The 111,239-nt window shown below is 66.4% G+C and carries 106 protein-coding genes (1 of these 106 only partly in view); 56 read left to right on the top strand and 50 right to left on the bottom strand.

The features are described 5' to 3' along the window. Positions 1-116 precede the first annotated feature (116 nt). From AC1DYS_RS04510 to AC1DYS_RS04500, 3 genes are all read left to right on the top strand, one after another. The gene (locus tag AC1DYS_RS04510) at positions 117-2,369 is read left to right on the top strand and encodes a TonB-dependent receptor (RefSeq protein WP_477896455.1); all 2,253 of its coding nucleotides are present in this window, start codon (positions 117-119) and stop codon (positions 2,367-2,369) included. Positions 2,370-2,511: 142 nt separating this feature from the next. Next, complete coding sequence (locus AC1DYS_RS04505; RefSeq protein WP_477896453.1) at positions 2,512-3,084, top strand: YceI family protein; 573 nt, start codon at positions 2,512-2,514, stop codon at positions 3,082-3,084. Positions 3,085-3,232: 148 nt separating this feature from the next. Continuing rightward, entirely contained in the window at positions 3,233-3,757 is a 525-nt protein-coding gene (locus AC1DYS_RS04500) for an SRPBCC family protein (RefSeq protein WP_477896451.1), read from the top strand. Positions 3,758-3,881: 124 nt separating this feature from the next. Here the strand turns inward: AC1DYS_RS04500 and AC1DYS_RS04495 are convergent, their stop codons facing one another. Continuing rightward, positions 3,882-5,987, bottom strand: coding sequence for a putative bifunctional diguanylate cyclase/phosphodiesterase (locus AC1DYS_RS04495; RefSeq protein WP_477896449.1), 2,106 nt, complete (start codon positions 5,985-5,987; stop codon positions 3,882-3,884). Positions 5,988-6,278: 291 nt separating this feature from the next. On the opposite strand from AC1DYS_RS04495, the gene AC1DYS_RS04490 reads away from it, so the two are divergent. Then, positions 6,279-7,223 carry a Bug family tripartite tricarboxylate transporter substrate binding protein gene (locus tag AC1DYS_RS04490; RefSeq protein ID WP_477896447.1) on the top strand — a complete coding sequence of 315 codons (945 nt, stop codon included), beginning with the start codon at positions 6,279-6,281 and terminating at the stop codon, positions 7,221-7,223. Here the strand turns inward: AC1DYS_RS04490 and AC1DYS_RS04485 are convergent. After that, positions 7,203-9,164: a diguanylate cyclase gene (locus AC1DYS_RS04485; protein WP_477896445.1), complete on the bottom strand. Its 1,962-nt coding sequence runs from the start codon at positions 9,162-9,164 to the stop codon at positions 7,203-7,205. The two genes, AC1DYS_RS04490 and AC1DYS_RS04485, sit on opposite strands and share 21 nt — an antisense overlap. Positions 9,165-9,239: 75 nt before the next feature. On the opposite strand from AC1DYS_RS04485, the gene AC1DYS_RS04480 reads away from it, so the two are divergent. After that, a complete protein-coding gene (locus tag AC1DYS_RS04480; RefSeq protein WP_477896443.1) occupies positions 9,240-9,716 on the top strand; it encodes a GNAT family N-acetyltransferase in 477 nt (158 codons plus the stop codon). A gap of 15 nt (positions 9,717-9,731) precedes the next feature. Here AC1DYS_RS04480 and AC1DYS_RS04475 read toward each other — a convergent pair whose 3' ends face one another. From AC1DYS_RS04475 to AC1DYS_RS04465, 3 genes are all read right to left on the bottom strand, one after another. After that, positions 9,732-10,769 carry a threonine ammonia-lyase gene (locus tag AC1DYS_RS04475; RefSeq protein ID WP_477896441.1) on the bottom strand — a complete coding sequence of 346 codons (1,038 nt, stop codon included), beginning with the start codon at positions 10,767-10,769 and terminating at the stop codon, positions 9,732-9,734. A gap of 226 nt (positions 10,770-10,995) precedes the next feature. After that, positions 10,996-12,171 carry a GGDEF domain-containing protein gene (locus AC1DYS_RS04470; RefSeq protein WP_477896439.1) on the bottom strand — a complete coding sequence of 392 codons (1,176 nt, stop codon included), beginning with the start codon at positions 12,169-12,171 and terminating at the stop codon, positions 10,996-10,998. Positions 12,172-12,294: 123 nt separating this feature from the next. Next, positions 12,295-13,200 (bottom strand): LysR family transcriptional regulator, encoded by a 906-nt coding sequence (locus tag AC1DYS_RS04465; protein WP_477896437.1) that lies wholly within the window; start codon positions 13,198-13,200, stop codon positions 12,295-12,297. A 123-nt stretch (positions 13,201-13,323) separates the two neighbouring features. Here AC1DYS_RS04465 and AC1DYS_RS04460 point away from each other — a divergent pair, with 123 nt between their 5' ends. The 12 genes from AC1DYS_RS04460 (at position 13,324) to AC1DYS_RS04405 (ending at position 24,992) form a co-directional block, all read left to right on the top strand. Continuing rightward, the gene (locus tag AC1DYS_RS04460; protein WP_477896435.1) at positions 13,324-14,415 is read left to right on the top strand and encodes a 4-oxalomesaconate tautomerase; all 1,092 of its coding nucleotides are present in this window, start codon (positions 13,324-13,326) and stop codon (positions 14,413-14,415) included. Positions 14,416-14,450: 35 nt separating this feature from the next. Continuing rightward, entirely contained in the window at positions 14,451-15,485 is a 1,035-nt protein-coding gene (locus tag AC1DYS_RS04455) for an amidohydrolase family protein (protein WP_477896433.1), read from the top strand. 1 nt (position 15,486) lies between these two features. Continuing rightward, positions 15,487-16,170 (top strand): 4-carboxy-4-hydroxy-2-oxoadipate aldolase/oxaloacetate decarboxylase, encoded by a 684-nt coding sequence (gene ligK, locus AC1DYS_RS04450; RefSeq protein WP_477896431.1) that lies wholly within the window; start codon positions 15,487-15,489, stop codon positions 16,168-16,170. A 47-nt stretch (positions 16,171-16,217) separates the two neighbouring features. After that, on the top strand, positions 16,218-17,192 hold the full coding sequence (locus tag AC1DYS_RS04445) for a DUF1932 domain-containing protein (protein ID WP_477897270.1): 975 nt from the start codon (positions 16,218-16,220) through the stop codon (positions 17,190-17,192). 8 nt (positions 17,193-17,200) lie between these two features. After that, entirely contained in the window at positions 17,201-18,133 is a 933-nt protein-coding gene (locus AC1DYS_RS04440) for an amidohydrolase family protein (protein ID WP_477896429.1), read from the top strand. 34 nt (positions 18,134-18,167) lie between these two features. Continuing rightward, positions 18,168-19,859: a tannase/feruloyl esterase family alpha/beta hydrolase gene (locus tag AC1DYS_RS04435; protein ID WP_477896427.1), complete on the top strand. Its 1,692-nt coding sequence runs from the start codon at positions 18,168-18,170 to the stop codon at positions 19,857-19,859. 22 nt (positions 19,860-19,881) lie between these two features. Further along, positions 19,882-20,328 (top strand): protocatechuate 4,5-dioxygenase subunit alpha, encoded by a 447-nt coding sequence (gene ligA / locus AC1DYS_RS04430; RefSeq protein WP_477896425.1) that lies wholly within the window; start codon positions 19,882-19,884, stop codon positions 20,326-20,328. Position 20,329: 1 nt separating this feature from the next. Then, positions 20,330-21,199 carry a class III extradiol dioxygenase subunit beta gene (locus AC1DYS_RS04425; protein WP_477896423.1) on the top strand — a complete coding sequence of 290 codons (870 nt, stop codon included), beginning with the start codon at positions 20,330-20,332 and terminating at the stop codon, positions 21,197-21,199. Beyond that, on the top strand, positions 21,196-22,152 hold the full coding sequence (locus AC1DYS_RS04420) for a Gfo/Idh/MocA family oxidoreductase (protein WP_477896421.1): 957 nt from the start codon (positions 21,196-21,198) through the stop codon (positions 22,150-22,152). The genes AC1DYS_RS04425 and AC1DYS_RS04420 overlap by 4 nt, the downstream gene beginning before the upstream one ends. A 59-nt stretch (positions 22,153-22,211) precedes the next feature. Then, positions 22,212-23,198 (top strand): aldo/keto reductase, encoded by a 987-nt coding sequence (locus AC1DYS_RS04415; RefSeq protein WP_477896419.1) that lies wholly within the window; start codon positions 22,212-22,214, stop codon positions 23,196-23,198. Beyond that, a complete protein-coding gene (locus AC1DYS_RS04410; RefSeq protein ID WP_477896417.1) occupies positions 23,198-23,899 on the top strand; it encodes an alpha/beta fold hydrolase in 702 nt (233 codons plus the stop codon). The genes AC1DYS_RS04415 and AC1DYS_RS04410 overlap by 1 nt, the downstream gene beginning before the upstream one ends. A gap of 85 nt (positions 23,900-23,984) precedes the next feature. Next, positions 23,985-24,992 carry a septal ring lytic transglycosylase RlpA family protein gene (locus AC1DYS_RS04405; protein ID WP_477896415.1) on the top strand — a complete coding sequence of 336 codons (1,008 nt, stop codon included), beginning with the start codon at positions 23,985-23,987 and terminating at the stop codon, positions 24,990-24,992. Positions 24,993-25,012: 20 nt separating this feature from the next. On the opposite strand, the gene AC1DYS_RS04400 is transcribed toward AC1DYS_RS04405, so the two are convergent. The 3 genes from AC1DYS_RS04400 to AC1DYS_RS04390 are packed head-to-tail and all read right to left on the bottom strand — an operon-like array spanning position 25,013 to position 28,120. Then, a complete protein-coding gene (locus AC1DYS_RS04400) occupies positions 25,013-25,780 on the bottom strand; it encodes an SDR family oxidoreductase (RefSeq protein WP_477896413.1) in 768 nt (255 codons plus the stop codon). Then, the gene (locus AC1DYS_RS04395) at positions 25,767-26,762 is read right to left on the bottom strand and encodes an FHA domain-containing protein (RefSeq protein WP_477896411.1); all 996 of its coding nucleotides are present in this window, start codon (positions 26,760-26,762) and stop codon (positions 25,767-25,769) included. Before AC1DYS_RS04395 ends, AC1DYS_RS04400 begins: the two co-directional genes overlap by 14 nt. Beyond that, on the bottom strand, positions 26,744-28,120 hold the full coding sequence (locus tag AC1DYS_RS04390) for a S1 family peptidase (RefSeq protein ID WP_477896409.1): 1,377 nt from the start codon (positions 28,118-28,120) through the stop codon (positions 26,744-26,746). The genes AC1DYS_RS04395 and AC1DYS_RS04390 overlap by 19 nt, the downstream gene beginning before the upstream one ends. Before the next feature lie 174 nt (positions 28,121-28,294). Between AC1DYS_RS04390 and AC1DYS_RS04385 the strand changes: the two genes are divergently transcribed. The 6 genes from AC1DYS_RS04385 to AC1DYS_RS04360 all read left to right on the top strand — a co-directional run bounded on the left by AC1DYS_RS04385 (position 28,295) and on the right by AC1DYS_RS04360 (position 33,363). Further along, entirely contained in the window at positions 28,295-29,305 is a 1,011-nt protein-coding gene (locus tag AC1DYS_RS04385) for an ABC transporter substrate-binding protein (protein WP_477896407.1), read from the top strand. 118 nt (positions 29,306-29,423) lie between these two features. Then, positions 29,424-30,302 (top strand): ABC transporter ATP-binding protein, encoded by an 879-nt coding sequence (locus AC1DYS_RS04380; RefSeq protein WP_477896405.1) that lies wholly within the window; start codon positions 29,424-29,426, stop codon positions 30,300-30,302. Between the two features lie 10 nt (positions 30,303-30,312). After that, positions 30,313-31,122 carry an ABC transporter permease gene (locus tag AC1DYS_RS04375; protein ID WP_477896403.1) on the top strand — a complete coding sequence of 270 codons (810 nt, stop codon included), beginning with the start codon at positions 30,313-30,315 and terminating at the stop codon, positions 31,120-31,122. 123 nt (positions 31,123-31,245) lie between these two features. After that, on the top strand, positions 31,246-31,713 hold the full coding sequence (locus AC1DYS_RS04370; protein WP_477896401.1) for a hypothetical protein: 468 nt from the start codon (positions 31,246-31,248) through the stop codon (positions 31,711-31,713). Further along, positions 31,710-32,636 carry a DUF2145 domain-containing protein gene (locus tag AC1DYS_RS04365; protein WP_477896399.1) on the top strand — a complete coding sequence of 309 codons (927 nt, stop codon included), beginning with the start codon at positions 31,710-31,712 and terminating at the stop codon, positions 32,634-32,636. Before AC1DYS_RS04370 ends, AC1DYS_RS04365 begins: the two co-directional genes overlap by 4 nt. Before the next feature lie 76 nt (positions 32,637-32,712). Then, positions 32,713-33,363, top strand: coding sequence for a peptidylprolyl isomerase (locus tag AC1DYS_RS04360; RefSeq protein WP_477896397.1), 651 nt, complete (start codon positions 32,713-32,715; stop codon positions 33,361-33,363). A 66-nt stretch (positions 33,364-33,429) separates the two neighbouring features. Here AC1DYS_RS04360 and AC1DYS_RS04355 read toward each other — a convergent pair whose 3' ends face one another. The 7 genes from AC1DYS_RS04355 to AC1DYS_RS04325 all read right to left on the bottom strand — a co-directional run bounded on the left by AC1DYS_RS04355 (position 33,430) and on the right by AC1DYS_RS04325 (position 38,175). Then, positions 33,430-33,651: a hypothetical protein gene (locus AC1DYS_RS04355; RefSeq protein ID WP_477896395.1), complete on the bottom strand. Its 222-nt coding sequence runs from the start codon at positions 33,649-33,651 to the stop codon at positions 33,430-33,432. Between the two features lie 23 nt (positions 33,652-33,674). Then, positions 33,675-34,082, bottom strand: coding sequence for a GNAT family N-acetyltransferase (locus tag AC1DYS_RS04350; RefSeq protein ID WP_477896393.1), 408 nt, complete (start codon positions 34,080-34,082; stop codon positions 33,675-33,677). A 15-nt stretch (positions 34,083-34,097) separates the two neighbouring features. Further along, positions 34,098-34,529 (bottom strand): GNAT family N-acetyltransferase, encoded by a 432-nt coding sequence (locus tag AC1DYS_RS04345; RefSeq protein ID WP_477896391.1) that lies wholly within the window; start codon positions 34,527-34,529, stop codon positions 34,098-34,100. A 40-nt stretch (positions 34,530-34,569) separates the two neighbouring features. Next, positions 34,570-36,021, bottom strand: a complete 1,452-nt coding sequence (locus AC1DYS_RS04340; RefSeq protein ID WP_477896389.1) for an RNB domain-containing ribonuclease — start codon at positions 36,019-36,021, stop codon at positions 34,570-34,572. Between the two features lie 79 nt (positions 36,022-36,100). Next, positions 36,101-36,526, bottom strand: coding sequence for a YybH family protein (locus AC1DYS_RS04335; protein ID WP_477896387.1), 426 nt, complete (start codon positions 36,524-36,526; stop codon positions 36,101-36,103). Beyond that, complete coding sequence (locus AC1DYS_RS04330; RefSeq protein ID WP_477896385.1) at positions 36,526-37,179, bottom strand: dihydrofolate reductase family protein; 654 nt, start codon at positions 37,177-37,179, stop codon at positions 36,526-36,528. Before AC1DYS_RS04330 ends, AC1DYS_RS04335 begins: the two co-directional genes overlap by 1 nt. 102 nt (positions 37,180-37,281) lie before the next feature. Next, positions 37,282-38,175 (bottom strand): PhzF family phenazine biosynthesis protein, encoded by an 894-nt coding sequence (locus tag AC1DYS_RS04325; protein ID WP_477896383.1) that lies wholly within the window; start codon positions 38,173-38,175, stop codon positions 37,282-37,284. A 102-nt stretch (positions 38,176-38,277) separates the two neighbouring features. On the opposite strand from AC1DYS_RS04325, the gene AC1DYS_RS04320 reads away from it, so the two are divergent. Beyond that, a complete protein-coding gene (locus tag AC1DYS_RS04320) occupies positions 38,278-39,024 on the top strand; it encodes an SDR family NAD(P)-dependent oxidoreductase (RefSeq protein WP_477896381.1) in 747 nt (248 codons plus the stop codon). A gap of 13 nt (positions 39,025-39,037) precedes the next feature. On the opposite strand, the gene AC1DYS_RS04315 is transcribed toward AC1DYS_RS04320, so the two are convergent. After that, positions 39,038-39,982: a Bug family tripartite tricarboxylate transporter substrate binding protein gene (locus AC1DYS_RS04315; protein WP_477896379.1), complete on the bottom strand. Its 945-nt coding sequence runs from the start codon at positions 39,980-39,982 to the stop codon at positions 39,038-39,040. A 131-nt stretch (positions 39,983-40,113) separates the two neighbouring features. On the opposite strand from AC1DYS_RS04315, the gene AC1DYS_RS04310 reads away from it, so the two are divergent. Then, entirely contained in the window at positions 40,114-41,703 is a 1,590-nt protein-coding gene (locus AC1DYS_RS04310; RefSeq protein ID WP_477896377.1) for a winged helix-turn-helix domain-containing tetratricopeptide repeat protein, read from the top strand. A 122-nt stretch (positions 41,704-41,825) separates the two neighbouring features. Next, on the top strand, positions 41,826-42,170 hold the full coding sequence (locus tag AC1DYS_RS04305; RefSeq protein ID WP_477896375.1) for a hypothetical protein: 345 nt from the start codon (positions 41,826-41,828) through the stop codon (positions 42,168-42,170). 21 nt (positions 42,171-42,191) lie between these two features. On the opposite strand, the gene AC1DYS_RS04300 is transcribed toward AC1DYS_RS04305, so the two are convergent. Next, entirely contained in the window at positions 42,192-43,568 is a 1,377-nt protein-coding gene (locus tag AC1DYS_RS04300) for a Tle-like phospholipase domain-containing protein (RefSeq protein ID WP_477896373.1), read from the bottom strand. A 209-nt stretch (positions 43,569-43,777) separates the two neighbouring features. Here AC1DYS_RS04300 and AC1DYS_RS04295 point away from each other — a divergent pair, with 209 nt between their 5' ends. Beyond that, positions 43,778-44,476: an oxygenase MpaB family protein gene (locus tag AC1DYS_RS04295; protein WP_477896371.1), complete on the top strand. Its 699-nt coding sequence runs from the start codon at positions 43,778-43,780 to the stop codon at positions 44,474-44,476. Between the two features lie 31 nt (positions 44,477-44,507). Here the strand turns inward: AC1DYS_RS04295 and AC1DYS_RS04290 are convergent, their stop codons facing one another. From AC1DYS_RS04290 to AC1DYS_RS04255, 8 genes are all read right to left on the bottom strand, one after another. Next, positions 44,508-45,170 carry a glutathione S-transferase gene (locus AC1DYS_RS04290; protein WP_477896369.1) on the bottom strand — a complete coding sequence of 221 codons (663 nt, stop codon included), beginning with the start codon at positions 45,168-45,170 and terminating at the stop codon, positions 44,508-44,510. Positions 45,171-45,236: 66 nt separating this feature from the next. Further along, positions 45,237-46,028 carry a 5-deoxy-glucuronate isomerase gene (gene iolB / locus AC1DYS_RS04285; RefSeq protein ID WP_477896367.1) on the bottom strand — a complete coding sequence of 264 codons (792 nt, stop codon included), beginning with the start codon at positions 46,026-46,028 and terminating at the stop codon, positions 45,237-45,239. A gap of 26 nt (positions 46,029-46,054) precedes the next feature. Next, positions 46,055-46,960 carry a myo-inosose-2 dehydratase gene (gene iolE, locus AC1DYS_RS04280; protein WP_477896365.1) on the bottom strand — a complete coding sequence of 302 codons (906 nt, stop codon included), beginning with the start codon at positions 46,958-46,960 and terminating at the stop codon, positions 46,055-46,057. 16 nt (positions 46,961-46,976) lie between these two features. After that, positions 46,977-48,836 carry a 3D-(3,5/4)-trihydroxycyclohexane-1,2-dione acylhydrolase (decyclizing) gene (iolD, locus tag AC1DYS_RS04275; RefSeq protein WP_477896363.1) on the bottom strand — a complete coding sequence of 620 codons (1,860 nt, stop codon included), beginning with the start codon at positions 48,834-48,836 and terminating at the stop codon, positions 46,977-46,979. Continuing rightward, on the bottom strand, positions 48,833-50,800 hold the full coding sequence (locus AC1DYS_RS04270; RefSeq protein ID WP_477896361.1) for a bifunctional 5-dehydro-2-deoxygluconokinase/5-dehydro-2-deoxyphosphogluconate aldolase: 1,968 nt from the start codon (positions 50,798-50,800) through the stop codon (positions 48,833-48,835). Before AC1DYS_RS04270 ends, iolD begins: the two co-directional genes overlap by 4 nt. Before the next feature lies 1 nt (position 50,801). Continuing rightward, a complete protein-coding gene (locus AC1DYS_RS04265; protein WP_477896359.1) occupies positions 50,802-51,587 on the bottom strand; it encodes an ATP-binding cassette domain-containing protein in 786 nt (261 codons plus the stop codon). Between the two features lie 12 nt (positions 51,588-51,599). After that, complete coding sequence (locus tag AC1DYS_RS04260) at positions 51,600-52,748, bottom strand: ABC transporter permease (protein WP_477897268.1); 1,149 nt, start codon at positions 52,746-52,748, stop codon at positions 51,600-51,602. A gap of 168 nt (positions 52,749-52,916) precedes the next feature. Beyond that, positions 52,917-53,945, bottom strand: coding sequence for a sugar ABC transporter substrate-binding protein (locus AC1DYS_RS04255; RefSeq protein ID WP_477896357.1), 1,029 nt, complete (start codon positions 53,943-53,945; stop codon positions 52,917-52,919). A 202-nt stretch (positions 53,946-54,147) separates the two neighbouring features. Between AC1DYS_RS04255 and AC1DYS_RS04250 the strand changes: the two genes are divergently transcribed. From AC1DYS_RS04250 to AC1DYS_RS04240, 3 genes are read left to right on the top strand one after another with little or no spacing between them, the layout of a single operon-like run. Continuing rightward, a complete protein-coding gene (locus AC1DYS_RS04250) occupies positions 54,148-55,020 on the top strand; it encodes a MurR/RpiR family transcriptional regulator (protein WP_047497145.1) in 873 nt (290 codons plus the stop codon). After that, positions 55,017-56,012, top strand: coding sequence for an inositol 2-dehydrogenase (gene iolG / locus AC1DYS_RS04245; RefSeq protein WP_477896355.1), 996 nt, complete (start codon positions 55,017-55,019; stop codon positions 56,010-56,012). Before AC1DYS_RS04250 ends, iolG begins: the two co-directional genes overlap by 4 nt. After that, positions 56,012-57,046 (top strand): Gfo/Idh/MocA family oxidoreductase, encoded by a 1,035-nt coding sequence (locus AC1DYS_RS04240; RefSeq protein ID WP_477896353.1) that lies wholly within the window; start codon positions 56,012-56,014, stop codon positions 57,044-57,046. The genes iolG and AC1DYS_RS04240 overlap by 1 nt, the downstream gene beginning before the upstream one ends. Before the next feature lie 204 nt (positions 57,047-57,250). Here the strand turns inward: AC1DYS_RS04240 and AC1DYS_RS04235 are convergent, their stop codons facing one another. Continuing rightward, positions 57,251-58,771 (bottom strand): CoA-acylating methylmalonate-semialdehyde dehydrogenase, encoded by a 1,521-nt coding sequence (locus tag AC1DYS_RS04235; protein WP_477896351.1) that lies wholly within the window; start codon positions 58,769-58,771, stop codon positions 57,251-57,253. A gap of 123 nt (positions 58,772-58,894) precedes the next feature. Between AC1DYS_RS04235 and AC1DYS_RS04230 the strand changes: the two genes are divergently transcribed. Beyond that, entirely contained in the window at positions 58,895-59,854 is a 960-nt protein-coding gene (locus tag AC1DYS_RS04230) for a LysR family transcriptional regulator (RefSeq protein WP_477896349.1), read from the top strand. Positions 59,855-60,242: 388 nt separating this feature from the next. Next, a complete protein-coding gene (locus tag AC1DYS_RS04225; RefSeq protein ID WP_477896347.1) occupies positions 60,243-60,899 on the top strand; it encodes a YecA/YgfB family protein in 657 nt (218 codons plus the stop codon). A 3-nt stretch (positions 60,900-60,902) separates the two neighbouring features. Here the strand turns inward: AC1DYS_RS04225 and AC1DYS_RS04220 are convergent, their stop codons facing one another. Then, positions 60,903-62,189 carry an Hsp70 family protein gene (locus AC1DYS_RS04220; RefSeq protein ID WP_477896345.1) on the bottom strand — a complete coding sequence of 429 codons (1,287 nt, stop codon included), beginning with the start codon at positions 62,187-62,189 and terminating at the stop codon, positions 60,903-60,905. On the opposite strand from AC1DYS_RS04220, the gene AC1DYS_RS04215 reads away from it, so the two are divergent. The 3 genes from AC1DYS_RS04215 to AC1DYS_RS04205 all read left to right on the top strand — a co-directional run bounded on the left by AC1DYS_RS04215 (position 62,149) and on the right by AC1DYS_RS04205 (position 64,165). Further along, complete coding sequence (locus AC1DYS_RS04215; protein ID WP_477896343.1) at positions 62,149-62,832, top strand: sigma-70 family RNA polymerase sigma factor; 684 nt, start codon at positions 62,149-62,151, stop codon at positions 62,830-62,832. The two genes, AC1DYS_RS04220 and AC1DYS_RS04215, sit on opposite strands and share 41 nt — an antisense overlap. A 34-nt stretch (positions 62,833-62,866) precedes the next feature. Continuing rightward, complete coding sequence (locus AC1DYS_RS04210) at positions 62,867-63,568, top strand: anti-sigma factor (RefSeq protein ID WP_477896341.1); 702 nt, start codon at positions 62,867-62,869, stop codon at positions 63,566-63,568. 123 nt (positions 63,569-63,691) lie between these two features. Continuing rightward, positions 63,692-64,165, top strand: coding sequence for a tetratricopeptide repeat protein (locus AC1DYS_RS04205; protein ID WP_477896339.1), 474 nt, complete (start codon positions 63,692-63,694; stop codon positions 64,163-64,165). A gap of 64 nt (positions 64,166-64,229) precedes the next feature. Here the strand turns inward: AC1DYS_RS04205 and AC1DYS_RS04200 are convergent, their stop codons facing one another. Next, a complete protein-coding gene (locus AC1DYS_RS04200) occupies positions 64,230-64,859 on the bottom strand; it encodes a LysE/ArgO family amino acid transporter (protein WP_477896337.1) in 630 nt (209 codons plus the stop codon). A 73-nt stretch (positions 64,860-64,932) separates the two neighbouring features. Here AC1DYS_RS04200 and AC1DYS_RS04195 point away from each other — a divergent pair, with 73 nt between their 5' ends. Both AC1DYS_RS04195 and AC1DYS_RS04190 read left to right on the top strand, forming a co-directional pair. Beyond that, entirely contained in the window at positions 64,933-65,856 is a 924-nt protein-coding gene (locus tag AC1DYS_RS04195; protein WP_477896335.1) for a LysR family transcriptional regulator ArgP, read from the top strand. A gap of 408 nt (positions 65,857-66,264) precedes the next feature. After that, on the top strand, positions 66,265-66,891 hold the full coding sequence (locus AC1DYS_RS04190; RefSeq protein ID WP_477896333.1) for a TetR/AcrR family transcriptional regulator: 627 nt from the start codon (positions 66,265-66,267) through the stop codon (positions 66,889-66,891). Here AC1DYS_RS04190 and AC1DYS_RS04185 read toward each other — a convergent pair. From AC1DYS_RS04185 to AC1DYS_RS04175, 3 genes are read right to left on the bottom strand one after another with little or no spacing between them, the layout of a single operon-like run. Continuing rightward, complete coding sequence (locus AC1DYS_RS04185; protein WP_477896331.1) at positions 66,861-67,619, bottom strand: metallophosphoesterase; 759 nt, start codon at positions 67,617-67,619, stop codon at positions 66,861-66,863. The genes AC1DYS_RS04190 and AC1DYS_RS04185 overlap by 31 nt on opposite strands. A gap of 3 nt (positions 67,620-67,622) precedes the next feature. Beyond that, on the bottom strand, positions 67,623-68,366 hold the full coding sequence (locus AC1DYS_RS04180) for a UPF0149 family protein (protein ID WP_477896329.1): 744 nt from the start codon (positions 68,364-68,366) through the stop codon (positions 67,623-67,625). Between the two features lie 29 nt (positions 68,367-68,395). Beyond that, the gene (locus AC1DYS_RS04175) at positions 68,396-69,346 is read right to left on the bottom strand and encodes a LysR family transcriptional regulator (protein ID WP_477896327.1); all 951 of its coding nucleotides are present in this window, start codon (positions 69,344-69,346) and stop codon (positions 68,396-68,398) included. A gap of 141 nt (positions 69,347-69,487) precedes the next feature. On the opposite strand from AC1DYS_RS04175, the gene AC1DYS_RS04170 reads away from it, so the two are divergent. Beyond that, positions 69,488-69,739: a hypothetical protein gene (locus tag AC1DYS_RS04170; RefSeq protein ID WP_477896325.1), complete on the top strand. Its 252-nt coding sequence runs from the start codon at positions 69,488-69,490 to the stop codon at positions 69,737-69,739. Between the two features lie 68 nt (positions 69,740-69,807). Here the strand turns inward: AC1DYS_RS04170 and AC1DYS_RS04165 are convergent, their stop codons facing one another. Next, positions 69,808-71,670, bottom strand: a complete 1,863-nt coding sequence (locus AC1DYS_RS04165) for a phosphoenolpyruvate carboxykinase (GTP) (protein WP_477896323.1) — start codon at positions 71,668-71,670, stop codon at positions 69,808-69,810. A 307-nt stretch (positions 71,671-71,977) separates the two neighbouring features. On the opposite strand from AC1DYS_RS04165, the gene AC1DYS_RS04160 reads away from it, so the two are divergent. Next, complete coding sequence (locus tag AC1DYS_RS04160) at positions 71,978-72,781, top strand: substrate-binding domain-containing protein (RefSeq protein ID WP_477896321.1); 804 nt, start codon at positions 71,978-71,980, stop codon at positions 72,779-72,781. Positions 72,782-72,812: 31 nt separating this feature from the next. Beyond that, the gene (locus AC1DYS_RS04155) at positions 72,813-73,391 is read left to right on the top strand and encodes an MOSC domain-containing protein (protein WP_477896319.1); all 579 of its coding nucleotides are present in this window, start codon (positions 72,813-72,815) and stop codon (positions 73,389-73,391) included. A gap of 4 nt (positions 73,392-73,395) precedes the next feature. Here the strand turns inward: AC1DYS_RS04155 and AC1DYS_RS04150 are convergent, their stop codons facing one another. Then, positions 73,396-74,499 (bottom strand): alkene reductase, encoded by a 1,104-nt coding sequence (locus AC1DYS_RS04150; protein ID WP_477896317.1) that lies wholly within the window; start codon positions 74,497-74,499, stop codon positions 73,396-73,398. A gap of 178 nt (positions 74,500-74,677) precedes the next feature. Between AC1DYS_RS04150 and AC1DYS_RS04145 the strand changes: the two genes are divergently transcribed. Next, positions 74,678-75,520, top strand: a complete 843-nt coding sequence (locus AC1DYS_RS04145) for a 23S rRNA (adenine(2030)-N(6))-methyltransferase RlmJ (protein WP_477896315.1) — start codon at positions 74,678-74,680, stop codon at positions 75,518-75,520. Positions 75,521-75,579: 59 nt separating this feature from the next. On the opposite strand, the gene AC1DYS_RS04140 is transcribed toward AC1DYS_RS04145, so the two are convergent. Further along, positions 75,580-76,143, bottom strand: a complete 564-nt coding sequence (locus AC1DYS_RS04140) for an SRPBCC family protein (protein ID WP_477896313.1) — start codon at positions 76,141-76,143, stop codon at positions 75,580-75,582. Between the two features lie 48 nt (positions 76,144-76,191). Here AC1DYS_RS04140 and AC1DYS_RS04135 point away from each other — a divergent pair, with 48 nt between their 5' ends. Together AC1DYS_RS04135 and AC1DYS_RS04130 are read left to right on the top strand one after the other, a co-directional pair. Next, positions 76,192-77,418, top strand: a complete 1,227-nt coding sequence (locus AC1DYS_RS04135) for a CaiB/BaiF CoA transferase family protein (RefSeq protein ID WP_477896311.1) — start codon at positions 76,192-76,194, stop codon at positions 77,416-77,418. After that, on the top strand, positions 77,415-79,097 hold the full coding sequence (locus AC1DYS_RS04130; RefSeq protein WP_477896309.1) for a PAS domain-containing sensor histidine kinase: 1,683 nt from the start codon (positions 77,415-77,417) through the stop codon (positions 79,095-79,097). Before AC1DYS_RS04135 ends, AC1DYS_RS04130 begins: the two co-directional genes overlap by 4 nt. Before the next feature lie 17 nt (positions 79,098-79,114). Here AC1DYS_RS04130 and AC1DYS_RS04125 read toward each other — a convergent pair whose 3' ends face one another. After that, positions 79,115-79,852: a helix-turn-helix domain-containing protein gene (locus AC1DYS_RS04125; protein ID WP_047497186.1), complete on the bottom strand. Its 738-nt coding sequence runs from the start codon at positions 79,850-79,852 to the stop codon at positions 79,115-79,117. 130 nt (positions 79,853-79,982) lie between these two features. Between AC1DYS_RS04125 and AC1DYS_RS04120 the strand changes: the two genes are divergently transcribed. From AC1DYS_RS04120 to argG, 5 genes are read left to right on the top strand one after another with little or no spacing between them, the layout of a single operon-like run. Next, entirely contained in the window at positions 79,983-80,435 is a 453-nt protein-coding gene (locus tag AC1DYS_RS04120; protein ID WP_477896307.1) for a YiaA/YiaB family inner membrane protein, read from the top strand. 10 nt (positions 80,436-80,445) lie between these two features. Further along, on the top strand, positions 80,446-80,850 hold the full coding sequence (locus AC1DYS_RS04115) for a hypothetical protein (protein WP_477896305.1): 405 nt from the start codon (positions 80,446-80,448) through the stop codon (positions 80,848-80,850). Positions 80,851-80,861: 11 nt separating this feature from the next. Further along, on the top strand, positions 80,862-81,629 hold the full coding sequence (locus AC1DYS_RS04110; protein ID WP_477896303.1) for a DUF2145 domain-containing protein: 768 nt from the start codon (positions 80,862-80,864) through the stop codon (positions 81,627-81,629). Positions 81,630-81,668: 39 nt separating this feature from the next. After that, positions 81,669-83,588, top strand: a complete 1,920-nt coding sequence (locus tag AC1DYS_RS04105) for an MFS transporter (protein WP_477896301.1) — start codon at positions 81,669-81,671, stop codon at positions 83,586-83,588. 36 nt (positions 83,589-83,624) lie between these two features. Then, the gene (argG, locus tag AC1DYS_RS04100) at positions 83,625-84,980 is read left to right on the top strand and encodes an argininosuccinate synthase (RefSeq protein ID WP_477896299.1); all 1,356 of its coding nucleotides are present in this window, start codon (positions 83,625-83,627) and stop codon (positions 84,978-84,980) included. Between the two features lie 22 nt (positions 84,981-85,002). Here argG and tgt read toward each other — a convergent pair whose 3' ends face one another. Beyond that, positions 85,003-86,130 carry a tRNA guanosine(34) transglycosylase Tgt gene (tgt, locus tag AC1DYS_RS04095; RefSeq protein WP_477896297.1) on the bottom strand — a complete coding sequence of 376 codons (1,128 nt, stop codon included), beginning with the start codon at positions 86,128-86,130 and terminating at the stop codon, positions 85,003-85,005. Between the two features lie 169 nt (positions 86,131-86,299). Here tgt and AC1DYS_RS04090 point away from each other — a divergent pair, with 169 nt between their 5' ends. Beyond that, a complete protein-coding gene (locus tag AC1DYS_RS04090; protein ID WP_477896295.1) occupies positions 86,300-86,872 on the top strand; it encodes a fatty acid desaturase CarF family protein in 573 nt (190 codons plus the stop codon). Positions 86,873-86,905: 33 nt separating this feature from the next. Here the strand turns inward: AC1DYS_RS04090 and AC1DYS_RS04085 are convergent, their stop codons facing one another. Continuing rightward, on the bottom strand, positions 86,906-89,542 hold the full coding sequence (locus AC1DYS_RS04085; protein WP_477896293.1) for a winged helix-turn-helix domain-containing protein: 2,637 nt from the start codon (positions 89,540-89,542) through the stop codon (positions 86,906-86,908). Beyond that, on the bottom strand, positions 89,542-89,733 hold the full coding sequence (locus AC1DYS_RS04080) for a hypothetical protein (RefSeq protein WP_477896291.1): 192 nt from the start codon (positions 89,731-89,733) through the stop codon (positions 89,542-89,544). The genes AC1DYS_RS04085 and AC1DYS_RS04080 overlap by 1 nt, the downstream gene beginning before the upstream one ends. 504 nt (positions 89,734-90,237) lie before the next feature. Here AC1DYS_RS04080 and AC1DYS_RS04075 point away from each other — a divergent pair. After that, complete coding sequence (locus AC1DYS_RS04075) at positions 90,238-91,908, top strand: glycoside hydrolase family 28 protein (RefSeq protein WP_477896289.1); 1,671 nt, start codon at positions 90,238-90,240, stop codon at positions 91,906-91,908. Positions 91,909-91,941: 33 nt separating this feature from the next. On the opposite strand, the gene queA is transcribed toward AC1DYS_RS04075, so the two are convergent. Beyond that, positions 91,942-93,006 carry a tRNA preQ1(34) S-adenosylmethionine ribosyltransferase-isomerase QueA gene (queA, locus tag AC1DYS_RS04070; protein ID WP_477896287.1) on the bottom strand — a complete coding sequence of 355 codons (1,065 nt, stop codon included), beginning with the start codon at positions 93,004-93,006 and terminating at the stop codon, positions 91,942-91,944. 57 nt (positions 93,007-93,063) lie between these two features. On the opposite strand from queA, the gene recG reads away from it, so the two are divergent. Next, entirely contained in the window at positions 93,064-95,178 is a 2,115-nt protein-coding gene (recG, locus tag AC1DYS_RS04065; RefSeq protein WP_477896285.1) for an ATP-dependent DNA helicase RecG, read from the top strand. Between the two features lie 102 nt (positions 95,179-95,280). Further along, positions 95,281-96,498, top strand: a complete 1,218-nt coding sequence (locus tag AC1DYS_RS04060; protein WP_477896283.1) for a Yip1 family protein — start codon at positions 95,281-95,283, stop codon at positions 96,496-96,498. A gap of 18 nt (positions 96,499-96,516) precedes the next feature. Here the strand turns inward: AC1DYS_RS04060 and AC1DYS_RS04055 are convergent, their stop codons facing one another. Continuing rightward, the gene (locus AC1DYS_RS04055; protein ID WP_477896281.1) at positions 96,517-97,068 is read right to left on the bottom strand and encodes a hypothetical protein; all 552 of its coding nucleotides are present in this window, start codon (positions 97,066-97,068) and stop codon (positions 96,517-96,519) included. Between the two features lie 280 nt (positions 97,069-97,348). On the opposite strand from AC1DYS_RS04055, the gene AC1DYS_RS04050 reads away from it, so the two are divergent. From AC1DYS_RS04050 to AC1DYS_RS04040, 3 genes are all read left to right on the top strand, one after another. Beyond that, entirely contained in the window at positions 97,349-98,269 is a 921-nt protein-coding gene (locus AC1DYS_RS04050) for a LysR substrate-binding domain-containing protein (RefSeq protein WP_047497213.1), read from the top strand. Between the two features lie 92 nt (positions 98,270-98,361). Next, positions 98,362-98,877, top strand: coding sequence for a Dps family protein (locus AC1DYS_RS04045; RefSeq protein WP_477896278.1), 516 nt, complete (start codon positions 98,362-98,364; stop codon positions 98,875-98,877). 6 nt (positions 98,878-98,883) lie between these two features. Further along, positions 98,884-99,522 (top strand): DJ-1/PfpI family protein, encoded by a 639-nt coding sequence (locus tag AC1DYS_RS04040; RefSeq protein WP_477896276.1) that lies wholly within the window; start codon positions 98,884-98,886, stop codon positions 99,520-99,522. Between the two features lie 59 nt (positions 99,523-99,581). Here the strand turns inward: AC1DYS_RS04040 and AC1DYS_RS04035 are convergent, their stop codons facing one another. The 5 genes from AC1DYS_RS04035 to AC1DYS_RS04015 all read right to left on the bottom strand — a co-directional run bounded on the left by AC1DYS_RS04035 (position 99,582) and on the right by AC1DYS_RS04015 (position 106,305). Then, a complete protein-coding gene (locus AC1DYS_RS04035) occupies positions 99,582-101,084 on the bottom strand; it encodes a SpoVR family protein (protein ID WP_477897266.1) in 1,503 nt (500 codons plus the stop codon). Positions 101,085-101,262: 178 nt separating this feature from the next. Next, positions 101,263-102,534 carry a YeaH/YhbH family protein gene (locus tag AC1DYS_RS04030; protein ID WP_477896274.1) on the bottom strand — a complete coding sequence of 424 codons (1,272 nt, stop codon included), beginning with the start codon at positions 102,532-102,534 and terminating at the stop codon, positions 101,263-101,265. Between the two features lie 32 nt (positions 102,535-102,566). Continuing rightward, positions 102,567-104,489 (bottom strand): PrkA family serine protein kinase, encoded by a 1,923-nt coding sequence (locus tag AC1DYS_RS04025; protein WP_477896272.1) that lies wholly within the window; start codon positions 104,487-104,489, stop codon positions 102,567-102,569. Positions 104,490-104,812: 323 nt separating this feature from the next. Further along, entirely contained in the window at positions 104,813-105,706 is an 894-nt protein-coding gene (locus AC1DYS_RS04020) for a ParB/RepB/Spo0J family partition protein (protein ID WP_477896270.1), read from the bottom strand. A 29-nt stretch (positions 105,707-105,735) separates the two neighbouring features. Continuing rightward, the gene (locus tag AC1DYS_RS04015; protein WP_477896268.1) at positions 105,736-106,305 is read right to left on the bottom strand and encodes an RBBP9/YdeN family alpha/beta hydrolase; all 570 of its coding nucleotides are present in this window, start codon (positions 106,303-106,305) and stop codon (positions 105,736-105,738) included. Positions 106,306-106,349: 44 nt separating this feature from the next. On the opposite strand from AC1DYS_RS04015, the gene argC reads away from it, so the two are divergent. Beyond that, entirely contained in the window at positions 106,350-107,291 is a 942-nt protein-coding gene (gene argC, locus AC1DYS_RS04010) for an N-acetyl-gamma-glutamyl-phosphate reductase (RefSeq protein WP_477896266.1), read from the top strand. Positions 107,292-107,295: 4 nt separating this feature from the next. On the opposite strand, the gene AC1DYS_RS04005 is transcribed toward argC, so the two are convergent. The 5 genes in view from AC1DYS_RS04005 to mnmG are tightly spaced (at most 33 nt apart) and all read right to left on the bottom strand, a layout consistent with a single transcriptional unit that may run on beyond the window. Further along, positions 107,296-108,087, bottom strand: a complete 792-nt coding sequence (locus tag AC1DYS_RS04005) for a GNAT family N-acetyltransferase (protein WP_477896264.1) — start codon at positions 108,085-108,087, stop codon at positions 107,296-107,298. Further along, positions 108,087-108,857, bottom strand: a complete 771-nt coding sequence (locus tag AC1DYS_RS04000) for a ParA family protein (protein WP_477896262.1) — start codon at positions 108,855-108,857, stop codon at positions 108,087-108,089. The genes AC1DYS_RS04005 and AC1DYS_RS04000 overlap by 1 nt, the downstream gene beginning before the upstream one ends. Positions 108,858-108,890: 33 nt before the next feature. Next, positions 108,891-109,502 carry a LysE family transporter gene (locus AC1DYS_RS03995; RefSeq protein WP_477897264.1) on the bottom strand — a complete coding sequence of 204 codons (612 nt, stop codon included), beginning with the start codon at positions 109,500-109,502 and terminating at the stop codon, positions 108,891-108,893. Between the two features lie 13 nt (positions 109,503-109,515). After that, the gene (rsmG, locus tag AC1DYS_RS03990) at positions 109,516-110,169 is read right to left on the bottom strand and encodes a 16S rRNA (guanine(527)-N(7))-methyltransferase RsmG (protein WP_477896260.1); all 654 of its coding nucleotides are present in this window, start codon (positions 110,167-110,169) and stop codon (positions 109,516-109,518) included. Next, positions 110,159-111,239 carry the 3' portion of a tRNA uridine-5-carboxymethylaminomethyl(34) synthesis enzyme MnmG gene (gene mnmG / locus AC1DYS_RS03985; protein ID WP_477896258.1) on the bottom strand. The gene runs 884 nt beyond the window's last position, so only the last 1,081 of its 1,965 coding nucleotides appear in the window; its start codon lies off the right edge, out of view; the stop codon is at positions 110,159-110,161. The genes rsmG and mnmG overlap by 11 nt, the downstream gene beginning before the upstream one ends.

Here is a 111,239-nt window from a genome sequence, read left to right as displayed (position 1 = left end):
TGGGCCCGGTGATTGATGGCACACACATTGCATCGACAACAGAGGAATCTGATCGTTCGGTCAACTTTGGTGCTCGCGCGCGATCGCGCTCAACTCACCCACGAGGAGGCTTCGCCTTGAACTGTTCCCATCTCGTGAGCGGCACCCGTGCCGCACGCCGGCCCCGCATGACCGCCATCGCCGCGGCCACGGTGGCAACCCTCTCCACACTGGCCTTCTCGGGTGCGCATGCGCAAGCGGTGGCACCTGCCGCGGCAGCTGCGTCCGCACCACCCAGCGGCAGTACCGCACCAGTCGAGTTCGAGCCCGTGGTCATCACCTCACGCAAACGCGCCGAGACGCTGACCCAGACGCCCGCCGCGGTCTCGGCTTTCACCGCCGCGGACATCGCCGACCGCAACGTGCAGACCTTGTCCGACATCGGCAAGTACGTGCCCAACCTCGACATCAACCGCTTCGGCGTCGGCAACCCGGCGCATGCGGCGATCTTCATTCGCGGCATCGGCCTGCAAGACCACATCATCACCACCGACCCAGGCGTCGGCGTCTACCTCGACGGCGTCTACCTCGGCCGCCAGATGGGTGCCAACCTGAGCCTCGCCAACATCGAGCGCGTCGAGGTGCTGCGCGGGCCGCAAGGCACGCTGTATGGCAAGAACACGCTCGGCGGCGCCATCAACATCATCACCGCCCAGCCCGGCGACGAGCAGGTCACCGAGGTGGACCTGAAGCTCGGCACGCGTGGCCGCGTCGAGGCCGGCGGCTACACCAACTTCAAGGTGAGCGATGCGCTGAGCTTCGTCGCCACCGGCAACGCGACACGCAGGGACGGCATCGGCAAGGCGCTGCTGGTCGACGCCAAAGACCAAGTGGGCGAGATCTTCGAGTACTCGGGCCGTGTGGCCGCCAAGCTCAAGGTCACCAACGACTTCTCGCTACTCGCCTCGATCGACGGTGTGCGTGGCATCAACGGCAAATCGCCGACCACGATCGACATCTTCGACCCCGCTGCGGCCAGCGGCTTCGGCGTAAACGCCTCCGACCTGCCCGCCAACCCCGACGACTCCAACTCCGGCCAGAAGAACCTCTTCCGCCAGACGAACAAGGGCGCCGGCGGCTCGCTCACCGCCACCTGGAACATCGACAGCCACCTCACCGCCAAGGTGCTGACCGGCTACCGCTACAGCAGCTACACCGGCGGGCTCGACGACGACCATGTGTTCGCTGACGTCGAGTCCTTCCCGGAGACCGGATGGGCGCGCCAGTACTCCGTCGAACCGCAGCTCAACGGCGAGTACGGCAAGTTCGACTTCGTGACCGGCCTCTACTACGGCTACGAGAAGGGCAACACCAACTCCGGCCCCTGGGTGTTCGGGGCCGGCACGCCGCCCGACTTCTTCTTCGATCTCGACCAGGTCACCAAGAGCACGGCCATCTACGGCCATCTCGGCTACAAGCTGCAAGACGACCTCAAGCTCTCGGGTGGACTGCGCTACTCGCACGACCAGAAAGACGCGAGCGCGCTGTTCGACAACTGGTCACCGAAGGAGCGCGCCTACCGCTCGAACTCTTGGAACGCTGTGACCGGCGACGTCTCGCTCAGCTACGACCTCAGCAAGACGCTGAGCACCTACACCACGGTCGGAACCGGCTACCAGAGCGGCGGCTATCCGCCACGCCCATTCGGTGGCGCCTCCACCTTCGTCGCCTTCGACCAGACCAAGGCCACCAACGTCGAAGCTGGCATCAAGGGCGTGTTCCTCGACAACCTGCTCTTGGCCAACCTCTCGGTCTTCTACACACGCTACAAAGACCTGCCGCTGCAGGTGAGCACACCAGCGCCCGGTGTCGGCTTCATCACGCTGACAGAAAGCGCCGGCGTGGCCGTGGCCAAGGGCGTCGAGTTCGATGGAACGCTGAAGCTCACGAGCGAATTCAGCGTGCAGTCGGCCATTGGCTACATCCACTCGCGCGTCACCTCGGTGCCCGACTCGTCCACCGGCAGCATCAAGGTCGGCTACACGCCCGCACTCACGCCCACCTGGACGGCCTCGGTGTCGCCCCGCTACCGCACCGGCCTTGCCAACGGCGGCGCAATCGATGCCCGCATCGATTACTCGTACCGCGGCAAGATGTACGGCCAGTCGGCCAACAACGAGAACAACCGGATCAAGGGCCGCTCGCTGGTGGGCTTCAACGTGGCCTACACGCCGCCTGCAGCGAAGTGGACGGCCGCGCTGTATGGCCAGAACATCTTCAACAAGGTGTACGACGTGGGCCGCCTCGATGGCGACGGCCCCGGCTTCACCGGCGTGATTCGCAGCAACGACCGCAGCGAATTCGGCGTGAAGATGAGCTACATCTTCTGAGGCTTCACTCTTCACTGCGGGGTGAAGGGCGTCATCCACTCAACAACCATCATGGGTGGAGGCATGAGGTTTGCGGGGATTCACTGTGGGCCTTAAATTCGCGATCGGTCATTCTGCCGATCGACTCCAACAGCGAACCCTCATGACAAAACGCCTGCTTCTTTCTCTCCTCAGCCTCGCCGCCGCTTCAGCCGGCGCTGCACCGGCGGTCTACGTCGTCGACCCCACCCACACCTTTCCGAGCTTCGAAGCCGACCACATGGGCATGTCGAAGTGGCGCGGCAAGTTCAACAAGAGCAGCGGCCAGATCACGCTCGACAAGGCAGCCGGCCAGGGCACGGTCGACATCACGATCGACGCCACCAGCATCGACTTCGGCCTCGACATCATGAACAGCAAGGCGCGCGAGCCCGACCTGTTCGACACCGCCAAGTACCCGCAGGTGCGCTACAAGGGCCGCCTCGAAGGCTTCGCCAACGGTGCGCCCTCGAGCGTGGTGGGTGAACTCACCTTGCACGGCGTGACCAAGCCGGTCACGCTGACCATCAACACCTTCAAGTGCCTGCAGCACCCGATGTTCAAGCGCGACTGGTGCGGCGCCGATGCGCAGGCCACCATCAACCGCGAAGATTTCGGCATCGACGCCGGCAAGCCCTACGGCTTCAAGATGGACGTGGTGCTGCGCATCCAGGTCGAGGCCGTGCTGGCAGAGTGATTCAGCGTCGCGGGCGGTGCAGGGGTTGCGCGACGGAACTTGACGCGCATCGCCCTGCACGCAAAGCCGGCGGAAGGTGATTCAATGCAGAGCTCGGCCACGGCCTGACACCACAACGGCCCGGCTGCAACTCATTGAGGGAGGCATCATGCTCAAGGTCATTGCCATCGTCATCGCAGCCGTGGTCGCTGTGCTGGCCTACGCCACCACGCGGCCCGACAGCTTCACCGTGCAACGCACCGCCACCATCAAGGCGCCGCCAGACAAGATCTTCCCGTTGATCAATGACTTCCACAGCTGGCCCGCGTGGTCGCCGTGGGAGAAGCTCGACCCGGGCATGCAGCGCACGCACGGCGGTAGCACGCAGGGCAAGGGCGCCACGTACGCGTGGCTGGGCAACAGCAAGGTGGGCGAGGGGCGCATGGAAATCTTGGAGTCGGCCCCGTCGTCCAAGGTCAGCATCAAGCTCGACTTCATCAAGCCCTTCGAAGGCCACAACACCGCCGACTTCACGCTGCAGCCGCAAGGCGACTCGACCCAGGTCACCTGGGTGATGTACGGCCCGGCGCCCTACATCACCAAGCTCATGGGCATCTTCGTCAGCATGGACAAGATGATCGGCAAGGACTTCGAGGCTGGGTTGACCAATCTCAAAGCTGCCGCAGAGAAATAGGCCCCCCAGTCGCTGCGCTCCTGCCCCCGAGGGGCGCCGCCCGGCGGCCCGGCAAAGCCGGTTCCGCTGGCGTAGCTTGAGGGGCACTTAGCTTCGCTCGTGCAGAACCTTGTCGTGATTCGACCTACGGACTCACCAGCAACTTGTCGAAGGCAGCTATCTCTACCGGTCGGCTGAAGAGGTAGCCCTGCGCCAGGTGGCAACCCACTTGGTGCAGGTACGCAGCCTGCTCCGGCGTCTCCACGCCCTCGGCCACCAGCACCATGTTGAGACTTCGGCCCACCGACACGATGGCTTTGACCAGCTCGGCGCTGCGGGTGTTGCCGGGCAGCTCGTTGACGAAGGAGCGGTCGATCTTCAACGTCTGCACCGGCAGGCGGGTGAGGTAGCCGAGCGCCGAGTAGCCGGTGCCGAAGTCGTCGATCGCGATGGTGATGCCCATCGCTGCGAGCGTCTCCAGGCTCTGGCGCACGCCGTCGCTGCCATCGAGCAACAGGCTCTCGGTGATCTCGAGTTCGAGCCACTGCGGGCGGCAGCCCGTGGCGGTGAGCGCGCCCTGTACGGTTTCGACCAGGTCATTGCCGTCACCGAACTGGCGCGCCGACAAGTTGACCGCGATCTTCAGCGGCTCGGCGCGCTGGCGGTTCCACGCCACCACGGCCTGGCAGGACTCGTGCAGCGCCCAGGTGCCCATGCGCACGATCAGGCCGGTCTCTTCGGCCAGCGGGATGAAGCTCATCGGCGACACCATGCCGCGCTGCGGCTGGCACCAGCGCATCAGCGCTTCGGCGCCCACGAGGCGCTGCGTGCCGAGCTCGAACTTGGGTTGGTAGTGCAACAGCAGTTCTCGCCGCTCGACACCGCGTCGCAGTTCGCTCTCGAGCGTGAGCCGATGCGACGCCTGCGCGGTGAGCTGCGGCGAATAGAAGTGCACGCTGTTGCGCCCGCCGGTCTTCGCGTGCGAGAGCGCGGCATCGGCATGCTGCAGCAGGCTCTCGGCGTCGGAGCCATCGCTCGGGAAGAGTGCCGCGCCCATGCTCGCGGTGACGAACACGTCGGTGCCCTCGAGGCTGATGGGCGTGGACAAGGCCTGCAGCAGCTTGCTGGCCACGCGTGCCAGCACATCGGCCTGGCGCACCTCGGGCACGAGGATGGCGAAGGCCTCGCCTTCGAGCCGTGCCACGACGTCGGTCTCGCGCAGCGACTGCGACAGTCGCACGCCGACCCGCTTCAGCAGCTCGTCACCCGCGGCATGGCCCAGCGATTCGTTGACCTTCTTGAACTGATCGAGGCCCAGCATCAGCAGGCCGAACTCGCCCGCCGACCCGTTGACGGGCGTCACGGCCTGCTGCATGTGGTCGATCAGGCCGCTGCGGTTGGGCAGCGTGGTCACGGGGTCGAAGAATGCGAGCGAGTGCACCTGGCGGCGGAAGTTGCGCAGCTCGGTCACGTCCTGGATGGTGCCGACCAGCCGGCTGGCCTGTCCGCGCGGGTCGTAGATGATCTTGGCGTGGCCGCGCAGCTCGCGCCGCATGCCGTTGGAGCCCGTCACGTGGTAGTCGTAGCGCAGCGTCGGCTGCCGGTGGCGCATCGCGCGTTCGAAGATTTCTCTCACGGCGGCGCGCTGCTCTTCAGGCACCAGCGAGGGCAGATCGTCCCACTCGGTGATGGAGCCGCTGTTGGGGTTGACGATGCGCAGCGCCTCGGCCGAGTAGATGGCGCGGTTGCGCCGGAAATCCCATTCCCAGGAGCCGAATTCGGCCATCTGCTGCGCCTCGACGAAGCGGCCTTCGGATTCGGCCAGGGCGTTCGACAACTCGTGGTGCAGCGTGACGTCTTGCAGCGCGACGACCGACTGGCTCAACGCGCCGCCCGCGTCGTAGGTGTTGATGGCCACCACGCGAATCTGGCGCAGCTCTCCGCCGGCCAGCACACAGGGCACCTCGACGTCGATGCGGCGCTTGCGCACGGCCACGGCTTCGTTCCAGCGGGTCAGTAGCGCCGCATGGCGGCTGCGTCGCACCAGGCCATGCAGCGTCTGCAGCGTGAGCGTTTCGTGCAGGGGGCGGCCGAGGATGGCCAGCGCATCGCGCGATGCATCGAGCACGGCACTGCGGCCGTCCCAGCTCAGGTAGCCGATAGCTTGAAGCCCGCGTGCCGCTTCTTCGTACAAGGCGTCGGCAGCGCTGGCGGGCAGCATCGGGCCAAGGGCTTGTGGTTCAGGGTGCATGGTCCATTTCCAACAAAGCCCCAGGACCGATATGGTCAGGCCAAAGTCGGTCCTTGGCGCAGGGCGGCAGCGCCCGCGTACAAATAGAAACGAAGCGAGCGTGAGTTGATTCACGGGCGCTTTCGGCACGGGGCATTTGTCACACCAGATGGGCAGGCCGAGCCATCGACGTGGTCTGAAGCGACAGTTCGGCACGATGGCTCGAAGCCGCGACCCACTGGTTGAACCCCTATGGCGAGCGGCCGGCAAGGCGTGTCACCCTTCTCGCTGGATCAGCCAAGGAGACACCGCATGAAGACCCTCAGCAAGCCCCGCGCCGCCACGGCGCAGGCCCAGGGCAACTACCCCAGCCAGCCCATCCACATCGTCGTGACCTTCACCAGCGGCGGCGCGCCCGACATCCTCGCGCGGCTGATCGGCGAGCGCCTGCAGCAGGCGTGGGGCCAGTCGGTGGTCATCGACAACAAGCCCGGCGCCGGCGGCAACACCGGTGCCGATTCGGTGGCCAAGGCAGCACCCGATGGCTACACCGTGGTGCTGGGCACGGTTGGCACGCATTCGATCAACGGGGCGCTCTACACCAAGATGCCTTACGACATGGTGAAGGACTTTGCGCCCGTCACGCTGCTGGCCACCACCCCCAACATGCTCGTTATCAACAATGACGTCCCGGCGAAGAACCTGAAGGAGTTCATCGCGCTGGGCAAGAAGGAAGGCAAGATGACCTTTGCGTCGTCTGGCGCGGGCACGTCGATCCATGTGTCGGGCGAGCTGTTCAAGACCATGACCGGCATCGACATGACGCACATCCCGTACAAGGGCCGCGCCGGTGCCATCCCAGACCTGCTGGGCGGGCGCGTGACGATGATGTTCGACAACATGCCGAGCAGCCTGCCGCTGGTGCGCGAGGGCAAGCTGCGCGCGCTGGGCGTGACCAGCGCCGCCCGCTCGGCCGCCGCACCCGACATTCCCACCCTGGCCGAATCAGGCCTGCCCGGTTTCGAAGCGGTGTCGTGGTTCGCGATGTTCGCGCCGGCCAACACACCGAAGCCCATCATCGACAAGCTGCAGGGCGAAGTGAGCCGGATCATCAAGGCGCCCGAGATCTCGAAGCGCCTGCTCGAACTCGGCCTCGACCCGGTCGGCGGCACGCCGGCCGAGCTGGCCCAGTATCAGAAGCGCGAAATCGCCAAGTGGGCCAAGGTGGTGAAGGACTCAGGCGCCACGGTCGAGTGAGCCTGTGAGGCCGCCCGGCACTGCGGCCAGCGGCATGGGTTCGCCGCTGGCCGCAGCAGCAGCATCGCGATGCGGCGCAGGCCGCGCCACCACCGCGTTGCGGCCCGAGGCCTTGGCGGCGTAGAGCGCCTCGTCGGCACGGCGCAGTAGACTGCTGACGGTGTCGCCAGCGGCCATCAACGTCACGCCGATGCTGATCGTCACGCCGCGGTCGGGCGACCAGCGCGACACGTCCAGCCCCACCACCTGCAGGCGGAAACGCTCGGCCGCGGCCACCGCGGTGTCGAGCGCCACGCCAGGCAGCACTGCAACAAACTCTTCGCCGCCGAAGCGCGCCAGGCAGGCCCCGGGTTGCGCGGTGGCGATGCCGATCGCTCGCACGGCTTCACCGACCGCTCGCAGGATGTGGTCGCCGGCCAGATGGCCGTGGTTGTCGTTGATGGCCTTGAAGAGGTCAATGTCTGCCAGCAGCAGCGCGCAGTGCGGCGGCGTGCGCGCGAGCTGGGCCTCGATCACGCCCAGCGCAGCGCGGCGGTTCGGCAGGCCGGTCAGGTCATCAGTCATCGCCAGGCCGCGCATCGCGACGCTGGTGCGGCTGTGCCGCCAGACCAGCGCGCCCAGCACGACCAGCAGCACGCTGGCCAGTGCGATTGCCACCGAGAGCCATCGGCCGGCCAGGCGCTCTTGCGCCAGCGCATGCTCGGTGAGCTTTTGCGTCTGCTGCAGCAGCACCATCTCGCGGTCGCGCGCGGCGTTGTCGTATTCCACCTTCAGCGTGGCAAAGCGCTCGTCGAGCTGGCGCGAGAGCAGCTGGTCGGTGGCGGCCTTGAAGCGCGTCTGCTGCTCGAAGGCACTGCGCCAATCGCCTTGCTCGGCCAGCGTCTCGGCCAGCGCGCCGTGCGTCGTGGCCTGCTCGGCCAGGGCTTCGGCCTGGCTGAAGACCTTGAGCGCGTCGTTCAGCGCCACCGTGCTCTCGGGGAGGCGGTGCAGCAGGCGCAGCGCCAAGCCGCGCTGCAGCAGGATCTGCGCACTCAGGCGCGCATCGAGCACGCTCTTCTGCTGCGCTGCGGCCTGGTCGAGCAGCGTGAGCGCGGTCTGCGGCATGCCGCGGGCGTTCTGCACGCTGGCCAAGCCGCGCAAGGCGTAGGCCATGCCGCGGGTGTAGCCGAGGTCGCGGCTGAGCTTGAGCACGCTGTCGAAGGCGGCTTGCGCGGCATCCCAGTCGCGCAGGTTTTCGAGCGCGCGCCCCAGGTTGTATTGCGTCACCGCCTGCTCGCGCACGAGGCCGGCCGAGGTCTGCGCCTTGAGCGCCGCTTCGTAGTAGTGGCGCGCCTGCGCATAGTCGCCCATGCGGTTGTAGAGGATGGCGATGGTGTTCTCGACCGTGAGCGTGTAGAGCGGCAACTGCAGGCGCTCGAACAACGCACGCGCACGCTTGAGGTCTGTCAGGCCGTTGGCGAACTCGCCGCGCACGCCGCGCAAGTGGCCGCGGTTGAAGAGGCCATCGGCCAGCATCTCGTCATCGTGTGCCTGCTCGGCGATCTGCACTTCTTCTTCATACGAGGCCAGTGCGCGGGCGTTGTCGCCGGCGCCTTCGAAGAGGCCGCCTTCGCAGCCCTTGAGCCCCGCCGCGAGGCCTTTGCGCTGCAGCCTGCCGACCAGGGCAGCACCTTGCGCCAAGTGCTGCTCGGCGGCAGCGCGGTCGCGTTCGGACTGGTAGTCGCACATCAGCAGGTGCGCGCGCAGCTCCAGGTCCGCATCGGCGCGGCTGGCGAGCTGCTGCAAAGCCTGCTGGGCCAGCTCGCGGCTGCGCTCGGGGTCGACCTTCATCTGAGCCTGGCTCTGCTCGACCAGCTGGCGCACTTCGGCCTGGGCATCACCGGCCGCATGAGCGGACGAAAGCTGCAGCAGCAGGAGGGTCAGCAAAAGCTTGGAGCGCACGGTAGGACGAGCTGGTCGTGTTCTGTTTGTTCGGGCATTGTCGCCGCGGTGCGGCAGGGTTCAGAATGCGTCTCCATGATCACCGAAAGCGACATCAGCCTCGCCCTGCCCTCCGATGCGCTGGCGATCGCTGCGCTGTCGCGACGCACCATCGAGCAAGGCCTGGACTGGCGATGGACACCGCGCCGCGTGATGAACAGCATGGCCGATGCCAACACCAACGTGGTGGTGGCGCGCCGCGGCAACGACCTGCTCGGCTTTGCCATCATGAGCTACGGCGATGACGACGCGCACGTGCTGCTGCTCGCCACCCAGCCCCGCTGTCGGCGCCAGGGCGTCGGCACCGCCCTGCTCGCCTGGCTGGAAGCCACCGCCCGCGTGGCCGGCATCGGCACGCTGCGGCTCGAGGCCCGCTCGGACAACGCCGGCGCACGCGCCTTCTACCGCCGCCACGCGTTCGAAGAAGTCGACCGCCGCGTCGGCTACTACCAGGGCGTGGAAGACGCGGTGCGCATGGCCAAGACGCTGAAGAACGCCGAGGCCGAAGACTAGCGGACCAGCGCTCGATCAGGCGGCGCGTGCCAGCAGCTCGCCAAAGCGGGCCGCGTCGATGTTGGTGCCGCACACGATCAGGGCCACACGCTTGCCGTCGAGCCGCTCGCGCAGGGGGCCGAGCAAGGCCGCGGTGGCAGCAGCCGCTGCCGGCTCGGCCACCAGCTTCATGTCGCGGAACAGATGGTGCATCGAGGCTGCGAGTTCGTCGTCGCTGACCCGCACGATTTCGTCGACGAAGCGCCGGCACACGCCATAGCTGTAGGCCAGCGCATAGGGCGCGCCCAGGCTGTCGGCCACGGTGTCCACGCGCTCCAACTTCACCGGTTCGCCGACCTGGAAGCTGCGGTACATCGCATCGGCGCCGAACGGTTCGACACCGAACACCTGGCAGCGCGGGTTGATCTGCTTCACGGCCGCGGCAATGCCACCGCACAAGCCACCACCACCCACCGGCACCACCACCGCGTCGAGCCCGCGCACCTGGCGCATCAACTCCAGGCCGATGGTCGCGGTGCCTTCGGCGGTGCGCGGCCCGTCGAAGGGGTGGACCATGGTGCGGCCTTCGTCGGCCGCCAGCTTCTGCGCCAGCGCGAAGGCATCGTGGATGGTGTCGGTGAGCGTCAGCTCGGCGCCCTGCTCGCGGCAGGCGTTCACACGGGCCGGGCTGGCATGGCGCGGCATTGCCAGCTTGGCGGTGGTGCCCGCTGCTCTTGCCGCATGGGCCACGGCCACCGCATGGTTGCCGGCGCTCGCGGCCACCACGCCGCGCTGACGCGCTGCGTCGTCCAGCGCCTGGATGCAATTGAGCGCCCCGCGCAGCTTGAAGGTGCCGGTGCGCTGAAACAGCTCCAGCTTGAGCCAGACCTCGGTCTGCGGGCTCAGCGCGCGTTCGACGACGCCGGTCTGCCAGCGCCACACCGGCGTCTGCAGGATCTGTCCGGCCAGGCGCGCGGCGGTGCGCTCGATTTCGTGAAGGCGAGGAAAGGCGGCAGGCGCCGGCGAAGGTGCAGCGACAGACGCACGGGCGGCGTCAGAGACAAGCGAAGACATGGTGACTCTCCATTCGGGCCGATGAATTGCGCGCGGCGGCGCAGCGAAATGCAAAGGGACCGCCAAGCACCAGCCGAAGCCGCAGCTCAACGATCCCGGCGAATTCGAATCGGACGAAGGGCGCGGGCGCGCGGAACGGGGAAGAAGAGAGACGCGAACCGCAACACCCAGGCGCGCAAGGCTTGCGCGGGTCGGCGGGTGGAAGAAGGGCGTTGCGTCACGGGGCTCATGATGGCACACCCTCGCGCTGGCTGGCAACCAAACGCAGCCTCGGCACGGCCACGGGTGCCTCGGATATCACGCTGCGGTCACGTCCGCCTTGCTTGGCGGCATACATCGCCTGGTCGGCGCGCTCGATCAGGGCACTCAGCGTCTCACCCACCTGGCACTGGGCGATCCCGGCTGAAAAGGTCACACGCATCGCCGGGTCGATCTGCTCGAAGCGCACATCAGCCAGGCGTTGCCGCACCCGCTCGATCACGCGCTCGGCACCCACCGCTGACGTGTCGGGCAGCATCAGCATGAACTCCTCGCCGCCCCAGCGGCCCAGCGTGTCGCTTTCACGCAGCGCTTCGCGGGCAGTCAAGGCAAAGGCGCGCAGCACCTCGTCGCCCTGGGCATGGCCGTGAACGTCGTTGACGCGCTTGAAGTGGTCGATGTCGATCAAGGCCAGGCACACCGGGCGCCCGCTGCGCTCGAACCGCTGCATCTCGCCGTTCATCAGCTCGGTGAGGTGGCGGCGGTTGTAGATGCCGGTGAGTTCGTCACGGATGGCGATTTCATGGTTGCGCGCCAGCGCGCGTTCCAGCTCGTCACGCTGCTGGCGCAGCTTCAGGCGCATGGTGCTGAGCTGCCCCGCCAGAAGTGCGATCGAGGGCAAGACCACCGCCAGCAGCATGAAGTTCATGCCTTCTTCGGCTGCCGGAAAGCGCGCCGGGTCGCGCAGATGCGCCGCGAGCATGGTGGCTCCCATGGCGACCACCGCAAAGAAGCTGAGGCGGCGCACCTGCGGCGCGGTCAGCGCGAACAGGCCGAAGACGAGGGTGACCGCCATCACCAGCAAGCTGGCGCCGCGCGCCGGGCCGGCAACGACGTAGGCGCCCATCGTGCTGACGACACTGAACACGGCCTGCGGCAGCGTCATCGCGGGGTCGCTCGCGAAACGCAGGCTGAAGCCGCTTCGCACCATCACGTAGAAGCTCGTGGCGCCGATCAGCGCGAACATCTCCCAGCGCAGCGCGGCCGTGGCATCCATCAAGCCGGTCACCACGCCGAAATGGGCAATGCCGATCAACGCGATGTTGAGCGTCCAGGTCAGCAACGCCTGCCGGGCCCGCACGCGCAAACGCTTTTCGCTGCCCAGCAGGAGCAGGCCCATGCCTCCAAGAAGCGCCGGTTTCATGCCTTTCATATCGGCCGCTTCGTGCGCGGCCTTGACCCGAAAGAACCCTCGAACCGTGAACAAGGCCGCGCCACAGCTGGCGAGCAGGGGAAAACCCGGCCTCTCAGCGAGGGCGTCCTGGCGTCAGGACCAGAGCTTGAGCAGCAGCTCCTTCACCAGCTCGGTCGACTGGTCGATGAGCGGCCCGCGGTGGCGCTGAGACGAGGTCGCGATCCACAGCGTGGTCGTCATCTTTGGCTTGTGGATGGGCTGCACGAAGAACGCGTCGGCCTGGCCGCTCGATTGGATCGCATTCAACGACAGCACGGCATGGGCTTCGCCCTGCTGCACCAGATCGAGGATGGCCGGCACGCTTTCGATCTCCAGCGCCACGCGCGCCTTGCGGCCTTCGTTGGCAAGCGCCGTCTCCAGCAGCATTCGGATCGAGTGCGGCAGGCTGGGGATCACCAGCTCGCGCTCGGCGACCTCGGCCAGGGTGACGGGCGGCCCGATCAGCTTGCTGCCTCGCGCCTTGCCGCGTGCCGAGACGAGATAGAGCTGCTCATCGAGCACGGGCACCAAGTCAATGGCGGCCGAGGGCGCAACGTTGTAGACGACAGCGCAGTCCACGCGCCCGATCGTCAGCCACTCCAGCACATAGGTCGACAGGCCTTCGACCACGCTGAGCGTGGCCTTGGGAAAGCGCTGGCGGAAGGCCGTGACGAGCGGGCTGGTCAGCGTGCGGCTCACGCTCGGCGGCAACGCGATCACCAGGCGCCCGGTGGCGGCACCGCGGTGGTCTTCCATGTCGAGCCGCGCACGCTCCACCTGCTGCAAGATGCCGCGGCCATGCGCCAGCAGCCGCGAGCCAGCTTCGGTGAGCGTGACGCCGCGCCCATTGCGCTCGAAGAGCGACTGGCGCAACTCCACTTCCAGCGAGCGCACCTGCCGGCTCAGCGCCGGCTGGGCGATCGACAGAAAGCTGGCCGCCCGCGTGAAGCTGCCGAGCTCGGCCACGTGCACGAAATATTCGAGTTGCTTCAGATCCATGTGAATGCCGCTTCCTTGCAGGACTATGCCACGCAGGCATAGCTGCTATACGGGCCATCTCGTTGACGCATGGCTCTCCTTGCGCAAGACTCGTTTTCCAACGTACCTGTGCAACGGCCAGCCATGCAACACCCGATTCCCTGCCTGTTCATGCGCGGCGGCACCTCGCGCGGCCCCTTCTTCAACGAGGCCGACCTGCCCGCCGACATCCCCCACCGCGACCGCGTGCTGCTGGCCGTGATGGGCTCGCCCGACAAGCGCCAGATCGACGGCCTGGGCGGCGCCCACCCGCTGACGAGCAAGGTCGGCATCGTGCGGCGCAGCACCACCGAAGGGGTGGACCTCGACTTCCTCTTCGCGCAACTGCAGCCCGACAAGGACACGGTCGACACCACGCCCAACTGCGGCAACATGCTCGCCGCCGTGGTGCCCTTCGCCATCGAGACCGGGCTGATTCACCCGCAAGGCGACACGACGACGCTGCGAGTGCTGACCCGCAACACCGACATGCAGTGCGACATCACCGTGCAGACGCCGATGACGCCCACCGGCCGCCGCGTCAGCTACGAAGGCGAGGCGCGCATCGACGGCGTGCCCGGCCCCGCTGCACCGATCAAGATCAACTTCCTCGACACCGCCGGCTCGGTCGCGCCGGGCCTGCTGCCCACGGGCAACGTGAGGGACGTAATCGACGGCATTGATGTCACCTGCATCGATAACGGCATGCCGCTCGTGATCTTCAAAGCCAGCGATGTGGGCCGCACGGGTTATGAAACCGTCGATGAGATGAACGCCGACACCGAGCTGAAGGCGCGCATCGAGCGGCTGCGCATCGCCTGCGGCCATGCCATGAAGCTGGGCGACGTGACGAGCAAGAACTACCCGAAGATGACGCTGATCGCCGCGCCCAAGCACGGCGGCAGCCTGAGCACGCGCAGCTTCATCCCGCATGTGTGCCACGACGCGATCGGCGTGCTGGCCGCGGTGACGGTGGGCACGGCCTGCGTGCTCGACGGCTCTGTGACGCAAGGCATCGCCCAGGTGCCCGGAGGCAACGCCAAGACCATTTCGGTCGAGCACCCCACCGGCGAGTTCAGCGTCGAGCTGGAGATCGACCCGGCGAACCCGCAGAACGTGACGCGGGCGGCGCTGCTGCGCACGGCCCGGCTCATCATGCGCGGCGAGGTGATGGTGCCTTCGGCGCTGTACCGTTGAGAACACCTGCGCAACCTGAACCAGAGAAGAGAACCATGAGCCTGATCATCGACATCCACGGCCACTACACCACCGCACCGAAGGCGCTGGAAGACTGGCGCAACCGCCAGATCGCCGGCATCAAGGACCCGGCCTCGATGCCTAAGGTGAGCGAGCTGAAGATCAGCGACGACGAGCTGCGCGAATCCATCATCGCCAATCAGCTGAAGAAGATGCAGGAGCGCGGCAGTGACCTCACCATCTTCTCGCCGCGCGCGAGCTTCATGGCGCACCACATCGGCGACTTCAACGTCTCGTCGACCTGGGCCGCTATCTGCAACGAGCTCTGCTACCGCGTGAGCCAGCTCTTCCCCGACAACTTCATCCCCGCGGCCATGCTGCCGCAATCGCCCGGCGTGGACCCGGCAACCTGCATCCCCGAGCTGGAAAAATGCGTCAAGGAATACGGCAACGTCGGCATCAACCTGAACCCCGATCCCTCAGGCGGACACTGGACCTCGCCGCCCCTGAGCGACCGCTCGTGGTACCCCATCTACGAGAAGATGGTCGAACACGAGATCCCCGCGATGATCCATGTAAGCACGAGCTGCAACGCCTGCTTCCACACCACCGGCGCGCACTACCTGAATGCCGACACCACGGCCTTCATGCAGTGCCTGACCAGCGACCTGTTCAAGGACTTCCCGACGCTCAAGTTCCTGATCCCGCACGGCGGCGGCGCGGTGCCCTACCACTGGGGCCGCTTCCGCGGCCTGGCGCAGGAGCTGAAGAAGCCGCTGCTGAAGGACCACCTGCTGAACAACATCTTCTTCGACACCTGCGTGTACCACCAGCCGGGCATCGACCTGCTGACGAAGGTGATCCCGGTCGACAACATCCTGTTCGCCAGCGAGATGATCGGTGCCGTGCGCGGCATCGATCCGGAAACCGGCAACTACTACGACGACACCAAGCGCTACATCGAGGCCTCGACGATCCTGAGCGCCGAAGACAAGCACAAGGTCTACGAAGCGAACGCGCGGCGCGTCTACCCGCGACTGGACGCGGCACTCAAGAAGAAAGGGAAATGACATGTACGAACTGGGCGTGGTCTATCGCAACATCCAGCGCACCGAAGCCGCCGTCGCCGACAAGCTCGCGGCGTTAGGCAGCGCCACCGTGCACGAAGCCATGGGCCGGGTCGGCCTGCTCAAGCCTTACATGCGGCCCATCTATCCGGGTGCTCAGGTATCGGGCACGGCGGTCACCGTGCTGCTGCAACCCGGCGACAACTGGATGATGCACGTGGCCGCCGAACAGATCCGCCCCGGCGACGTCGTGGTGGCGGCCGTCACCGCCGAATGCACCGACGGCTACTTCGGCGACCTGCTCGCCACCTCGTTCATGGCCCGCGGTGCGCGCGCGCTGGTCATCGATGCCGGCTGCCGCGACGTGAAGACGCTGCAAGAGATGGGCTTCCCGGTCTGGAGCCGGGCCATCAGCAGCAAGGGCACCATCAAGGCCACGCTCGGCTCGGTGAACGTCCCGGTGGTGTGCGCCGGCATGCTCGTCACTCCGGGCGACGTGATCGTGGCCGACGACGACGGGGTGGTGTGCGTGCCGCGCGCGATGGCCGCCCAGACGCTGGAAGCAGCCATCGCGCGCGAGTCGTTCGAGGGTGAGAAGCGCGCCAAGCTCGCATCCGGCGTGCTGGGGCTCGACATGTACAAGATGCGCGAGCCGCTTGAGAAGGCCGGCCTGAGATACATCGATTGACCGCACTTCTCCGTTCGGACTGAGCCTGTCGAAGCCAGCGCCGTGCACTGCGCACCCTTCGACAGGCTCAGGGCGAACGGAAGTGGAGGACCCCCTTCATGAACAGCAACCCCATCCAATGGCACATCGGCCTCGTCGGCTACGGCGAGGTCGGCCACATCCTGGCTGAAGACCTGCGCCAGGAAGGCGTCGTTGTCAGCGCCTACGACCTCAAGCTTGGCAGCGAGGCCGGCGGGCCGCTGCGCGAGCACGCCGCACGCATCGGCGTCACGCTCGCGGCATCGCACGCCGAGCTCGCCGCAAAGGCTGACTTCATCGTCTCGGCCGTCACCGCGAGCCAGGCCGTGCCGGTGGCCCAGGCCTGCGCGCCGGCGGTTCGCGCCGGCAGCTTCTTCCTCGACTTCAACTCCGCATCGCCCGGCGCCAAGATCGGCGCGGCCGGGTTGATCAACGCGGCTGGCGGGCGTTATGTCGAAGGCGCGGTGATGACGTCCATCCCGCCCTACCGCATCAAGGTGCCGCTGCTGCTGGGCGGGCCCGATGCGGCGACCTTGCTGCCGCTCATCAACAGCATCGGCTTCGCGGCCAAGGTCGTGAGCGACCAGCTGGGCGTGGCATCCGCCACCAAGATGTGCCGCAGCGTGATGATCAAAGGTCTGGAGGCGATGGTCATCGAGAGCTTCACGACGGCTCGCGCCTATGGCGTCGAAGACGCGGTGCTGGCCTCCCTGAAAGAGACCTTCCCCGGCATCGACTGGGAGAAGCAAGGCGCCTACTTCTTCCAGCGCGTGATCGAGCACGGCCGCCGCCGCAGCGAAGAGGTGCGCGAGGTGGCGCAGACCGTGCGCGAAGCCGGGCTCGAGCCCTGGTCGGCCAGCGGCACTGCCGAGCGCCAGGCCTGGGTGGCCGACCTCGCCGACGCGGGCCTCTTCGGACCGAAGGGCACGAAGGAGTTCGCGCGCAGCACCGACTGGCGCACCGAGGCCGACCGCATCCTTGCGCAGTTCAAGCCACTCGACTGAAAGCACCCATGGAATTTCAAAAGACCCCCGGCTGGCTCGACTGGTACACCGGCCCTTCCAAGCCGACGTTCACATTGCCGCCCGGCAGCGTCGATGCCCACTGCCATGTGTTCGGCCCGGGTGACGAGTTCCCCTATGCACCCGAACGCAAGTACACGCCCTGCGACGCGTCGAAGCGGCAGCTCTATGCCCTGCGAGACCACCTCGGCTTTGCGCGCAACGTGGTCGTGCAGGCCACCTGCCACGGTGCCGACAACCGCGCGATGGTCGACGCATTGGTGCACTCCAACGGCCAGGCGCGCGGCATCGCCACCGTGAAGCGCAGCATCACCGACCAGGAGCTGCGAGACCTGCACGCCGCTGGCGTGCGCGGCGTGCGCTTCAACTTCGTCAAGCGCCTGGTCGACTTCACGCCCAAAGACGAGCTGATGGAGATCGCATCGCGCATCGCGCCGCTGGGCTGGCATGTGGTGATCTATTTCGAGGCCGTCGACCTGCCCGAGCTGTGGGACTTCTTCACCGCGCTGCCCACCACCATCGTCGTCGACCACATGGGCCGGCCCGACGTGAGCAAACCCGTCGACGGCCCGGAGTTCGAGCTGTTCATCAAGTTCATGCGTGAGTACCCCAACGTGTGGAGCAAGGTGAGCTGCCCCGAGCGCCTGAGCGTCAGCGGCCCGCCGGCGCTGAATGGCGAACTGAATGACGGACAAGCCGCCTACCGCGACGTGATCCCCTTCGCGCGCCGCATCGTCGAGACCTTCCCCGACCGCGTGCTGTGGGGAACCGACTGGCCGCACCCGAACCTGAAGAACCACATGCCCGACGACGGATTGCTGGTCGACTTCATTCCCCACATCGCGACCACGGCGGAACTGCAGCAGAAGTTGCTGGTCGACAATCCAATGAGGCTTTATTGGCCCGAAGAAGCCCTGCGCTGATGCAGGGGCCGGACCTCACGGAGGCATTCATCGCATGACCCGCTCTCGCCTCTGTTGCTCGCTGGCCTCGACGGCCGTGGTGGCCCTGCTCACGGCCTGCGCCTCGCCGGGCGCGCTGCTGCAGTCCGACTTGATGGCGGGCTGCGCCAGCCTGGCCGGCCGCACCATCCCGGCGAGCAAGATCAGCCTGCCGAGCAGCGGTGCCACCATCGACTCGGCGGTGCTGATGGCACCGGCCGCCATGGCGGTGGCCGAGCGCGGCCCGTCGCCGGCTGCCGCCATCACGCCGGCCACGCCGCAGCACTGCAAGGTGCTCGGCCGCATCGCCCCGCTCGACCCGAAGGCGCCCGACATCCACTTCCAGATGAACCTGCCGACGGTGTGGAACGGCCGCGCGGTGCAATACGGCGGTGGCGGATTCAACGGCACGCTCATCACCGGCCTCGGCCTGCTGCCGGCTGCGCGCTACGACCAGCCCTCGCCGCTCGCGCTCGGCTTTGTCACCTACGGCACCGACTCCGGCCACCAGAACCAGCCCGGCCAGCCGCCGCAGGCCTTTGCGCTGAACAACGAAGCGCTCGTCAACTTCGCCCACGCGTCGTACAAGAAGGTTCGCGACGTGTCGATGACCGTGATGCGCATGGCCTACGCCGAAGGCCCGACGAGGATCTACTTCTTCGGCAGCTCCGAAGGCGGGCGCGAAGGCCTGACCATGGCACAGCGCTACCCCGACGCCTTCAACGGCATCTTCAGCCGCGTGCCGGTGATCCACTGGACAGGGCTGCAGCACGCCGGCCTGCGCGATGGCATCGCCACCATGGGCCCGGGCTGGCTGCGCCCAGCCCAGGTGAAGCGCGTGCACGACGCGGTGCTCGCCGCCTGTGACAGCCTCGACGGCCTGGCGGACGGCCTCGTCTCCGACCCGGTGGGCTGCCGCAAACGCTTCGACATCGCCACGTTGCGCTGCACCGGCGCCAACGCCGACGACAGCTGCCTCACGCCACCGCAAGAGGCGGCGGTGCGCACGTTGCAATCGCCGTTGCGCCTCGGCATGGAGCTGGCCAACGGCGTGCGTGAGTACCCCGGCCGCGGCCCGAGCGGCGAGGCCACGCCGGCCTCTGCGTCCACCGGCGGCTGGAATGCGTGGTGGCTGGGCGGCTCGGCACCATCGATTCCGCCGCAGCAGGGCAACGGCATCGCGTGGTTCTACGGCGCCGGCGCCATCCAGTACTTCTATGCCCGCGATCCAGCCGTCGATCTGCTCAGCTACAAGCCCGACACTTACTACGACCGTGTGCGCGAGGTGTCGGCCTTGATGGACTCCACCGACTCCGATCTGTCGACCTTCCAGACCCTGGGCGGCAAGCTTTTGATGCTGGAAAACATGGCCGACTACGCGCAGAGCCCGTACGCCGGCATCGCGTACTTCGAGTCGGTGGAGCGCCGCCTCGGCCCCGGCACGGTCGACACCTTCTTCCGCCTCTACACCGCGCCCGGCGTCGACCACGTGGGCACCGGCGGGCCAGCCAACGTGGACATGCTGCAGGCGCTGGTCGCCTGGGTCGAGCGCGATGAAGCGCCGGCCGCGCTGCAGGTGGTGGAACAGAACGCCAAGCCGCCGTTTGCCGTCACGCGGGCGCGCCCGCTGTGCCGCTGGCCGCTGGTGCCGCGCTACCGCGGTGGTGGCGACCCCGCCGCTGCCGCGAGCTTCGAATGCAAACCTTGACACTCAACCCACGGGAAGCACGATGTCCCTGAACAAAGATTACCTCGATGTGCCCGGCACGACGATCTTCGACGCCGAACAGTCGCGCAAGGGGTTCCACCTCAACCAGTTCTGCATGTCGCTGATGAAGGCCGCCAACCGCGAGCGCTTCAAGGCGAACGAACGCGCCTACCTCGACGAGTGGCCGATGACCGAGGAACAGAAGCAGGCCGTGCTCGCACGCGACCTGAACCGCTGCATCGCGCTCGGCGGCAACATCTACTTCCTCGCCAAGATCGGTGCCACCGACGGCAAGAGCTTCCAGCAGATGGCCGGCAGCATGACCGGCATGACGGAAGAGGAATACCGCAACATGATGATCGGCGGCGGTCGCTCGGCCGAGGGCAACCGCCGCATCGGCGAAGACGGCGACGCGCAGGCACATCGCCAGCCGCAAGGTGGCGCCGGCAAGACCCAGAAGAGCAACTGACATGGCCCAACTCACCGCATCCGTCTACACCTCGCACGTGCCCGCCATCGGCGCGGCGCTCGATCTCGGCAAGACGGCCGAGCCCTACTGGCAGCCGCTGTTCAAGGGCTACGAGTTCTCCAAGCAGTGGCTGAAGGACAACACGCCCGACGTGATCTTTCTCGTCTACAACGACCACGCCACGGCCTTCAGCCTGGAGATGATTCCCACCTTCGCGATCGGCTGCGCCGCCGAGTACCAGCCGGCCGACGAGGGCTGGGGCCCGCGGCCGGTGCCCAAGGTGATCGGCCACCCGGAGTTGGCGGCACACATCGCGCACTCGGTGATCCAGGACGACTTCGACCTCACCATCGTCAACAAGATGGACGTGGACCACGGCCTCACCGTGCCGCTGTCGCTGATGTGCGGCCAAGCACAAGCGTGGCCCTGCCCTGTCATTCCGTTTGCCGTGAACGTGGTGCAGTACCCCGTGCCCTCGGGCCAGCGTTGCTACAACCTCGGCAAGGCCATTGGCCGCGCGATCGCGAGCTACGACGAGCCGCTCAAGGTGCAGATCTGGGGCACCGGGGGCATGAGCCACCAGCTGCAGGGGCCGCGCGCCGGGCTCATCAACAAGGAGTTCGACAACACCTTCCTCGACCGGCTGATCGCCGACCCCGAGGGGCTGGCGAAAGTGCCGCACATCGACTACGTGCGCGAAGCCGGCTCTGAAGGCATCGAGCTGGTGATGTGGCTCATCGCGCGTGGAGCCATGAGCGACGTTGCCCAATCAGCCGGTGGCGCCAAGCCGCCGAAAGTGGCGCACCGCTTCTATCACGTGCCTGCGTCGAACACGGCCGTGGGCCATCTGATTCTGGAGAACCAAGCATGACAAAAACAACCAAGGTCGCCCTGGCCGGCGCTGGCGCCTTCGGCATCAAGCACCTCGATGCGATCAAGCTGATCGACGGCGTCGAAGTCGTCTCGTTGATCAGCCGTGATCTCGAGAAGACGAAAGAGACCGCCGCCAAGTACGGCATCGGCCACGTCACCACCGATCTCGCCGACAGCCTGGCGCTGAAAGAAGTCGACGCGGTGATCCTGTGCACGCCGACGCAGATGCACGCCTCGCAGGCCATCGCCTGCATGAAGGCCGGCCGGCATGTGCAGGTGGAAATTCCGCTGGCCGACAGCTTGGCCGGCGCCGAAGAAGTCGTCGCACTGCAGAAGCAGACCGGCCTGGTCGCGATGTGCGGCCACACGCGGCGATTCAACCCCAGCCACCAGCTGGTGCACAAGAAGATCGTCGCGAAAGAATTCAACATCCAGCAGATGGACGTGCAGACGTATTTCTTCCGTCGCACCAACATGAATGCATTGGGCCAGGCCCGCTCGTGGACCGACCACCTGCTGTGGCACCACGCGGCGCACACCGTCGACCTGTTCGCCTACCAGACCGGCGGCGAGATCGTGCAAGCCAACGCGGTGCAAGGCCCGATTCACCCGACGCTGGGCATTGCGATGGACATGAGCATCCAGCTGAAGAGCAGCACCGGCGCCATCTGCACGCTGAGCCTGAGCTTCAACAACGACGGGCCGCTGGGCACCTTCTTCCGCTACATCGGCGACACCGCTACCTACATCGCGCGCTACGACGACCTCTTCAACGGCAAGGAAGAAAAGCTCGATGTGAGCAAGGTGGATGTGTCGATGAACGGCATCGAGCTGCAGGACCGCGAGTTCTTCGCGGCCATCCGCGAAGGGCGCGAGCCGAATGCGAGCGTGGCCAGCGTGCTGCCGTGCTATCGCACCTTGCACAAGCTGGAGCAGCAGCTGAACGCATGACACTCCGTTCGGGCTGAGACTTGTCGAAGCCCCGCCTTCATCACGACACGCTCTCCACCATGCGCCAACGCTCCCTCGGCCCCTTCCAGGTCTCAGCCATCGGCCTCGGCTGCATGAACCTGAGCCACGCCTACGGCACACCCCCGCCACGTGAACAGGCCGAGGCCCTGCTGCTCAATGCACTGGACAGCGGCGTCACCCTCTTCGACACAGCCGCCCTCTACGGCTTCGGCCTCAACGAAGAACTGGTCGGCCAGGTGCTCGCTCCACACCGCTCCAAGTTCACGCTCGCCAGCAAAGGCGGCCTGCATGGCGTGGACGGCAAGCGCGTGGTCGATGGCCGGCCCGAGACGCTGAAGCGGAGCTGCGAGCAAAGCCTGAAGCGCCTGCGCACGGACGTCATCGACCTCTACTACCTGCACCGCTGGGACCAGCGCGTGCCGATCGAAGACAGCGTTGGCGCCATGAGCGACCTCGTGCGCGAAGGCAAGGTGCGGACCCTCGGCTTGTCGGAAGTGTCGGCCGCCACGCTACGCCGCGCGCACGCCGTGCACCCGATCACCGCGGTGCAGACCGAGTACTCGCTGTGGACACGCAACCCCGAGATCGCCGTGCTCGACGCCTGCCGCGACATCGGCGCCGCCTTCGTGGCCTTCAGCCCCCTGGCGCGCGGTTTTCTCACCGGCACGCTGCGCGACGTGAGCACGCTCGGCGAGCGCGACATCCGCCGCAGCATGCCGCGCTTCGAACCGGCCAACTACGCCGCCAACCTGAAGCTGCTCGACGGCATGGCCAGCATCGCCGCCGACCTCAAGTGCTCCATGTCGCAGCTGGCCTTGGCCTGGTTGCTGGCGAGAGCACCGCACATCATCCCGATCCCCGGTACGCGCAGCATGGCCCATCTGCGAGATGACCTGGGCGCCGCCGACATCACGCTCGATGCGGCCACGATGCAGCGGCTCGAGGCGCTGATCAACCCTCGCACCGTGGTCGGCCCGCGCTACGACGCAGCGGCACAGGCGGGCGTCGACACCGAGGAGTTCTGATGGCTGCGTCGCTGGTGCTGCTGCCCGGCCTGCTGTGCGACCGCGCGGTCTGGCGCTCGCAGATCGACGCACTCGGCCCGGCCTTCGTGACCGACTACGGCGCGCTCGATTCACTCGCAGCCATAGCCGCACACGTGCTCGCCACCGCACCCGCCGGCGCGCTGGCCGTGGCTGGCCATTCGATGGGTGGCCGCGTGGCCTTCGAGATGCAGCGCCAGGCGCCCGAACGAATAGAACGCCTGGCCCTGCTCGACACCTCGTACCACCCGCTGGCCGATGGCGAAGCCGGCGAGAAAGAACGAGCCGGCCGCCTCGCCCTGCTCGCCAAGGCCCGCAGCGACGGCATGCGCGCGATGGCACGCGACTGGGCGCTGGGCATGGTGCACCCCAGCCGCCACGACGGGCCGGTGTTCGAAGCCGTGCTCGATATGTTCGAACGCCACACACCCGACATCTTTGCTGCGCAGATCAACGCCTTGCTGAACCGGCCCGATTGCAGCGGGCTGCTCGGCACCATCCGCTGCCCCACGCTGCTGCTGTGTGGCCGCGAAGACGCCTGGAGCCCACCGTCGCGCCATGAGCACATGCACCACGCCATCACCGGTTCGCGGCTGGTCGTGGTCGAGCAGTGCGGGCACATGAGCACGATGGAGCAGCCCGATGCCGTGTCGCGGGCACTTGCCGATTGGCTCGCAGCCTGACGTGTGTCAGCCCCGGCAACGGCCAAAGGCCTGAGGCAACCCGGGCGCATTTGCGCCACTTTCGTGTTCGGCGACACTGCAGCCCGTGACGCCGAATTCCTTCATCACCGCGCATCGAACCACGCAACAGCTGCTTGCCTTGCTGCTGGTGCTGCTGCTCGCCGCCTGCAGCTCCACGCCCACGCGTGACGGCCCCGAGGCGAGGCCACCGCCCAACCTCGACAAGGTGCCCGATGCACAGCCGCAAGTCGAGCCCATCCGCGATGGCGGGCCGAACAAGCCTTATGACGTGAACGGGCGCAGCTACTCGCCGGTGAAGACCGACAAGCCGATGGCCGAGAAGGGCCTCGCCTCCTGGTACGGCAAGAAGTTCCAAGGCCGGCGCACGGCCAGTGGCGAGGTCTACAACATGTACGCGATGACGGCGGCGCACAAGACCATGCCGATCCCGAGCTATGCGCGGGTGCGCAACCCGGCCAATGGCCGCGAGATCATCGTGCGCGTGAACGACCGCGGGCCTTTTGTGGCCGACCGCATCATCGACCTGAGCTACACCGCCGCGCTCAAGCTGGGCGTGCTGAACGGCATCGCGCCGGTGGAGGTGGAACGCATCACCTACGAGCAGATCCGCAGCGGCGCATGGCAACGCGGCAACAAGCCCGAGGAAGCCGTGGCGCCTGTGATCGAGGTGAAGGCCTCGAATGACGATGGGCCGCCGACGCCAGCGCCCTTGCCCCTGCCGGCGCCCCCACCACTACCCATTCCGACACCCGAGCCGATGGCCGCCAGTGCTGCGCTGCCGGATGCCTCACCGACGGCACCGCTGCCGCCACCCAGCCGTGCCTACACCACGGCGGCGCAGGGCTTCTGGGTGCAGCTGGGTGCCTTCAAGCAGCGTGACGGCGCCGAGCAGTTTCAACGCCGTGTCTCCGACGAGCTGGGCTGGTTGTCACCGTTGCTGGCGATCTTCAGCGAGCCGCAGATGTTCCGCCTGCAGGCCGGGCCTTATGCGACGCGCAACGAAGCGCAGGAAGCCGCAGGCCGCGTTCGCGACGCGCTGAAGCTGGTGCCGGTGGTGATCGAGCGGCGCTGAGCCGCTGGTCGCGCGAAGGCTCAGCGCCCGCCTGACACGTCGATGATGGCGCCGGTGGTGTAGCTGGCCGCATCGGACAGCAGCCACACGACGGCTTGCGCGATCTCGTCGGCGGTGCCGGGCCGTTGCATCGGGATCAGCGGTGCCGACTGGCGCGCACGGTCCGGTGTGCCGCCTGACGCGTGGATGTCGGTGTCGGTGATGCCCGGGCGGACTGCGTTCACACGCACGCCTTCGGTCGCCACTTCGCGCGCCAGGCCGATGGTGAAGGTGTCGATCGCGCCCTTGGCCGCGGCGTAGTCGACGTACAGGCCCGGCGAGCCCAGGCGCGCTGCCACCGACGACAGGTTGACGATGGCCCCGCCGCTGCCGCCATGGCGCGTGGACAGGCGTTTCAGCGCCTCGCGCGCGCAAATGAAACTGCCGACGACGTTGATGCCGAACATGCGCAACAGCCGCTGCACGCTCATCTCGTCGACGCGCGCGGCCACGTCGACCACGCCGGCGTTGTTGACCAGAGCACCGAGGGGTGGCAGCTCGGCATCGATGCGCTTGAACATCGCGAGCACCTGGGCTTCGTCGGACACGTCGGCCTGCACGGCGATGGCGCGGCCGCCGCTGGCCTGGATGGCCTTCACCACCGACTCGGCCGCAGCCGTATCGCGCGTGTAGTTGACGGCCACGGCCCAACCCTGCTCCGCACACAACCGCGCGGTGGCCGCGCCGATGCCGCGGCTGCCGCCGGTGACGAGCACGCTGCGTTGGCCCGTGGGTTCAGTCGTCTGCATTCTTCTTCGCCTTCTCGTCGAGCCTGGATTGCAAGCCGGCCACGCCCTCCAGGAAGTGCGCAGAGTCGACCGGCTTCGCCACACGCAGCGCCGGCGGGAAGAGATGGTTCATGTACAGCTCGCTGCCGGGACGGTCGCCGTTCTGGAAGTTGGACCACAGGCTCAGCACGGTGCCCATCACGACGGCGGACACCGCGAAGGCGAGCGTGCGGCGCGGGTGGTGTGGCTCTACGGCCTGCAGGTGGAAATAGAGCATCGCTCCGAGGATCAGGTAGCCCGGCACGAAGTTGAAATCGGTGACCCACGACCACGACAGCGAAAACGCCATCAGCGCACTGCCTGCCATCAGCGTCTGCCAGGCCAGCACGGCGATCAGCAGCACGCGCACATGCCAGCCGAAGTGGCCCTGGCGCGTGAACACCTTGGACAACAGCGTCCACAGCCCTGCCCAGCCCAGCGCCACGCCGATGGCATAGATGCCCACCGAGCCCAGCGCCTTGACGAAGAGGTCGGGGTCGTTCTCGAGCCAGGTGCTGAAGACGACGGTCAACGCCGCGGCCACGGCCAGGGCGGCGAGTGTCGGCAGACCCTGTGTCAGCGTGCGGGTCGAGCGCATCGCCTGCTCGGGCGCGAGCGCGTGGCTTGCGAGCCGCAGCCGCAGGTGCGTGCGGCCGGCAGTCAGCAGCGGCGGCTTGTCGGCGACGACCACCGTTTCGCCAGCGGCCAGCCGGCGGGTGTCGACCTGTAGGCCGTTGATGCTGTCGCCCACCGCGATGACGATGCGGCCTTCGGCATCGGGCTGCACGCTGAAGTGATGGGCGGCGGTGTGCGCGTCGTCGAGCACCAGCTCGTTGTCGAGCGCACGGCCGACCCGCAGCGGCCAGTCACGCACGCCCACCGCATGGCGCACGCTGCCATCGCGGTCGATCACTTCGACCACGGCGAGCGTCTGTGCCTGCGTGCTCATTTCGGCGACACCCATCCGTAGGCCTCGATGTAGTGCTGGCTCAGCTTCATCGCACTGGGGTAGCTCACGCCCTGCGCGTCGAAGCGCCCTTGCACGCCGGCCTGTGGCTGGTCGAGCGTGGCCACCAGCACCGACAGGTCGTAGAGCCCGGTCAGCTTCTTGTAGGCGCGCAAGCAGACCACGGTGCGCAGCACGAGGCCGTTGCGGTCGACATAGTCTTCGTGGCACTGCGGCTTGGTCTGGTACTCGGGGCCGAGGCGCACGAAGCCTTCGTTGCGGAAGCTCGACGAGTACTGCGACGCAAAGCGCAAGATGCCGAGCTTGCTGCCGTCGTAGCTTTCGTGGCGGGTGGCCAGCGTGCCGGTGTTGAAGTCGCCGACGAAGATGCGCGTGTCCATCACGCAGTCGGAGCGCTCGAAGTCGAGCCCGCCCGTGCGCGAGGGTTCGCTGCTGCCCCAGCAGCGCATGAAGCGGTCGGGCGGCACCGGCACGGTGTAGCGCGGGTGGGTGGCAAGCTTCCAGCCTTGGGCGATGAAGCGGTCGGTGAGCGCAGCCTGGTGAGCCATCAGCTGCGTGCTGACGACCTTCCACGCAGCGCCCACCATCGGCGGCGCGTCGCGGCCGCGTGCCAGCAGCGCGCTGGCAAACGACGCCGGCACCAGGAAGCTGACCTGCTCGCCATCGACACGGCGCGCCACGTTGATGCCGATCACGCGGCCCTCTTGATCCAGCGCCGGGCCACCGCTCATGCCAGCGCTGAGCGAACCGGCGAAGAAGATCTGCGGGTAGAAACTGCGCTCGACGAGCCCGTTGTAGTTGCCCTCGATCACCGCAAAACCCACGTCGAGCGGGTTGCCCAGCGAGTACATGCGCTCGCCTTGCGCGAGCTTCTGCGCTTCAGGGCGGAAGGCCAGGGCATCGTAGGTGCTCGCCTTCGGGTCGACGATCTTCACCAGCGCGAGGTCGTGCAGCACGTCGAGCATCAAAATCTGCACCGGCATCTCGCGGCCATCGGCCGTCACCGACACCAGGTCGTGCCGCTCCGGCTTGAGCGCAGCCTCGCTCACCACGTGGAAGTTGGTAATGACGTGGCCTTGCGCCGTGACCACGAAGCCCGAGCCCACCGAGGTCTGGCTTGCCTGGCCCTTGAGCACGGTGCGGATCTGCACCAGCTGCGACCGCGCCTGCTCGTAGACCTTGCGCGCCGACATCGACACCGGCGCCGAGGCAGGCAAGTCGGCAGGCACCGCCACCACCGCCGGCTTGGACGCCGCCTTGGCAGCCGGCTGCGGCGGCGGTGCGGCCACCGCACCCGCCAGCAAACCAGCCCACGCAACGAGCGCCCCGAAGGTGCGCCACAAATCAAGTCTCATTGCGATTCATTCTACGGGCCGGTGAACGCCTCCACCTGAGGTGAATCACGGTGCTGTCACCGCATCAGCGGCATTCGCCCGGGGCAGGCGATGGCCTTGCTTTGCAGGTCGAGCTGTCAGCAACTCAAAGCACCCGCTGATAAAGTGACCGCAAAGAAACGAAGGAGACTGACCATGCAACGCCGCACCTTCACCCTCGCCGCGCTGGCCTTGCCCAGCCTGAGCTTCGCGCAGGGGCTCGAGAAGCCGCAACTCTCCATCGCCGTCGGCGGCAAGAACCTGCTGTACTACCTGCCGCTCACCATCGCCGAGAGCCTGGGCTACTTCAAGGCCGAAGGGCTGGACGTAACCATCGTCGACTTTGCCGGCGGCTCGCGTGCGCTGCAGGCGGTGATCGGCGGCAGTGCCGACGTGGTGTCGGGCGCCTTCGAGCACACGCTGAACATGCAGGCCAAGGGCCAGAAGCTGCGTGCCTTCGCACTGCAAGGCCGCGCACCGCAGATCGTGCTCGGCATCAATCCCAAAACCATGGCCAGCTACAAGACGGTGGCCGACCTGAAGGGCAAGAAGATCGGCGTCACCGCGCCGGGTTCGAGCACCAACGTGATGGCGAATTTCGTGCTCGCCAAGGCTGGGTTGAAGCCGAGCGACGTGTCGATCATCGGCGTGGGCGCCGGCAACGGCGCGGTGGCCGCCATGCGCTCGGGCCAGATCGATGCGATCTCCAACCTCGACCCGGTGGTCACCTTGCTGCAGCGAAGCGGCGACCTGAAGATCATCTCCGACACACGCATCGTGGCCGAGGCCGACAAGGTCTTCGGCGGGCCGATGCCGGCCGGCTGCCTGTACGCACCCCAGGCCTTCATCGACAAGAACCCGAACACCGTGCAGGCATTGACCAACGCGCTGGTGCGCGCCGACAAGTGGATCCAGGGCGCGGGCGCGAGCGAGATCGTGAAGGCCGTTCCCGAGAGCTACCTGCTCGGCGACCGCGCGGTGTACATCGACGCCTTCCTCGCCAGCAAGGGCGCGCTGTCGGCCGACGGCATGTTCCCGGAAGCGGGCCCGGCCACGGCTTTGCGTGCGCTGCAGAGCGTGGACGAATCGCTGAAGGGCGTGAAGTTCGACTTGGCTGCGGTGTTCACGAACGAGTTCGCGAAGAAGGCGAATGCGAAGTACAGATGATGGCCCCCCAGTCGCTTCGCTCCTGCCCCCGAAGGGCGCCACCCGACGGACCGGCAAAGCCGGATCCGTGGGCGTTGCTTGATGAGCACGGCGCTTCGCGTCTGTGCATCGCGGCGGCATGAACGCGCTCTCCCTGGACGCCGTCAGCTGTACCTTCGTCTCACGCGATGACGCGGCGCAGCGCTATACCGCGGTGAAAGACGTGACGCTGTCGGTCGGCGCGGGCGAGTTCGTCTCGGTCGTTGGCCCGACGGGCTGCGGCAAGAGCACGTTGCTCAACATGGCGGCCGGCTTGCTGGCGCCGAGCACGGGCCAGGTGAAGGTGTTCGGCGAAACGCTGTCCGGCATCAACAAGCGGGCGGGCTACATGTTCCAGGCCGAATCGCTGATGCCGTGGCGCACGGCGCTTGGCAACGTGATGGCGGGGCTAGAGTTTCGCGGTGTCACCGACGCGCGTGCCCAGGCCGAAGAGTGGCTCAAGCGCGTGGGCCTCGGCGGCTTCGGCGACCGTTACCCGCACCAGTTGTCCGGCGGCATGCGCAAGCGCGTGAGCCTCGCGCAGACGCTGGTGCTCGACCCCGACATCATCCTGATGGACGAACCCTTCTCGGCGCTCGATGTGCAGACGCGGCAGCTGATGGAGAACGAGGTGCTGGCGCTGTGGGCCAACGACGACGGGCGCCGGGCCGCCCCAAGCCCGGCGGCGCCCCCCCTGGGGGGCGGGCGCGCAGCGACCGGGGGCAGACAGAACCAGAAGAAGGCGGTGCTCTTCATCACGCACGATCTCGATGAAGCAATTGCGATGAGCGACCGCGTGGTCTGCCTGAGCGCCGGCCCGGCCTCGCACCCGATCGGCGAGTTCCGCATCGACCTCGATCGCCCGCGCGACGTGGCCGAGGTGCGCGCCACGCCGCGCTTCGTCGAGTTGCACCGGGCCATCTGGCAGGTGCTGCGCGACGAGGTGCTCAAGGGCTATCAACAGCAGCTGGCCGCATGAAGGTGCCCGCATGAGCAAACTGGCATTGCGTGGCTGGCAGCTGTCCCTGCTGGTGGGCCTCTTCGTGCTGTGGCACTTGCTGACCACACCCGGCCTGTTGCCGCACTTCCTGTTCGCCGACGACAACCAGGCGGCCTTCTTCTTCGGCGAGCCGCTGAAGATCTTCGCGCGCATCTGGGCCTGGTTCGTCACCAACGCCGACATCTACCAACACCTCGGCGTCACGCTGCTGGAGACCGTGCTTGCCTTCGGCATCGGCACCGTGCTCGGCCTGGCCTGCGGTCTGTGGCTCGCGCTGAGCCCGCTTGCCGCCGCCATCTGCGACCCGTACATCAAGGCGCTGAACTCGATGCCGCGCGTGATCCTCGCGCCGATCTTCGCGGTGTGGTTCGGCCTCGGCGTCGCGAGCAAGGTGGCGCTCGGTGTGACGCTGGTGTTCTTCATCGTCTTCTTCAACGTCTACCAGGGCGTGAAGGAAGTGAGCCCCGTCGTGCTCGCGAACGCCCGCATGCTGGGCGCGAGCCAGCGGCAGCTGTTGCGCCATGTGTACCTGCCGAGCGCCACGAGCTGGGTCTTCAGCTCGCTGCACACCAGCGTGGGCCTGGCCTTCGTCGGCGCGGTGGTCGGCGAGTACCTCGGCTCGGCGCGCGGCGTCGGCTACCTGATCCTGCAGGCCGAAGGCAGCTTCGACATCAACACCGTGATGGCCGGCATCCTGGTGCTGACGGTGTTCGCCTTGCTGCTCGACGCGATCGTCGGGCGGGTGGAAAAGCGGCTGATGAAATGGCAGCCGGGCACCGGTGGAAACGACAAGGTCTGACTCGCGGCAACGTGACTTTTTGAACGACTCGCACGCCGGTTGCATGCTGTGACGAGTGCGTCGTGGGGTCATGCCGGGGTGTGCACTATGCTGCGCGTCACCTGCCTCACCTTGGAGTTTTTGATGAGCAACTTCCCCGCCCGTTTCGCCTTCCTGGCCGCCTTGCTCGGCGCCACCGCTTTGCCCGCATTGGCCAGCTCGACGGCCGCATCGTCCGCATCGGAAGGCGGCTCGGCATCGGTCGGCAGCGTGTCCGATTCTTTCGAGGCATCGAGCGACGGTTCGTCGAAAAAAGAGAAGGTCGCCGAGGGCGACTACAAGGTCATCGAAGTGGCGGCAGTGGCGGAACGGCCCGGCACGATGCGCCTGAAGCTGCAGCCGCTGGCCGACGCGCATGAAGAGAACTCGTTCTTCCTTTACATGCCGCAAAAGGCGCTGGCGATGAACCCGGTCTCCGCCGGCCAGACGGTCGCCGCACGCACCCGCGCTTACGGCACCGAGTTCGCCAAGGCCGACACCGGCAAGGCCTTCTTCCTCGTGCTGAGCGACGACTGGTACCGCGAACTCCAGTCCAACGCCGTGACACTTTGAGTTCAGGGACTCGCTGGCCGGGCCGCGCCGCCGCGCTGCTCGGCCTCTTCATTTCTCTGCTGGCGCCTTGGAGCGTCTGCCACGCCAGCATGCGTTTCTGCGACCGCCCGCTGGCCCTCAGCGCAGAGCAGAAAGACAAGCTGTTCCGCCTCGGCGGCGTCATCAAGACGGAGCTTGAGAACAGCGGCCAGCGCATCGCGCTGATGTCTCGCTCGGGTCTGGACCTCGCCCGCTTCGGGCAGCGCTACTCGCATGCGGGCTTCAGCCTCCAGGCCAACCAGGACACACCCTGGGCCGTGCGACAGCTCTACTACGCCTGCGACGAGCAGCGACCCCGCATCTACGACCAGGGCGTCTCCGGCTTTCTGCTCGGCACCGACGACCCGGCCATCGGCTACGTGTCGGTGGTGTTCCTGCCCGAGGCCGAAGCAGACAAGCTCGAGCGTGCGGCGCTCGACAACCGGCAGGCACTCGCACTGCTCGGCGGAACTTACAGCGCCAACGCCTATGCCTTCGGCCTGCAGTATCAGAATTGCAACCAGTGGGTGGCTGAGATGCTGACCACGGCATGGGATTCAAGTCCGGCCACTGACGGCGAGAACGCACGCGCGAATGCCCAGCGCTGGTTGAAGGACCAGGCCTACGAGCCCACCGTTTTCGAGGTGGGCCGCTGGCTGATGACTGCCGGCGCCTTCGTGCCCTATCTGCATAGCCGCGATCATCCGAACGCCGACATCGAGCAGCTGCGCTACCGCATCAGCATGCCGGCCTCCATCGAGGCTTTCATCCGCCAGACCGTGCCCGGTGCCAAACGCGTGGAGTTCTGCCACAACGACGAGCAGATCGTCATCCGCCGCGGCTGGACGCAGATCGCTGAAGGCTGCCAGGCGGGTGAGCAGGACACCGTTGTCAGGTTCGATTAATACGGCCCGCTTTCGCGGAGAATGGCCGTTCGCCTGCCACCGTGGGCCATCCCGCAACGACCGAACTTACCCAGCCATGTCACCTCTGCGCCTGCTCCCTCTTCTCGCCCTCTCGTTCCTCGCCGCCTGCGGCGGTGGCGGCGACGATGCCGGCACCGCGCCGCCCGTCATCCCGCCCGCGCCTTACCTCGTCTGCAGCGATGCCGGCAAGGCTGCTTCGGCGCTGAGCACCTTCAACACCGTGTGCATGCTCACGACCCAAGGCGAGATCGTGGTCGAGTTGTATGCGCCCGCCGCACCGATCACCGTGGCGAACTTCCTCAAGTACGTGAACGCCAAGCTCTACGACAACACGCTGTACCACCGCGTGGCCAAAGACTTCGTGATCCAGGGCGGCGGTTTCAGCCCCTCGGGCGCAGCCATCGCGACTTATGCGCCGATTGCGCTGGAGAGCAACAACGGCCTGAGCAATGTGCGCGGCACCATTGCAATGGCACGCACCAGCGTGCCCGAATCGGCCACGAGCCAGTTCTTCTTCAACACCGTGGACAACAGCGCTTGTCTGAACTATCACCCGACCAACACCGCCTGCGACATCAACGGTTATGCCGTGTTCGGCAAGATCATCGCCGGGCTGGACGTGATGGACAAGATCGCCGCCGTGGCAACCACGGGCCAGGTACCGCTGCAGCCGGTGGTCACCTACTGGGCCACGCAGCTGAAGTAAGAGAACGGTAAGCAGAACGCGGCGCGCTCCCCGGAGCGCGGCATCGGCTCACTCAAAGGAAAGGCCTCAGCCTTTCTTGCCGCCCATCACCAACAGCAAGGCCCCCACGGCGATCGCACCGACACCGGCCCAGATCGGCACGTTGACCGACTGCTTCTCTTTCACCGACAGCTCGATCGGCCCGAGCTTGAAGTCGTGGGTCTCCTTGGTGAAGCTGAAGCCACCGTACAGCAGGGCGAGAACGCCTGCGACGATGAGGATGACGCCGATCAGTTTGCTTGGGTTCATGTTGATTCTCAGTTTGATTGCCGTCAGGACGGCCTGACACCCGGGCGTTCCATCGCCACTTCCGATTCCTTGAAGCCAAGCTTCTTGTAGAACCCCGACACGCCGTCTCGCCCTGCCCGCAAGACCCAGGTCATCTGCGGGTCGTCGCCCATCACCGCTTGCACGAGCGCGCGGCCGATGCCCTTGCCGCGATGCGGCTCGGCCACCACGACCATCGAAATGTAGCCATTCGACAAGCCGTCGGTGAGCGCGCGCAGGAAACCAACCACCTCGCCGCCTTGCACTGCGACCAAGGCCACCTGTGAACGCGACAGCAGCACGCGGAACTCGTCGGCATCGGCCACGCGGCGGTCCCAGCCGCCAGCGACCAGCAAGCGCCGCGCGGCTTCGATCTCCGAAGGCTCAATGGGGCGAACCTGCGTGGCACTCATGGCGTGACGGCTCTTTCAACTTTCATCGACATAACCCCGCTCGATCGCCTGAGCCTGGTTCTCAAAAATGGCCATCGCCGTCTTCATGCGCTTGAACCCGAAGCGCTTGTAGAACGGCTCCTTGCCTGGCACGGCGTAGAGGATGATCTTCTTGTGCCCGCGGGACAGGTCCACGAGCTTCGACACGATCTGCTGGCCCAGGCCGATGCCCTGGTGACTGGGGAGAATGGCAATGTCGCAGAGATACGAGCAGTCGATGCCATCGGCGAGCGCGCGGCCCACGCCGACCAGCTTGCCGTCTTCGCGAACGAAGCATTTGAACAGGCTGTTGGTGAACGCCTTCTTCAGGTTCTCCGGGCTCTTGTTGCCCAGCGGCGCGGCGAGGTAGAGCGCCGACAGTTCGTTCCAGTCGACGTCGTCGAGGGTGAGGGACCAGACCAACGGCACGCTGCCCTCCTGATGAAACTGAGATGACGCCGACGTTGACTCAGCGCGCCGCCGCGAAGTCGATGAAGCGCTGGCCGATGTCGACGGCCTTCAGCGTCACCTTCACCGTGTCGCCCACGTCAAGCCCTTCGAAGCCACTCACCACGCGCCCTTCCACCAGCGGCGAGGTGATGCGCACGAAGGTGCCCTTGGGCGTGACGCCGGTGACGATCGCGTCGAAGGTGTCGCCGATGCGGTCTTGCAGCAAGAAGGCCGCGGCCGCCTTGAGCACGCGCCGCTCGACGGTCGAGGCGTTGTCTTCCTGCAGGGTGCAGTGCTGCGCAATCGCGTCCAGCTGTTCGAGGGTGTACGGGGTGGGGCGTGCAGCCAGCGCCGCCTTCAACAGGCGCTGCGTGACCAGGTCGACGTAGCGGCGGTTCGGCGCGGTGGAGTGCGCGTAGTCGTTGACGGCCAGTCCGAAGTGCCCGGCCGGTGGCGCGTCGGCCGAGACCGCGGCGTACGCGCCCGAGCCGAGCAGCTTGACCACCGAGAGAGACAGGTCCGCAAAATTCGCAGGCTCGGCCACGCGGCGGTCGGCGAGAAAGCGGTCGAGCGCCAGTGCATCGGGTGCGGGTGGCAGGCTGGCGCCGTGCATCGCGGCCAGCTTCACCAGCCGGTCCCAGCGCCGCGGCTCCTGCAGCACGCGGCGCAGCGAGGGCTGGCCCTGCTGCGTGAGGAAGCGCGCCGTCGCGCCGTTGGCCGCAATCATCAGGTCGGCGATCAGTTCTTTCGCGCGGTTCTTCGGGTCGGCCCGCAAGTCGACCAGCTGGTCGTCGACGAAGACCGGCCGCGCCTGCGCAGTCATCACGTTCAGCGCGCCGCGCTGGTGGCGCCACCGGCGCAGCGAGCCGGCCACCTGGTCGTGCAGCCGCAGTTGCGCCTTCAGCGCCGCGCTGGCGGCCACGGCGGCAGGGGCCGGTGCGTTCGGGTCGTCGAGCCAGGCGGCCACGCTGTCGTACGCGAGCTTGGCCTGGTTGCGCACCACGGCACGGTAGATCGTCGCGTCGGCCACTTCGCCCTCGCGCCCGATCTGCATGTCGACCACGACGGCGAGGCGCTCCTCGCCTTCATGCAGCGAGGTGAGGTCGTTCGACAGCACCGTGGGCAGCATCGGGAACACACCGGCCGCGGTGTAGACCGAGGTCGTGTTGACGGCCGCGTGCGAATCCACCGCCCCACCCTGCCGGACCCGCGCGTCCACATCGGCGATGGCCACGGCGAGCCGCACGCCGCCATTCGGCAAGGCTTCTGCCCAGCTCAGCTGATCGAGGTCGCGTGTGTCGTCGTTGTCGATCGAGAACCACAGGCGGCTGCGCTCATCGCGGATATCGCCTTGCTCGGCCGAGGCGGATTGCGCCTGCGCTTCGCCCAGCACCTCGGGTGCAAAGGTGGGCAGCAGGCTGCGGGCCTGCATTTCCAGGGCGGCGATCCGGCGGAGTTCGGCAGCATCCATGGGCGGTATCGGGTTGACGGGGCAGCGCCGATTGTGGCCGCAGACGGCATCTCCCCGCGCACACCCACCCACACCCAAATCAGCGCTTGAAGATCGCCTTCGTTGTCTCGCCGTCGATCGGCGCAGAGGTGTGCTCGTGCACGATCTTCCATGCCCCGGCCTGCGGCCTGAGCGCCAGCGTCATGCGGTTGTCCAGCGAGCGCAGCGTCGCGCCGTCCGCACCGACAGCCGTGTAGGTAACGAAGGCGTGGGCCACCGCGAGGTCGGGCGAGACAACGGTGTGCACCTCGCTGAAGTCCACGACCACGCGCTCGGTGCCGAGCGAGCCAAACCACTCGGCCGCCATCGCACGCCAGGCCTCCAGGCCGCGGTGCGACCACTGCCCCCACATGTCGAAGACCTGCACGTCGGCGTCGTAGAGCGCGATGAAGGCATCGACGTCTTTCGCGAAGACAGCCGTCTTGTAGCCCTCCAGCACCTGGCGGACGGCGCTGTCGGCGGCCATCACGATGCCGCGCCTTTGGTCAGCACGACGTGCTGAGCATTGGCCGTGGCCACGTGCTGCGTGCAGCGAAATCCGAGCTGCTGCAGGTCGATGCCGGCGAAGAACGCCTCCCCGCGCCCTAACAGCGTGGGCGACATCGCAAGGTGCATCTCGTCGATCAAGCCGGCCTGCAGGTACTGCCGCACCGTGGACACGCCGCCGCCGACGCGCACGTCCTGCCCCTTGGCGGCTTCGCGAGCACGCTCCAGCGCCTCGTGGATGCCGCCGGTGACGAAGTGAAAGGTCGTGCCGCCCTGCATCGTGATGGACTCGCGCGCATGGTGCGTCAGTACGAACACCGGCACGTGGTACGGCGGGTTGTCGCCCCACCAGCCCTTCCAGGTGTCGTCGGGCCAGGGGCCACGCAACGGGCCGAACATGTTGCGGCCCAGGATCCAGGCGCCGATGTTGGCGAAGCTGCGCTGCGCGAAGTCGTCGTCGACATCGGTGGCGCCGCCTTCGCTGCCTGTCATCTTGGCAAAGGTGCGGGTGTGGAAGAACCACTGGTGCAGCGTCGTCCCGCCTTCGCCCAGCGGGTTCTGCAGGCTCTGGTTGGGGCCCGCGCCGTAACCGTCGATCGACAACGAGAAGGCCTGCACTTTGAGTTTGGACATGCGTGTCTCCGAAGTAAGAGGTTGATATCGCTACGACGAGTGGGCAGGCGCCGAATCGACAGGCACTGCCGAATTTTCTCGGCCATTGACGGTGCCGTGTGTTCAGTCGGTTGTGATTTGCGCCAGGTCGAGCGAGCCGTGCAACACCGGCCACACCTCGCCACTCACCAGAACGCAGCCCTGCGCATCCTGCCGGGCGGTGAGCCGGCTAGGGCGGCCGGCGAACCGCCCCTGCACCAGCTCCAGCGCTTGCCGTGGATCGGCCAGCCCGCAGGCAAAGAGGTACGCGGCCGTCGGCCCAGCCGCGCTGCCGGTGGCCACGTCTTCCACCTTGCCGAGGTTGTCCCAGGTTCTGATCTCGCGGCCCGCCACATCGAGCACCAGCACGAACTTGGCACCGACCACACCAAGCAAGGCCTCCAGGTCCGGCCCGCTGATCGCGGCGCGTGCCAGAGCCTCCGGCCGCACCGGAAGAATCAGGTACGGCAGGCCTGTCGACACGACCTGCGGTGGCACACCCAGCGACAGGTCGTGCGCCTGTAAATCCAGCCGCGCGAGGATCGGCTGCAGATCGGCCGGCGTGATCGCTTCGCCGAACACCGCCATGCCCTGGTTCATCTCGGCCCGGTGGTGATCGCCCAGCTTGTCAGTGGTGACAGCGATGTCGCCCGCGGCAAGCCGCATGACCCACGAGCAACGGGCCGCCGCCGGAGCGAGGCTGCGGTGGAGCACCGCCGCAGCGCCGAGCACCGGGTGGCCGGCAAACGGAAGCTCTTCTTCGACGGTGAACACCCGTGCACGTGCGCCCGCTGCGCTCATCTCGGAAAGAAAGATCGACTCGAACTGCTTCATCTCCTGCGTGATGCGCTGCATGGCCGTCGCAGACCAGCCTTCGGTGTGCAGGAAGACGGCCAGGCCGTTCCCCGTCAAGGGCTCAGTGGCAAACACGTCCACGTGAAAGAAGTTCTGGTCGGGCATGGCGCTGCGTATGTTCATTCAGTGGCGCCCAGTATTCCTCATCGCCTCCTTCCTCATCGCCCCATCACAGAGGCCGCACCAGCGCCGTGGTCGGGCAGCTCGCGGGGCTAAAGTGGGCGCATGAACCAACACCTCACCGTCATCACCGGAGCGTCGCGCGGATTGGGGCTGGCGATGAGCCGGCAGCTGCTGGCGCAATCCCACGTCGTCATCGCCATCGCCCGCAAGCGCACCGAGCTGCCGGTACCACTGGGCGGCGAGTTGCTGAGCTGGGAGCTTGACCTGGCCGACCCACTGGCCGCGGCGCATCAGCTCGAAGACTGGCTGACGAAGAGCGGCGGCACACGCTGGGCATCCGTCACGCTCATCAACAACGCCGGCGTCGTCTCCCCACCAGGGCCGCTGTCGGGCACCTCGGGCGCGGATCTGTCGAACGCGCTGCGCGTGGGCCTGGAGGCACCGGTCCTTCTGACTGCCGCCTTCCTGCGCGCCACCGCCACCTGGGCCGTGCCGCGCAAGGTCTTGCTGATCTCGTCGGGCCTCGGCCGACGTGCGATGGCAGGCAGCGCCTCCTATTGCGCCGCCAAGGCCGGCATGGACCACCTCGCCCGTGCGCTCGCACTCGAAGAAGCCGACCGACCGAACGGCGCGCGCGTGGTGTCGCTCGCGCCCGGCGTCATCGACACCGACATGCAAGTGCAACTGCGCCAGGCCGACCCGGCGCTCTTCCCCGAGCGCGAGCGCTTTGCCGCGTTGAAGACCACAGGTCAGCTTGATACGCCCGAGCAAGCCGCCGCCAAGGTACTGAAGTTCCTGGCGCGCGCGGACTTCGGCAGCAACCCGGTGGCCGACGTGCGCGATGCGTGATCGGCGTTGCCACTCAGCGGCGAGCCGGCGCTGAGCTCCACTTCACCGTCTCGCTCTGGATCAACGCGGCGAAGGCCTGGGGCGACGTGCCCAGCGGCACCGCGCCCATGCCCTGCAGCTTGTCCCGCAGCGCCGGTCGCATGAGCGCCTTGTGCGTCTCCGCCTGCAGCCGGGCCACGACGTCGGCCGGCGTGCCGTTCGGTGCCAGCAGGCCGAACCAGGCGACGGCCTCGAACCCGGGGTAGCCAGACTCCGCCACGGTGGGCAGATCGAGCGCACCGGGCAGGCGCTGAAGCGACGACACCGCGAGTGCGCGCACCTTGCCTTCGCGTACCAGCGGCAGCACCGCGGCGTTGGCGAAGAAGATCTGGATGCGCCCCGCGATGACATCCGGCACCGGGCTGCCCGTCGTCGGCACGTGGACCAGGTCCAGGCTCGCAAGCGCGTTGAGCAGCTCGCCGCCACGGTGTGACGAGGTGCCGTTGCCCGCCGATGCATAGCTGAACTTGCCCGGCTGGCTCCGCGCCAGCGCCACGAACTCCTGCAAGGTCTTGACCGGCAGGTCGTTGTTAACGACCACGACATTGGGCGTGGCCACCACCTGCGTCACAGGCGCCAGATCGCGCAACGGGTCGTACTGTTTCTTCACCCCGTAGTGCCCGCCCACCACGATGGCCGCATCGCCCGACAGCACGAACGTGTAGCCATCTGCGCTCGCCTTCGCGGCACGGTCGACACCGATCGTGCCGCCCGCACCGGGCAGGTTCTCGACCAGCACCGGCACGGCCAGCGATTCCGCCAGGCTGTCGGCGAGCAGGCGGCCAATCACATCGGGCGCGGTGCCGGCCGCAAACGGAACGATCAGGTGAACAGGCCTCGCAGGCCAGCCAGCCGTTTGGGCGATCGCAGACGTCTGGACGGCGAATGCGACGAGCAGCAATCGAATGAGGTGGGCCATGGTGCTTCTCCTGAAGGCGACGGTTGATGAACGATGGCGCCATGGTCATCGAACGCGCACCCGAAGTCCTCAGGCGCCATCGAGTTTGATCTGAGGATTTCCTTAAGATCGACCGCAGAGCACCGAAGCGCATGTCCTCCACCTCGCCAGAATCGTCATCGCGATTTACCGTCGGCCGCTGGGCCGCGCATCCGAGCGTGGACGAGCTTCGGGCGGACGGGCGCATTGTCAAGCTCGAGCCACGCACCATGCGGCTGCTCAGCGTGCTGGCGCAGACGCCGGGCGAACTGGTCGGCACCGACCAGCTGATGGACACCGTGTGGCCAGGCGTCATCGTCACACCCGGCTCGCTCTACGAGGCCGTCGCCCAGCTGCGCAAGGTGCTGGGCCCGGACCACATCGACACCGTGCCCCGCAAGGGCTACCGGCTCGTGGCGCCGGTGGTTCGCGAGCCGCTGCCTGTCACCGGACAGGTTAGACCTGCCGAGCCAGTCACGCCCAGCCTGGGGCCTCGCTCCGTCGCCGTGCTGCCGTTCCGCACACGCGGGCTTCCCGACAGCCACGCCTTCGTCAGCGAGAGCCTGGCGGACGACCTCATCGCCGACCTGTCGCGGCAACCCGGTCTGGTGGTGATCGCTCGCGGCACCATGCTGGGCTACGTCGGCCTGGCGTTGCCGCCGAAAGAGATCAGCCGGCAACTCGGTGTCCGCTATGTGGTCGATGGCTTGCTGGAACTGCGCGGCCAGACCTTGCATGCCACGGTGCAACTCGTCGACACCGAGCAGGGAACACAGAGCTGGGCCGACGCGATCGAGCTGCCGCTGAGCGCCTGGCCCGACGCGGGCCACCTCGTCTCGGGGCGTTTGGCGCGCGCTTTGAACTTCGAGGTGCTGGATCTCGCAGCGCGCACTTCGGCACCGTCGCAGCCAAGCAACCAGCAGGCCCTGGCGCTGGCGACTCGCTCCTGGCTCGAACTCTTCGGCCGACCCGAAACCCGGCAGAGCAATGAACGCGCGTCGCAGTGGGCTGAGGAAGCGCTGGCCCTGGACCCGCGCTCCGCCTTGGCATCGACCTGCCTAGCTTTTTGCCACTGGCGCGAAGCCCAGTTCGGGTGGGCCAGCACACCACCCAGCGAGCTGCTGCAGCGCGCGCTCGCGCATGCCGAGCGCTCCATCGACCTTGGGCCGCGCGACCCCGACGCCTACTACGTGCTTGGCCTGATCGCCTACGGTCTGGGCGAAGCGGCGCGGGCCGAAGAGGCGCTGCGGCACACGCTGCGCCTCAGCAGTTCGCATGCGCCGGCCTATGGCCTGCTGGCGCTGATCCGCACCCGTCGCGGCCACCCTGAAGAAGCACAAGCCTTGTGCGACCGTGCGTTTGCGCTGAGCCCGCGAGAGCCATTGCGCGTGGTGTGGCACCTCTCCAAGGCCTGGGCGGCGCTGGCGATGGGTGAGTACGAGACCGCGCTGGAAGAGTCCCAGCGGGCGATGGCCGTCAACCCCGACTTTTCCACCTGCTACCTGACAGGCGCCGCAGCGGCCCAGCAGCTCGGCGCGACCAGCAACGCGGCAGCATGGGTGGCATTCCTTCGCGAACGCACCGTGTTCAAAAGCCTGCACGCCGTGCGTTCGCGCTTGCCGCCATCGAGCGGCGAACCGCATGCAAAGCAGATCGAGCAGGTTGTGGAACTGCTCCGCCAAGCGGGCCTTCCTGCGGACTGAGGCGAGTCGTCCCCGGAATCGCATCCTTCAGGATTTCTTGAGAACTCGTTTGGGACTCGCAACGCGTGTCGTCGAGACACTTGCCCTCAAGCCGGCGCCGTCGGCCAGGACCAGGAGCCCACATGAACACACGAACCCTCGAACCGGAACGCGAGGCCCCCTTAAAGCGCAGTCGCGGAGACCTTCGCTCGCGGTACCTGTTCGTTCTGAATGCCGCGTTCGTTCTCTTCAATTCGACGCGTCTGCTGACCTACCTGCCCACCATGTGGGCCGTCCATGTGAGCGGCAATTCGAGCCAGCATTCGCTGCTCACCTGGATCGCTTGGGCGGGCGCCAATGCATCGATGGCCGGCTGGGTCTACGAGAACAACGGGCAGCGCGTGAACAAGCTGGTGATCGTGAGCCTGGGGAACGCCACCATGTGTCTGGCGATGTGCGTACTGATCGGCATCTACCGTTGGTCGTGACCCGATGGCGTGTGTTGCAGCTCAGACGGCCTTCGCCACTTGTGTGGCTGCGGGCGCTGCAGGCGGCTCGGCTGTTGGGGATTTCAAGAACGTGCGGATCTCGTGAGCCCGCTGCTCCATGGCCGCAAGCCGCGTCTCCATGTCGTGCGGCGGCATGCCGGGCGGCAACTCGGTCGCCAGCTCTGCAGCCAGCGCGCGCTGTGGCGTTGAATCGAGCGGCATGTCTCTGCCAGCGCGGCGATGGGCCGCGAAGTCGAGCACGAACTGCGCCTCGGTGTTCAGCCGGGAGCGCATCTTCCGCAGGCTGGCTGGGCTGTGCGACACGCCGTCATCGATGAGTGCGGCCTTGATCTCTTGCGAGCTCTTGCTGAAGTGCCCGAACGGGGGCACGCCCTTGTCACGCGCCTTGTCGGCCAGGCTGCCAGAGGTCTGGGCCGCCGCTTCGAGGCTGCTGATCATGGGCGCCATCGAATGGCGGTGCACCTTTCTGATGGCGCGCGCGCCGAGCGGCAGAAGCCCCAAGGTGGGCACGCGTGCCAGCACCTCCACCACCTTGGGTCCCGCAGCCGCCGGCACGGAGACGGATCTGCCGAGCGCTTCGGGGATCGGCGTGTTCCGTTGCAGAGAGGTGAGGGCCTCGCCTTTCATGTGATACGCCGTGATGTCGACCCCGTTGTGCAGCGACCGCCCATCGGCATTCAAGGCTCGCCGGGTGCTGGCGTGGAGCCCCGCCGCATCGAAGGTGGTCGCCGCCTTGCCGCTCGTGAGCGCGGCGGCACTCGCCAAGCCACCGCCGAGCGAGTGGCCCACCAGCTGCACGTCGGCGTCGCCGGCCAGCTTGCGGCCGATGGCGGCGGCCCGCTCGTAGTGATCCGAACTGCGACCGAGACCTTGCATCAGATTCGCCTTCCAGTCGTGCCGATCCTGCGTGCCGCGGAATACAAGCTGGGCCGCCTGCCCCGGTTCGGCCGACTCGTACAGCCTCGCGCGGAAGCTGGGATTGCCAGCAGCCTGCAGGTCATCGGGCGCGAGCCCGTAGCGTGCGAGCTTGTCGGCGTCGCCGCTCACATCTCGCCACCCTGGCACGCTGGAGGTACCGGCCGGCAAGGCGGTGTGATCCAGGTAGACGTCGGCGGCCAGCTTGGCTTGCAGCAACGTATGCGCCAGATCGCCCGCCGGACGTGGCTGCCCCGTCGTCGAATCTGACTGTGTGGCAAGCAGCCCGGATTGCCTCGGCGCCAAGGTGTCGGCCGAAGGCGCGCGCCGAGCCAACCCGGCCATCGCGTCATCGACTTGCGGCCGCTGTGCCGCGCCCTCATGCGACGGCCGCACGCCTTCATCGGGCCGCGAGGAGCGCGTTGAAGGACGGACGAGCGAGTTGCTGATGGGCGCAGACATGCTGGCACCTCGTGTGTGCCGCGCAAGGCGGGTGCATGGAACGGGTGAAGCCTGACTCTGGCCGCCTTCACGGTGACGAAACACTGATGGCGCGAAGCCACGGCGCAGCGGGCGAAAATGGTTGCCAGCACACCACCGGCTTCACATGAAGCCGCGGCATGGAATCACAGGTGCGAGCTGAGGGTCCAGCCCGGTGTAGCCTCCGACCGATGCAGATCGAACAGCTTTACTACGGCCGCCACCGGCTCAGCTTCCGCATCGGCACCTACTCGGCGCTGATCCGCATGATGGGCATCGCGCACCTGGTGACGACGCTGTACGGCCACGCGTTGCTGGTGAGCGAGACGCAGGCCCGTCTGGCACGCACGCGGCAGACGCTGCGCGAGCTGATCTGCCATGGCTTCGACAGCGAAGCCGGTCGCCTGGCCGTGCAGCGCCTGCGCGAGGCGCACCGCCACGTGAAGGCCGATGCCGACGACTACCGCTACGTGCTGGCCACCTTCTTCCTGGAGCCCTTGCGCTGGAATGCGGCGCATGCGCGCGTGAAGCTCGATGCACAGGAAGAACCGCTGCTGCTCGCCTTCTGGCAGCGCGTTGGGCAGGAGATGCACATCACCGAGCTGCCGGCAACGCTGCCCCAATGGCGCCAATTCCAGCAGGCCTATGAAGCTCGCTATCTGCGGCACACGCCCGAAGGCGAACGCCTGGCCCGCATGTGCCTGCGCGACGTGGTGAAGCTGACAGTGCCACTGGGCACCCGCTGGGCCTTTGGGCAGTGGATGTTGGCGACGATGGAGCCGGCCGTGCGCGACGTGCTGGGACTGGCGGACGCTCGTGGCTGGGGCAATGGGCCGCTGCGCGTGGTGGCGAGGGCAGTCACCGGGGCGGTGTCGCGGCGGTTGAAGTAGTGCCAGCCCGCGCCGTCTGTCGCGCTAGGTTTCAGGCAGCCGGCGCGGGGAAGGCTACGATCGTCTTGGGTGGTAGCTTGGCCATGCAGGCCTCGAACAGGCCACTGCTCAGCCACGCCGCCAGCCAGGCCTGAAGTGCAGGCAGCGGCTGGCCCTCGAACCAGTGCGGCTCGACCGCAGCGAACTGGCGCACGAAGGGAAAGATCGCGAGGTCGGTGGCACACGGTTGGTCTCCCCCCAGATAGCGCGCGCCTTGCAATCTGCCTTCGAGCGGCACGAGCAACGCCGCCACGGCCTGCGCACGCAGGGCGTCGCGGGAATGCGCTTCCGCGGGGTAGCGCTCGGGGTACTTGTAGCGATCCAGGCAGTGCTTGAAGTCACCGTCGTTGCGCTGCAGCAGCGTCAGATTGTCGGCAGATTGGGCGCGGCGCCACCAACCTGCGCCATCTGCGGATTCAAGCGCCCACTGCATGATGTCCCAGCTCTCGTCCAACACGCGCCCGTCGGACAGTTGCAGCACCGGCACCGTGCCCTTGGGCGACAAACGCAGAAGCTCGGCCGGTTTGTCGCGCAGGACGACCTCGACAGCATTGAAGCCTCGCTCCCCCTGCAGCAAGGCCATGCGTGCCCGCATGGCATAGGGGCAGCGACGAAAGCTGTACAGCAGTGGCAAGGGATTGGCAGGTGGCGGCACGGTGTCAGAAGGCTATCTCAAGCCGACGCGCCTCGCCCTGGCCAGCATGTGCGGCGGCTAAGTGCCCTACTTCAACATCCACTCATGCGCCGGATCGTTCTTGAAGATCCACACACGCCCGGGTCCGGCCATCACGTTGAGGTAGTACAGGTCGTAGCCATGCGGCGCCACGCAGGGGTGGTAGCCGCGCGGCACCATCACCACGTCGTGGTTCTCGACGGCCATGGATTCGTCGAGGCTGCGGTCGTCGGTGTAGACGCGCTGGAAGGCGAAGCCCTGCGGCGGGTTGAGGCGGTGGTAGTAGGTCTCTTCGAGCTGCGTCTCTTCGGGCGCAGCGTCGCGGTCGTGCTTGTGCGGCGGGTAGCTCGACGCGTTGCCGGCTGGTGTGATGACCTCGACCACCAGCAGGTGCTCGGCCGGCTCGGTCTGCGGCAGGATGTCGCGCACGTGGCGGGTGTTGCTGCCCTTGCCGCGCACGGATCGGGTCATGGTCTTCGGGTCGATCACGCGCACTTCATGGCGGCCAGTGGCGGGGGCGAAGCACAGCGCCACCTCGGCGTCGCGCTGCGCGGTGACCACGACCTCGTGCCCTGGCGGCACGTAGACCGCGGCGGGCGGCAGGTCGTCGAACACGCTGTCGCGCGTGCCGAGCTGCGGGTGAAGCTTGCCGCCGACGCTGACATCGACGGTGCCGCACAGCACCACCACGCACAGCTCGCGGGTGCCGGTCTCGAGGCGCTCCGTTTCGCCCGCCGCGAGGCGCACGGCGCGAAAGCCCACGTGCTTCCAGCCCGCGCTCTCAGGCGTGACTTCGACGATCTCGCGCCCGGTGCGGCGCGCCTTGACCAGCAGGCTCATCTCGTTTCCTTCGTCCTTCGTTTCGGTCAACCGTTCAAGCGCGTCACGATGCCCTTGAGCGTGTCGAAGCCTTTCTTCGCATACTGATAGCTCGGCGCGACGGCCGGGTCTTGCTCGGCTTCGACGACGAGCCAGCCTTCGTAGCCGCCCGCGTGCAAGGTGCTCAGCACGGCGTTGAAATCGATCACACCGTCGCCCGGCACGGTGAAGGTGCCGTTGATCACGCCGTGCAGAAAGCTCCAGCCGTCGTTGCGGGCCTGCGCGACGACGGCGGGCCGCACGTCCTTGCAGTGCACGTGCACCACGCGCTTCAGGTGTTTGGCGAGCAGGGCCGCCGGGTCCTTGGCGCCGCCGTAGTAGGCGTGGCCGGTGTCGAACAGCAGGCCCACGCTGGGGTCGGTGACGGCCATCAGCTGGTCCACGTCTTCCGGCGACTCGACGTACGCGCCCATGTGGTGGTGGTACGCGAGCGTGATGCCGTAGGTCTCTCGCAGGTGCTCACCGAAGGCGCTGAGGCGGTTGCCGTAGCCCCTCCATTGCGCTTCGCTCGTGAAGCGCGGGCGCTTGGCGAGTGGTGTGTCGATCTGGCCCTGGATGGAGCCGGCCACCTCGCCGTACACCACCACCTTGCAGCCGTTGAATTGCAGCTTGCTCATGTGGGCCACGCAGTCGCGCAGCTCCTGCTCAAGCGTGCCTTCGGCCAGGCGGCCCGAGTACCAGCCGGAAACACAGGCCACGCCGTATTCGGCGAGCTTGGCTTTCAGCGCGGCCGGGTCCTTGGGAAACTTGTTGCCGAGCTCGAAGCCCTGGTAGCCGATCTCGGCGCCTTCACTCAGCGCAGTGTCGAGCGAGGTCTCGCCGCCGAGTGCGGGCAGGTCGTCGTTGCTCCAGGAGATGGGGTTGATGCCGATGCGCACGTTCCAGGGTTTCACGGTGTGGGTTCCTTGCTCAGAGCTTTTGATTTGCCTTGTCGGCCAGATAGCGTGCCTGCGCTTCGTTCACTTCGGCGCGGGCCGAGACCTCGGGGATGGCCACCTCCCACCAGCAGCCGCCGTCGTCGGTGGTCCGCTCGGGCGTGGTGTCGATCACGATGACCTGCGTCTTGCTGGCGGCGCGTGCCTTCACCATCGCGGCCTTGAGTTCGCGCACGCCGGCCACATGCACGGCACCGGCGCCCATGCTCGCCGCGTGGGCCGCGAAATCGATGCTCGAGCGGGTGCCGCCTTCGGGCACACAGTCGTCGAGCAGGTTGTTGAAGCGCTCGCCGCCGCTCGCGCGCTGCAGGCGGTGGATGCAGCCGTAGCCACGGTTGTCGAGTACCACGACGATGAGCTTGCGGCCCAGCATCACCGAGCTCGCGATCTCGGAGTTCATCATCATGTAGCTGCCGTCGCCCACCATCACGATGACTTCTTGCTGCGGCCGCGCGAGCTTCACGCCCAGGCCGCCGGCGATCTCGTAGCCCATGCACGAGTAGCCGTACTCCATGTGGTAGTTGCCGGGGCCGGCGGCGCGCCACAGCTTGTGCAGTTCGGCCGGCAGCGTGCCGGCGGCGCAGACGACCACGTCGGTCGCGGGCGAGAACGAGGCCGAGTCGCGCACCGCGCCGATCACTTCGGCGTCGTAGGGCAGTTCGCCTTGCGGCTCGGCGGTGGTGAGCTGGGTGACGCGGTCGCGCCAGGTTTGAGCGAGCCCCTTTGCGCGCGACGTCCAGCTCGGCTCGGCTTGCCAGCCTTGGAGTGAATGGGCCAGTTGCTCGAGGCCCGTGCGCGCATCGGCCACCAGCGTGGCGCCGTGCCACTTGGCGGCATCCAGGGGCTGCACGTTGAGGCCGATCAGCTGCGCATGGCCGAAGAGCGTGTGCGAGCCGGTCGTGAAGTCTTGCAGCCGCGTGCCCACCGCGAGGATCACATCAGCATCGCGCGCGAGCGCATTGGCCGCGGGCGAGCCGGTGACGCCGATGGCGCCGGCGTTCAGCGGGTCATCCCAGGGCAGGCTGCTCTTGCCGGCCTGCGACTCGGCCACCGGCACGCCGTGCGCCTGCGCGAAGCTGCGCAGCGCTTCCCAGGCCTGGCTGTAAAGAACGCCGCCGCCGGCAATGATGAGCGGGCGCCGGGCGGCCTTGAGCAGCGCGACGGCGCGCTGCATCTCGCCCGCCTCGGCCGGCGCGCGGCGGAAGCGGATCAGCGCGGGCTGCAAGAATTCTTCGGGGCAATCGAAGGCCTGCGTCTGCGCGTCTTGCGGCAGCGCCAGGCACACCGGGCCGCACAGCGCCGGGTCGGTCATGACCTGCACGGCGCGCGGCAAGGCGGTGAGGACCTGCTCGGGCCGCATCAGCCGGTCGAAGTAACGGGTGACGGGGCGCAGGCAGTCGTTGGCCGACACGTCGCCGTGGTGGAAGTCTTCGAGCTGCTGCAGCACCGGGTCGGGCGCGCGCGACGCGAACACGTCGCCCGGCAGCAGCAGCACCGGCAGGCGGTTCACATGTGCCAACGCCGCCGCGGTGACGAGGTTGGTGGCGCCCGGGCCGATGGAGCTGGTGACGGCCATGATGCGCTGGCGGAATTGCGCCTTGGCATACGCGATGGCCGCATGCGCCATGGCCTGCTCGTTGTGCGCGCGCAGCGTGGGCAGCACGGCGCGCTCGGCGGCCAGCGCTTCGCCGATGCCGGCCACGTTGCCGTGGCCGAAGATCGAGAACACACCGCCGACGTAGGGCTGCACGCTGCCGTCGGCCATCTCCACGCGCAGCGCAGCGAGGTGGCGCACCAGGGCCTGGGCCATCGTGAGGCGAACGGTTGTCGTCATGCAGCCACCTTGTTCGGTTGTGCCGCGGCGCCGGCCCGCGAGGCGAGCCAGGCGTCGACCAGCGTGATGAAGTTGCGCGCCACGTCGTCGACCAGGGCCGTGTCGCTCAGTTCGCCGCGCAACCATTGCAGCGATGCCGTGGCCCACAGCGTACGCCCGACCATGAACCCTTTGACGATGGGGTTGCTGGCCTGCGCGAAGCTCGCGGCCAGGTGCGAGAGCGGCTGGTTGAGCCCGAGGATCACCGCACCGCGGCACTGCGGGTCGCGCTCGGCCACCAGCTCGGCCAACGCCTGCCAGCCCTCGGCCGCCATCGGCGCGAGCTTCCACCACTCGGGCTTGAAGCCGAGGTTGTAGAGGCGCTTGACGGCGCGCAGCACGGCGGCATCGGCCTCGCCCGCGCCCTCGACCATCGCCCGCGGCGGAATGATCTCCAGCAGCAGCTCATGGCCGCTCTGGCGCGTGGCGACCCACAGCTCCTGCAGGCGCTGCTCTTGCGCGAGGCGCAACGCCGTTTCGTCGTCGGGGTGGTAGTGCACGAGGCACTTCACCACCTGCTCGGCGGGCCAGCTCACGAGCTGCGAGCCGATGGAGGGGTTGACGTCGAAGCACAGCGGGCGCGAGCCCGGCAGCTCGACCGGGCGGCCGACCCACCAGCCGCGGCCGGTGGCGGACGCGAGTGCATCGGCGCCGTAGACGCTGTCGATCAGCACGCCGATGCGGCCTTGCAGCGAGCGCGTGGCCTCGACCTGCTCGGCCGCGCGCACCAGCAGCTTCTTCAGCGCCGGCACGCGCTCTTCGCTGACGCCGGCCTCGCGTGCCATCTCGAAGAACTGGGTGCGGTGATCGAAGGCCATCACGCACAACTCGCCCCAGGCCTTGCGTGGCACGGTGCTGCGGTGCAGGTGGGCCAGCTGCTGATCGGAATCGACCTTCGGGTTGCGCTGGCCGCTGAACCAGTGGCTCAGCTCCTGCGGGGTCGGCATGGCCGGCGCGCAGGCATGGCGCGAGACGACGATGGCACCGCAGGCGTTAGCCAGCCGCGCAGCCTCCTCGAAGCTTTGGCCCTGGAGAAAGCCGGTGAGCAGGCCCGCGGCAAAGGCATCGCCCGCACCGAGCACGTTCATCACCTCGATGCGTTCGCCTTGCACGGTGGGTGCGTCTTCGATGCGCGCGGGCACGGTGCCGGGGATGAAGCAGCAGCCGGCGGCGCCGAGCTTCACGACGAACGCTGCCTTGGTGACCTTGCGTACCTCGCGCAGTGACGCCAGCAGGTCGCCCGGCACGCCCCCGGCGATGGAGAACTCTTCGGCCGTGCCGATCAACAGGTCGAACTCGGGCAGCACTGCCTGCAGCTGCGCGGTGACGGCCTCGCTCTCGACGAAGCGGTTCTCGCCTTCGCCGCGTTTGGTGAGGCCCCACAGCACGGGGCGGTAGTCGATGTCGAGCACGCGCAGCACGCCGTGCTTCTCGGCGTAGGCGAGCGCCGTGGTCGACGCGGCACGCACGCCGGGTGCGCTGAGGTGCGTGCCGGTGATGAGCAGCGCGCGGCACTGCGCGATGAAGTCTTCGCTGATCGCGTCGGCGGCGAGCGCCATGTCGGCACAGTTCTCGCGGTAGAACAGCAGCGGGAAGGTGTCGCGGTCTTTCAGGCCCAGCAGCACGAGCGCGGTGAGGCGCTGCGGGTCGATCTGCACCTGCGAGGTGTCGCAGCCCTCGCGCTGCAGCGTCTCGGTGAGAAAGCGGCCCATCTGCTCGTCACCGACGCGCGAGACCATGGCGGCGCGCATGCCGAGCCGCGCTGCGCCGAAGGCGATGTTGGCCGACGAGCCACCGAGGTACTTGGCGAAGCTGCTGACGTCTTCGAGGCGGCTGCCGACCTGCTGTGCGTAGAGGTCGACGGCGAGGCGGCCGAGGCAGGCCAGGTCGAACCGGCGGCCGCTGGGAATGTGGAGGTCGCTCATCTCAGATCGTCACCTCGTCCAGCTCGGCCATCAACTTCTTCATCTCGGCGCCGCCGGCCATCATGTCGAGCACCTGCTCCTTGCTGACCTCGTTCTTGGCGAAGGTGCCGAGCGACTTGCCGCGGTTGAGAAGCGTGAAGCTGTCGGCCACCGGGTAGGCATGGTTGACGTTGTGCGTGATGAAGATGACGGCGATGCCACGCTCGCGCGCCTTGCGGATCAGCTTCAGCACGTTGACGCTCTGCTTCACGCCGAGCGCCGCGGTGGGCTCGTCGAGGATCAGCACCTTGGCGCCGAAGTGGATGGCGCGCGCAATCGCGAGGCACTGCTTCTCGCCGCCGGACATGGTGCCGATCATCTGGTCGGCATCGCGCACCTTGATGCCCATCTCGCCCAGCTTGGTGCAGGCCGTTTCGCCGGCGAGCGCATGGTCCATCACCGGCAAGAAGCCGAAGAGCTTCTTCACCGGCTCGCGGCCCATGTAGAAGTTGCGCGCCACGCTCATCAGCGGCACCAGCGCCAGGTCTTGGTAGACGGTGGCGATGCCCATGTCGAGCGCCTGGCGCGGCGAACGGAAGCGCACCGGCTCACCGTCGAACAGGTACTCGCCCTTGCTGGGGCGGTGCACGCCCGCCAGCGTCTTGATCAGCGTGGACTTGCCGGCGCCGTTGTCGCCGAGCAGGCAGTGCACTTCGCCGCGCTTGAGGCGCAACGTGACCTCGTTCAACGAGATCACGGCGCCAAAGTATTTGCTGACCGCTTCGAGCTGGAGGATGTATTCACTCATGGCATCACTCCTTCAACGCCGCCCAAGCGCCACGCGCTTGCGGATGAAGTTGTTGAACAGCACCGCGATCAGCAGCATCAAGCCGAGGAACACGCGGTACCAGTTGTTGTCGATGCTGGTGTATCCGATGCCGATCTGCACCACGCCGAAGATCAGTGCGCCGATCGACGCGCCCACCACCGAGCCGTAGCCGCCCGTGAGCAGGCAGCCGCCGATCACCGCGGCGATGATGGCCTCGAACTCTTTCTGCAAGCCGCGGTCGGCCGCAGCCGAGCCGGCGTCTGCCACCTGCAGCACGGCGAAGAGCGTCGAGCACGCCGCCATGATCACGAACAGCATCACCTTGACGAAGGGCACCGGGATGCCGGTGTTCTTGGCCGCGTTGACGTCACCACCGACGGCCAGCACCCAGTTGCCGAAGCGCGTCTTCGCGAGCGTGAAGGCGCCGGCCGCGGTGAGCAGCAGCCACCACATCACGACCTTGGGCACGCCGATCGCGAGCGCGCTGCCGTCGTCGCGCGCGGGCAGCAGGCCGATGCGGGCGAGCCAGTTGAATAGGTCGGTGAACACGTGCCCGCTGAACAAGGTGCTGAACAGCACGTCGGTCTGCGTGAGCTCGCGCAGCACCATGTCGCCGTTGGTGCTGATGATGGTCTTGCCGGTGAGCTGCACCGAGACCGCGAGCGACAGCCCGCGCAGCATGAAGAAGAAGGCCAGCGTGACGATGAACGACGGCAGCCCCGTTCTCACCACCAGGTAGCCGTTGAAGGCGCCGAGCAGCATGCACAGCCCGAAGGTGAAGAAGCAAGACAGCCACAGCGGCCAGCCCCAATAGAGCGCGGGGATGGACAGCATCATCCCGGCGAAGCCGATCATCGAGCCGATGGAGAGGTCGAACTCACCGCCGATCATGAGCAGCGCCGCACCCACCGACAGCACGCCGAGGAAAGCGGCCACCGTGCCCCAGTTGACGACGCCTTCCATGCTGAACATGCCTGAGCCGCCGGCCGAGAAGGCGAACAGCACGAACACCAGCACCGCACCCGAGATCGACCCGAACTCGGGCCGCGCGAGAAAGCGGCGCCACGGGCTGATGGCGCGCACGCGCTCGTCGGCGGCAGCGGCCGGTGCCGCGGGTGCAGCGCTTTGTGTTGGGGGCATGAAGGTCTCTTGCACGGGGTGCGCGTGAGTGGCCATGGGGTTGTCCTTGGAAAGAGGCGCCGGAAGATTCCGTTCGCGTGGCGGCCCTTCGGCCGGCTCAGCGCGAACGGAGCTGCGGCTCAGTCCGAACGGAGGCAGCGAGCCCTCCGAACGGAATGAGCCCCACGCTCAGCGGTACTGCCCGGCGTATTTCTCGACCTTGCCGATGTTGTCCTTGGTGACGAAGCCGGGGCCGGAGCCGATGTGGCGTGCACCGAAGGCCGGCGTGAGGCCGTATTCGGTGAAGCGCGCCTGCGTCTTGGGGTTGGCCTTGACGGCGTCGGCCACCTTCTTCAGGTCGGTCGACTTCATGCTCTTCATCGTGGCGAGCACGGCCACCGGGATGTAGCCCTGCAGGTAGGGCTGCTGGTCGATGCCGAACTGCACCGAGCCGTCCTTGATGCCCTTGGAGATTTCATCCGAGAGGTCGAAGGTCGCCATCCAGATCTTGCCCTTGAGGCCCATCTTCTCCAGCGCCTTCAGCGTGGGCACGGCCGAGGTGGGGCCGAGCGTGAGCACGCCGCCGGTGCTCGGGTTCTGGCGCAGGTAGGCGGAGACCTTGGACTCGATGGTGGTCGGGTCGTCGCCCACGTCGAGCGTGGACTTCTTGTAGTCGACGCCAATCGCTTCGCCGAAGCCGCGGCAGCGCTCGAACGAGGCTGGGTTGGTGGCGTAGTGGTTCACGCACAGGAAGCTCTTCACGCCCTTGGCCTTGGCGCGCTCGCCAGCGCCCTTGCCGGCTTCGTACTCGGGCTGGCCCACGTGCATCACAGCACCGAGCTTCTCGCTCTGCTCGGTGGTGCCCGAGTTGATGGTGATGAGCGGGATCTTCTTCGCGGTGACCTTGCCGAGGCTGCCTTGCAGCACCTGGTAGTCGGCGATGGTGGTGATGACGCCGTCGTAGCCGGCCGCGGCGGCCTGCTCGATCAGTCGTGACATGTCGGCCAGGTCACCGCCCGACGGATTGCGGTAGTCGACCTGCACGCCGTAGTCTTCACCCGCCTGCTTGACGGCGTTCTTGATCGTGTTCCACCACGAATCGGAATCGGGCGCGTGGCTGATGAGCACGTACTTGTCGGCATGCGCCGCGGCGCTCAAGGCCACCAGCGCGCTCGCGGCCAGGGCCTTGGCGAGCATCTTCAAGGGTGTCGATTTCATCTTGTCTCCATATGTTGTTGGTCGTCCATGCAACGCGTCGGCAACAGACACAGAGGCCACGCATCGAGACGCAACAAATTCTAGAAGTCGCTTCCGCGAATTGCAATTATTTTTCTATTTTGTTTTCTAGTGGAAAACCATTTCTTTTTCTGCTGCGACGCTTTCTATACTGCGGGTATTCCCTTCGCGCCTTCACCTTCCCATGGCCACGAGCCCACCCAAGCCCACCATCGAGCGCCTGCTCAAGGACATCTCCAAGGAGTTCGATTCGCTGAGCAAGCAGCTCAAGCTGATCGCGCGCCACGTGGAGCAGCACCGCGAGCACATCGGCCTCGAGGGCATCCAGGAGATGGCCGCGCATTGCGGCGTGCAGCCTTCGGCGGTGATCCGCTTCGCCAAGCACTTCGGCTTCTCGGGCTTCAGCGAAATGCAGAAGCTGTTTCGCGACGGCATCTCGAAGCAGATCGTGCCGAGCCGTAACTACCAGTCGCGCATCCGCGAGGTCATCGCAGCCGGCCAGAGCCCGACGACGAGCGTCGACATCGCGCACGAGTTTCTCGGCAGCAGCATTGCCGACATGCAGGAGCTGCAGCGCTCGCTGCATGCGCCCACCTTCGTCAAAGCGGTGGAGCTGCTGGTCAAGGCCGACTCGGTGTGGATCGCCGGCGCGCGCCGGTCCTTCCCGGTGGCGGCCTATCTGGGCTACGCGCTGCAGCACACCGACAAGCGCATCCAGCTGCTCACCGCGCTGGGCAGCATGCACGAGGCGCAGCTGCGCTCGCTGCGCACGGGCGACGTGATGATCGCGATCTCGTTCACGCCCTATGCCGAAGAGACGCAGGTGATGGCCGAGACCGCGGTGCAGCGCGGCGGCAAGCTGATCGCCATCACCGACAGCCGCATGAGCCCGCTCGCACGCCACGCACACGCCACGCTGCTGGTGCAAGACCACAGCCCGCTGGGCTTCCGTTCGCTCACCAGCACGATGGGCCTGGCGCAAAGCCTGTTCATCGCGCTGGCGTACCGGCTGGAGCTCGAACACCAACCCACTCAACAAAGCCTGTCGAACCCATGAAGCAAGTTGCCGTTTTCGGTGCCGGCCGCATTGGCCGCATCCACGCTGCAAACCTGGCCGCGCTGCCGGGCGTGCAGGTGAAGTACGTGTACGACCCCATCGCCGATTCGGCCGCCTCGCTGGCCGAGCAGGTGGGCGCGAAGGTAAGCAGCATCGAGGCTGCCTTCGCCGACCCGGCCATCGAGGTGGTGGCCATCACCTCGCCGACCGACACGCACAGCGACCTGATCAGCCGCGCCGCGGCGGCGCGCAAGCACATCTTCTGCGAGAAGCCGATCGACCTCTCGGTGCCGCGCGCCGTGGCCTGCGCCGAGGCGGTGAAGGCCGCCGGGGTGGCCTGCATGATCGGCTTCCAGCGCCGCTTCGACCCGACCTTCAACGCGGCCAAGGAGCGGATCGCGCGCGGCGAGATCGGCGTGCCCGAGATGCTGGTCGTCACCAGCCGCGACCCGGGCGCGCCACCGGCGCAGTACCTCAAGGGCTCGGGCGGCATCTTCCGCGACATGCTGATCCACGACTTCGACATCTTCCGCTGGATCCTCGCCGATGGCGGTGACGAAGCCGCGTGGATCAGCGCCACCGGCTCATGCCTCACCGACCCCGAGATCGCCGCCGTGGGCGACATCGACACCACCGCGGTGACGCTGCGCACGAAGGCCGGCAAGCTGTGCCAGATCAACACCTCGCGCCGCGCGGCCTACGGCTACGACCAGCGCTTCGAGGTGCTGGGCTCCAAGGGCCTCGTCGCCTGCGGCAACCACAAGCCGACGGAGGTGATGCAGATGGACGCGAGCGGCGTGCACGTCGACAAGCCCGAGCACTTCTTCCTGCAGCGCTACCGCGAGGCGTACCGGCTCGAGGTGACGCACTTCTTCGAGTGCCTGCAGTCAGGCGCTCCGTTCCGCACGACGATCGCCGACGGCGTGGCAGCGCAGAAGCTCGCCGATGCTGCGGCCGAGTCGCTCAAGACCGGCCAGGCGGTGACGCTCTGATGGCCGCGCCGCCGCTTCGGGTAGGCATTGCCGGCCTCGGCCGCCTGGGCCGGCGCCACGCGGAGACGCTGGCTTTCAACACGCGCAACTGCCAGCTCGTGTCGGCCTGCAGCCCGGTGCCCGCCGAGCTCGACATGGCCTGCGACACCTTCGGCGTGCAGCGCCGCCATGCCGACTTCGACGAGTTCGTGCGCGATCCGGCGGTCGACGCGGTGGTGCTGGTCACGCCCACGCCGCTGCATGCCGACCAGGTGATCGCCGCGCTCGCTGCGGGCAAGCATGTGTTCGTCGAAAAGCCGCTGGCGCTGAACGTGGAAGACTGCGAACGCGTGGAGCGGTTCGCCGCGCAGCATGCCGACCGCGTCGCGATGGTGGGCTTCGTGCGGCGCTTCGACGCGAGCTACCAGCGGGCGCAGCAGGCGATTGCGCGCGGAGAGATCGGCCGGGCCTTCATGGTGCGATCRCAGACCTGCGACCAGAACGACGAGAGCGGCGCGTTCATCCAGTTCGCGCCGACCTCGGGCGGCATCTTCATGGACTGCAGCGTGCACGACATCGACCTCGCGCGCTGGCTGCTGGCAGATGCCCAAGGCGTACCGCGCGCGGTGCGCGCCTGGGCCACCGGCACGATCGCCATTCACCAGGGCCTGAAGCCGATCGGCGATGTGGACAACGGCATCGCCGTGGTCGAGTTCGAAGGCGGTCAGCGCGCCATGCTGTACGCCTCGCGCACCTTTGCGCATGGGCACGAGACGCAGACCGAGATCATCGGCACGAAAGGCAACTTGCTGATCGGCCAGGGCGCGGCGCGAGACCGCGTGGTGACGAGCGACGTACATGGCGTGCGGCACCAGCCGGTGGCCGACTTCTTCGAACGCTTCAGCGACGCGTTCGCGCGCGAGATGCAAAGCTTCGTGGCCGCGTGCCGCGGCGAGCAGCCACTGGCGCTGAAGCTATCGGATGCGACCGAGGCCACGCGCATCGGTTTGGCGATCACGCGCTCATTGCACAGCGGGCAGCCGGAAGCGGTTTGATGAGAGCCGGGTAAAACGGGACGGCTACGCCGAACCCGTCGATCAAGCAATGCCCGCCTGCCGGGCCGCCCCAAGGGCCCGGCCAGGCCTTGCAGGCCGCACCGGGCGAGGACGCCCGGCCCTTCGCCAGGCGCATCTTGTCCACTGGACAAGATGCGTCCGGGCTCTGCCCCTTGGGGGCAGGAGCGAAGCGACTGGGGGCCGTTATTTAGCGGTGGGCATCACGAACTCGGCACCTTTCGCGATGCTCGCCGGCCAGCGCTGCATCACGCTCTTCTGCTTGGTATAGAAGCGCACACCCTCTTCGCCGTAGGCGTGCATGTCGCCGAACAGGCTCTTCTTCCAGCCGCCAAAACCGTGCCAGGCCATCGGCACCGGGATCGGCACGTTGATGCCGACCATGCCGACCTGGATGCGCCGCGCGAACTCGCGTGCCACGTTGCCGTCGCTGGTGAAGCAGGCCACGCCGTTGCCGAATTCGTGGTCATTGACGAGCTTCACGGCAGCCGCGAAGTCGGGTACGCGCACCACGGCCAGCACCGGGCCGAAGATCTCTTCCTTGTAGATCTTCATCTCGGGCGTCACGTGGTCGAACAGCGTGCCGCCGATCCAGAAGCCTTGCTCGTGGCCAGGTACTTTGAAGCCGCGGCCGTCGACGACGAGTTGCGCACCCTCCGTCACACCCTGCTCGATGTAGCCTGTGATGCGCTCCAGCGCCTGTGCGGTGACGATCGGGCCCATCTCAGCATCGAGTTCCATGCCGTTCTTGATCTTGAGCGTCTTCGCACGCGCAGCGAGCGCCGGCACGAGCTTGTCGGCCACGTCGCCCACGGCCACCGCCACGCTGATCGCCATGCAGCGCTCGCCGGCCGAGCCGTAGCCCGCGCCGATGAGGGCGTCGACCGTCTGCTCCAGGTCGGCATCGGGCATCACCACCATGTGGTTCTTCGCGCCGCCCAGGGCCTGCACGCGCTTGCCGTGGCGTGCGCCGGTTTCGTAGATGTACTGCGCGATCGGCGTGGAGCCGACGAAGCTGATGGCCTTCACGTCGGAGTGCGTGAGCAGCGTGTCGACGGCGAGCTTGTCGCCTTGCACGACGTTGAACACGCCATCGGGCAGGCCGGCCTGCTTCATCAGTTCGGCCATGAAGATCGACGCCGACGGGTCACGCTCGCTGGGTTTCAGCACGAAGGTGTTGCCGGCGGCAATGGCGACCGGGAACATCCAGCACGGCACCATGCACGGGAAGTTGAACGGCGTGATGCCGGCCACCACGCCGAGCGGCTGGCGCATCGTCCAGTTGTCGATGCCGGTGGAGACCTGCTCGGTGTAGTCGCCCTTCAGCAGCTGCGGGATGCCGCAGGCGAACTCGATGATGTCGATGCCGCGGCTCACTTCGCCCTGCGCATCGGTGAACACCTTGCCGTGCTCGGCGGTGATCATCGCGGCGAGCGTGTCCTTGTGCTGGTTCATCAGCTCGAGGAACTTGAACATCACGCGCCCGCGGCGGATCGGTGGCGTGTCGGCCCAGGCCGGGAAGGCGGCCTGCGCAGAGGCCACCGCGGCGTTCACTTCGTCGACGCTGGCGAGCGCGACCTTGCGGGCAGCAGCGCCGGTGGCCGGGTTGAAGACCGGCTGGCTGCGACCGCTGCGGCTCTCGACGGCGACGCCGTTGATGAAGTGCCCCACGTCGTGGGTGGTGGCAAATGCTTCGGGTGCGCCCATGTCTGTCTCCAGTGTGTGTCTTGAACGATTCAGTCTAGGCGCCAGGGAGGCGCTTGCCAACCTCGCTGGCGTGACTTCATTGTTCGATAAACTGAACAATCGACCGCTCCGAGGTGCAGTGCCATGGCGACCAACGCGATCCCTCTCGACCAGCGCATCGACCTGCTTTGGCCGCAGGTCCATGCGCTCACATTGCTCGCGCAGCTGGCGAGCTTCACGCAGGTGGCCCAGCGGCTCGGCCTGTCGAAAGCGGCGGTGAGCCAGCGCATCACCGAGCTCGAGCGCTCGGTGGGCCAGACGCTGGTGCAACGCACCACGCGTTCGGTGCGGCTCACCGAAGCCGGCCAGCGTCTGGTGGAGCAGACGAGCGAAAGCTTCGCCCACATCGCCCGCAGCGTGGGCGAGGCACGCGACCTGGCCACGCAACCACGCGGCCTGCTGCGTGTGACGGCGCCGGTGGCGCTGGGGCGCCAGCACGTGGCGCCGCTGATCGAGTCGTTCGCGCGAGCGCAGCCCGACGTGCGCATCGAGCTCGACCTGTCCGACCGCCTGCTGACGCTCGCGCACGAAGGCTTCGACCTGGCGGTGCGCCACACCAGCGCGCCCCCCGACAACCACGTGGCGTGGAAGCTCTGCGGCTCGCGCTCGCTGCTGGTGGCGAGCAGCGCTTACCTGAAGCGAAACGGCACGCCGGCGCACCCGGGCGAGCTGGTGAACCACGCCTGCCTACCCTACCTGCGGCCCGGCCCCTCGGTCTGGCAATTCGAGCGCGGCGCGGGCAAGACCAAGAACGAACCTGAACGCGTGAGCGTCACCGTGCAGGGCCCCCTGCGTGCAAGCAACAGCGAGGTGCTGCGCGACGCGGCCTTGTCAGGCCTTGGCATTGCGCTGCTGCCCGACTTCAGCGCCGCCGCGGCGCTGCGGGCGCGTCGTCTGCGAGTCTTGATGCCCACATGGAGGCCGGTGGGCGTGTTCGGCGATGCGATCTATGCGATGCACCCGTGGAGCCCGACGACCCCGAAGGCGGTGCAGGCGCTGGTGGCGCACTTGCGCACTCACCTGGCCTCGGGCTTCGATGCCTAGGCGGTTCAACACCGAGGCAAAAAAAAGCCCACCCGATGAAGGGTGGGCTGTTGAAGTCCTCTGAAGGACGTCGTTGGGACCGGTGCGGTTCTCTCGCTTCTGCGGCGCGTTTTTCTTCTTGAGCGCTCTGGCGATTCGGACCGTGTACCTCGTGGTCTGTGAAGACCCCGTGTGACAGCACAGCGAAAATGTAGTCGTGCGAGGTGCACGCCATCCATCCCCAATACGAGGGACGAATGGAAACGCTTTGTAGCAACAGCGCATCAGCGAGTCGATGCGAAGTTCGTGCACCTCAAGACTTCGCACATCGCAAGGTCTGCGAAGCACGCGGCACCGAAGTACTTTTAACGTCACCCTCTTTCACGGGTCGCCACGCGACAATGCCGAGATGGCCACGTTTCACAAATCACCCCAAGTTCCACTGAACGAATCCGAACTCGAAGAGTTGCAGGCACTGCTCGATGCCGTTCCTCCGCCCCTCGAACCACTCGACGTAAGCATGCTCGATGGCTTCTTGTGCGGACTGCTGGTTCAGCCGGTGCGCGTGCCCGCCAGCCGCTGGTTGCCGCACATCACGGACGCCGACGGCCGTGCGCTGCCGAGCCGCTTCGACGCGACGCGCCTGCATGAATTGGCCTTGCGGCGGCACGCGGAGCTGAACGACGCGATCTCGCGCCGCCAATGGTTCGACCCCTGGGTGTTCGAGCTCGAAGGTGAAGACGACGAGCCCTCCGAGGTCGACGCCGTGTACCCGTGGGTGGCGGGCTTCGCGACCGCGATGGAGTTGTTTCCCGAACTGATGCAGCGCGACGCGCAGTCGCTCACCGAACCGCTCGCCCTGCTGTACCGGCACCTGAGTCCGGACGACCTGGAAGACGCCGACGAGTTGCTCGAAGAGATCGAGACGCTCGAGCCACCGGAAGACCTGTCTGAAGCAGTCGAAGGCCTGGTGCGCGCCACGCTGCTGCTGGCCGATGTGGGCCGGCCGCAACCCGCGAGCAACGCGGCGCCAAAACCGAAACGACCGGCACCACGGCGCCGGTAAAACTTACTGCGCGCGCGTGAACCAGCGTTGCGCGTGCAGCGCCAAACCGGTGGCCACGCTGGCGAAGCGGTCACCGCGCACGGCACGCGCCTGGGGGAACACGGCTGCGATCTGTTGCGCCAGCAAGCGCAACCCGGTGGAGCCGCCGGTGAAATACAGCGCATCGATCTGATCCGGCCGCAAGCCGGCCTGCGCCACCGTGACACGCGCCGCGTCGACGATGCGCTCCAGATCGCCTGAGATAGCCTGCACCGCCTCGCGCTCGGTCAGCGTGACGGCGAGTGCACGTTCGACGTGGCTGAGGTCGATGCGCGTGTCGCCGCCTTCAGCCACGCTGATCTTCGCGGCCTCGGCACGTGATGCGAGCTCGTGGCCCAGGCGCTCGGTGACCACCGTCATCAAGCGCTGGTGATGGCGTGCGTCGGCGTAGAAGCTGCGCATCTGCCGCAACTCGGCGACGCGCTGCGGGCTGTACAGGGTGTTGATGAGGTGCCAGGTGGCGAGGTCGAAGTAGACCGCGCTCGGCACCTCGCGCGCCGGTGCGCCGTTCGTGCTGGGGCCGTAGGCGCCGTAGCCGAATTCACCCAGGATGCTGGCCAGTTCAACGCGGCGGTCGAAGTCGGTACCGGCGATATGCACGCCATGGTTGGCGAGGATGTCGCCCTTGCGCTCCAGCCGCTTGGCTTGCTCGGGCCCGACGCGCACGACCGAGAAGTCGGAGGTGCCGCCACCGATGTCGGCCACCAGCACCACCTGCTCGCTGCTCACGCTGCGCTCGAAGTCGAATGCGGCGGCGATCGGTTCGTACTGGAAGTGGATCTCGCGGAAGCCGACGGCACGTGCTGCGGTTTCCAGCGTGGCCTGGGCCTGCGCATCGCGCTCGGGCTCTTCGTCGACGAAGAAGACCGGCCGGCCCAGCACCACCTGGTCGATGCTCGCCCCGGCCTCGCGCTCGGCGAGCGTCTTCAGGTGCAGCAGGTAGCCGGCGATGATGTCGAGGTACTTCACGCCGCGGCCACCGCCCACGTCGGTGGTCTGCTCGACCAGGCTGCTGCCGAGGATGCTCTTCATCGAGCGCATCAGGCGGCCATCGATGCCATCGACATACGCCGCCAGCGCGGCCCGCCCGAAAGCACGCGGCGGCCCATGAGCCTCGGAGCCTTCGACGAAGTAGAAGACCGCCGTCGGCATGGTGCGGTGGCTTGGCTCCAGCTCGACCAGGCGCATTTCACCGCCGGCCGGAATGGCGATGGCCGAGTTGGAGGTGCCGAAGTCGATGGCGCAGTACATACAGGGAGGGGTCACGCAAGGGGGGCGCGATTGTAGACTCGCGCGTCATTCCCTCCGGATCGGCACCACCATGCCAGCTGTCGACGACCTTACCACCCTGATGTCGCGCACCGCCCTGCACGACCGGGCTGCGTTCGAGCGGCTTTATCGCGCCACCTGCGCGCATCTGTTGAGCGTCGCGTTCCGTATATTGAACAACAGGGACCGCGCCGAAGAGGTGCTGCAGGAAGCTTTCATGAACGTCTGGCACAGCGCGAGTGGCTACAACCCCGTCGTGGCTACGCCGATGACCTGGCTCATCAACATCGTGCGCAACAAGGCGATCGACGCCCTGCGCTCGGGCAAGACCGAGCGCGGCTCGACCGTGGCGCTCGACGACGAGGCCCTGGAAATCGCCGGCGACGCCGCGCTAGAACCGCAGCGCCTGCTCGACGACAGCCTGACCAAGGCCCACATCGGCGCCTGCATGGGCGAGCTGAACGCGTCGCAACGCCAGGCGCTCGCGCTGGCTTACTACCGCGGCATGGTCCACACCGACATCGCCGAGGCGATGAATGCGCCGCTAGGCACGGCCAAGGCGTGGGTGCGGCGGGGTTTGGACAAGCTGAAGGATTGCCTGCAGGCGGCGGGAGTCGCCGCATGACGCGTGTCAGCACGGCCTCCTCGGAGGCATCCGCATGAACTATCTGTTGCCGGAACGGCTGGATCGCCTGGCGCGCGAATACGTACTGGGAACGCTCGCCGGTGGCGCGAGGCGCCGCTTCGAGCGCGTGCTGAGCCAGGCGCCGGCGGCCGGCCGCGCTGTGGCTGCGTGGCAAGAGCGGTTCACGGTTCTGTCGACCAGCCTGCCGCCGATGGCGCCGCGCAACGCGGTGTGGCAAGGGCTGGAGCAGCGCCTGTTCGCTCCGCCGCGCAAGAGCGCGGGATGGTGGCGCGCGCTGGGCGGGGTGCTTGCAGGTGTGCTGCTGTGCACCGTGGTGCTACGCATTCAGCCGGGGCTGATCGGCCTGGAGCCGCAGGCCGAGAGCCTGCCGGCCAGTTATGTGGGCCTGTTGACCGACAGCGAAGGCAAGCCGGCCGTGCTGGCCAGTTCGCGCCGGCATGGGCGGCAACTCACCATCAAGCTGCTGCAGGCGCTCTCGGTGCCCAGCGGCCGCGTGGCGCAACTCTGGGCCTTGCCGCGAGACGGCAGTGCGGCCTTCCCGGTGGGCGTGGTGACGCCGGGCGGGTCATCCACGCTGGCATTGAGTGATGAGTCGGAGAAGCTGTTTTCTCAGGTGTCGCGCTTGGCCGTCAGCCTGGAAGAGAGGGCGGCGAAGCCAGGCGACAAGCCCACGCAACCTTTCGTGTTGAGTGGCCATTGCGTCAAGCTTTGGTGAGCCGATGCGACTGCCGACTAAATTTTTGCACTCGGCTGCGTCCGTCATCCAAGGTGACTCCGTAAGTCTATTCAAGACGCCAATTCAGGCGTCTGCCATCCAAGCCAAGAGGACACATCCACCATGCACGCCACCCTGAAGAACCTGCTCACCGCCACCCTGCTGACGCTGTCGTTGAATGCGGCCTTTGCTGCCGACACCGGGCCTGCGACGTCGACCGACAAGCTGGCCGCTGCCCGCGAGCAGATTGCCGCCAAGAACTGGGCCGGCGCCATCGATGAACTGAAGCGCGTCAACGACACCGGCAGCGCGGACTGGAACAACCTGATGGGCTACAGCCTGCGCAAATCGAAGACGCCGGATCTGGCGGGCTCGGAGAAGTTCTACAACGACGCGCTGCGCATCGACCCGAACCACCGTGGCACGCTCGAATACTCGGGCGAGCTGTACCTGATGAAGGGCGATCTGCCAATGGCCGAGAAGCGCCTGGCCACGCTCAACAAGGTCTGCACGCTGCCCTGCGCCGAGTACACGGATTTGAAGAACGCGATCGCGCGCTACAAGTCGTCTGGCAGCAAGACCGCGTCGACCTACTGAGCGGCGCCTTCAAACGCAAGCCACGCGTGAGCGTGGCTTGTTTCGTTTCGGCGTGCCGCCTGGGTCACACGGTCCCTTTCAGCAACAGCTGTGTGGCCACGCTGAACATCACCACCGCCACGCCGACATCGATAGCGCGCCACACCACGGGATGGCGCAGCCAGCGCGACGCCGCCACGGCCCCGTACCCGAGCATCACGAACCACATTAGTGAGGCCAGGCCCGCGCCGGTGGCAAAGGCGATACGGCCTTCGCTGCCATGTTGCGCCCCCACGCTGCCGAGCAGCACCACGGTGTCGAGGTAGACGTGCGGGTTCAGGTAGGTCAGCGCGAGCGTGCTGACCAGGGTCGCCGCCAGCGTGTTGCCACGGGCGTCGGCCTGGGTCAGCGCACCCTGCCCGCGCCAGGCCTGCAGTGCGGAGCGCAAGCCGTAGACCACCAGGAACGCAGCCCCGCCGAAACGGAAGGCCTGCAGCAGCAGGGGCGACGACTGGATCACGGCACCGAGGCCAAACACACCCAGCGCAATCAGCAGCCAATCCGACAGCGTGCACAGCACCACCACCGGCCCGACGTGCGTGCGCGTCAGGCCCTGCCGCAGCACGAGCGCGTTCTGCGCGCCGATGGCGACGATGAGCCCGGCGGTCATCAGCCAGCCCTGAAGGAACGCGGAGGTGAATGTTTCTTGAACCATGTGCAGATTGTCTCGGCGCCACTTGCCGAAGTGAAGCATCATTCATATTCCTCGCGTTGCATTAGGCAAACTGATGAAAGACTTCGACCCCGCTGCGTTGGAATGCTTAGCCGCGCTGGCGGACGACGGCAACTTCGAGCGCGCGGCGCAACGCTTGTCCATCACGCAGTCGGCGGTGTCGCAGCGCCTACGCTCGTTGGAGGCGCAGGTCGGGCAGCTGCTGGTTGTGCGCTCGCGTCCCTTGCGCCTCACCCAGCCGGGGAAGGTGCTGCTGCGTTTTGCTCGCCAATTGCAGGCCATGCGCGCGGACGTGGCCCGCGAGTTGGGTGTAGACGCTGACGCGGGCCAGCGGCTGCCGATTGCCGTCAATGCCGACAGCCTCGCCACCTGGGTGATGCCGGCGCTCGACGCGCTGGTGCAGGCCGGTCTGTCGCTGGAGCTGATCGTCGACGATCAGAACTTCACACACGACTGGCTGCGCCAGGGCGCGGTGCTGGGCTGCGTCAGCACGGTGAGCGAAGCGCTGCGAGGCTGCCAGGTGCTGCCGCTGGGCGTGATGCACTACATCGCGGTGGCCAGCCCGGGCTTCTTCAGCCAAGCCTTGCCGCAGGGGCTCAACCGCACAAACTTTGCGCAGGTGCCGTTCCTGTCGTTCAACCGCAAGGACGACATGCAGCTGCAGTGGGCGGCACGCGCCGTGGGCGTGCGGCAGCCGCGGCTGCAGGAGCGTTTTGTTCCGTCGGCAGAGGCCTACGTGCGCGCCGTGCTGATGGGCTGGGGGATCGGCATCGTGCCGGAGCTGCAGGTGCGCGAGCTGCTGGAGAGCGGTGCGTTGGTGACCGTGCTGCCCGATGTGGGCGTTGACCTGCGGCTGTTCTGGCACCAATGGCGGCTTGGGGCCGATGGGGCGGCGCCCTCCGAGCGCGTGGCGCTGCTCGACCGGATTGGCGCGGCGCTGGTGGCTGGTGCCGAGGCCGCGCTCGGCAAGCCAGGCTGAATCGCTGGCCAGCGATTCCTGCGGACGCGCTCATTAAAAGCGCCGCAAGCAAGCCGCATATCCACGCATCGCCCAAGGTCATCCCGCCACACACTGGTTTCACAACGGCTGGTGCGGAGGTCTGCGATGAGCTTGATTCCTGGATTGACATGGCTCACCTCCATGGCGGCGCGACGCTCGGAGGCCGACGACTCCCCGGATCCGGCCGACATGGGCACGGCCTTCGGCCTCGATGCCAGCATAGAAGCTGAGCCGGCCGAGCCATCGCCCAAGTCCACACCGACGCCCCCGCCTCCCGCTGACCGGCTGGTTCGCCGACCGCGTCGTTGACGCTCACAACCAAATACTGATCAGTTCAAACCTGAACTTGGTCGTTTCCTGAGCGCTCCGGCCGCATAGAATCGCGGCATGGCCAAAGTTTCTTTCCGTGAGCAAGTCTTGCGCGTTCGAGAGGACGCCATCGTCGCCTCGGTCAACCGCCTGTTGGCTGAGAAAGGCTTCGACAACATGACGGTCGACGAGGTCGCCGCCGATGTGGGCATCGCCAAGGCCAGCCTGTACAAGCATTTCAGCTCCAAGGAAGAGCTGGCCGGCGCCGCCATGATCCGCGTGCTCGAGCGAGCCCAGGCCTTGATGGCCAGCCTGCCGGCGGGCGCCCCCGCTGTCGACCAGCTGAAGGCCGTTGCGCGCTGGACCATGCAGGTTCAACTGGCCGGTGAGATGCCGTCGCTGCCGGCGCAGAACTCCACCCTGCGCGCCGCGCTGATGGCCAACAAGCCCTACCTCGACCGCCTGATGGAGGTCAGTAACCAGCTTGGCGCCTGGATCGGTGCTGCCCAGACTGCTGGCGACCTGAACCCGCGCCTGCCGCCTGAAGTGGTGCTTTACACGCTGTTTGCCCGCGCCTGCGACCCGGTGCTGAGCCTGTTGAAGGTGAGCGGCCAGCACACCGACGAGCAGATCATCGAGATGCTGCTCAGCACCTGTTTCGATGGGCTGGCGGGTCAGACGTCGACGACGAAGAGCCCGTCGTAGCCATCGGCCTCGCCCTTGCGGGCATGGCCGCGCGCATTGCACACCACGCGCGTGCTGCCGACGGTGTAGTCGTGGCGGCAGTGCAGGTGCCCGTGGATCCACAGATCGGCCAGCGGCAGCAGGTCGTCGTCGGCGTTGCAGAAGCTCGCGGTGCCGGCCTGGCTTCCATAACGCGGGTCGCCGCTGCGCAAACTGGGCGCGAAGTGGGTCAAGGCGACCGTCGCCTCCCATTCCGTCGATGAGCGAGCCAGCTCTTCGGCCAGCCAAACGCGGCACGCCAGGGCCTCTTCGCGCACTTGAGCGGCGTCGAACACAGCGCCGTTGCGTGTGGACCGCATCACCCGCATGAAGTAGGTGCCGGCGCGCATTGACTTGTCGCGCTGCTTCTCGCCGAAGAGATCGAAGTCGCACCAGCGCACCGTGGCCACGAAGCGGATGCGGCGGCCGTTGCGGTCCGCGAGAACCAGGCTTTCGCGCTCCAGCAAAGTGATGCCGAGTTGCCCGCAGTGCGCTCGAAGTTCGGGCCAGGTGGTGTTGAGTTCGCGGCTATCGAACTCATGGTTGCCCGCGACCATGACCACCGGCACAGGCCAGCCCTGGAAGCGAGACAGGCCGGCCCAGGTGCTGTCGATATCGCCACCCAGCACCAACAGCTCGGCGTCCGGCGCGGGCTGGGGCTCGAAGTCTTCAGTCTCGAGGTGCAGGTCCGAGAGAAGTTGCAGACGCACGGATCAGGTGGCGCCGTGGCACTGCTTGAACTTCTTGCCGCTCCCACACGGGCACGGGTCGTTGCGGCCGACCTTGGGAGTTTCACGGCGCACGGTGTCAACCTTGTAGCGCAACTCGCCCGTCAGGTCGTAGAGGTCGGCGACGGTCACCACCAGCTCTTCGATCGCTTCTTCCAGGTCTTTCAGGGGGTGTTCGCGTTCGAGCGTGGCGACGACTTCGCGCTCTTCATCGGTCTCGGCAGGCAGGTGGCGGTACAGACGCGCGAGTGCGGTCATCACCGCGTCATCGGGCATCTCCGCCAGGTCGGGAAAGCACAGCGTGGCGTGCTGAAAGCCGGCGACCCAGGGCATCAGCGCTTGCGAAATCTCGCTCAGCCCGGCCATTGGGTCCGGGCCCCCGTCGGTGGGCGGCTGCAGCGGGTGCTCGTCGTCGAACTCCAGGATCAGCGGGTTGAACCAGCCGTCTTCGGCCATTGCGCGGTTCAGCGCGGCATGGCGACGCAGGATTAGCGCGCTGGTGCGGTCGCGCCATGTCGCATCGACGTCATCGGGCAAGGGCGTCGCGTCGAAATCGAACACATGCGGCAGCCAGGCGGCGGGCTCCAGCAGCAGCGGCTGCACGAGCACGCCGCACAGAAAACCGTCGAGCATCACCGCATCGACGGGCTGCAAGGGCTCGGGCGTGGCGGCGAGCAAGTCGTCGAGTTCGGCGAATTCGGTGTCGGTCAAATCGGAATGGGCAGACATGGCAAGCCTTGGCGGAAAAGTGGCACGCGTCATTGTCGTTCGACCGCAGCCGTTCGGGGCCGCATCGCCTCGACCAGTCGCGTGCGCAGCCACTGGTGCGCGCTGACGCGGTCGTGCCGCATGTGCCACATGGCCTCGACGTGAATGCGCGGCATGGCCATGGGCAGCGGGCGCTCCACCAACTGGCTCTTGTAGCCGGTGGCGTCGACGAAGGAAGCCGGCAGCACGGTGAGCAGATCGCTGCGTGAGACCACGCGGCCGGCGGTGAAGAACTGGTTCACCGTCAGCACGATGCGGCGCGAGCGGTTGAGCGCGCTCAGCGCCTGGTCCACGAACCCGTGCGGCCGACCCGAGAAGCTCACGAGCAGGTGATGGGCAGCGCAGAAGTCATCCAGCGTAAGTTCGCCACTCGCCAGTGGGTGCCCGCGCCGCATGACGCACACGTATTCGCTCTCGGACAGGCGCTGGTGGTGCAGCGCGCTTTGCTGGCCGCGTGTTTCGAGTTCGGCCACCGCCTCCGGAAAGTAGCCGACGGCGACGTCGATCTCGCCGCGCTCCAGCAACCCACGCGGGTCACGTGTGGTCAACGGCAGGATCCGAAGGTTGACGAGTGCCTGCTCGGCCTCGATGTGCGCAATGAGGGGCGGCAGCAGCACCGCCGCGGTGGCGTCTGCCATGGCGAGCTGGAAATTGACCGGGTCTTGCCGTGGATCGAACTCCCCGGGGTCGAGCACAGCACGCAATTGGCCCAGCGCTGCTCGGACCTCCGGCCACAGCTTCTCTGCGTAAGGTGTCGGCACCACGCCATGTGTCACGCGAGTGAGCAGCTCCTCACCTATGGATTCCTTGAATCGGCGCAGGGCATTGCTGACAGCCGGCTGCGTGAGCGAGAGGCGGGCCGCCGCGCGGGTCAGGTTGCGCTCGGCCATCACGGCATCGAAGACCCGCAGGAGGTTCAGATCCAGGGTGTGGAAGTTCATCCAAGGGATTATCTTCGTGACATATTGATCGTGAATGTCATGGATTCACAGATTTGATTGGACCATCACAAGGGAAAACCCTATATTTGATCCCAATGCGACTCCCTGTGGAGCTGCAGAGATGCCCCGAAGGAGCACACCATGACCACCACAACCATCAGTATCCAAGTTCCCGCCGCACGCACCGCACCGCGTCTGGCATCCCGCTTCGGCGACCTCGCCGCAGCCGCCATCGCGCTGTTCAACCACCCCGGCAAGCCAGCGCCTCGTTACCCGGCACGTGAAGCCGCACGGGTTCGCGCCATGGCCCACCGCTACGAAGCTGCGGACCCGCGCTTCGCGTCGGAGCTGTACGCAGCCGCCGACCGGCACGAGATGCTCTACGGCGACTAAGCCCTCGGTTCTCGTTGCAACAAAAAGCCCGCACTCGGCGGGCTTTTTTGTGGGCGAAAGTTTGCCGATCAGCCGAGGCTGCCTTCCAGCTTGGCCTTGGTGGCCGTGAGCTCGGCTGGCAGGTGATAGGCCAGCTGGTTGAACAGCTCGGTGTGCAGATCGAGCTCGGCACGCCAGGCGGCCTTGTCGACGGTCATTACCTGGTTGAACTGAGCAGGGGTGAAGTCCAGGCCCTTCCAGCTCAGGTCTTCATAACGCGGGCTCACGCCGAAGAGGCTTTCGGTGCCTTCACCGCGGCCTTCGACGCGCTCCATCATCCACTTCAGCACGCGCATGTTCTCGCCGTAGCCAGGCCAGACGAATTTGCCGTCGTCACCCTTGCGGAACCAGTTGACGCAGTAGATCTTGGGCAGCTTGGCGCCCTGCGCTTCCAGCTTGGCGCCGACGTTCAGCCAGTGCTGGAAGTAGTCGCTCATGTTGTAGCCGGTGAACGGCAACATGGCGAACGGGTCGCGGCGCACCACTCCTTGCTGGCCGATGATCGCGGCCGTGGTTTCGGAGCCCATGGTCGCGGCCATGTACACGCCTTCGACCCAATTGCGGGCTTCGGTCACCAGCGGCACCGTGGTCGAGCGGCGGCCGCCGAAGATGAAGGCATCGATCGGCACGCCGGCCGGGTTGTCCCATTCAGAGTCGAGCACCGGGTTGTTGGCAGCGGCCACGGTGAAACGCGCATTCGGGTGTGAGGCCTTCGCGCCGGTCTCGCGGCCGAGCTTGGGTGTCCAGTCCTTGCCTTGCCAGTCGATCAGGTGCGCGAGCGGGGTGTCGGTCATGCCTTCCCACCAGACGTCACCATCGTCGGTCAGCGCCACGTTGGTGAAGATCACGTCGCGCTTCAGGCTCTGCATGCAGTTGAAGTTGGTCTTCTCGTTGGTCCCAGGCGCCACGCCAAAATAACCCGCTTCGGGGTTGATGGCATAGAGGCGGCCGTCCTTGCCGGGCTTGATCCAGGCGATGTCGTCGCCGATGGTGGTGACCTTCCAACCGTCGAGACCGGCAGGCGGGATCAGCATCGCGAAATTGGTCTTGCCGCAGGCGCTCGGGAAGGCCGCAGCCACGTGGTGCTTCTTGCCATCCGGCCCGGTGACGCCGAGCAGCAGCATGTGTTCGGCCAGCCAACCTTCGTCGCGGCCCATGGTCGAGGCGATGCGCAGCGCGAAGCACTTCTTGCCGAGCAGCGCGTTGCCGCCGTAACCGGAGCCATAGCTCCAGATTTCGCGGGTCTCGGGGTAGTGAACGATGTACTTGGTGGTGTTGCAGGGCCAGGCGACGTCTTTCTGGCCCGCTTCGAGCGGCGCGCCGACGGTGTGCACGCAAGGCACGAAGACGCCGTCTTCGCCCAGCACCTCGATGACCGCGCGGCCCATGCGCGTCATGATCTTCATGTTGACCGCGACATAGGGGCTATCGGACAACTCGACGCCGATGTGCGCGATCGGCGAGCCCAGCGGGCCCATGCTGAAGGGCACGACGTACATCGTGCGGCCCTTCATGCTGCCCTTGAACAGCGCCTTGTCACCAGTCTGGAGCAGCTCGCGCATCTCGGCCGGTGCCATCCAGTTGTTGGTGGGGCCGGCGTCTTCCTTCTTTTCGCTGCAGATGAAAGTGCGGTCTTCGACCCGTGCCACGTCGCTCGGGCTGCTGAAGGCAAGGTAGCTGTTGGGACGCAGCTCCGGGTTGAGCTTCTTGAAGGTGCCGGCCGCGACCAGCTGGGCGCACAGGCGGTCGTACTCTTCCTTGCTGCCGTCACACCAGTACACGTCGCGTGCTTCGGTCAGCGCGGCGACCTGGGCTACCCACTCGATCAAGCGGGGATGTTTGGCATAGGCGGGTACGTTCAAGCGCAAGCCTTCCATCACGGGTCTGTTCATGCTGAGTCCAATCATCGAAGTTAAAAAGCCGGAATCGGGCGAGCCTCGATTACCTGGGGGTGTCAGGTTTCGGGGCTCGCCCCATGCCGTTTTGCATGCTCTGAAGAGGTCAGCAATCCGCGTTCCACAGAGGGCAAAATGAACCCTCAGAACGATTGTGAGTTGAATGTAATCGCGCGGTAACTACCAGACATGAGGGGGTCATGCAAAATTTGCATCTCATGATGCGGCGCCCGCGTGAACTAGTGCCTACGCCCGGCAGCCCTGCGCGTTTTCCCGGGGTTTCGGCGACATAAGATCGGCCGCCATGACCATCGATCGCCGCTCGCTCCTGGCCCTTCTGGCCGCCTCATCCATCCCCACCATGGCCTGGGCGGCGCAGCGCAAATCGCTGGCCGACCCGATGCATCTGGGGGCCGAGCAGGCGCTCATTGATTCGGGTCTCGCAAGCCAGCTGCAGAAGGCCTTCGGCCGCGACACCGGCGTGGCGGTGCAATTGGTGCCCGGCCGCAGTGGCACCTTGCTGGAGGCGCTCGAGCGCGGCGAGCTCGACGCCGCCATGACAAATGCCCCCGTGCAGGAAATGCAGCTCGAGAAACAAGGCCTGGCTCACGACCGCCGCCTGATCGCAGTCGGCGACTTTGTGCTGGTCGGCCCGCTCGAGGGCGTGGGCAAGAAGGCGAAAGACCCGGTCGGCATTGCCGGCGAGCGAGACGTCGCGGCGGCGCTGGCGAAGCTCGCTCAGGCGCAGGCCCGCTTTGTAGGGCCGATCAACGGCAGCGGCGCTCACCTGGGCACGCTGGCCCTGTGGCGCGCGGCCAAGGTTGCCCCCGCAGCTCCCTGGTATGTCGAAAGCAAGGGCAACGCGCTGGAGCAAGCTGCTTCAGAGGGCGCGTACACCTTGATCGAACGCGGGCTGTGGATGGCGCGCGGGCGCAAGCCGCTGGCCTTGATGGTCGACGGCGATTCGCGCATGGGGACCGAAGTGCACGTGATGCGCTCGTTCCGTGTGAACCACCCGGCAGCCAAGCTCTTCGGTCAATGGGTCTCCGGCCCACAAGGCCGGCGCGTCGCGGCCAGCCTGCGTGGGTGGCGTCCGGCACCGGCCTGACACCCTGCTGCGATGCGGCATCATCCAAGCCATGCCGCACACCCTGCTCAGCGTCAACATCAGCCCCGCTCGCGAGATCGAGGTCAACGGCCAGAAGGTCATGACCGGCATCGGCAAACGCGCCGTGTCGAACGAGGTCGTCGTCAAACCCCTTGGCTTGGCTGGCGACGAGCAGGCCGACCTGTCCGTCCACGGCGGCTTGCCGAAAGCGGTCTACGCCTACCCCAGCGAGCACTACCCGTTCTGGCAGACGGTGCGCGCGCAGGCCAAGGTGGCCGCGTGGGGTGACGACCTGCCTCCAGGCTCCATGGGCGAGAACCTCACGATCGCCGGCATGCTCGAGAACCAGGCCTGGATCGGCGACGTGCTGCGCTTTCCCAACTGCGAACTGGCCGTCAGCGAGCCACGCTTCCCCTGCTTCAAGTTCAACGCGGCCATGGGCTTCAACCAGGCCGCGAAGCTGATGGTGGCCAACGGCTGGTGCGGCTTCTATCTGGCGGTGCGGGTGCCAGGCACCTTGAAGGCCGGAGACAGCTTCGAGCTGATCCCCGGCCCACGGGAAGTCGGCATCCCCGAACTCTTCCGCTCGCGATTGGCCGCCCAGCGTTGATGCTTCAGGCGGCGGCGCCTTCGAGCGTCGGGTAGTCGGTATAGCCCTCGGCCGTGCCGCCGTACAGCAGCGCCGGCTTCAGCGCGTTGAGCGGCGCGTCTTCCTTCAGCCGGCGCACGAGGTCGGGATTGCTGATGAAGGGGCGACCGAAAGCCACCAGGTCCGCCGCACCGCTGGCCACCACGTCGATGGCCATCTGACGGTTGTAGCCGTTGTTGACCATCCATGCGCCGTTCGGGTGGTCGGCCTTGTAGCGCTGACGCAGCGCCTCGTAGTCGAACGGCGCAACGTCTCGCGCGCCACCGGTCTGGCCTTCGACGAAGTGCAGGAACGCAAGCTTCATCGGTGCCAGCTGTTCGACGACGTAGCTGAACAGCGCTTGCGCCTGGCTGTCTTGCCCGGCGTCGTTGCTCGGCGTGACCGGGCTCAGGCGCAGGCCCGTGCGGCCGGCACCAACTTCACCCACCACGGCGTTCATCACCTCGAGCAGCAGACGCGCGCGGTTCTCGATCGAGCCGCCGTAGGCATCGGTTCGATCGTTGATGCTGTCGCGCAGGAACTGGTCGATCAGGTAGCCGTTGGCGCCATGCACTTCCACGCCGTCGAAGCCGGCATCGATGGCATTGCGGGCCGCTTGGCGGTAGGTGGCGATCAAGCTGGGGATCTCGTCCAGCCTCAGCGCACGCGGAGCAGAGACATCCTCAAAGCCACCTTTGATGAAGGTCTTGCCTACCGCCGCGCGCGCCGTGGACGACACCGGCGCCTGGCCATTCGGCTGCAGCGACACATGCGAGATGCGCCCCACGTGCCAGAGCTGAATCACGATCTTGCCGCCCTTGGCGTGCACAGCGTCGGTCACCTTCTTCCAGGCAGCAATCTGCTCGGGGCTGTAGATCCCCGGCGTGTCGAGGTAGCCCTGCCCTTCGGGGCTGATCTGGCTGGCCTCGGTGACGATCAGGCCGGCACCGGCGCGCTGCGCGTAATACGTGATCGCCAGCTCGGAGGGCACCTGGTTCACCGCGGCACGGTTGCGCGTGAGCGGCGCCATCACGATGCGGTTGGCCAAGGCAATGTCGCCAACGCGGGCGGGGTCGAAAAGGGAAGTCATGCGTGTCGCTCAATCAAGGAGGAAAGGAAGAACTCATGGTACGAAGCCCTGCAAAGACTTGCCGGGCCCGGGCTTTCGATGAAGGTGCCCGCCCGTCAGCTTCAACCGGATGCTGAAGATCGACGGCGAGCGTCTGCGGGGAAGACAATACGAACCTCCAACCGACTCCAGCCTGCCCATGCTCGCCTACCGACACGCCTTCCATGCGGGCAACCACGCCGACGTGCTCAAGCACGTGATGCTCACGCTCGTGCTGCGCTACATGAACCAGAAGGACAAGCCCTACCGCTTGGTCGACACACACGCTGGCGCGGGCGGCTACTCGCTCGAAGGCCAGTACGCGCAGAAGAAGGGCGAATACATCAACGGCATCGGCCGCCTGTGGAGCCGCGACGACCTGCCCGAGGCCGTGGCCGACTACGTGAACCTGGTGAAGCAGTTCAATCCCGACGGCCGCATGGAGCAGTACCCCGGCTCGCCGGCGTTTGCGCAGATGCTGCTGCGCGCGAAAGACCAGTTGCGGATGTTCGAGCTGCACAACACCGACCACCGCATCCTCGCCTCGTACCTCGGTGAGGTGAAAGGCGCCGAGGTTTACAACGCCGACGGCTTCGAGGGCTTGAAGGGCCAAGTGCCACCCTCATCGCGCCGCGGCGTGGTGCTGATGGACCCGTCATACGAAGGCCACAACGACTACCCGCGCGTGATCGCCTCGCTGCGCGAAGCGCTGACGCGTTTTGCCGAGGGCGTCTACATGGTGTGGTACCCGCAGGTGAGCAAGCTCGAAGCCGCGCAGTTGCCGCGCCGCCTGGAGGCGCTGGCGCCCAAGGGCTTCCTGCATGTGCGCATGACGGTGCAGCAGCCCGACCAGCAGGGCTTCGGCTTGGCTGGCAGCGGCATGTTCATCATCAACCCGCCGTACACGTTGCACGACGACATGCTCGCGGTGCTGCCGTACCTGGTGGAAGTGCTGGGGCAGTACGACGGAGCGAACTACGTGATCGAACAACGGGCGGCGTAGCCCGTTCCACGGCAACGGGCGGCGTAGCACCCGCTCAACAAACAGCGAGCACGCACCCGCTACTTCGCTGCCGGCGTGGCGTGCATCTTCTTCAGCGACTCCATCCACGCCGTCCAGTCCATCGGCCCGCTGTCGTAGCGCTTCTTCAGGTTGACGAGCACATTGCCCCAGGCCCGGTCGAAGTAGGCATAGGTCTTGTCCCACTCGCCGCCATCGCCCCAGCCGGTGTGGTGCAGCGTGACGCGGGTCGACTTGCCGTCGACGTCGAACAGGCGCACCACGACGAAGGTGCGCTGCTGGCGCGCCTCGGGGAGCGAAGGCGGCGCGTTCCAGTCGAAGCTCAGCATCTTCATCGGCTGCAAGGCCATGTAGCGCATGGTGTCGGCGCCCTTCATGCCAGGCTCGCCGAGCGGGTCGATGTGAATGTGGAAGGCGCCGTCGACACGGGCGTCGATCTCGGCCTCGGGCGCGAAGAAACTTTCGATTCCGGCCTTGGTGGTCCAGCTCTGCCAGACGGCAGCCACGGGCGCGGCCACGATCACCTCTTTGTCGATGGCGCGTTCCTGTGCCCAGGGGCTCGACGTGCACAGGACCAGGAGCAGGCTCGAGAGCGTGTAGCGCATGGCGTCTTTCCATGAGGGCGGCGAGGCAGACACACTACCATCGTGACCATGCCGTCTCAAGCCACATTTGCCAACGGGCCGCTGTCGGGGTTGAAGGTGCTGGAGATGGGCCAGCTGATCGCCGGCCCCTTCGCCGCCAAGACACTGGCCGACTTCGGTGCCGAGGTCATCAAGATCGAGCCGCCCGGCACCGGCGACCCGCTGCGCCAGTGGCGCCTGCTGCACGAGGGCACGAGCGTGTGGTGGCAGGTTCAATCGCGCAACAAGAAGAGCGTGGCGCTCGACCTCAAGCAAGCGGAAGCACGCGACATCGTGCGCCGGCTCGCAGCCGAGTGCGACGTGCTGATCGAGAACTTCAAGCCCGGCGTGATGGAAGCCTGGGGCCTCGGCTACGACGATCTGTGCCCAGCCAATCCCGGCCTCATCATGCTGCGCATCAGCGGCTACGGCCAGACCGGCCCCTACAAGGACAGACCGGGCTTCGGCGTGGTCGCAGAAGCCATGGGCGGACTGCGTTATCTCACCGGCGAGCCGGGCCGCGTGCCGGTTCGCGTGGGCGTGAGCATCGGCGACACGCTGGCCTCGCTGCACGGCGTGATCGGCATCCTGATGGCGCTGCACCACCGGCATGCGTCGGTGTCGCCTGAGGCGCCGAAAGGGCGTGGCCAAAGCATCGACGTCGCGCTTTACGAAGCTGTCTTCAACTGCATGGAGAGCTTGCTGCCCGAGTACAGCGCCTTCGGCGCGGTGCGCGAGGCTGCGGGCTCCGCCCTGCCCGGCATCGCGCCGAGCAATGCCTACCCGTGCACCGACGGCTGGGTGCTGGTGGCTGGCAACGGCGACAGCATCTTCACGCGGCTGATGACCACCATCGGCCGTGACGACTGGGCGCGCGACCCCACGCTGGTCGGCAACGCGGCGCGCGTGGCACGCGTCGACGAGATCGATGCCGCGATCGGCGCCTGGACCGCCACGCGCGCGGTCACCGCCGTGCTGGACGCGCTCAATGCCGCCCAGGTGCCGGCCGGCCGCCTCTACACCGCGAAAGACATCGCCGAAGACCCGCACTACCGCGCACGCGGCATGGTCCAGCGCGTCACCTCGGCCGACGGCTTGTCGCTCGACGTGCCCGGTATCGTGCCCAAGCTGAGCGCCACGCCAGGCCGCATCACACGCCGCGCTCCCACGCTCGGCGAAGACACGCAGGCCGTATTGCGCGAGCTGGGCATCACGCCCGAGCAAGAGGCGGGCTTGCGCGCACGCGGCGTGCTGTGAGCACCGGCTCGCCGCTTGTCGCGCTCGGCGGCCTGGCCATTGCAGCCGCCGCGTTCGTGGGCTGGATGTGGACGCGCTCTCGCAAAACCGCAGCTCGCACAGAACCGAAAGTCGACGCGATCCCCGAGCCGGAAGCCGAGCTCGCGACCACGTCGATCGACCTGTCGAAATTGCCGGCCAGCGCCGACTACGAGCACCTGTTCAGCCTGAGCGCGAACCCGATGTTCGTCTACGGCGTCACCGACCATCAGCTGCTGGCCGTGAACGACGCGATGGTCCGGCGCTACGGCTACGCGCGCAGCGAGCTGCTGACGATGAACCTGGCCGACATCCGCCCCGCGGAAGACGTGCCGGCGATGCAGGCCATGACGCGCGAGGTGCAGAAGAGCCGCAGCGTCACGCTGCCCGGCACCTGGCGCCACCGCAGCAAGGACGGTTCGGTCTTCCACGTGCGCATCAGCGGGCACGACCTGATGTTCGGCGGCCGCCCTGCGCGCATGGTGCAGGTGTTCGACGTGAGCGCCGAGGTGGCGCTGCAGCTCGAGCGCGAGCAGATGATCGCCAAGCTGCAGCAGTCGCGCGAATGGCTGGCCACTGCCATCAACGCCGGCCGCATTGCGCTGTGGGAGCGAGACCTGATCGCCCGCACGCTGGTGTTCGGCGGCCGCTGGGCCGAGATCATCGGCACCACGCCACAGGCCTTCGGCCCGGTGACGGAGCAGAGCTTCCTCGACCTGTGCCACCCGGACGACCTGCCCGGCGTGACAGAGCGCTTCGTGGACTACCTGAGAGACCCGAGCGCACCGTACGTCGATGAGTTCCGCATCAAGCACGCCCGCGACGGCTGGATCTGGGTGCTCAGCCGCGGCAAGGTGGCCGAACGCAGCTCCGACGGTCTTGCGCGCCGCGTGGTTGGCACCTACGTCGACATCTCCGAGCTGAAGATGGCCCAGGCTGCGCGCGAGCTGCAGCAGGCCGCCGAGCAGGCGAGCGAGATGAAGTCGCAGTTCCTCGGGCGGGTGAGCCACGAGCTGCGCACGCCACTGAACGCGGTGCTCGGCTTCTCACAATTGCTCAGGCTCGACCCGGCTGCACCGCTGACGCCGCAACAGGCCGAACGCGTGGCCCACATCGAGCAGGCCGGCCGGCACCTGCTCGGCTTGATCACCGATCTGATGGACCTGAGCCGCATCGAACTCGGTGCCGTCGAGCTGCAAAGCGTGGCGCTCGACGCGAGCGCGCTGCTCGACGAAAGCCTTGCCATGGTCGACACGCAGCTGCGGGAGCGCAAGCTCGCCGTGCTGCGCGAATTCGACACCGGACTGCCGCAGGTCATGGCCGACCCGCTGCGCATGCGCCAGTGCCTGCTCAACCTGCTGTCCAACGCCATCAAGTACAGCGAGGAGCAGGGCACGGTGCGCGTGGGCGCGCGCTCCACGGGCGCGGGCTCGGTGGAGCTGTGGGTGTGGAACAGCGGGGCCGGCATGACGCCGCAGCAACTCGAGCGGCTCTACGAACCCTTCAACCGCCTGGGCCGCGACGCGAGCCATGCCGAAGGCACCGGCATCGGCCTGGCCATCAGCCGCCAGCTGATCGAGCGCATGGGCGGGCAGATCGTCGCGACCAGCAAGGCGGGCGCGTGGGCGCAGTTCAGCGTGACGCTGAGCGCGGCCTTCTAACCGCACCGCCAGCGCGCTCAAGCCTCCCGCTTGAACTCGCGGAAGGCGCCGAACAGCCAGGAGCGCATGCCGACCACCAGCGTGTAGGGGCGCTTCTGGTCGGCCGGCAGCTTCTGATCGGCCAGATGTTGTTGCGCGAAGTCCTGGCCCACGCGCTGCAGCCGCTCGGCGAAGCTCGCGGCGAGGCTGCGGCCGACCTGGCCGTGCACGAGCATCAGCATCTCGCCTTCGCCGTCGAAGCCGCCGCTGAAGTAATCGTCGGTCACGTGCTCGCGAAAGAAGGCCATCGCCGGGCCGTTGGGCCGCCAGCGGAAGGTCTTGGCCACCTGCAGGCGGTAGCGGTTCATCGGCCGCAGCTCGATGAAGCCCAGCCGGTCGAGCACCGCCAGGCAGGACACGCACTCGGCTTCGGTCAGCGTGTAGGTGGCGAGGATCTGCTCGAAGGTCCATTGGCTGAGGCAGCAGATGGCGATCAGCAGCAGGCGGCGGTCGGCCACCACGGCCTTCTCCTGCTCGAGCGTCAGCTCGCGGCGCAGCGGCTGCGCGTCGGCGATCTTGCGTGCGAGCTCGGCGAAGTCCATCTTCAGCACACGCAGCACATCGTCGATGCGTGAGAGCGGCATGTCGGCCTTGGCAAAGATGCGCTTGATGCTCGACTCCGACATCTCCAGCTGCTCTGCCAGATCGGCATAGGTGATGTTGGCCGCCTTCAACTCGGCCTTGAGTGCCGTGATCAGGTCTTGTGTCGTGCTCATTCCCGCACCCCCCGAAAGTATCGACAGACGATACCAGCAGCCCAAGACGCCGCAACCTTCCAGGGAGAGCTTGATACCGCCTGCGCGGCCAGCCACCATGCGTTCCGTGTTCAACCAACCCGAGAACGTCATGCAAACCCCCATCGCCATCCGCAAGGACACCAACGCCTGGAAGCTCCAGGTCTGGGTCTCGTTCGGACTGGCCGCCACGCTGTGCGGTACCGGCCTGGCCTACCTGCCTGGTGAAGACATTCACCGCGCCTTCATGGTGATGGGCTACGTGTTCTGCCTCTCGACCGCCTTCGCGCTCGCCAAGTACATCCGCGACAACGAACAGCGCCGCATCGACACGCCGATGTGGGGCTTGGTGGTGTGGGGCGGCTTCTCGCTCGCGATGGCACTCACCGGCTGGGGCCTGTGGCGCATGGACGTGAACCCGACCTACAAGGCCTACCTCGGCGTGAGCTGGCTGTTCCTGATCTCCAGCGTGTTCACGCTGGCCAAGACGCTGCGTGATGCGCAAGACGCGCTGATCGCCGAAGCCCGCCGCGACGGCATGCGCGCCGCCCGTGACAACGAATAAGGAGTCGACCATGAAGAAACTGTTTCTCAACGGCGTGCTGTGTGCCGCCCTGCTCGCCGGTGGTGTCTCGACGGCGCAGGCGCACCCAAATGCCTCGGACGCGAGTGCGCTGTCGATGCTGCCGATTGCTGTGTCGGTCGCCGCGCCGGTGATGTTCATCTCGGGCGGCGCGATGCTCACGGTGGTCGCGATCGAAGCGTCGGCCGAGGGCACGGTGTGGGTGCTGGAGCGTGCGTCGGACGGCGTGCGCGCCAGCATCACCGTGGCGGGCGGCGTGTCGGTGGCCGTCGGCACCGCGGTGGTCGTGACTGCCATCAGCGCAGGGTGGGTGCTGTCGGCCGCGGGCCAGGCCATCGCCTTCATCCCGAACCAGATCGGCGCTGCCTTGCTCTACAACGAGCGGGTGACGCGATGAAAGGGCGGGCGATGAAAAGCGCCATCGCCGCCGCGCTGCTGTGCATCGCGACGCTGGCCCACGCCGGCCGTTCCTGCGAGCAGAAGCCACCCCAGGCGCGCAACATCGAACGCGCGATGAACCTGGCCGAGCACACGGCGCGCCAGCTCGACGCGAGCGGCGCGCAGGTGGTGGCGCTAGCCCGCGTCGGCCAGAACCTGAGCGAGTACGGCCAGCGTTATTCGCACATGGGCTGGGCCTACCGCGATGGCGACCGCTGGTACGTGGCGCACAAGCTGAACCAGTGCGGCAGCGCCGTCGCCGCGGTGTACCGCCAAGGCCTCGGCGAGTTCTTCCTCGACGACTTGTATGACTACCAGGCCGGCATGGTGGCGCTCTCGCCTGATGCACAGGCGCGTCTGCTGCCGGTGCTGCGCAGCAACGCCCGGCTGGCGCAGCTCAACACGCCGCGCTACAGCATGGTCGCCTACCCCTGGGCGCAGACCTACCAGCAATCGAACCAGTGGGTGCTGGAAACGCTGGCCCTGTCGCAAGACCCGAATGCGCAGACGCGTGAGCGTGCGCAGGCCTGGCTGCAACTACAGGGCTACCAACCCGCCACCCTGCACATCTCGGCTTTCAAGCGCCTGGGCGCGCGCATGACGGCTGCCAACGTGGCCTTCGACGACCACCCCAACGCCAAACGATTCGGCGATCGCATCGAAACCGTCACGGTCGACTCGGTCTTCACGTGGTTGAATCGCAGCGGCCTTGGCGGCCCGGTGCAGGTGGTGAGGTAGATTGCGCCGACAGCCGAAGAGCCACACAGAGGAGACCCCTTGAGCCACCCCGAACACCCCAACCAGTTCGCCCTGCTGACGCAGCGCCGCTTCGCGCCCTTCTTCTGGACGCAGTTTCTGGGCGCGGGCAACGACAACCTGTTCAAGTTCGCCTTCACCGTGATGGTGACCTACCAGGTGCAGGTCAGCTGGCTGCCGCCGGCGATGGCGGGCCTCGTGATCGGCGCGCTGTTCATCTTCCCGTTCCTGCTGTTCTCGGCCACCAGCGGCCAGCTGACCGACAAGTACGACAAGACGAAGATGATCCGCTTCGTGAAGTGGTTCGAAGTGGGCGTGATGCTGCTCGCAGGCTACGGCTTCCTGCAGGCCAACGTGCCGGTGCTGCTGGCCTGCGTGTTCCTGATGGGTCTGCACTCCACGCTCTTCGGGCCGGTGAAGTTCGCGTATCTCCCGCAGCACCTGAACGAACGCGAGCTGACCGGCGGCAACGGCATGGTCGAGATGGGCACCTTCGTTGCCATCCTGCTGGGCAATGTGGCGGGCGGCCTGCTGATTGCGATTCCCCAGGTCGGCGCGCACTACATCGCGTGGGCCTGCGTCGGCGTCGCGCTGCTCGGGCGACTGTTCGCGCAAGGCGTGCCGGCCACACCGTCGACCGACCCCGACCTGAAGATCAACTGGAACCCGTTCACCGAAACCTGGCGCAACCTCAAGCTCGCCAACGAGAACGTGGCGGTGTTCCGCTCGCTGCTGGGCATCTCGTGGATGTGGTTCTTCGGCGCGGTGTTCCTGTCGCAGTTCCCGTCGTTCGCCAAAGAAGTGCTGCATGGCGACGAGCATGTGGCCTCGCTGCTGCTGGTGGTGTTCTCGATCGGCATCGGCATCGGCTCGCTGCTGTGCGAGATGCTGTCGAAGCGGCATGTGGAGATCGGCCTTGTGCCGCTGGGTGCTATCGGCATGAGCATCTTTGCGATCGACCTGTACTTCGCATCGCGCGGGTTGCCGGCGTCGGCACCCCTCACGGTGAGCCAGTTCATGGCCGTCGGTGCGCACTGGCGCGTGATGACCGATCTGATGCTGCTGTCGCTTTTCGCCGGCATCTACAGCGTGCCGATGTACGCACTGATCCAGCTGCGCTCGCAGCCCAGCCACCGTGCCCGCATCATCGCGGCCAACAACATCCTCAACGCGTTGTTCATGATCGTGAGCTCGGTCGGCGTCGGCGCCTTGCTGGCGATGAACTTCACGATCCCGCAGGTGTTCTTGATCACCGGCGTGCTCAACGCCGTCGTGGCGTTCTACATCTTCATGCTGATGCCCGAGTACCTGCTGCGCTTCATCGCCTTCGTCGCGACGCGGCTGGTCTACCGCTTCAAGGTGCTGGGCGACGAGAACATCCCGACCAAAGGCGCCGCCATCCTGGTGTGCAACCACGTGAGCTTCGTCGACGCGGTGCTGCTGATGGCGGCGAGCCCACGGCCCATCGCTTTCATCATGGACCACCGCATCTTCAAGGTGCCGGTGCTGGGTTGGCTGTTCAAGCTGGCCAAGGCCATCCCGATCGCACCGCAGCGTGAAGACGCGGCCATCTACGAACAGGCCTTCGAACGCGCGCGCCAGGTGCTGGCCGAAGGCGACCTCGTCTGCATCTTCCCGGAAGGCGCGATCACCAAGGACGGCGAGCTGGGCGAGTTCAAGGGCGGCGTGATGAAGCTGCTGGAGACGAACCCCGTGCCGGTGGTGCCGATGGCGCTGCAGAACCTGTGGGGCTCGTTCTTCTCGCGCGTCGAAGGCGCTGCAATGACCAAACCCTTCCGTCGCGGCCTGTTCAGCCCGGTGGGCCTGGTGGCCGGCGAAGCGGTGGAACCGTCCGCCGTATCACCGGTTGGTCTGCGTGATCGGGTCGGCAAACTGCTGACGGTCCGCCTGACCGGCGTGCCCGCAGCGCACGGCGCCTAAAATCATCGCCTTTCTTCGATCATCAGCGAGCACCGCGTGGCAGCCACCATCCTCCAACACCTTCCCGCCGGCGAACGCGTCGGCATCGCGTTCTCGGGCGGCCTGGACACCAGCGCTGCGGTGCACTGGATGCGCAAGAAGGGCGCTGTCCCCTGCGCCTACACCGCCAACCTCGGCCAGCCCGACGAGAGCGACTACGACGACATCCCCCGCAAGGCCAAGGCCTACGGCGCCGACATCGCCCGCCTGGTCGACTGCCGCGCGCAGCTGGTGGCCGAAGGCATCGCCGCTATCCAGAGCGGCGCCTTCCACATCAGCACCGGCGGCGCCACCTACTTCAACACCACCCCCCTCGGGCGCGCTGTGACCGGCACCGCGCTGGTGGTAGCGATGAAGGACGACGGCGTGCACATCTGGGGCGATGGCAGCACCTACAAGGGCAACGACATCGAGCGCTTCTACCGCTACGGTTTGCTGGCCAACCCGGCCCTGCGCATCTACAAGCCCTGGCTCGACCAGACCTTCATCGACGAACTGGGCGGCCGCAAGGAGATGAGCGAGTACCTCATCGCCAACGGCTTCGACTACAAGATGAGCACCGAGAAGGCGTACTCGACCGACTCGAACATGCTGGGCGCGACCCACGAGGCCAAGGACCTGGAGTTCCTGAACAAGGGCATGCACATCGTCAACCCGATCATGGGCGTGGCCTTCTGGCGCGACGACGTGGCCGTGAAGAGCGAGCGCGTGTCGGTGAGCTTCGAAGAAGGCCGCCCAGTCGCGCTGAACGGCGTGCGCTTCGGCAGCACGGTGGCGCTGTTCGAGGAGGCCAACAAGATCGGCGGCCGCCACGGCCTGGGCATGAGCGACCAGATCGAGAACCGCATCATCGAGGCCAAGAGCCGCGGCGTGTACGAAGGCCCCGGCATGGCGCTGCTGCACATTGCCTACGAGCGCCTGGTCACCGGCATCCACAACGAAGACACGATCGAGCAGTACCGCGCCAACGGCCGCAAGCTTGGCCGCCTGCTGTACCAGGGCCGCTGGTTCGACTCGCAAGCCATGATGCTGCGCGAGAGCGCCCAGCGCTGGATCGCCCGCGCCATCACCGGCGAGGTGACGCTTGAGCTGCGCCGCGGCAACGACTACACGCTGATGGACACGGTGAGTCCCAACCTCACCTACAAGCCCGAGCGCCTGTCGATGGAGAAGGTGGAAGGCGCCTTCCAGCCGATCGACCGCATCGGCCAGCTGACCATGCGCAACCTCGACATCGCCGACACGCGCGACAAGCTCGGCATCTACGCCCGCGCCGGGCTGCTGGGCGACCAGAGCGAAGGCAGCCTGCCGCTGCTCACCAACGACAAGCACGGCGACACGCCGGCGACTTGATCCTAAATCGCCGGCAGCGGCGCTAGACGCCGCGCGCCCGGTCGGCCTTGAACTGCAGCACGAAGGCCGCGAGCCGGCCTTCGTCCAGCGCCTCGCGCATCTCGCGCATCAGGTTCAGGTAGTAGTGCAGGTTGTGGATGCTGTTGAGCATCGGCGACAGCATCTCGCCGCAACGGTCGAGGTGGTGCAGGTAGGCCCGCGGGAAGTTCTTGCAGGTGTAGCAGCTGCACGTCGAGTCGACCGGCGTCTCATCGGTCTTGTAGCGCGCGTTGCGCACCTTCAGGTCGCCAAAGCGGGTGAAGAGGTGACCGTTGCGCGCATTGCGCGTGGGCATCACGCAATCGAACATGTCGACACCCGCTACCACGCCTTCGACCAGGTCTTCGGGCGTGCCCACGCCCATCAGGTAGCGCGGCTTGTCGGCCGGCAGCCGGTGCGGCGTGTGCGCGACGATGCGCTGCATCTCGGGCTTGGGCTCACCGACGCTGACGCCGCCGATGGCATAACCCGGCAGGTCGAGCTCGATAAGCGACGCCAGTGACTCCTCGCGCAGGTTCTCGAACATGCCGCCCTGCACGATGCCGAACAAGGCGTTGGGGTTCTCGAGCTTCGTGAACTCCGCGAGGCAGCGGCGCGCCCAGCGCAGGCTCAGCTCCATCGAGATGCGGGCCTCGCGCTCGGTGGTGAGGTGGCCCTTGGTTTCGTAGGGCGTGCACTCGTCGAACTGCATCACGATGTCGCTGTTGAGCGCGCGCTGGATCTGCATGCTCACTTCGGGCGTGAGGAACAGCTTGTCGCCGTTGACCGGCGACGCGAACTTGACGCCCTCTTCGCTGATCTTGCGCATCTCGCCCAGGCTCCACACCTGGAAGCCACCGCTGTCGGTGAGGATGGGCTTGTTCCACGACTCGAACCGGTGCAGCCCGCCGAACTGGTTCAGCACGTCGACGCCGGGGCGCAGCCACAGGTGGAAGGTGTTGCCGAGGATGATCTGCGCACCCATGTCTTCGAGCGACGCCGGCATCACGCCCTTCACCGTGCCGTAGGTGCCCACCGGCATGAAGATCGGCGTCTCGACGACGCCGTGGTTGAGGGTCAGGCGGCCACGGCGGGCTTCGCCTTCGGTCTTGAGCAGTTCGAACTGGAGCATGGCGCAATTGTCTCAGGCCACATTGGCAGCCGCGGAGTCAGCCCCTCCGAACCCACCGGTATCACCGCAAGCTACTGCATCGCTTTCGCTTGAGCACCAGGCCCCCTCTGCGCACCATGCGCTCACCTTCATGTGAAGGGGCAAAGAAAGAGCGACAGAGATGGGTGCAATGGGAGGTTCCACGTGGTGCGGTCTGGCGGCCGCGGTGTTGCTGGCCGACTTCTTCTCGGGCCTGGTGCACTGGGCCGAAGACGCCTACGCCCGCGTCAAACCGCAGCGCAAGCTGATGCTGATCAACCAGATCGCGCTCGACAACGACCTGCACCACCGCCGTCCGCGCGACTTCCTGGCGCGCAGCTGGTGGCAGAGTTCGTGGGACCTGGCGTTCGTGGGGGCGCTGGTGCTGACGTCGTCGTGGGCACTCGGCTGCCTGAATGCCGCGGTGCTGGTGTTCGCCGTGCTGGTCGTCAACGCGAACCAGATGCACAAGTGGACGCACCAGAACCCGCGCGAGAACCCGTGGTGGGTGACGCGCCTGCAGCGCGCCTATGTGTTGCAGACGCCGCGCCACCATGGCCGCCACCACCAGGGCGACAAGAACTCGCACTACTGCGTGGTGACGAACTTTCTCAACCCGCTGCTCGAAGAGGTTTCGTTCTGGCGCCGGCTGGAGCGGCTGGTCGAACGCCTCACGGGCCGCCGCCCGGCGAATGCGGCGGCCGCATTGCCTCGCCATGGCTGAAGCAGCGGTCGCGCTGCGCCATGTCCACGCCGGCTAACGACCTTTTGACGCGGCGACCAAGCCGGTGGGGCCGATGCGCTCCAGCGCACGCCGCGTGCGCTGGAGTTCGCGGTTCTTGTCGAGCAGCTCGGCATGCGTGAGCGCCAGCGCGTCGCGGGCCGACTCGAGCCGGTGGTAGACCGTCGCGTTGTCCAGCGCGACCGCGCTGTAGGCGCTCAGGCTGCGCAGCACCAGCTGCTCGCGCTCTCCGTAGGCAGCGGCGTGCGGCGACTGGACGGTCAACACGCCAAGGACCCGGGTTCCGGTGCTCAATGGCGCAAACAGAGCGCTTTGCGACGGCAGCGTGCCGGGGATGCCGACGACTGCGTTGCCCATCTGCTCGATGTAGATCTCGCGGCACTCGCGAGCACAGCGCGCGACGTTCGTGAGCGGGTCGTCCAGCGCCACGCGGACGGTCGGCAGCGGCACGCCGGCCTCCATGCCGAACGCCAGCTCGAGCGTCGTGCCACTGGGGTCCATCAGGAACACCGCCAGCGACGACGCATCGAGCAAGCTGTGCACGTGGCGCTCGAGCGCCACGAAGATGGCGCCTGCTTCGAGATGCCTTGTGATCTCCTGGCCGATCGTGCCCATGCGGGCCAAGGTCGCGTTGGTCTGCGCGAGCGCCTCCGCGCGCTCGGCGTGCGCCGCCGCCAGTGCCTGGTGGTGCTCGCTGTCGGCACGCGCCTGCTCGGTGTCATGGCGGATCTTCATCGCGATCGCGCGGCTCTTGATCTCGGTCGACTGCGCCTCGGCATGCGAGGCCCGGCTGCGAACCTGGTACGCATAGGCCTTGGCATGGTCGCCGAGGCGGGCGTATTCGGTGGCGAGCGATTCGAGCAAGGCGGCCGGCACGGTCAGCGGGTTGTCGGTGCTCTGCTTGGCGAGCGCGCGCAACAGGTAGTGAAGCACCAGGCTCGGCTCTGCCACCGCTTCGTTCGGCAGGTCTGGGTGGTCGCGATGGATGGTGGCCAGCGCTTGCAGCAGGAGGTACTGGTAGTAGTCGTTGTTGTGTGCCTCGGCGAAGTTCAGCGCCGCCAACGCCGTATCACGGGCCTCGACAGATCGCCCAAGGCTGGAGAGCGCGGTGGCGCGGCCGATCAACGCGTCCATCTCATACGTGACCAGCCGCCGCGCGCGCGCTTGCAAGGCCGATTGCTCGAACGCAGCGAGCGCGTCTGCATGTTGCCCGAGCGCCAGTTGCACGTCGCCACGGTAGCGCTGCGCCATCATGGCGACGCGGCTGCCCGGGAATGCCGCCAGCAGTCGCTGCGCCTCATCCAGCAGACCGACCGCTTCGGCTGGACGCTTCAGCATGATGACGACGGCGGCAGCTTGTGCCAGAGAAGCGCCGAGGCTGAGCGGCCAGCCGGTGGCGCGCGTCGCGGTCAAGGCCTCGGTCAGCCATTGAAGCGCCGCCTCGTTGTCGAAAAGGTTGGCGAACATGGCACCGGCATTCCCGGTCTCTCGCGCGACATCCCGCAACTGGCCCGTCTTCGCATACAGGTCTCGCGCCGCCACTGCGAACCGCAGCCTTTGGGTACGGTCGCCGCGACCGCCCGCCCAGGTTGCCTGAACATAGTGGCAGACCGCCCGGACACCTGGGCCACACGCCTCGAGCCAGTGCTCGATGTGCAACGCCCACTTCGTCTCGGCGTTCGCGGCGCGCTGTTGCGCCTCGGCCAATGCCAGCTGCAGTTGCAGCAACGGATAGCGCTCCTTGTCACCGAGCGCTTTCGCCTTGGCGAGAACCGCGTGCACGCTGGCGTCGAGGCTGGCGGGATCGTCGCGGTCGGCGGCAATGGCGGCCTGCAGCAGCGCGGCATCGCACTCGCCCACCGGGTCTGCGCAGCTGTCGAACACCGACGCGGCCTGTTGCGCCATGTCCATGGCCACGTGCAATTGGCCGAACAGCCACTTGGCCTCGCCGCGCACGAGCATCAAGCGCGCACGGGCACGCATCGCGTCGGTGTCGCTGGCGGCGCCCAGCAGCGCATCGGCCTCATCGGCCAGCACCAGCGCGCGTTGGGTGTCGCGTTGGCGCAGGTACCAGGCCAACCTGAGCAGCATCTCCAGCCGCTCCGTGCCACGCAAGACCGGCAAAGCGGCCGTCCAGGCGGCCACTTCGTCGTTCAGCGCAAAGAAACTGATGGGCGCCGGCGTTGCAGCGCGGGCACTGTTGATGCCCAACGGGGGCGTGCTCGCCGCCTGGACGACGGACGAGAGCACTGCAGATTTCCGCGTCGGCGCGGGGCCGGTTGATGGTGCCGGTTCACTCGTGTTGGGCTCGTCTCTCGGTGCGAGCGGCACGTTGACGATTCTGATGTCGCCGATGAAGCGGTAGCCCACGCGGTGCGTGGTCTTGATGAGAGACGGGCCATCGGCCGTGTCGCCGATGGCCTTGCGGGCGCGGCTTGCAGCGCGGGCCAGCACACCATCGGAGAGTGTCTCGCCGTCCCACACCTGCGCGATCAGCTCGGACTTGCTCACCACGCGGTCACGCCGCTCGATCAGGCAGACGAGAAAGTCCAGCACGCGCGGCTCGATTCGCTGCGGCTCGCCGCGCAGCCACAGGTCACGGGTGGCCGTGTTGAGGCGGCAATCGGCAAAGCAGTATTCGACCGGGTTCATCATCTCGTCCAAGGAAGTTCGTCGTCCACGAAGGCGCCGGCGCCGCCGAATGCAGCCTCACCGCTGGATTGGGCCGCTTCCAGCCGCACCAGGCGGCAAACCCCAACCTCACCTTTCTCGCGACCAGCATCTGCCCTCACGGTCAACGCCCAGCCGAAGGTCTGCAACAGCTCGGCCGTGACGAGGCTCACGGCGCTCGCTGCACGACGGCAACGCTCATCGCGCCGGTGAGGGCGCGCGACCCGAACGGCAAACGCATGGTGATGTCTCGTGGCAGAGGAACGCGGCGAAGTCGACCGTCACCCGTGTGGCGGCATGATTTGCCGTTGCGTGGACGCTCTTCGTCTTCGGCAGGAAGAGACAACACCATCGGGCTGGCGCGACTGTAGAAAATCGCACCGCCGCAGAAATGATCGCTCGCTGATGAATTCATGACGGCGCTGCGCAGCGCGTGTCTGCGTGCGCTCGGTCACGTTCTGCGTCGCGCAACGGCCGGAGCACCCTCGTCATGGGTACCGAATTGAGCCATGCCCGTGCTTGAGGGGACAACGGGATTGGGCAGCGTCGGGACGGACAGACCCGGGTCATCGGTCCGTCAGAAATCGATCATGTCTTTTCGCAATCGCCTGCCTATCCTGCGCGGACGAAGGGCAACTTCCTCCTCCCCTTCGCCTCCCAACAAAGGTTTAGAAATGATGCGTCACCCCTCAGCGCGACAGTTGATCGCCCTTTCATTGGCTGCCGCGCTGCTGGCCGGTCTGTCAGCTTGCGGCGGTTCTTCTGAATCGGCGGATGAGGCTTCGGCGTCGGTCGCCCAGGCCGCCGACTCCGCGCCCACCGAGCGCGCCCAGGCTGTCACTGCGTTCAACCCCACGCTGCCGGTCGAGCCGAAGCTGCCGACGAACAGCGTGTGCGCGTCGCTGTCGGCCACGCTCACCCAGAGCGGCGGCAAGCTGCCCGACTCGGTCGACTCGAGCCCTTCGAAGTCGCAACCGGATACCGAGCGCATTCAAAAGGCGATCGACGCCTGCGGCATCGGCAAGGCGGTGCGCCTCGTGGCGAATGGGAATGCCAACGCGTTCCTGTCCGGTCCGCTGGTGCTGAAGAGCGACGTCACGCTGTGGGTCGATACCGGCGTCACCCTGTTCGCGTCGCGCAGTCCGGTTGACTTTGACAACGGCGGCGGCAACTGCGGCAACGCAGCGGGCGACGGCAAGTCCTGCTATGCGCTGATCCGGCTGAAGAACGCCGCCAACAGCGGCGTGGTCGGCGACGGCGTCATCGACGGCCGCGGCGGCAGCGTGCTGACCTCGGGCGCACAGGCCGGCAAGATGACCTGGTGGGACGTGGCCAACCTGAACGAAGCGACCGGCAAGAAGCAGAACAACCCCCGGCTGATCAACCTGATGGGCGGCAGCAACTTCACGCTCTACCGCGTGACCCTGCAGAACTCGCCCAATTTCCATGTGGTGGTGAGCGGGCTCAACGGCCTCGTGGCCTGGGGCGTCAAGGTGTTGACGCCATCGCTTGCCTACACCGTGGCCAACTACGCGTGTGCCGCCGGCACCATGCCCGACCCCACCACGGCGGCGACCAAGCCGAGCACCTGCTTCACGCCGGGCACGGCTGCCAACACCGATGGCATCGACCCGGTCGAGAGCAGCAACGTGACGATCGCGTATTCGTACATCAGCACGGGTGACGATCACATCGCCATCAAGGCCGCCGACGCGGCGACCTCGAAGGTCTACGTTGCCCACAACCACCTCTACTACGGCCACGGCGTGTCGATCGGCAGCGAGACGACCAAGGGCGTGAGCAGCGTGCTGGTTGACGACCTGAGCGTCGACGGCTTCGACGACGTGCAGTCCAACGCACTGCGCATCAAGACCTACGACTCCGTCGGAGGCGACGTCAGCGGCGTGACCTACAAGAACATCTGCGCGCGCAACGTCAAGCAGCCGCTGATCTTCGATCCGTACTACAGCTCGGGCAAGCACACCAATTCGCCCAACGTGCACGACATCGCCATCAGCGGCATGCACGTGCTCGCCAGCCCGAAGTTCGGCGCCGGCAAGGTGATCTTCCGCGGCTACAACTACGGCAGCACGGCCAACCTGCTGACGATGAAGCTCGATAACGTGGTGTTCGACTCGACCGGCTTCCTCACCTCGGCAGGCAAGAAAGGCGGCCCGACGCAGCCCGACTACGCCACGCTGACCCTAGGGCCCGGCCCGGTCACCATTCCTTTCGTCGCTTCGTCGGCATCCAAGTTCAGCCTCGTCGACTCACGCAAGGGCACCGCGGCCGCCATCGACTGCAGCAGCGCATTCGTGAAGTTCCCTTCGGCGAACTCGCCGATCTGAACGCCCGCACGGCGCGTCACGCGCCGTCGGCGGCTACGGCATGCGCGACAGCAGCATCGCGTCGCCGTAGCTGAAGAAGCGGTAGCGCTGCGCGATGGCGTGGCGGTACAGCGCCATCATGTGCTCGTGGCCCGCGAAGGCGCTGACCAGCATCAGCAGCGTGCTCTTGGGCAGGTGGAAGTTCGTGATGAGCGCGTCCACCACGCGGAAGCTGAAGCCGGGCGTGATGAAGATGTCGGTGTCGCGGCTGCCGGCCTGCAGGCGGCCACCACGCGCCGCCGACTCCAGCGCCCGCAGCGTGGTGGTGCCCGCCGCCACCACGCGCCCGCCAGCGGCATGCGTAGCCTCGATTGCCTCGACCGTGGCCTGCGGCACATCGAACCATTCGCTGTGCATGCGGTGCTCGGCCAGGTTGTCGGTGCGCACCGGCTGGAAGGTGCCGGCGCCGACGTGAAGCGTCACGCTCGCGCGGCGGACACCGCGCTGTGACAACGCGAGCAAGACCGCTTCGTCGAAGTGCAGCGAGGCGGTCGGTGCCGCCGCAGCACCCGGTTTTGCGGCGAACACAGTCTGGTAGCGGCGCTCATCATCGGCGTCATCGGCATGCGTGATGTAGGGCGGCAGCGGCACGTGGCCGTGCTGCTCGATCAGCCCGAAGGGCTCGGCCGGGAAGCGCAGGTGGAACAGTGAGTTGTCCGGTCCGCCGCGGCCGAGCATCTGGGCGTCGAACTGCCTCGCGCCGTCACTGCTGACGAAGCGAATGGTCGACCCGGGCTTGGGCGACTTGCTAGCGCGCAGGTGCATCAGCACCTCGTTGTTCGGTAGCACGCGCTCGACCAGCGCCTCGACCGAGCCGCCGGTGGCCTTGCTGCCCAGCAGCCGCGCCTTGATGACACGCGTGTCGTTGAACACCAGCAGGTCGCCTTCGCGCAGCAGGCTGGGCAGGTCGCGAAAGCTGCGGTCTGCCGGCAACGCGGTGGTGCCGTCGAGCAAACGCGAGCCGCTGCGTTCGGCCGCGGGGTGCTGAGCGATGAGTTCGGGTGGGAGGGTGAAATCGAAGTCGGCGAGCGTGAAGCTGCGCGAGGTCTCAGGTGACATGCCGTTGAGGGGAGGACTTGTCCCCGTGCCAAGGTGGAAGAAGGGCAAAATTGTCCCATGCCCACCGCCTCCCCCTCTGAAGCGCGCAAGGAGAAGTCTGCGCCGCAGAAGGCGATGGAGAAGCTCGGGCTCGTGCGCGACATCGACCTCGCGCTGCACATTCCGCTGCGCTACGAAGACGAGACGCGCATCACGCCGATCAGTGCGCTGCGCGATGGCGATACCGCACAGGTGGAAGGCGTCGTCAGCGATTGCCAGGTGCAGTTTCGCCCGCGCCGGCAACTGGTGGTGAAGCTGAACGATGGGAGCGATGAACTCTTTCTGCGCTTCATCCACTTCTACCCCAACCACCAGAAGACGCTGGCTGCCGGCAACCGCGTGCGCGTGCGCGGCGAGGCGCGCGGCGGCTTCTTCGGGCTGGAGATGGTGCACCCCAGCTTCAAGAGCGTGGACAGCGAGACGCCGCTTGCGACCGCGCTGACGCCCGTCTACCCGAGCAGTGCGACTCTGCCGCAGGCGTATCTGCGCAAGGCGGTGACCTCGGGGCTGCAGCGCGCTGACCTGTCGGAGCTGATCCCGCCCGCGCTCGTGCCAGCCGGCTTGCTGAGCCTGCGCGAATCGCTGCGCTTTCTGCACCAGCCCACGCCCGATGTGAGCCTGGCCACGCTCGAAGACAAGACCCACCCGGCGTGGCAGCGGCTGAAGTTCGAAGAGCTGCTGGCGCAGCAGCTCTCGCAGTTGCAGGCCAAGAACGAGCGGGCCTTGCAGCGCGCACCGCGCTTCACCGTGCGCGCCGGCGGCTTGCATGAGAAGCTGCTGGGCGCCCTGCCCTTCGGCCTGACGTCGGCGCAACGCCGCGTGGTGGAAGAGATCGCGCTCGACCTGCAGCGCGACATCCCGATGCACCGCCTGCTGCAAGGCGACGTGGGCTCGGGCAAGACCGTGGTGGCGGCACTCGCGGCGACCGTGGTGATGAATGAAGGCTGGCAGTGCGCGCTGATGGCTCCGACCGAAATCCTCGCCGAGCAGCACTTTCGCAAGCTGGTGGGTTGGCTGGAACCGCTGGGCATCCAGACCGCGTGGCTCACCGGCAGCCGCAAGGGCAAGAAGCGCACCGAGATGCTGGTGCAGGTCGCCTCTGGCGACGCGAAGCTGGTGGTGGGCACGCACGCCGTCATCCAGAGCGAGGTGCAGTTCGCGAAGCTGGGCCTCGCCATCATCGACGAGCAGCACCGCTTCGGTGTGGCACAACGGCTGGCCTTGCGCGACAAGCTTGTCGCGCATTCCGATTTCTCCGACAAGCTTTTTGCGCATTCCGAATCCGAAGGTTCGCGGCGTCAGCAGCCGCTCGAGCCGCACATGCTGATGATGAGCGCCACGCCCATCCCGCGCACGCTCGCGATGACGCTGTTCGCCGACCTCGACGTGAGCACGATCGACGAGCTGCCGCCGGGCCGCACACCCATCGTCACGAAGGTGTTCAGCGACGGCAAGCGCGAGAGCGTGATCCGCACCATCGCCGAAGAAGTCGGCCGTGGCCGGCAGGTGTACTGGGTGTGCCCGCTGATCGAAGAGAGCGAGAAGCTAGACCTGCAGAACGCCACCGCCACGCACCAGCAGCTGAGCGAAGCGCTGCCCGGCGTGCTGGTCGGCCTGTTGCATGGGCGCATGCCCGCGGCCGAGAAAGCCGCGGTGATGGCGCTCTTCACGCAGGGCGAGATGAAGGTGCTGGTGAGCACCACGGTGATCGAGGTGGGCGTCGACGTGCCCAATGCCAGCCTGATGGTGATCGAGCACGCCGAGCGCTTCGGCCTGAGCCAGCTGCACCAGTTGCGCGGGCGCGTGGGCCGCGGCTCGGTGGCGAGCGTGTGCGTGCTGCTCTACACCTCGCCGCTGTCGGACACCGGCAAGGCACGGCTGAAGGCCATGGTCGAGACCAACGATGGCTTCGAGATTGCCCGCCGCGACCTCGAGATCCGCGGGCCCGGCGAGTTTCTCGGCGCACGCCAGTCGGGCGCGCCGCTGCTGCGCTTTGCCGACCTGACACTGGATGAGCCGCTGGTTCACAAGGCCCGCGAGGCGGCCACGCAGCTGCTGGCCACGCAGCCGCACATTGCCGAGCAGCACGTGGCGCGCTGGCTGGGCAGCAAGGCGGAGTACCTGAAGGCCTGACTGGTGACGATGGGCGTGTGACCTTGGTCCCGTGGCAAGCGTGGTCGCGGCCTGTAGATTCGCCGCTGGCGTCGTGCCACCCTGCCTTGTCGGAGACACCCCATGAACCTCGTCCAGCGCGTGCAAGACATCTTGCTCAAACCCAAGCCCACCTGGCCGGTGATCGAGCAGGAGCAGGCCGATGTGGCTGGCATCTACCAGCGCTACCTGATCTTCATCGCCGCGATCCCTGCGGTGGCAGGGTTCATCGGCATGTCGGTCATCGGCGTGGGCGGCTTCGGCATGCACATCCGCATGCCGTTCATGTCGGGCCTGGTGAACATGGTGGTGAGCTACGGCTTGTCGCTGCTGGTGGTGTTCTTGCTCGCGCTCATCGTGGATGCGCTCGCGCCCACCTTCAACGGCAGCAAGAGCCAGATCAACGCGTTCAAGCTGGTGGCTTACGGCAGCACCGCGGGGTTCGTCGGCGGCATCTTCAGCCTGATCCCGTCGCTGGGTGTGCTGGGCCTGCTCGCCGGGCTGTATTCGATCTACCTGATCTACACCGGCATCCCCGTTCTGATGAAGTGCCCGCAAGAGAAGGCCGGCGCCTACACGGCCGTGGTGATCGTGTGCGGCATCGTCGCGTCCCTCATCGTGGGCGCCGTATCGGCCGCCGTGATCCCGGGGCGTGGCTTCGGCGGAATGATGGGCGGCATGACGCGCGATGCGGAGATCCAGATCCGCACCGCCGATGGTGCCGTCAGCGTCGACACGTCGAAGATGGAAGAGTTCGCCAAGCAAATGGAGGACGCCAGCAAGCGCGTCGAAGCAGCGCAGAAATCGACCGACCCCGCAGCTGTCGGCACTGCACTCGGCGAGATGATGAGCGCCATGACCGGCGGCGAACCCATCGCCGCAGACTCACTCAAGACCGCGCTGCCAGAGCGCGCAGGCGACCTGAAGCGCGACAGCGTGGAGGCAGAGTCCAGCAAGATGGGCTCATCCGCCAAGGCGACCTACGCTGGCGACGACAAGCGCCTGAACTTGTCCGTCACCGACGTCGGTGGCACCGCCGGCCTGGCCGCGCTCGGGTGGGCCGCCGCCATCACGCTCGATCGCGACACCGATGGCAAGGTCGAGCGCGTCTACAAACAGGGCGCGCGCACCGTGCACGAGGAATACCACAAGGACGGCAGCCAGGGCGAGTACACCCTGATCCTCGCCAACGGTCTGATCGTCGAGGCGAAAGGCGAGCGCGTCGACCAGTCGGCGCTGAAGTCCACTGTCGAAGGGCTGGACCTGGCGCGGCTCGAATCGCTCAAGCGCGCCAAGTCCTGACCGGCGCCGCGCGGTGCATCAGGTGCCGAAGTGCATCTGGTACTTGGCGCCGTCGGAGAACTGACAGGCGCCCGTGCCCATGGCCGGGCCGGTGATCAGGTATTCGCACTGGGCGTTGACCCCCTTGCTGCCGAATGCATTGGCGATGCCGCGGCGCCCGTTGAAGTTGCGTTGCGACAGGCCCAGCACGTCGTTGTAGATGCGGCCGAAGGCAGCGTAGTTGGCGTCGACGCGCGTGGCTTCGCCCTGCAGCGTGTCACCCAGGTAGCTCAGCGTGAAGCTGCCGCGGCCGGTGTTGTTGTCGACCACCACGGCGGTGATCAAGCCGCCCTTGTTGGCTTGCGGATTGAGGGGGTACAGGCGTGCGCTCAGCACCGTGGGCTGCGGCGGGCCGGGAGGCGCAGGAGGCGTGACCACGGTGACATTGCCACTTGACGGCGTACCGTAGGTATCGCGGGCGATCGGGTAGCCCTGCCCGGTGCGCGGGTCGATGGGCACGACATAGCAGGCCGACAGGCCGAGCGCAGTCAGGGTGGCGAGGGCCAGGTTTCGCGGGCGCGATGGACTCATACGGGCTTTCGATGCGCGGCACATGCCGCGGCCCGGAGAATCGTTCCGGCTCCGAGACCAGGCAAGCGCGAAGGTAGGCAGTATCGAAAGGTGATGCCGACAGGCGCATGACGCGAGACACCGGCTCGGCTATTCTGCGGGCCATGACATTGACCGAGTTGCGTTACATCGTTGCTGTCGCCTGCGGAGGGCGAAAGAGGGGCCCCGCCGCAGGTGGGGATCGCAGCCCGCAGCAGGCGGTGGGCGACTGCAACGCACGTATCTGCGAGCGAGCCCGACCATGACGCTGACAGAACTGCGTTACATCGTTGCTGTGGCCCGAGAGAAGCACTTCGGTCGAGCCGCGGAAGCTTGTTTCGTCTCGCAGCCCACACTCAGCGTGGCGATCAAGAAGCTCGAAGAAGAGCTCGACGTGAAGCTCTTCGAGCGCGGCGCCAACGAGGTGAGCGTGACGCCACTGGGCGAAGAGATCGTGCGCCAGGCGCAGTCGGTGATCGAGCAGGCGGCCAACATCAAGGAGATCGCCAAGCGCGGAAAGGACCCGGTGTCGGGCCCGCTGCGCCTGGGGGTGATCTACACCATTGGCCCGTATCTGCTGCCCGACCTGGTGAAGCAGGCCATCGAGCGCGTGCCGCAGATGCCGCTGATGCTGCAGGAGAACTTCACCGTCAAGCTGCTCGAGATGCTGCGCACCGGCGAACTCGATTGCGCGATCCTCGCCGAGCCCTTTCCCGACGCCGGCCTGGCGGTGGCGCCGCTGTACGACGAACCCTTCATGGTGGCCGTGCCCTCCACGCACCCGCTGGCCAAGCGCACGAGCATCAGCGCCGAAGAGTTGAAGAAGGAAACCATGCTGCTGCTCGGCACGGGGCACTGCTTTCGCGACCACGTGCTCGAGGTCTGCCCCGAGTACGCGCGTTTCTCGAGCGACGCCGAGGGCATCCGCAAGAGCTTCGAAGGCTCATCGCTCGAGACCATCAAGTACATGGTGGCCTCGGGCATGGGCGTGACCGTGGTGCCGCAACTCAGCGTACCGAAAGATGCCCAGCCGCATGTGCGCTACGTGCCGTTCACCGAGCCCGTGCCCACGCGGCGCGTGGTGTTGGCGTGGCGGCGTACCTTCACGCGCTACGAAGCGATCGCCGCACTGCGCAATGCCATCTATGCCTGCCCGCTGGAAGGTGTGCAGCGGGTGTCTTGACCCTGGCAGCATCGAGCCACGATTGCACGCCCGCCCTGCTCGCCCATAGACTGCACCCATCGACTGATAGTCCCACCTCACGGAGAACAACTTTGGCCAAGAAATCCAACATCCCCGCGCCTGCCAGCGGCCCGGTGCAGATCAACATCGGCATCAGCGAGAAAGACCGCCGCGCCATCGCCGATGGCCTGAGCCATCTGCTCGCCGACACCTACACGCTCTACCTCACCACGCACAACTTTCACTGGAACGTGACGGGGCCGATGTTCAACACGCTGCACCTGATGTTCATGGGCCAGTACACCGAACTGTGGAATGCCGTCGACCCGATTGCCGAGCGCATCCGCTCACTGGGCCATGCCGCCCCGGGCTCATATGCCCAGTTCAGCGCGCTGGCGTCGATCGAAGACGTGCCGACCACGCCGCCCAAGGCGCTGGACATGGTACGCATCCTCGTCACCGGCCACGAGGCCGTGGCACGCACGGCCCGCGGCATGTTCCCGCTGGCCGACAAGGCGGGCGACGAGCCCACCGCAGACCTGCTCACGCAGCGCCTCACGGTGCATGAGCAGACTGCGTGGATGCTGCGCAGCCTGCTCGAAAGCTGAGGCGCCATGAGTGAGGCTGCAGCCCCCGCTCCAACGCGGGTCGCGATCATCACCTTCGACGGGTTCAATGAACTCGATTCGTTCATCGCACTGGGCCTGTTGAACCGCCTGCGTCCTCAGGGGTTCACGGCGGAGATCACCGGCCCGTCGACACGGTTGACGTCGATGAACGGCGTGACGATCGAAGCGCAGCAGCCGCTCGAGTTCGCGAACGAGGCCGAGGTGGTGCTGTTCGGCAGCGGCATCTACACCCGCGCCATCGCCGAGAACTCGGCCTTGCTCGACCGCTTCACGCTCGATCCGCTGCGGCAGCTAATCGGCGCGCAGTGCTCGGGCACGCTGCTGCTCGCACGGCTCGGCCTGATCGGCAACATGCCTGCGTGCACCGACCTCACCACCAAGCCCTGGGTCGTGGAAGCCGGCGTGCGCGTCGTCGACGAACCGTTTCATGCACGCGGCCCGGTCGCCACCGCGGGCGGCTGCATGGCCTCGCAGTACCTGGCCACCTGGGTGATGCTCAAGCGCGCCGGCCTGCAGGCGACCGAGCAGGCGCTGCACTACGTCGCGCCGGTGGGTGAGAAGGACGAGTACGTGAAGAAGCTCGTCGGCGTGGTGCAACCCTTCATCAGCGAAGAGCTGGTCTGACGGCATTGCAGCCGCGCGGCTTGCGCCGCGGGCGTGCTGCAAGCCAGCCGAAGAGCAGATCAAGTCGCGGCGGGCGTTACCGTCCAGCGGCGCTGCACTTCACCGGCACCGTTCACGCTTTCGAGGTGAACCCCGAAGCCCCACAAGCGAGCGACATGCTTGAGCACCTCGTTCGCGCCGTCGTGTAGCGGGCGGTCGTTGTGCTGCGCATGACGCAGCGTGAGTGACCGGTCGCCACGCAGGTTGACGCTCCACACCTGGATGTTGGGCTCGCGCGCACCGAGGTCGTACTGGTGCGACAAGGCTTCGCGCACTCGGCGGTAGCCGCTGTCGTCGTGAATGGCAGCGACTTCGAGTTCGTCTTCCTTCTCATCGTCGAGGATGGAGAAGAAGCGGAACTCGCGCATCAGGTTGGGTGAGAGGTACTGGCCGACAAAGCTCTCGTCCTTGAAGTTGCGCATCGCATGGTCGATGGTCTCGAGCCAGTCTTTGCCGGCGATGTCGGGGAACCAGTGGCGGTCTTCGTCGGTCGGGTTCTCGCAGATGCGCTTGATGTCGGTGTACATCGCAAAACCCAGTGCATACGGGTTGATGCCGCTGTAGCCACGGTCGCCCACGCGCGGCTGGTACACCACGTTGGTGTGCGACTTGAGCCACTCGATCATCATGCCGTCGGACAGGTAGCCGTCGTCGTACATGGTGTTGAGCAGCTTGTGGTGCCAGAACGTGGCCCAGCCTTCGTTCATCACCTGGGTCTGCCGCTGCGGGTAGAAGTACTGCGCCACCTTGCGCACGATGCGCACGATCTCGCGCTGCCACGGCTCGAGCAGCGGTGCGTTCTTCTCGATGAAGTACAGCAGGTTCTCCTGCGGCTCTTCGGGGAAGCGGCGGGCCTGCGCTTCTTCGGCCGCCTTGTCGGCCTTGCGAGGCAGCGTGCGCCACATTTCGTTGACCTGCTGCTGCGCGTAGGCCTCGCGGTCCTTGCGGTCGGCCAGCTCTTGCGCGAGCGACTTGCGGCTCGGCCGGCGATAGCGGTCGACGCCGTGGTTCATCAACGCGTGGCAGCTGTCGAGCAGCTCTTCGACGGCATCGAGGCCGTAGCGCTCTTCGCAGTCGGTCACGTAGTTCTTGGCGTAGACCAGGTAATCGATGATCGAGCCCGCATCGGTCCACATGCGGAACAGGTAGTTGCCCTTGAAGAAGCTGTTGTGGCCATAGGCCGCATGCGCGATGACCAGCGCCTGCATCGCCATCGTGTTCTCTTCCATCAGGTAGCTGATGCAAGGGTTGGAGTTGATGACGATCTCGTAGGCCAGGCCCATGTGGCCGCGCTTGTAGTTCTTCTCGGTAGAGATGAACTCCTTGCCGTAGCTCCAGTGGCGGTAGTTCACCGGCATGCCGACCGACGCGTAGGCGTCCATCATCTGCTCGGCGGTGATGATCTCGAGCTGGTTCGGGTAGGTGTCCAGGCCGTAGCGCGCGGCCGTGGCCTTGATGATCTCGTGGTAGTGCTCGATCAGGTCGAACGACCAGTCGCTCGGCGATGGCAAGGGCTCGCGCATGCGAACCGGTGCCGTGATGTCGGCAGCGCGGCGGCGCGGTGCGCCAGCCCACTGCTCCCTGCGACGCTCTTCACCCCACGGGGTATCCACATGGACGCTCATGACAACACCTCGTTCGCCACATTCGGCGATTGGCTCTCAAAGAAGGTAGCGCCCGGCTGCGAGAACGCTGTTGGCTTCATGCTGCGGCCCCTTCCTTCTTGAACAGTTGCCGGAACACCGGGTAGATCTGCGACGCGTCGGTCACCTTGCGGATCGCGAAGTCTTTCGACTCTGCTGCAAGGGCCGCGTACTCGTCCCACAGATTCTGTTCTTCCTCGGCCACCTGCACGTACGCGAAGTAGCGGCAGAGCGGCAGGATGTTGTTCTGCAGCAGTTCGCGGCAACGGCCACTGTCGTGGTGCCAGTTGTCGCCGTCGCTGGCCTGTGCGCCGTAGATGTTCCACTCGCTTGTCGGGTAGCGCGCCCTGGCCACCTCTTCCATCAGCACAAGCGCGCTGGAGACGACCGTGCCGCCGGTTTCGGTGGAGTGGAAGAAGTTCTGCTCGTCCACCTCTTGCGCTTGCGTGTGGTGGCGAATGAAGACGATGTCGATGCGCTCGTAGTGCCGTGTCAAGAAGAGATACAGCAAGATGAAGAAGCGCTTGGCCAGGTCCTTGCGCGCTTCGTCCATCGAGCCCGAGACGTCCATCAGGCAGAACATCACGGCCTTCGACGTCGGCACCGGCACGCGCACGCGGCTGCGGTAGCGCAGGTCGATGGGATCGAGATACGGAATGCGGCCCAAGCGCAAGCGAAGCGCCTCGATTTCTTTCTCGAGCGCGAGGATGGCTACTTCGTTGCCGGTGGGATGGGCCTTGAGTTCGGCCAGCTCTTCTTCGAGCTCTCGCAGGTCACGCCGTGAGTTGCCTCCGAGTGCGATGCGCCGGCCGATGGCGCCGCGCATCGAACGCACCACGTGCAGGTTGTTCGGCGTGCCGTCGCTGCTGTAGCCGGCGCGGTGGGTCTTGAATTCTGGCGTCTCGGCGAGCGTGGTGCGCGTGAGGTTGGGCAAGGCCAGATCGTCGAAGAAGACCTGCATGAACTCTTCCTTGCTGAGGTGGAAGACGAAGTCGTCGTCCCCCTCGCCGGAATCGCTGGCCTGCCCGCCACCCCCACCGCCTCCGCCGCCTTTCGGCCGCTCGATGCGGTCGCCGCGCACATAGTCCTTGTTGCCGGGGTGCACCATCTCGCGCTTGCCGCCCTGGCCGTGGCCGAAGACCGGCTCGGCGATGTCGCGCTTGGGGATGTGGATATCTTCCCCTTGCGCCATGTCGCGAATGCCGCGCCCGTCGACAGCACGCTTCACCGCCTCGCGGATCTGCTCCTTGTGGCGACGCAGAAAGCGCTCGCGGTTGCCGATGGACTTGTTCTTTCCTGCAAGCCGCCGGTCGATGATCTGCTGGAGCATGCTGGCCTTTCTGTACTACCGGGTCCTGTCGCTCAAGAACTCTTGCGAACGCGCAAATACCATTCGCACAACAGCCTCACCTGCTTCGGCGTGTAGCCCTTGGCCACCATGCGGGTGACGAAGTCCTCGTGCTTCTTGGCTTCGTCGGCACTCGCCTTGGCGTTGAAGCTGATCACCGGCAGCAGCTCTTCAGTGTTGGAGAACATCTTCTTCTCGATCACCGTGCGCAGCTTCTCGTAGCTCGTCCACGTCGGGTTGTTGCCCGAGTTGTTGGCTCGCGCGCGCAGCACGAAGTTCACGATCTCGTTGCGGAAGTCCTTCGGGTTGCTGATGCCGGCCGGCTTCTCGATCTTCTCGAGTTCGGCATTCAGCGAGCCGCGGTCGAACACTTCGCCGGTGTCGGTGTCGCGGTACTCGTGGTCCTGGATCCAGTAGTCGGCGTACGTGACGTAGCGGTCGAAGATGTTCTGCCCATACTCGCTGTAGCTCTCGAGGTACGCGGTCTGGATTTCCTTGCCGATGAACTCGGCGTACTTGACCGCGAGGTGCTCTTTGATGAACGCGAGGTACTTCTGCTCGGTCTCGGCCGGGAACTGCTCGCGCTCGATCTGCTGCTCGAGCACATACATCAAGTGCACTGGGTTCGCTGCGACCTCGGTGCTGTCGAAGTTGAATACCTTCGACAGGATCTTGAAGGCGAAGCGCGTGGAGACACCGCTCATGCCTTCGTCGACACCCGCGTAGTCGCGGTACTCCTGGAAGCTCTTGGCGCGCGGGTCGGTGTCTTTCAGGTTTTCACCGTCGTACACCAGCATCTTGGAATAGAGGCTCGAGTTCTCCGGCTCCTTGAGGCGAGTGAGCGTGGCGAACTGGCTCATCATCTTCAGCGTGCCGGGGGCGCAGGTCGCTTGCGCCAGCGACGAACCGCGCAAGAGCTTTTCGTAGATCTTGACCTCTTCACTCACGCGCAGGCAGTACGGCACCTTCACGATGTAGATGCGGTCGAGGAAAGCCTCGTTGTTCTTGTTGTTGCGGAAGGTCTTCCATTCGCTCTCGTTGCTGTGCGCGAGCACGACACCATCGAAGGGAATGGCGCCGAAACCTTCGGTGCCCTTGTAGTTGCCTTCTTGCGTGGCAGTCAGCAGCGGGTGCAGCACCTTGATGGGCGCCTTGAACATTTCAACGAACTCGAGCAGGCCCTGGTTGGCCAGGCAGAGACCGCCAGAGTAGCTGTACGCGTCGGGATCGTCTTGCGCATAGGTTTCGAGCTTGCGAATGTCGACCTTGCCGACGAGTGACGAGATGTCTTGGTTGTTCTCGTCGCCCGGCTCGGTCTTGGCAATGCCCACTTGCTTCAGCACCGACGGGAAGCGCTTCACGATCTTGAACTTGCGGATGTCACCGCCGTATTCGTCCAGACGCTTTACGGCCCAGGGTGACAAGATGCGCTGCAGGTAGCGACGCGGAATGCCATATTCCTTCTCGAGGATCGGGCCGTCTTCGGCAGCATCGAACAAGCCCAGCGGCGACTCGTTCACCGGCGAACCCTTGATGGCGTAGAAGGGAACCTCTTGCATCAGCGACTTGAGCCGCTCGGCGATCGATGACTTGCCGCCACCCACCGGCCCCAGCAGATAGAGGATCTGCTTCTTTTCTTCCAGGCCCTGTGCAGCGTGACGGAAGTAGGACACCACCTGTTCGATGGCGTCTTCCATGCCGTAGAACTCGGCGAAGGCCGGATAGATCTTGATGACCTTGTTGGCAAAGAGCCGAGACAGGCGCTGGTCGTTGCGCGTGTCGATGCTCTGTGGTTCGCCGATCGCCTTGAGCATCCGCTCGGCGGCAGTGGCATACGCAACGGGGTTGCGTTTGCATTCGGCGAGGTACTCTTCGAGTGAGAGTTCCTCTTCACGCGTACGCTCGAAACGAGCGGCGAAATGGCTGATCACATCCATGCTGACCTCCTAGATCTCAGGAAGACGATGCCGGGGGCCACCTCGGCATCGTCTGGGGAAGTTCTGATGAAGCCCAGTTCAGGCTCCATCAGAGCTTTCCTTGTCGTCAGCCGCTTGTGATCAAGCTTGAGTCATTGTGAGAGCAATCATGCGTTGATAAGAAGCGAAATATCACCGTTGTTCAAGCTTTGCAAGGAGTGTGCCGCTTGAACGACTTGGCTGCGACTTCAACCCGATGTTCCCTCATGCAAGGGAGGGCTGAAAGCGAAACAAAGTTCCTCATGGAATGTGCCGTCAACCAACGGCATGGCGCCAAGATACGCCTATGCATTCGACAAGCCAAGTTTTTCGAGCAATCCGTTGAGTTCATCCAACGATCCGAATTGAATGGCCACCTCGCCTTGCTCGCCGCGCTTGGTCCGCTTCTTCACGCGGATCTCGACCTGCGCAGTCAAGGCATCAGACAGCTCTTCTTCGATGCGAGAAATATCGCGTGATTTCTCTTTGGCCATGCGCAGCAGGGGCTTTTGCCGCGATGCAGCAGCCTTGGTCACGAGCCGCTCGGCTTCACGTACGCTGAGTTTCTTGCCGACGATCTCTGCGGCTGTGAGTATTTGTTGCGCACCTTCCAAAGGCAGCAGTGCACGTGCATGCCCCATGTCGATGTCGCCTGCCATCAGCATCTGCTGCACGGGCTCAGCCAAATTCAACAGACGCAGCAGATTGCTGGCCGCACTGCGCGAGCGGCCCACGGCCTGTGCGGCCTGTTCGTGCGTGAGATGGAATTCGTTGACGAGACGCGCGATGCCTTGCGCCTCTTCAAGCGGGTTGAGGTCTTCGCGCTGGATGTTCTCGATGAGCGCCATCGCGGCCGCGGCTTCATCGGGAACGTCTTTCACCAGCACTGGCACTTCGTCGAGGCCGGCCAGCTTGGCGGCACGCGTGCGGCGTTCACCGGCGATGATCTCGAAGCGGCCCGAGCCCACGGGCCGCACGAGGATCGGCTGCATGATCCCCTGCGCCTTGATGCTTTCGGCCAACTCGTAGAGCGAGCCTTCGTCCATGCGCGTGCGCGGCTGGTACTTGCCAGGCTGCAGTTGCGCGAGCTTCAGCGTGTGGGGGATGCCATCGGAAACCGATGCGGGGTTGTCATTGACTTTGGGGCCGAGCAGCGCTTCGAGGCCCAGGCCGAGGCCTTTGGGTTTCTTGGTGACCATGGGCGCATTCTGTCCGATCGGGCTCGGGCTCACTCGCTGCTCCCGACCAAGGCCTGCAGCATCGCGCGACCGTGCGACCAATCTCCAAGGCCCGACTCGCCATTGATGTGCCCGCGCGCGCCCACCGACGTCAGCTCGCTGCCCCAATCGGCGGCCATCTCTGCGGCCCGCTCCGGCGCGCAATACGGGTCGTCGCCGCTCACCACGGCCAGGCTCCGAAACGGCATGCGCTTGCGCACGATGGGCCGCCACGTCGTCAGTTGGGGCGGCATGTCTTCGCTTTCGATATCGGGCGGCGCCACCAGCATGGCGGCCATCACACGATGCGTTTGCTGCGAGTGGGCGGCCCAGGCTGCCACCAGTTGGCACCCCAGGCTGTGCGCCACAAGCACGGCGGGGGTGTCGCCCTGCATCAGCACTTCTTCGAGACGCGACATCCAGTCGCCGCGTTTGGGCCACAGCCAATCGTCCTGTTCAACACGGCAATCACCATGCAGTTGCTCCCAGCGGCTTTGCCAATGGGTCTCGTCGGAGTTCAGCCACCCTGGCAGCAACAACACCCGCGTGCTTACCAAAGGCAAAACCTCAGTGCTTGTCATGCGCGTGCTTTATCCTTGTGGTTCGTTGAATTGAAGGTGATGACATGACATACCGGGTGTTCGTAGATGGTCAAGAAGGCACGACCGGGCTGCGCATCAACGAGTATCTCGCTGGCCGCAGCGACATTGAAGTGCTGCGGATCGCGCCCGAGCGCCGCAAGGACGCAGACGAGCGCGCACGCCTGCTGAATGCTGCAGACGTTGCGTTCCTGTGCCTGCCCGATGCGGCCGCGCGCGAAGCCGTCGCGCTTGTCAACAACCCGAACACTTGCATCATCGACGCCAGCACCGCGCACCGCACCGCGGCCGACTGGGCCTTCGGCCTGCCCGAACTGGCGGCAGACCAGCGCGACAAGATTCGCCGCAGCAAACGCATTTCCAACCCGGGCTGCCATTCCAGCGCCTTCATCTTGCTATTGCGCCCGCTGGTCGATGCGGGCCTGGTGCCTGCCGCCCTGCCGATCAGCGCCAGCTCCATCACCGGCTACTCTGGCGGTGGCAAGAAGATGATCGAGCAGTACGAGGCCGGCGACGACCCGCTGCTCGATTCGCCCCGCCCCTATGCGCTGACCTTGTCGCACAAGCACATTCCCGAGATGGCCACGCACACGGGCTTGCAGGCCAAGCCGATCTTCATGCCGATCGTCGGCAACTTCCTGAAGGGCTTGAGCGTGAGTGTGCCCTTGCATCTTTCGCAATTGGCAGCCGGCACCACGCCAGAAAAACTGCAACAGGCGCTGGCAGAGCGCTATGCCGGTGAGCGCTTCATTCGCGTGCTGCCGATTCGTGACCCTGCAGCGGTTGAAGCAGGTTACTTCGACGTTCAGGCCTGCAACGACACCAATCGCGTTGACATCTTCGTCTTCGCGAACGACACACAAGCCATCCTGATGGCCCGGCTCGACAACCTCGGCAAAGGCGCGAGCGGTGCGGCGGTTCAGTCGATGAACGTCCACTTGGGCGTGGACGAGTCGCTCGGGCTCTGAGCCGTCAAACCTCGACCGCCGTCGTGCGGTAGTGATAAGCGTAGCCGTCGGCAAAACCCAGCCGGTGGTACACAGCGCGTGCGGGGTGGTTGTCGCCTTCGACTTGCAAGTAGGCATGGCGAGCACCGCGTTCGCGCGCATGCACCAGCATGTGCTGGCACAACTGCCGCGCACAACCGTGCCCGCGGGCCGCAGGCGCCGTGAACACGTCGTACAGGCCCACCAGATCTGCCTCGATCGCGTACTGGCCACAGGCCAGCACTTCCCCGTGCGACCGCAGCTCAAAGGCGTAAAACGGAACCGGCGAATGCAACAGGCGCTCCGCATGGGCCTGGCGCTGAGACAAGGGCGAACCCCGCAGTCCACCGACCCGCTGGGCAAACACTTCCAACCCGACCGCGTGCACAGTCAACCCTGCTGCCAGGACCACAGGCGTCAGTTCGTTCAAGCCGGCCAATGCCATCACCCGCGTGTCATCGATGCTGCGCAAGCCCATGGCTTCCAGCGTCTCGTCAAGGTGGCGCGGCAAGGTGAATGGCGTGATGCGCACCACCATCGGCAACTTGGCTTCCACATAGACCTGCTGACAGAACGCCAGTCGTTCGGCCACGGGCAAGCGGCCGTCAGCCACCGCGTTGATGCAACGGGCGCGCTTGGCCTTGCCCGCCGAGAAGCGAACCAGCCAACCATCGACCCACCGCTGCTGAGGTGGGGCACTGGCGTTCAAGCCGGCATCTTCGATGCGTGACAACAAGGTGCTGTCGAAGCGGTCATTGGGTGCGAGGGGGCCGCTCATCAAATCACCTTGATGCGCTCGACCATCTCGGTCGCGAATTCGACAAATGCCTGTGCGCCGCGGGATGCAGGGTCGAACACCACGCCGGGCAGGCCGTAGCTGGGCGCCTCGGCCAAGCGAACGTTGCGGGGAATCACGGTGTTGAACACCTTGTCGGCAAAGTGCGCCTTCAGCTGTTCGCTGACCTGCTGTTGCAGCGTGATGCGCGGGTCGAACATTACCCGCAGCAGGCCGATGATCTGCAGATCCGGGTTGAGATTGGCGTGAACCTGCTTGATCGTGTTGACCAAGTCACTCAGGCCTTCAAGCGCAAAGTACTCGCACTGCATGGGCACGATGACTCCGTGTGCGCTGCACAGGCCGTTTAGCGTGAGCAGGCTCAGGCTTGGCGGGCAATCGATCAGCACGAAGTCGTAGTCGCCGGTGACTGCGCTGATGGCACCCTTCAACCGCTTGTCGCGTCGTTCGAGTTCGACCAATTCCACTTCGGCACCGGCCAACTCGCGGTTGGCACCGAGCACGTCGTAACCCACCTTCTCGCTGCGCTGCCGGGCTTCGGCGATGGTGGCCGATTCGAGCAACACATCGTAAACGCTCAGCTTGAGCGCGCGCTTGTCGACCCCGGAGCCCATGGTGGCGTTGCCCTGTGGGTCGAGGTCGACCACCAGCACGCGCTGGCCGATCTTGGCCAAGCCCGCCGCCAGGTTGACGGTGGTGGTGGTCTTGCCGACGCCGCCCTTTTGGTTCGCGATGCAGAAGATGCGGGTCATGGGCAATCCGGTGGGTGAGAGGGAAACATCGAATCAGTTGGTGGCGAGGCGAATGCCAAAGGCCACCAGGAAAACACCGGCCAGCCTTTCTAGCCAGCGGGCAACGCGCTTGTGCGTTTTGACCTTGCGCGACACTGCGCCGGCGAAGGCACACAAGGTCAAGCAGTACACCAGGGTGATGAGCGCGATCGTGGCGGCCATCGCCACGAAGGTCACCGCACCTTGGTGGGTCGTCGGATTGATGAAGAGTGGAAAGAAGGCCATGTAGAACACGATGGCCTTGGGGTTCAGCAAGGTGATCAGCAAGCCTTGGCGCAGGTAGTGCCGCGGTTCGATGCGAATCGGTGAGGCGGCGCCCTCCTTTGCAAAGATGAGCCGCAAGCCGATCCAGGCCAGGTAAGCAGCGCCCGTGTATTGCACCAAGCGAAAGGCCAGCGGATGYGCGACCAGCAACGCTGCCACGCCGGCGACTGCCAGCCACAGCAGCACTTGGTCACCGAGAATCAAACCCAGGGTGGCGGAGGCTCCAGCGCGAAACCCACCCTTGGCCGTCGAGGTCAGCAACGCGAACGTTCCCGGTCCGGGCAATGCCAGGAACAGCAGAATGGCCAGACAGAAGTTGTCAAAGTTCGAAATACCGAACAAGGTCATGGCGCTCTCACAACCGGGGGAATTTCCGAATCCACACCAAGCAGCGCTCAGCATCCAGACCCGGCACCGCCAACTGTTCCACGTGAAACACATCCGATTCTGGGGGCAAGGCGGCCATCTCCTCGGTTGGAAGCTTCCCTTTCATCGCCGTCCAAACCCCATCCGTCGCGAGTAAGTGACGAGTCAAGCGCGTGAAATCGCTGAGCGACGCGAAGGCGCGCGACGCGATCACGTCGAAAGGTTCGGTTCGAAGGTTTTCTACCCGGGAGTGCTCAGCATTCAAGCTGGGCAACTTCAGCTCCCCGGCGACTTGGCGAACAAAGCTGGCCTTCTTGCCGACCGTATCGACACAGGTCACGCTCAACGCCGGCAGCATGATCGCCAGCACCACCCCGGGCAACCCTCCTCCACTCCCCACGTCCAGCAGGCGCGCCGGGCGATTCGTCAGATGCCGCTCCAACGGAGGTAGCACAGCCAAGCTGTCCAGCAGATGATGGGTCAGCATATCCTCCGGCTTGCGCACCGCCGTGAGGTTGTAGACCTGATTCCACTTGATTAGCATCGCTTGGTAAGCCAGCAGCGCATCGCACTGCCCATCACTCAAGCCCAGGCCGAGCGCTTCGGCGCCCTGCTTCAGCAACTCACGCTGCTCAAGCGGCATCGCGACTCGGCAACTCGTTGGCGGCAAAACCCTTGAAGCGGCCCTTCTTCAAGTGAATCAGCAGCAGTGAAATGGTCGCGGGCGTGATGCCCGAAATGCGCGACGCCTGACCCAGCGTTTCAGGCCTGTGCAGCGACAGCTTTTGGCGCGCCTCGAAGCTCAGTGCAGTGATCTGCGCATAGTCCAACTCCACCGGCAAACGCATCGCTTCGAAATGCACGGCCCGCTCGACTTCTTCGTTCTGCTTGTGGATGTAGCCGGCGTACTTGACGCTGATCTCCGCCTGCTCGATAACGGCATCGGCCAAATCAGCCCCAAGCTCCTGGCGCAACGTTTCACGTGAAACAACAGCCTCCGGTTTGGCAATCCCCAATACTTCCGCCAGCGCGTCAAAGGTCACCTCGGGCCGTCGCAGCAATTCAGCCAGACTGTACTCATGCTCGATGGGCTTGCCCAACAGGCGCTCGCCATCGACCGCAGGCAACACGCTGGGTGTCACCCACGTGGACTTAAGCCGCTCGGTTTCACGCACCACCGCATCGCGCTTGCGGTTGAAAGCCGCCCAGCGAACGTCGTCCACCAACCCCATTTGCCGTCCGACGTCGGTGAGGCGCAAGTCGGCGTTGTCTTCGCGCAGCTGCAGCCGGAATTCGGCGCGGCTGGTGAACATGCGGTATGGCTCGGTCACACCCTTAGTGATCAGGTCGTCGACCAGGACGCCCAGATAGGCCTGGTCGCGTCGTGGCGTCCAGGCATCCTTGCCCTGAACCTGCAGGGCCGCATTGATGCCCGCGAACAATCCCTGCGCACCTGCTTCTTCGTAGCCGGTGGTTCCATTGATCTGCCCAGCGAAGAAGAGCCCGCTGATCGCCTTCGTCTCGAAGCTCGCCTTCAGGGCCCGCGGGTCAAAGTAGTCGTATTCAATCGCATAGCCCGGCCGCAGGATGTGCGCGTTCTCGAGCCCACGCATCGAGCGCACGGCAGCGAGCTGAATGTCGAACGGCAAGCTGGTGCTGATGCCGTTGGGGTAGAACTCATGCGTCGTCAGCCCTTCGGGCTCAAGGAAGATC

This window comes from Rhizobacter sp. P2_G4 (genome assembly GCF_056403575.1).
The sequence above is the reverse complement of the archived record's forward strand: the minus strand, read 5'-3'. Positions and strand labels throughout refer to the sequence as shown.

Excerpts from the sequence above, each read along its gene's own strand:
- AC1DYS_RS04225 (WP_477896347.1), top strand. The coding sequence starts at position 60,243 with ATGGCCACGTTTCACAAATCACCCCAAGTTCCACTGAACGAATCCGAA.
- AC1DYS_RS04230 (WP_477896349.1), top strand. The coding sequence starts at position 58,895 with ATGGCGACCAACGCGATCCCTCTCGACCAGCGCATCGACCTGCTTTGG.
- AC1DYS_RS04320 (WP_477896381.1), top strand. The coding sequence starts at position 38,278 with ATGAACCAACACCTCACCGTCATCACCGGAGCGTCGCGCGGATTGGGG.
- AC1DYS_RS04385 (WP_477896407.1), top strand. The coding sequence starts at position 28,295 with ATGCAACGCCGCACCTTCACCCTCGCCGCGCTGGCCTTGCCCAGCCTG.
- AC1DYS_RS04145 (WP_477896315.1), top strand. The coding sequence starts at position 74,678 with ATGCTCGCCTACCGACACGCCTTCCATGCGGGCAACCACGCCGACGTG.
- AC1DYS_RS04330 (WP_477896385.1), bottom strand. The coding sequence starts at position 37,179 with ATGTCCAAACTCAAAGTGCAGGCCTTCTCGTTGTCGATCGACGGTTAC.
- AC1DYS_RS04310 (WP_477896377.1), top strand. The coding sequence starts at position 40,114 with ATGTCCTCCACCTCGCCAGAATCGTCATCGCGATTTACCGTCGGCCGC.
- AC1DYS_RS04355 (WP_477896395.1), bottom strand. The coding sequence starts at position 33,651 with ATGAACCCAAGCAAACTGATCGGCGTCATCCTCATCGTCGCAGGCGTT.
- AC1DYS_RS04180 (WP_477896329.1), bottom strand. The coding sequence starts at position 68,366 with ATGTCTGCCCATTCCGATTTGACCGACACCGAATTCGCCGAACTCGAC.
- AC1DYS_RS04155 (WP_477896319.1), top strand. The coding sequence starts at position 72,813 with ATGCCGCACACCCTGCTCAGCGTCAACATCAGCCCCGCTCGCGAGATC.
- iolD (WP_477896363.1), bottom strand. The coding sequence starts at position 48,836 with ATGACGACAACCGTTCGCCTCACGATGGCCCAGGCCCTGGTGCGCCAC.
- AC1DYS_RS04000 (WP_477896262.1), bottom strand. The coding sequence starts at position 108,857 with ATGACCCGCATCTTCTGCATCGCGAACCAAAAGGGCGGCGTCGGCAAG.
- AC1DYS_RS04420 (WP_477896421.1), top strand. The coding sequence starts at position 21,196 with ATGACAAAAACAACCAAGGTCGCCCTGGCCGGCGCTGGCGCCTTCGGC.
- AC1DYS_RS04165 (WP_477896323.1), bottom strand. The coding sequence starts at position 71,670 with ATGAACAGACCCGTGATGGAAGGCTTGCGCTTGAACGTACCCGCCTAT.
- tgt (WP_477896297.1), bottom strand. The coding sequence starts at position 86,130 with ATGCTCCAGTTCGAACTGCTCAAGACCGAAGGCGAAGCCCGCCGTGGC.
- AC1DYS_RS04325 (WP_477896383.1), bottom strand. The coding sequence starts at position 38,175 with ATGAACATACGCAGCGCCATGCCCGACCAGAACTTCTTTCACGTGGAC.
- AC1DYS_RS04020 (WP_477896270.1), bottom strand. The coding sequence starts at position 105,706 with ATGGTCACCAAGAAACCCAAAGGCCTCGGCCTGGGCCTCGAAGCGCTG.
- AC1DYS_RS04220 (WP_477896345.1), bottom strand. The coding sequence starts at position 62,189 with ATGTACTGCGCCATCGACTTCGGCACCTCCAACTCGGCCATCGCCATT.
- AC1DYS_RS04475 (WP_477896441.1), bottom strand. The coding sequence starts at position 10,769 with ATGTCTTCGCTTGTCTCTGACGCCGCCCGTGCGTCTGTCGCTGCACCT.
- AC1DYS_RS04170 (WP_477896325.1), top strand. The coding sequence starts at position 69,488 with ATGACCACCACAACCATCAGTATCCAAGTTCCCGCCGCACGCACCGCA.
- AC1DYS_RS04055 (WP_477896281.1), bottom strand. The coding sequence starts at position 97,068 with ATGAGTCCATCGCGCCCGCGAAACCTGGCCCTCGCCACCCTGACTGCG.
- AC1DYS_RS04060 (WP_477896283.1), top strand. The coding sequence starts at position 95,281 with ATGAACCTCGTCCAGCGCGTGCAAGACATCTTGCTCAAACCCAAGCCC.
- AC1DYS_RS04015 (WP_477896268.1), bottom strand. The coding sequence starts at position 106,305 with ATGACAAGCACTGAGGTTTTGCCTTTGGTAAGCACGCGGGTGTTGTTG.
- AC1DYS_RS04035 (WP_477897266.1), bottom strand. The coding sequence starts at position 101,084 with ATGCGCGAGCCCTTGCCATCGCCGAGCGACTGGTCGTTCGACCTGATC.
- AC1DYS_RS04410 (WP_477896417.1), top strand. The coding sequence starts at position 23,198 with ATGGCTGCGTCGCTGGTGCTGCTGCCCGGCCTGCTGTGCGACCGCGCG.
- AC1DYS_RS04090 (WP_477896295.1), top strand. The coding sequence starts at position 86,300 with ATGGGAGGTTCCACGTGGTGCGGTCTGGCGGCCGCGGTGTTGCTGGCC.
- AC1DYS_RS04260 (WP_477897268.1), bottom strand. The coding sequence starts at position 52,748 with ATGCCCCCAACACAAAGCGCTGCACCCGCGGCACCGGCCGCTGCCGCC.
- iolB (WP_477896367.1), bottom strand. The coding sequence starts at position 46,028 with ATGAGCCTGCTGGTCAAGGCGCGCCGCACCGGGCGCGAGATCGTCGAA.
- AC1DYS_RS04375 (WP_477896403.1), top strand. The coding sequence starts at position 30,313 with ATGAGCAAACTGGCATTGCGTGGCTGGCAGCTGTCCCTGCTGGTGGGC.
- AC1DYS_RS04110 (WP_477896303.1), top strand. The coding sequence starts at position 80,862 with ATGAAAAGCGCCATCGCCGCCGCGCTGCTGTGCATCGCGACGCTGGCC.
- AC1DYS_RS04440 (WP_477896429.1), top strand. The coding sequence starts at position 17,201 with ATGGAATTTCAAAAGACCCCCGGCTGGCTCGACTGGTACACCGGCCCT.
- AC1DYS_RS04050 (WP_047497213.1), top strand. The coding sequence starts at position 97,349 with ATGACGCTGACAGAACTGCGTTACATCGTTGCTGTGGCCCGAGAGAAG.
- AC1DYS_RS04495 (WP_477896449.1), bottom strand. The coding sequence starts at position 5,987 with ATGCACCCTGAACCACAAGCCCTTGGCCCGATGCTGCCCGCCAGCGCT.
- AC1DYS_RS04305 (WP_477896375.1), top strand. The coding sequence starts at position 41,826 with ATGAACACACGAACCCTCGAACCGGAACGCGAGGCCCCCTTAAAGCGC.
- AC1DYS_RS04270 (WP_477896361.1), bottom strand. The coding sequence starts at position 50,800 with ATGAGCGACCTCCACATTCCCAGCGGCCGCCGGTTCGACCTGGCCTGC.
- AC1DYS_RS04300 (WP_477896373.1), bottom strand. The coding sequence starts at position 43,568 with ATGTCTGCGCCCATCAGCAACTCGCTCGTCCGTCCTTCAACGCGCTCC.
- AC1DYS_RS04075 (WP_477896289.1), top strand. The coding sequence starts at position 90,238 with ATGCGTCACCCCTCAGCGCGACAGTTGATCGCCCTTTCATTGGCTGCC.
- ligK (WP_477896431.1), top strand. The coding sequence starts at position 15,487 with ATGTACGAACTGGGCGTGGTCTATCGCAACATCCAGCGCACCGAAGCC.
- AC1DYS_RS04335 (WP_477896387.1), bottom strand. The coding sequence starts at position 36,526 with ATGGCCGCCGACAGCGCCGTCCGCCAGGTGCTGGAGGGCTACAAGACG.
- iolG (WP_477896355.1), top strand. The coding sequence starts at position 55,017 with ATGAAGCAAGTTGCCGTTTTCGGTGCCGGCCGCATTGGCCGCATCCAC.
- AC1DYS_RS04005 (WP_477896264.1), bottom strand. The coding sequence starts at position 108,087 with ATGAGCGGCCCCCTCGCACCCAATGACCGCTTCGACAGCACCTTGTTG.
- AC1DYS_RS04115 (WP_477896305.1), top strand. The coding sequence starts at position 80,446 with ATGAAGAAACTGTTTCTCAACGGCGTGCTGTGTGCCGCCCTGCTCGCC.
- AC1DYS_RS04340 (WP_477896389.1), bottom strand. The coding sequence starts at position 36,021 with ATGGATGCTGCCGAACTCCGCCGGATCGCCGCCCTGGAAATGCAGGCC.
- AC1DYS_RS04120 (WP_477896307.1), top strand. The coding sequence starts at position 79,983 with ATGCAAACCCCCATCGCCATCCGCAAGGACACCAACGCCTGGAAGCTC.
- argC (WP_477896266.1), top strand. The coding sequence starts at position 106,350 with ATGACATACCGGGTGTTCGTAGATGGTCAAGAAGGCACGACCGGGCTG.
- AC1DYS_RS04175 (WP_477896327.1), bottom strand. The coding sequence starts at position 69,346 with ATGAACTTCCACACCCTGGATCTGAACCTCCTGCGGGTCTTCGATGCC.
- AC1DYS_RS04085 (WP_477896293.1), bottom strand. The coding sequence starts at position 89,542 with ATGAACCCGGTCGAATACTGCTTTGCCGATTGCCGCCTCAACACGGCC.
- AC1DYS_RS04255 (WP_477896357.1), bottom strand. The coding sequence starts at position 53,945 with ATGAAATCGACACCCTTGAAGATGCTCGCCAAGGCCCTGGCCGCGAGC.
- AC1DYS_RS04190 (WP_477896333.1), top strand. The coding sequence starts at position 66,265 with ATGGCCAAAGTTTCTTTCCGTGAGCAAGTCTTGCGCGTTCGAGAGGAC.
- AC1DYS_RS04265 (WP_477896359.1), bottom strand. The coding sequence starts at position 51,587 with ATGAGTGAATACATCCTCCAGCTCGAAGCGGTCAGCAAATACTTTGGC.
- AC1DYS_RS04470 (WP_477896439.1), bottom strand. The coding sequence starts at position 12,171 with ATGAAACCGGCGCTTCTTGGAGGCATGGGCCTGCTCCTGCTGGGCAGC.
- AC1DYS_RS04215 (WP_477896343.1), top strand. The coding sequence starts at position 62,149 with ATGGCCGAGTTGGAGGTGCCGAAGTCGATGGCGCAGTACATACAGGGA.
- AC1DYS_RS04505 (WP_477896453.1), top strand. The coding sequence starts at position 2,512 with ATGACAAAACGCCTGCTTCTTTCTCTCCTCAGCCTCGCCGCCGCTTCA.
- AC1DYS_RS04425 (WP_477896423.1), top strand. The coding sequence starts at position 20,330 with ATGGCCCAACTCACCGCATCCGTCTACACCTCGCACGTGCCCGCCATC.
- AC1DYS_RS04500 (WP_477896451.1), top strand. The coding sequence starts at position 3,233 with ATGCTCAAGGTCATTGCCATCGTCATCGCAGCCGTGGTCGCTGTGCTG.
- AC1DYS_RS04460 (WP_477896435.1), top strand. The coding sequence starts at position 13,324 with ATGCAACACCCGATTCCCTGCCTGTTCATGCGCGGCGGCACCTCGCGC.
- rsmG (WP_477896260.1), bottom strand. The coding sequence starts at position 110,169 with ATGCCGCTTGAGCAGCGTGAGTTGCTGAAGCAGGGCGCCGAAGCGCTC.
- AC1DYS_RS04315 (WP_477896379.1), bottom strand. The coding sequence starts at position 39,982 with ATGGCCCACCTCATTCGATTGCTGCTCGTCGCATTCGCCGTCCAGACG.
- AC1DYS_RS04360 (WP_477896397.1), top strand. The coding sequence starts at position 32,713 with ATGTCACCTCTGCGCCTGCTCCCTCTTCTCGCCCTCTCGTTCCTCGCC.
- AC1DYS_RS04380 (WP_477896405.1), top strand. The coding sequence starts at position 29,424 with ATGAACGCGCTCTCCCTGGACGCCGTCAGCTGTACCTTCGTCTCACGC.
- AC1DYS_RS04490 (WP_477896447.1), top strand. The coding sequence starts at position 6,279 with ATGAAGACCCTCAGCAAGCCCCGCGCCGCCACGGCGCAGGCCCAGGGC.
- AC1DYS_RS04435 (WP_477896427.1), top strand. The coding sequence starts at position 18,168 with ATGACCCGCTCTCGCCTCTGTTGCTCGCTGGCCTCGACGGCCGTGGTG.
- AC1DYS_RS04025 (WP_477896272.1), bottom strand. The coding sequence starts at position 104,489 with ATGGATGTGATCAGCCATTTCGCCGCTCGTTTCGAGCGTACGCGTGAA.
- AC1DYS_RS04140 (WP_477896313.1), bottom strand. The coding sequence starts at position 76,143 with ATGCGCTACACGCTCTCGAGCCTGCTCCTGGTCCTGTGCACGTCGAGC.
- AC1DYS_RS04370 (WP_477896401.1), top strand. The coding sequence starts at position 31,246 with ATGAGCAACTTCCCCGCCCGTTTCGCCTTCCTGGCCGCCTTGCTCGGC.
- AC1DYS_RS04250 (WP_047497145.1), top strand. The coding sequence starts at position 54,148 with ATGGCCACGAGCCCACCCAAGCCCACCATCGAGCGCCTGCTCAAGGAC.
- AC1DYS_RS04415 (WP_477896419.1), top strand. The coding sequence starts at position 22,212 with ATGCGCCAACGCTCCCTCGGCCCCTTCCAGGTCTCAGCCATCGGCCTC.
- AC1DYS_RS04160 (WP_477896321.1), top strand. The coding sequence starts at position 71,978 with ATGACCATCGATCGCCGCTCGCTCCTGGCCCTTCTGGCCGCCTCATCC.
- AC1DYS_RS04235 (WP_477896351.1), bottom strand. The coding sequence starts at position 58,771 with ATGGGCGCACCCGAAGCATTTGCCACCACCCACGACGTGGGGCACTTC.
- AC1DYS_RS04205 (WP_477896339.1), top strand. The coding sequence starts at position 63,692 with ATGCACGCCACCCTGAAGAACCTGCTCACCGCCACCCTGCTGACGCTG.
- AC1DYS_RS04400 (WP_477896413.1), bottom strand. The coding sequence starts at position 25,780 with ATGCAGACGACTGAACCCACGGGCCAACGCAGCGTGCTCGTCACCGGC.
- AC1DYS_RS04195 (WP_477896335.1), top strand. The coding sequence starts at position 64,933 with ATGAAAGACTTCGACCCCGCTGCGTTGGAATGCTTAGCCGCGCTGGCG.
- AC1DYS_RS04040 (WP_477896276.1), top strand. The coding sequence starts at position 98,884 with ATGAGTGAGGCTGCAGCCCCCGCTCCAACGCGGGTCGCGATCATCACC.
- AC1DYS_RS04210 (WP_477896341.1), top strand. The coding sequence starts at position 62,867 with ATGAACTATCTGTTGCCGGAACGGCTGGATCGCCTGGCGCGCGAATAC.
- AC1DYS_RS04150 (WP_477896317.1), bottom strand. The coding sequence starts at position 74,499 with ATGACTTCCCTTTTCGACCCCGCCCGCGTTGGCGACATTGCCTTGGCC.
- AC1DYS_RS04395 (WP_477896411.1), bottom strand. The coding sequence starts at position 26,762 with ATGGGTGTCGCCGAAATGAGCACGCAGGCACAGACGCTCGCCGTGGTC.
- AC1DYS_RS04030 (WP_477896274.1), bottom strand. The coding sequence starts at position 102,534 with ATGCTCCAGCAGATCATCGACCGGCGGCTTGCAGGAAAGAACAAGTCC.
- AC1DYS_RS04135 (WP_477896311.1), top strand. The coding sequence starts at position 76,192 with ATGCCGTCTCAAGCCACATTTGCCAACGGGCCGCTGTCGGGGTTGAAG.
- AC1DYS_RS04200 (WP_477896337.1), bottom strand. The coding sequence starts at position 64,859 with ATGGTTCAAGAAACATTCACCTCCGCGTTCCTTCAGGGCTGGCTGATG.
- AC1DYS_RS04455 (WP_477896433.1), top strand. The coding sequence starts at position 14,451 with ATGAGCCTGATCATCGACATCCACGGCCACTACACCACCGCACCGAAG.
- AC1DYS_RS04390 (WP_477896409.1), bottom strand. The coding sequence starts at position 28,120 with ATGAGACTTGATTTGTGGCGCACCTTCGGGGCGCTCGTTGCGTGGGCT.
- recG (WP_477896285.1), top strand. The coding sequence starts at position 93,064 with ATGCCCACCGCCTCCCCCTCTGAAGCGCGCAAGGAGAAGTCTGCGCCG.
- AC1DYS_RS04295 (WP_477896371.1), top strand. The coding sequence starts at position 43,778 with ATGCAGATCGAACAGCTTTACTACGGCCGCCACCGGCTCAGCTTCCGC.
- AC1DYS_RS04465 (WP_477896437.1), bottom strand. The coding sequence starts at position 13,200 with ATGGATCTGAAGCAACTCGAATATTTCGTGCACGTGGCCGAGCTCGGC.
- queA (WP_477896287.1), bottom strand. The coding sequence starts at position 93,006 with ATGTCACCTGAGACCTCGCGCAGCTTCACGCTCGCCGACTTCGATTTC.
- AC1DYS_RS04350 (WP_477896393.1), bottom strand. The coding sequence starts at position 34,082 with ATGAGTGCCACGCAGGTTCGCCCCATTGAGCCTTCGGAGATCGAAGCC.
- ligA (WP_477896425.1), top strand. The coding sequence starts at position 19,882 with ATGTCCCTGAACAAAGATTACCTCGATGTGCCCGGCACGACGATCTTC.
- AC1DYS_RS04125 (WP_047497186.1), bottom strand. The coding sequence starts at position 79,852 with ATGAGCACGACACAAGACCTGATCACGGCACTCAAGGCCGAGTTGAAG.
- AC1DYS_RS04480 (WP_477896443.1), top strand. The coding sequence starts at position 9,240 with ATGATCACCGAAAGCGACATCAGCCTCGCCCTGCCCTCCGATGCGCTG.